93 protein-coding genes, 2 pseudogenes and 2 riboswitches are annotated in these 115,343 nt (G+C 72.0%); of the genes and pseudogenes, 37 read left to right on the top strand and 58 right to left on the bottom strand.

What is annotated here, in order from left to right; genetic code table 11:
* Positions 1-39 precede the first annotated feature (39 nt).
* From IE255_RS29105 to ureA, 4 genes are read right to left on the bottom strand one after another with little or no spacing between them, the layout of a single operon-like run.
* Positions 40-639: a TetR/AcrR family transcriptional regulator gene (locus tag IE255_RS29105; protein WP_190053376.1), complete on the bottom strand. Its 600-nt coding sequence runs from the start codon at positions 637-639 to the stop codon at positions 40-42.
* Positions 640-647: 8 nt separating this feature from the next.
* Positions 648-1,685 carry an agmatine deiminase family protein gene (locus IE255_RS29100; RefSeq protein ID WP_190053375.1) on the bottom strand — a complete coding sequence of 346 codons (1,038 nt, stop codon included), beginning with the start codon at positions 1,683-1,685 and terminating at the stop codon, positions 648-650.
* Between the two features lie 9 nt (positions 1,686-1,694).
* Complete coding sequence (locus tag IE255_RS29095) at positions 1,695-3,404, bottom strand: urease subunit alpha (protein ID WP_190053374.1); 1,710 nt, start codon at positions 3,402-3,404, stop codon at positions 1,695-1,697.
* Positions 3,401-4,105: an urease subunit gamma gene (gene ureA / locus IE255_RS29090; RefSeq protein WP_190053373.1), complete on the bottom strand. Its 705-nt coding sequence runs from the start codon at positions 4,103-4,105 to the stop codon at positions 3,401-3,403. Before ureA ends, IE255_RS29095 begins: the two co-directional genes overlap by 4 nt.
* A 115-nt stretch (positions 4,106-4,220) precedes the next feature.
* Between ureA and IE255_RS29085 the strand changes: the two genes are divergently transcribed.
* Positions 4,221-5,672: a cytosine permease gene (locus tag IE255_RS29085; RefSeq protein WP_190053372.1), complete on the top strand. Its 1,452-nt coding sequence runs from the start codon at positions 4,221-4,223 to the stop codon at positions 5,670-5,672.
* A 41-nt stretch (positions 5,673-5,713) separates the two neighbouring features.
* Here the strand turns inward: IE255_RS29085 and IE255_RS29080 are convergent, their stop codons facing one another.
* Together IE255_RS29080 and IE255_RS29075 are read right to left on the bottom strand one after the other, a co-directional pair.
* Positions 5,714-6,802 (bottom strand): branched-chain amino acid aminotransferase, encoded by a 1,089-nt coding sequence (locus tag IE255_RS29080; protein ID WP_190053371.1) that lies wholly within the window; start codon positions 6,800-6,802, stop codon positions 5,714-5,716.
* Between the two features lie 243 nt (positions 6,803-7,045).
* The gene (locus IE255_RS29075) at positions 7,046-8,089 is read right to left on the bottom strand and encodes a 3-isopropylmalate dehydrogenase (protein WP_190053370.1); all 1,044 of its coding nucleotides are present in this window, start codon (positions 8,087-8,089) and stop codon (positions 7,046-7,048) included.
* A gap of 154 nt (positions 8,090-8,243) precedes the next feature.
* On the opposite strand from IE255_RS29075, the gene IE255_RS29070 reads away from it, so the two are divergent.
* A complete protein-coding gene (locus tag IE255_RS29070; protein WP_190053369.1) occupies positions 8,244-9,809 on the top strand; it encodes a purple acid phosphatase family protein in 1,566 nt (521 codons plus the stop codon).
* 49 nt (positions 9,810-9,858) lie between these two features.
* Here the strand turns inward: IE255_RS29070 and IE255_RS39990 are convergent, their stop codons facing one another.
* Positions 9,859-9,990, bottom strand: coding sequence for a hypothetical protein (locus IE255_RS39990; protein ID WP_267974812.1), 132 nt, complete (start codon positions 9,988-9,990; stop codon positions 9,859-9,861).
* A gap of 251 nt (positions 9,991-10,241) precedes the next feature.
* Positions 10,242-10,784, bottom strand: coding sequence for a GNAT family N-acetyltransferase (locus IE255_RS29065; protein WP_190053368.1), 543 nt, complete (start codon positions 10,782-10,784; stop codon positions 10,242-10,244).
* An 84-nt stretch (positions 10,785-10,868) separates the two neighbouring features.
* Between IE255_RS29065 and IE255_RS29060 the strand changes: the two genes are divergently transcribed.
* Positions 10,869-11,816, top strand: a complete 948-nt coding sequence (locus IE255_RS29060; RefSeq protein ID WP_190053367.1) for a quinone oxidoreductase family protein — start codon at positions 10,869-10,871, stop codon at positions 11,814-11,816.
* 56 nt (positions 11,817-11,872) lie between these two features.
* Here IE255_RS29060 and pruA read toward each other — a convergent pair whose 3' ends face one another.
* Together pruA and IE255_RS29050 are read right to left on the bottom strand one after the other, a co-directional pair.
* Positions 11,873-13,504 (bottom strand): L-glutamate gamma-semialdehyde dehydrogenase, encoded by a 1,632-nt coding sequence (gene pruA, locus IE255_RS29055; RefSeq protein WP_190053366.1) that lies wholly within the window; start codon positions 13,502-13,504, stop codon positions 11,873-11,875.
* Positions 13,505-13,557: 53 nt separating this feature from the next.
* On the bottom strand, positions 13,558-14,484 hold the full coding sequence (locus IE255_RS29050; protein WP_190053365.1) for a proline dehydrogenase family protein: 927 nt from the start codon (positions 14,482-14,484) through the stop codon (positions 13,558-13,560).
* 192 nt (positions 14,485-14,676) lie between these two features.
* Here IE255_RS29050 and IE255_RS29045 point away from each other — a divergent pair, with 192 nt between their 5' ends.
* The 6 genes from IE255_RS29045 (at position 14,677) to IE255_RS29020 (ending at position 22,347) form a co-directional block, all read left to right on the top strand.
* Positions 14,677-15,936 carry a PucR family transcriptional regulator gene (locus tag IE255_RS29045; protein ID WP_190053364.1) on the top strand — a complete coding sequence of 420 codons (1,260 nt, stop codon included), beginning with the start codon at positions 14,677-14,679 and terminating at the stop codon, positions 15,934-15,936.
* Positions 15,937-16,038: 102 nt separating this feature from the next.
* Positions 16,039-17,358: a vanadium-dependent haloperoxidase gene (locus IE255_RS29040; protein WP_229906640.1), complete on the top strand. Its 1,320-nt coding sequence runs from the start codon at positions 16,039-16,041 to the stop codon at positions 17,356-17,358.
* A 109-nt stretch (positions 17,359-17,467) separates the two neighbouring features.
* The gene (locus IE255_RS29035; RefSeq protein ID WP_190053363.1) at positions 17,468-18,961 is read left to right on the top strand and encodes an ABC transporter substrate-binding protein; all 1,494 of its coding nucleotides are present in this window, start codon (positions 17,468-17,470) and stop codon (positions 18,959-18,961) included.
* A complete protein-coding gene (locus IE255_RS29030) occupies positions 18,958-20,712 on the top strand; it encodes an ABC transporter permease subunit (RefSeq protein ID WP_190053362.1) in 1,755 nt (584 codons plus the stop codon). Before IE255_RS29035 ends, IE255_RS29030 begins: the two co-directional genes overlap by 4 nt.
* Positions 20,702-21,670, top strand: a complete 969-nt coding sequence (locus IE255_RS29025) for an ABC transporter ATP-binding protein (protein WP_190053361.1) — start codon at positions 20,702-20,704, stop codon at positions 21,668-21,670. Before IE255_RS29030 ends, IE255_RS29025 begins: the two co-directional genes overlap by 11 nt.
* Complete coding sequence (locus IE255_RS29020) at positions 21,667-22,347, top strand: ATP-binding cassette domain-containing protein (RefSeq protein ID WP_190053360.1); 681 nt, start codon at positions 21,667-21,669, stop codon at positions 22,345-22,347. Before IE255_RS29025 ends, IE255_RS29020 begins: the two co-directional genes overlap by 4 nt.
* Here IE255_RS29020 and IE255_RS29015 read toward each other — a convergent pair.
* Complete coding sequence (locus IE255_RS29015) at positions 22,334-22,912, bottom strand: TetR/AcrR family transcriptional regulator (RefSeq protein WP_190053359.1); 579 nt, start codon at positions 22,910-22,912, stop codon at positions 22,334-22,336. The genes IE255_RS29020 and IE255_RS29015 overlap by 14 nt on opposite strands.
* Positions 22,913-22,998: 86 nt before the next feature.
* Here IE255_RS29015 and IE255_RS29010 point away from each other — a divergent pair, with 86 nt between their 5' ends.
* Entirely contained in the window at positions 22,999-24,555 is a 1,557-nt protein-coding gene (locus tag IE255_RS29010; protein WP_190053358.1) for an MFS transporter, read from the top strand.
* Between the two features lie 53 nt (positions 24,556-24,608).
* On the opposite strand, the gene serA is transcribed toward IE255_RS29010, so the two are convergent.
* The 6 genes and pseudogenes from serA to IE255_RS28980 all read right to left on the bottom strand — a co-directional run bounded on the left by serA (position 24,609) and on the right by IE255_RS28980 (position 34,584).
* Complete coding sequence (gene serA, locus IE255_RS29005) at positions 24,609-26,198, bottom strand: phosphoglycerate dehydrogenase (protein WP_190053357.1); 1,590 nt, start codon at positions 26,196-26,198, stop codon at positions 24,609-24,611.
* A gap of 269 nt (positions 26,199-26,467) precedes the next feature.
* The gene (gene ilvC, locus IE255_RS29000) at positions 26,468-27,466 is read right to left on the bottom strand and encodes a ketol-acid reductoisomerase (RefSeq protein ID WP_190053356.1); all 999 of its coding nucleotides are present in this window, start codon (positions 27,464-27,466) and stop codon (positions 26,468-26,470) included.
* A 121-nt stretch (positions 27,467-27,587) separates the two neighbouring features.
* Complete coding sequence (gene ilvN, locus IE255_RS28995; protein WP_010048631.1) at positions 27,588-28,112, bottom strand: acetolactate synthase small subunit; 525 nt, start codon at positions 28,110-28,112, stop codon at positions 27,588-27,590.
* Between the two features lie 21 nt (positions 28,113-28,133).
* Positions 28,134-29,981 (bottom strand): acetolactate synthase large subunit, encoded by a 1,848-nt coding sequence (locus tag IE255_RS28990; protein WP_190053355.1) that lies wholly within the window; start codon positions 29,979-29,981, stop codon positions 28,134-28,136.
* A gap of 233 nt (positions 29,982-30,214) precedes the next feature.
* Positions 30,215-33,211: a putative bifunctional diguanylate cyclase/phosphodiesterase gene (locus tag IE255_RS28985; RefSeq protein WP_190053354.1), complete on the bottom strand. Its 2,997-nt coding sequence runs from the start codon at positions 33,209-33,211 to the stop codon at positions 30,215-30,217.
* A gap of 423 nt (positions 33,212-33,634) precedes the next feature.
* A pseudogene (locus IE255_RS28980) lies at positions 33,635-34,584 on the bottom strand (2-hydroxyacid dehydrogenase).
* 77 nt (positions 34,585-34,661) lie between these two features.
* On the opposite strand from IE255_RS28980, the gene IE255_RS28975 reads away from it, so the two are divergent.
* Positions 34,662-35,660, top strand: coding sequence for an aldo/keto reductase (locus IE255_RS28975; protein WP_190053353.1), 999 nt, complete (start codon positions 34,662-34,664; stop codon positions 35,658-35,660).
* Between the two features lie 130 nt (positions 35,661-35,790).
* Positions 35,791-36,957 (top strand): PQQ-dependent sugar dehydrogenase, encoded by a 1,167-nt coding sequence (locus IE255_RS28970; RefSeq protein ID WP_190053352.1) that lies wholly within the window; start codon positions 35,791-35,793, stop codon positions 36,955-36,957.
* A 9-nt stretch (positions 36,958-36,966) separates the two neighbouring features.
* Here IE255_RS28970 and IE255_RS28965 read toward each other — a convergent pair whose 3' ends face one another.
* The 7 genes from IE255_RS28965 to IE255_RS28935 form a co-directional block, all read right to left on the bottom strand.
* Positions 36,967-37,158, bottom strand: a complete 192-nt coding sequence (locus IE255_RS28965) for a DUF6191 domain-containing protein (protein WP_190053351.1) — start codon at positions 37,156-37,158, stop codon at positions 36,967-36,969.
* 51 nt (positions 37,159-37,209) lie between these two features.
* Positions 37,210-40,254, bottom strand: a complete 3,045-nt coding sequence (locus tag IE255_RS28960) for a helix-turn-helix transcriptional regulator (RefSeq protein WP_190053350.1) — start codon at positions 40,252-40,254, stop codon at positions 37,210-37,212.
* Positions 40,255-40,427: 173 nt separating this feature from the next.
* Positions 40,428-40,604, bottom strand: coding sequence for a hypothetical protein (locus tag IE255_RS28955; RefSeq protein ID WP_190053349.1), 177 nt, complete (start codon positions 40,602-40,604; stop codon positions 40,428-40,430).
* Positions 40,605-40,802: 198 nt separating this feature from the next.
* Positions 40,803-41,363 (bottom strand): hypothetical protein, encoded by a 561-nt coding sequence (locus IE255_RS28950; protein WP_190053348.1) that lies wholly within the window; start codon positions 41,361-41,363, stop codon positions 40,803-40,805.
* Between the two features lie 35 nt (positions 41,364-41,398).
* Entirely contained in the window at positions 41,399-41,971 is a 573-nt protein-coding gene (locus IE255_RS28945) for a GNAT family N-acetyltransferase (protein ID WP_190053347.1), read from the bottom strand.
* Positions 41,949-44,195: an MMPL family transporter gene (locus tag IE255_RS28940; RefSeq protein ID WP_190053346.1), complete on the bottom strand. Its 2,247-nt coding sequence runs from the start codon at positions 44,193-44,195 to the stop codon at positions 41,949-41,951. The genes IE255_RS28945 and IE255_RS28940 overlap by 23 nt, the downstream gene beginning before the upstream one ends.
* Before the next feature lie 158 nt (positions 44,196-44,353).
* Positions 44,354-44,686, bottom strand: coding sequence for a hypothetical protein (locus IE255_RS28935; protein ID WP_190053345.1), 333 nt, complete (start codon positions 44,684-44,686; stop codon positions 44,354-44,356).
* Positions 44,687-44,877: 191 nt separating this feature from the next.
* Here IE255_RS28935 and IE255_RS28930 point away from each other — a divergent pair, with 191 nt between their 5' ends.
* On the top strand, positions 44,878-45,681 hold the full coding sequence (locus IE255_RS28930) for an SAM-dependent methyltransferase (protein WP_190053344.1): 804 nt from the start codon (positions 44,878-44,880) through the stop codon (positions 45,679-45,681).
* A 61-nt stretch (positions 45,682-45,742) separates the two neighbouring features.
* Here IE255_RS28930 and gatB read toward each other — a convergent pair whose 3' ends face one another.
* The 10 genes from gatB to IE255_RS28880 all read right to left on the bottom strand — a co-directional run bounded on the left by gatB (position 45,743) and on the right by IE255_RS28880 (position 57,037).
* Positions 45,743-47,257 carry an Asp-tRNA(Asn)/Glu-tRNA(Gln) amidotransferase subunit GatB gene (gatB, locus tag IE255_RS28925; RefSeq protein ID WP_190053343.1) on the bottom strand — a complete coding sequence of 505 codons (1,515 nt, stop codon included), beginning with the start codon at positions 47,255-47,257 and terminating at the stop codon, positions 45,743-45,745.
* Positions 47,258-47,272: 15 nt separating this feature from the next.
* Complete coding sequence (locus IE255_RS28920) at positions 47,273-47,512, bottom strand: hypothetical protein (protein ID WP_086601598.1); 240 nt, start codon at positions 47,510-47,512, stop codon at positions 47,273-47,275.
* On the bottom strand, positions 47,509-49,002 hold the full coding sequence (gatA, locus tag IE255_RS28915) for an Asp-tRNA(Asn)/Glu-tRNA(Gln) amidotransferase subunit GatA (protein ID WP_190053342.1): 1,494 nt from the start codon (positions 49,000-49,002) through the stop codon (positions 47,509-47,511). The genes IE255_RS28920 and gatA overlap by 4 nt, the downstream gene beginning before the upstream one ends.
* A 4-nt stretch (positions 49,003-49,006) precedes the next feature.
* Entirely contained in the window at positions 49,007-49,303 is a 297-nt protein-coding gene (gatC, locus tag IE255_RS28910) for an Asp-tRNA(Asn)/Glu-tRNA(Gln) amidotransferase subunit GatC (RefSeq protein ID WP_031117542.1), read from the bottom strand.
* 137 nt (positions 49,304-49,440) lie between these two features.
* Positions 49,441-51,717, bottom strand: coding sequence for a putative bifunctional diguanylate cyclase/phosphodiesterase (locus IE255_RS28905; RefSeq protein ID WP_190053341.1), 2,277 nt, complete (start codon positions 51,715-51,717; stop codon positions 49,441-49,443).
* A 258-nt stretch (positions 51,718-51,975) separates the two neighbouring features.
* Positions 51,976-54,171 (bottom strand): NAD-dependent DNA ligase LigA, encoded by a 2,196-nt coding sequence (gene ligA / locus IE255_RS28900; RefSeq protein WP_190053340.1) that lies wholly within the window; start codon positions 54,169-54,171, stop codon positions 51,976-51,978.
* 15 nt (positions 54,172-54,186) lie between these two features.
* A complete protein-coding gene (locus tag IE255_RS28895; RefSeq protein ID WP_229906639.1) occupies positions 54,187-55,194 on the bottom strand; it encodes a methionine synthase in 1,008 nt (335 codons plus the stop codon).
* A gap of 29 nt (positions 55,195-55,223) precedes the next feature.
* A complete protein-coding gene (locus tag IE255_RS28890) occupies positions 55,224-55,922 on the bottom strand; it encodes an SDR family oxidoreductase (protein WP_190053339.1) in 699 nt (232 codons plus the stop codon).
* A gap of 18 nt (positions 55,923-55,940) precedes the next feature.
* Positions 55,941-56,480 carry an LOG family protein gene (locus IE255_RS28885; protein ID WP_190053338.1) on the bottom strand — a complete coding sequence of 180 codons (540 nt, stop codon included), beginning with the start codon at positions 56,478-56,480 and terminating at the stop codon, positions 55,941-55,943.
* Entirely contained in the window at positions 56,477-57,037 is a 561-nt protein-coding gene (locus IE255_RS28880) for a class I SAM-dependent methyltransferase (protein ID WP_190053337.1), read from the bottom strand. The genes IE255_RS28885 and IE255_RS28880 overlap by 4 nt, the downstream gene beginning before the upstream one ends.
* Before the next feature lie 81 nt (positions 57,038-57,118).
* Here IE255_RS28880 and IE255_RS28875 point away from each other — a divergent pair, with 81 nt between their 5' ends.
* Both IE255_RS28875 and IE255_RS28870 read left to right on the top strand, forming a co-directional pair.
* Positions 57,119-57,442 (top strand): DUF427 domain-containing protein, encoded by a 324-nt coding sequence (locus IE255_RS28875; RefSeq protein ID WP_190053336.1) that lies wholly within the window; start codon positions 57,119-57,121, stop codon positions 57,440-57,442.
* Between the two features lie 61 nt (positions 57,443-57,503).
* Positions 57,504-58,286 (top strand): alpha/beta fold hydrolase, encoded by a 783-nt coding sequence (locus IE255_RS28870; protein WP_190053335.1) that lies wholly within the window; start codon positions 57,504-57,506, stop codon positions 58,284-58,286.
* Positions 58,287-58,326: 40 nt separating this feature from the next.
* On the opposite strand, the gene mnmA is transcribed toward IE255_RS28870, so the two are convergent.
* A complete protein-coding gene (gene mnmA / locus IE255_RS28865) occupies positions 58,327-59,457 on the bottom strand; it encodes a tRNA 2-thiouridine(34) synthase MnmA (protein WP_190053334.1) in 1,131 nt (376 codons plus the stop codon).
* Positions 59,458-59,517: 60 nt separating this feature from the next.
* On the opposite strand from mnmA, the gene IE255_RS28860 reads away from it, so the two are divergent.
* Entirely contained in the window at positions 59,518-60,183 is a 666-nt protein-coding gene (locus tag IE255_RS28860; protein WP_190053333.1) for an N-acetylmuramoyl-L-alanine amidase, read from the top strand.
* A gap of 57 nt (positions 60,184-60,240) precedes the next feature.
* Here the strand turns inward: IE255_RS28860 and IE255_RS28855 are convergent, their stop codons facing one another.
* The 3 genes from IE255_RS28855 to IE255_RS28845 all read right to left on the bottom strand — a co-directional run bounded on the left by IE255_RS28855 (position 60,241) and on the right by IE255_RS28845 (position 62,018).
* Entirely contained in the window at positions 60,241-61,410 is a 1,170-nt protein-coding gene (locus IE255_RS28855; protein ID WP_190053332.1) for a cysteine desulfurase family protein, read from the bottom strand.
* A 138-nt stretch (positions 61,411-61,548) separates the two neighbouring features.
* Entirely contained in the window at positions 61,549-61,815 is a 267-nt protein-coding gene (locus IE255_RS28850; RefSeq protein WP_190053331.1) for a DUF4190 domain-containing protein, read from the bottom strand.
* 38 nt (positions 61,816-61,853) lie between these two features.
* Positions 61,854-62,018, bottom strand: a complete 165-nt coding sequence (locus IE255_RS28845) for a hypothetical protein (protein WP_190053330.1) — start codon at positions 62,016-62,018, stop codon at positions 61,854-61,856.
* A gap of 116 nt (positions 62,019-62,134) precedes the next feature.
* Between IE255_RS28845 and IE255_RS28840 the strand changes: the two genes are divergently transcribed.
* On the top strand, positions 62,135-62,773 hold the full coding sequence (locus IE255_RS28840) for a TetR family transcriptional regulator (protein ID WP_190053329.1): 639 nt from the start codon (positions 62,135-62,137) through the stop codon (positions 62,771-62,773).
* Between the two features lie 584 nt (positions 62,774-63,357).
* On the opposite strand, the gene IE255_RS28835 is transcribed toward IE255_RS28840, so the two are convergent.
* Positions 63,358-64,218 carry a thioesterase family protein gene (locus IE255_RS28835; protein WP_190053328.1) on the bottom strand — a complete coding sequence of 287 codons (861 nt, stop codon included), beginning with the start codon at positions 64,216-64,218 and terminating at the stop codon, positions 63,358-63,360.
* A 133-nt stretch (positions 64,219-64,351) separates the two neighbouring features.
* On the opposite strand from IE255_RS28835, the gene IE255_RS28830 reads away from it, so the two are divergent.
* Positions 64,352-65,587 carry an alpha/beta hydrolase gene (locus IE255_RS28830; RefSeq protein ID WP_190053327.1) on the top strand — a complete coding sequence of 412 codons (1,236 nt, stop codon included), beginning with the start codon at positions 64,352-64,354 and terminating at the stop codon, positions 65,585-65,587.
* Here IE255_RS28830 and IE255_RS28825 read toward each other — a convergent pair.
* The 9 genes from IE255_RS28825 to IE255_RS28785 all read right to left on the bottom strand — a co-directional run bounded on the left by IE255_RS28825 (position 65,478) and on the right by IE255_RS28785 (position 76,071).
* On the bottom strand, positions 65,478-66,152 hold the full coding sequence (locus tag IE255_RS28825; protein ID WP_190053326.1) for a trimeric intracellular cation channel family protein: 675 nt from the start codon (positions 66,150-66,152) through the stop codon (positions 65,478-65,480). The genes IE255_RS28830 and IE255_RS28825 overlap by 110 nt on opposite strands.
* 70 nt (positions 66,153-66,222) lie before the next feature.
* On the bottom strand, positions 66,223-67,428 hold the full coding sequence (locus tag IE255_RS28820; protein WP_190053325.1) for an ABC transporter ATP-binding protein: 1,206 nt from the start codon (positions 67,426-67,428) through the stop codon (positions 66,223-66,225).
* A complete protein-coding gene (locus IE255_RS28815) occupies positions 67,425-68,519 on the bottom strand; it encodes an ABC transporter ATP-binding protein (protein ID WP_190053324.1) in 1,095 nt (364 codons plus the stop codon). The genes IE255_RS28820 and IE255_RS28815 overlap by 4 nt, the downstream gene beginning before the upstream one ends.
* Positions 68,516-69,523, bottom strand: a complete 1,008-nt coding sequence (locus tag IE255_RS28810) for an ABC transporter permease (protein ID WP_190053323.1) — start codon at positions 69,521-69,523, stop codon at positions 68,516-68,518. Before IE255_RS28810 ends, IE255_RS28815 begins: the two co-directional genes overlap by 4 nt.
* 81 nt (positions 69,524-69,604) lie before the next feature.
* Positions 69,605-71,359 (bottom strand): ABC transporter substrate-binding protein, encoded by a 1,755-nt coding sequence (locus IE255_RS28805; protein WP_190053322.1) that lies wholly within the window; start codon positions 71,357-71,359, stop codon positions 69,605-69,607.
* 68 nt (positions 71,360-71,427) lie between these two features.
* Positions 71,428-72,426, bottom strand: a complete 999-nt coding sequence (locus IE255_RS28800) for an ABC transporter permease (protein WP_190053321.1) — start codon at positions 72,424-72,426, stop codon at positions 71,428-71,430.
* A gap of 374 nt (positions 72,427-72,800) precedes the next feature.
* Positions 72,801-73,601, bottom strand: coding sequence for an enhanced serine sensitivity protein SseB C-terminal domain-containing protein (locus tag IE255_RS28795; RefSeq protein ID WP_190053320.1), 801 nt, complete (start codon positions 73,599-73,601; stop codon positions 72,801-72,803).
* A gap of 161 nt (positions 73,602-73,762) precedes the next feature.
* The gene (locus tag IE255_RS28790; protein WP_190053319.1) at positions 73,763-74,551 is read right to left on the bottom strand and encodes an enhanced serine sensitivity protein SseB; all 789 of its coding nucleotides are present in this window, start codon (positions 74,549-74,551) and stop codon (positions 73,763-73,765) included.
* Between the two features lie 851 nt (positions 74,552-75,402).
* On the bottom strand, positions 75,403-76,071 hold the full coding sequence (locus tag IE255_RS28785; RefSeq protein ID WP_190053318.1) for an AAA family ATPase: 669 nt from the start codon (positions 76,069-76,071) through the stop codon (positions 75,403-75,405).
* Positions 76,072-76,313: 242 nt separating this feature from the next.
* A riboswitch (glycine riboswitch) is annotated at positions 76,314-76,413 on the top strand.
* Positions 76,414-76,521, top strand: a riboswitch (glycine riboswitch).
* A 38-nt stretch (positions 76,522-76,559) separates the two neighbouring features.
* Here IE255_RS28785 and gcvT point away from each other — a divergent pair.
* The 7 genes from gcvT (at position 76,560) to IE255_RS28750 (ending at position 85,046) form a co-directional block, all read left to right on the top strand.
* Positions 76,560-77,681, top strand: coding sequence for a glycine cleavage system aminomethyltransferase GcvT (gcvT, locus tag IE255_RS28780; RefSeq protein ID WP_190053317.1), 1,122 nt, complete (start codon positions 76,560-76,562; stop codon positions 77,679-77,681).
* A 101-nt stretch (positions 77,682-77,782) separates the two neighbouring features.
* Positions 77,783-78,160, top strand: a complete 378-nt coding sequence (gcvH, locus tag IE255_RS28775; RefSeq protein ID WP_190053316.1) for a glycine cleavage system protein GcvH — start codon at positions 77,783-77,785, stop codon at positions 78,158-78,160.
* Between the two features lie 14 nt (positions 78,161-78,174).
* Positions 78,175-79,437 carry a serine hydroxymethyltransferase gene (gene glyA / locus IE255_RS28770; RefSeq protein ID WP_190053315.1) on the top strand — a complete coding sequence of 421 codons (1,263 nt, stop codon included), beginning with the start codon at positions 78,175-78,177 and terminating at the stop codon, positions 79,435-79,437.
* An 81-nt stretch (positions 79,438-79,518) separates the two neighbouring features.
* Positions 79,519-80,886 carry an L-serine ammonia-lyase gene (locus IE255_RS28765; RefSeq protein WP_190053314.1) on the top strand — a complete coding sequence of 456 codons (1,368 nt, stop codon included), beginning with the start codon at positions 79,519-79,521 and terminating at the stop codon, positions 80,884-80,886.
* Positions 80,887-81,004: 118 nt separating this feature from the next.
* Positions 81,005-83,158, top strand: coding sequence for an McrB family protein (locus tag IE255_RS28760; protein ID WP_229906638.1), 2,154 nt, complete (start codon positions 81,005-81,007; stop codon positions 83,156-83,158).
* Positions 83,155-84,405 carry an McrC family protein gene (locus IE255_RS28755; RefSeq protein ID WP_190053312.1) on the top strand — a complete coding sequence of 417 codons (1,251 nt, stop codon included), beginning with the start codon at positions 83,155-83,157 and terminating at the stop codon, positions 84,403-84,405. Before IE255_RS28760 ends, IE255_RS28755 begins: the two co-directional genes overlap by 4 nt.
* Positions 84,406-84,488: 83 nt before the next feature.
* Positions 84,489-85,046, top strand: coding sequence for a glycoside hydrolase family 25 protein (locus IE255_RS28750; RefSeq protein ID WP_190053311.1), 558 nt, complete (start codon positions 84,489-84,491; stop codon positions 85,044-85,046).
* Between the two features lie 13 nt (positions 85,047-85,059).
* Here the strand turns inward: IE255_RS28750 and IE255_RS28745 are convergent.
* Positions 85,060-85,728 (bottom strand): annotated as a pseudogene (locus tag IE255_RS28745) (NADPH-dependent F420 reductase); the annotation flags it as partial.
* A 73-nt stretch (positions 85,729-85,801) separates the two neighbouring features.
* On the bottom strand, positions 85,802-86,494 hold the full coding sequence (locus IE255_RS28740) for a FadR/GntR family transcriptional regulator (protein ID WP_190053309.1): 693 nt from the start codon (positions 86,492-86,494) through the stop codon (positions 85,802-85,804).
* Positions 86,495-86,690: 196 nt separating this feature from the next.
* Here IE255_RS28740 and IE255_RS28735 point away from each other — a divergent pair, with 196 nt between their 5' ends.
* Together IE255_RS28735 and IE255_RS28730 are read left to right on the top strand one after the other, a co-directional pair.
* The gene (locus IE255_RS28735) at positions 86,691-88,406 is read left to right on the top strand and encodes a 2-isopropylmalate synthase (RefSeq protein WP_190053308.1); all 1,716 of its coding nucleotides are present in this window, start codon (positions 86,691-86,693) and stop codon (positions 88,404-88,406) included.
* Positions 88,403-89,047 carry an ATP-binding cassette domain-containing protein gene (locus tag IE255_RS28730; RefSeq protein ID WP_190053307.1) on the top strand — a complete coding sequence of 215 codons (645 nt, stop codon included), beginning with the start codon at positions 88,403-88,405 and terminating at the stop codon, positions 89,045-89,047. The genes IE255_RS28735 and IE255_RS28730 overlap by 4 nt, the downstream gene beginning before the upstream one ends.
* Before the next feature lie 60 nt (positions 89,048-89,107).
* Here IE255_RS28730 and IE255_RS28725 read toward each other — a convergent pair whose 3' ends face one another.
* The 7 genes from IE255_RS28725 to IE255_RS28695 all read right to left on the bottom strand — a co-directional run bounded on the left by IE255_RS28725 (position 89,108) and on the right by IE255_RS28695 (position 95,649).
* A complete protein-coding gene (locus IE255_RS28725; protein ID WP_190053306.1) occupies positions 89,108-89,320 on the bottom strand; it encodes an EF-hand domain-containing protein in 213 nt (70 codons plus the stop codon).
* Between the two features lie 107 nt (positions 89,321-89,427).
* Positions 89,428-90,033: an ADP-ribosyltransferase gene (locus IE255_RS28720; protein ID WP_190053305.1), complete on the bottom strand. Its 606-nt coding sequence runs from the start codon at positions 90,031-90,033 to the stop codon at positions 89,428-89,430.
* A gap of 93 nt (positions 90,034-90,126) precedes the next feature.
* Positions 90,127-91,305: a YncE family protein gene (locus IE255_RS28715; RefSeq protein WP_190053304.1), complete on the bottom strand. Its 1,179-nt coding sequence runs from the start codon at positions 91,303-91,305 to the stop codon at positions 90,127-90,129.
* Positions 91,306-91,397: 92 nt separating this feature from the next.
* A complete protein-coding gene (locus IE255_RS28710) occupies positions 91,398-92,000 on the bottom strand; it encodes an ATP-binding protein (protein WP_190053303.1) in 603 nt (200 codons plus the stop codon).
* Between the two features lie 174 nt (positions 92,001-92,174).
* Positions 92,175-92,942, bottom strand: coding sequence for an enoyl-CoA hydratase/isomerase family protein (locus IE255_RS28705; RefSeq protein WP_190053302.1), 768 nt, complete (start codon positions 92,940-92,942; stop codon positions 92,175-92,177).
* 80 nt (positions 92,943-93,022) lie between these two features.
* Positions 93,023-94,249, bottom strand: a complete 1,227-nt coding sequence (locus IE255_RS28700; protein ID WP_190053301.1) for a L,D-transpeptidase — start codon at positions 94,247-94,249, stop codon at positions 93,023-93,025.
* Between the two features lie 155 nt (positions 94,250-94,404).
* The gene (locus IE255_RS28695; protein ID WP_190053300.1) at positions 94,405-95,649 is read right to left on the bottom strand and encodes a L,D-transpeptidase; all 1,245 of its coding nucleotides are present in this window, start codon (positions 95,647-95,649) and stop codon (positions 94,405-94,407) included.
* A gap of 186 nt (positions 95,650-95,835) precedes the next feature.
* Here IE255_RS28695 and glgX point away from each other — a divergent pair, with 186 nt between their 5' ends.
* From glgX to IE255_RS28655, 8 genes are all read left to right on the top strand, one after another.
* Positions 95,836-98,088, top strand: coding sequence for a glycogen debranching protein GlgX (gene glgX / locus IE255_RS28690; protein ID WP_190053299.1), 2,253 nt, complete (start codon positions 95,836-95,838; stop codon positions 98,086-98,088).
* Positions 98,089-98,319: 231 nt separating this feature from the next.
* The gene (locus IE255_RS28685) at positions 98,320-100,125 is read left to right on the top strand and encodes an ABC transporter ATP-binding protein (protein ID WP_190053298.1); all 1,806 of its coding nucleotides are present in this window, start codon (positions 98,320-98,322) and stop codon (positions 100,123-100,125) included.
* Positions 100,122-101,981: an ABC transporter ATP-binding protein gene (locus IE255_RS28680; RefSeq protein ID WP_190053297.1), complete on the top strand. Its 1,860-nt coding sequence runs from the start codon at positions 100,122-100,124 to the stop codon at positions 101,979-101,981. The genes IE255_RS28685 and IE255_RS28680 overlap by 4 nt, the downstream gene beginning before the upstream one ends.
* A 22-nt stretch (positions 101,982-102,003) precedes the next feature.
* Positions 102,004-103,758: an ABC transporter transmembrane domain-containing protein gene (locus tag IE255_RS28675; protein ID WP_190053296.1), complete on the top strand. Its 1,755-nt coding sequence runs from the start codon at positions 102,004-102,006 to the stop codon at positions 103,756-103,758.
* Positions 103,755-105,527, top strand: coding sequence for an ABC transporter ATP-binding protein (locus IE255_RS28670; protein ID WP_190053295.1), 1,773 nt, complete (start codon positions 103,755-103,757; stop codon positions 105,525-105,527). The genes IE255_RS28675 and IE255_RS28670 overlap by 4 nt, the downstream gene beginning before the upstream one ends.
* A gap of 170 nt (positions 105,528-105,697) precedes the next feature.
* Positions 105,698-107,758, top strand: coding sequence for a M4 family metallopeptidase (locus tag IE255_RS28665; RefSeq protein ID WP_190053294.1), 2,061 nt, complete (start codon positions 105,698-105,700; stop codon positions 107,756-107,758).
* A 196-nt stretch (positions 107,759-107,954) separates the two neighbouring features.
* A complete protein-coding gene (locus IE255_RS28660; protein WP_190053293.1) occupies positions 107,955-109,601 on the top strand; it encodes a M4 family metallopeptidase in 1,647 nt (548 codons plus the stop codon).
* 60 nt (positions 109,602-109,661) lie between these two features.
* Positions 109,662-110,201 carry a DUF1990 domain-containing protein gene (locus IE255_RS28655; RefSeq protein ID WP_190053292.1) on the top strand — a complete coding sequence of 180 codons (540 nt, stop codon included), beginning with the start codon at positions 109,662-109,664 and terminating at the stop codon, positions 110,199-110,201.
* 52 nt (positions 110,202-110,253) lie between these two features.
* Here the strand turns inward: IE255_RS28655 and IE255_RS28650 are convergent, their stop codons facing one another.
* Positions 110,254-112,872: a glycosyltransferase family 1 protein gene (locus IE255_RS28650; protein WP_190053291.1), complete on the bottom strand. Its 2,619-nt coding sequence runs from the start codon at positions 112,870-112,872 to the stop codon at positions 110,254-110,256.
* A gap of 277 nt (positions 112,873-113,149) precedes the next feature.
* Here IE255_RS28650 and IE255_RS28645 point away from each other — a divergent pair, with 277 nt between their 5' ends.
* Both IE255_RS28645 and IE255_RS28640 read left to right on the top strand, forming a co-directional pair.
* Positions 113,150-114,352, top strand: a complete 1,203-nt coding sequence (locus IE255_RS28645) for a S8 family peptidase (RefSeq protein ID WP_190053290.1) — start codon at positions 113,150-113,152, stop codon at positions 114,350-114,352.
* Positions 114,353-114,567: 215 nt separating this feature from the next.
* A partial coding sequence (locus IE255_RS28640; RefSeq protein ID WP_190053289.1) for a maltotransferase domain-containing protein occupies positions 114,568-115,343 on the top strand: 776 nt, incomplete at its 3' end.

Below are 115,343 nucleotides of genomic sequence, written 5' to 3'. Positions count from 1 at the left end.
CGGTCAATCCGTCGTATTGAGTACAACCCGGGCGTGCGTTCAGGCGTCCGCGAGGAGGCTGTCGGCGAGGAACTCGTGCACGTGCGCCAGGACTTGGGCCCGGTCCGTGCCGCGCAGGCCGATCGCCACGTGGATGGAGAAGCCGTCCAGCAGCGCCCGCAGGCGGGCGGCGAAGCGGTCCGGGTCGACGCGGCGGAACTCGCCCCGGGAGATGCCCTCGGCGAGCAGGGCGACCAGGTCGCGGTGCCAGGCGCCCTCGATGGCGGCCTGCCGGTCGCGGGCGTCGTCGTCGGCCTTCTTCGAACGGTTCCAGACCTCCAGCCAGAGGGTCCAGTGCGGGTCGCCGTGGCCGTCGGGGACGTACAGGTCGACGTAGGCGTCGAGGCGTTCGCGGGCCGTGGCGGGGCGGGTCAGCAGCCGTCCGCGCTCGGCACCGAGCCGGCCCTCGCTCCACTCCAGGGTGCGCAGCAGCAACTCGTCCTTGGAGCCGAAGTAGTAGAGCAGGTGCCCGCTGCTCATCCCGACCTCGCGGCCGAGCGCCGCCATGGTGAGCTTCTCCAGACCGCGGTCGGCGATCATCTCCATGGCGGCGGCGAGGACGTCCTCGCGGGGCGGGGCCTGCCTTCGCCCACCGGCCATGTGCGCTCCTAGATCCTTGGTTGCTGCTGCGTGACGCAGTGGATGCCTCCACCGCCCGCGAAGATCGTACGGGCGTCCACCAGCGTCACGGTCCGCTCGGGGAACAGCCGGCGGAAGATCCCGGCCGCGATCTCGTCGCGCGGGTCGCCGAAGCCGCACAGCACGACCCCGCCGTTGCAGAGGTAGTGGTTGATGTAGGAGTAGTCGGCCCAGTGGCCGTCGGCCTCCAGGACGGTCGGGGCGGGGACCTCCACGACCTCCAGGCGCCGCCCCCGCGCGTCCGTCTGGGACCTCAGCAGGCCGACGACCTCCTTGGTCACCTCGTGGTCGGGGTGGGCGGGGTCCGGTTGCGTGTGCGCCACGACGACACCCGGGCGGGCGAAGGCGGCGACGATGTCGACGTGGCCGAGGGTGCCGAAGCCGTGGGGCGGATAGTCGCCGGTCAGGCCGCGTGGCAGCCAGATCGCCTTGCGGGTGCCGAGCTGGGCGTGGATCTCGGCCTCGACCCGTTCCCGCGTCCAGTCCGGGTTGCGCTCGGGGCCGAGCTGGACGGTCTCGGTCAGCAGGACCGTGCCCTCGCCGTCCACGTGGATCGCCCCGCCCTCGTTGACGAGCCGGGAGGCGTACGTCCGGGCCCCCGCGAGGTCCGCGACGTGCGCGGCGATCTTCGCGTCGTGCTCCCAGCGGGCCCACTCCTGGGCGCCCCAGCCGTTGAACGTCCAGTCGACGGCGGCCAGTCGGCCCTTGCCGTCGGTGAGGAAGGTCGGGCCGATGTCCCGCATCCACGCGTCGTCGAGGTCCCGCTCGACCGTTTCGATCCCCTCCCCCAGCAGCGCCCGCGCCTCACCGGACTGGCCCGGCCCGCACACCACCGTCACCGGTTCGAAGCGGCGGACGGCCCGGGCGACCGCGGCCCAGGCGACCCGGGCGGCGGCGAGACCTCCCGGGTCGTCGAAGGTGGGGTTCGGGCCCGGCCAGGCCATCCAGGTGCGCTCGTGCGGGGCCCACTCGGCGGGCATGCGGAAGCCGTCGGCGGCTGCGGACATCGTTGATCCTCAGAGGAAGTAGAGACGGTTGAGGGAGACGGACTCGGCGGGCTCCGAGCGCAGCGGCTCGCCGTCGAGGGTGACCAGGCCGGTGCGCTGGTCCACGTCGACGGCCCCGGTACGGGAGTTGAGGCGCAGGTCGGCCGGGCCGATGCCGCGCGTGCCGCGCACGGCGACCCGGCGGCGGCGGGTCGGAAGCCAGTCGTGCCCCTGGTCGAGGGCGGCCCGGGCGACGAACGCCACCGAGAGGTCGGCCGGTGTCGCCCCGTGGGCGCCGAACTGCGGGCCCAGCACGAGGGGTTCGCAGGTGTCGGTCGCCGCGTTCGGGTCGCCGGTCACGCCGTAGGCCGGGAAGCCGGCCTTCAGCACCAGCTGCGGTTTGGCGCCGAAGAACTCCGGCCGCCACAGGACGATGTCGGCGAGCTTGCCGGTCTCGATCGACCCGACCTCGTGCGAAAGTCCGTGCGCGATGGCCGGGTTGATGGTCAGCTTGGCGATGTAGCGCAGGACGCGTGCGTTGTCGTGCGCGTCGGGGGCGCCGAGCTCGGCCTTCATCTTCCCGGCCATCGCGAACGTACGGCGGACCGTCTCGCCCGCGCGGCCCATGCCCTGCGCGTCCGACGAGGTGATGCCGATCGCGCCCAGGTCGTGCAGGACGTCCTCGGCGCCCATGGTGCCGGCGCGGATGCGGTCCCGGGCCATGGCGGCGTCGCCGGGCAGGTCGGTCTTGAGGTCGTGGACGGAGACGATCATGCCGTAGTGCTCGGCGACGGCGTCCCGGCCGAAGGGCAGGGTCGGGTTGGTGGAGGAGCCGATGACGTTCGGCACGCCCGCCATCTTCAGGACGTTGGGGACATGCCCGCCGCCGCAGCCCTCGATGTGGAAGGCGTGGATGGTCCGGCCCTCCAGCACGCGCAGGGTGTCCTCCACGGAGAGGCACTCGTTCAAGCCGTCGCTGTGCAGGGCCACTTGGACGTCGTGCTCCTCGGCGACGCGCAGGGCGGTGTCCAGGGCGCGGGTGTGGGCGCCCATGTCCTCGTGCACCTTGAAGCCGCAGGCGCCGCCCTCGGCGAGGGCCTCGACCAGGGGCGCGGCGGAGGACGACGAACCCCGGCCCAGGAAGCCGATGTTGACCGGCCAGGCGTCGAACGCGCCGAACGCGTGCCGCAGCGCCCAGGGCGAGTTGACGCCGACGCCCCACACGGGCCCGAACTCCTGCCCGATGATGGTGGTCACGCCGGATGCCAGCGAGGCCTCCATGACGCGCGGCGACAGCAGATGGACGTGGGTGTCGACGGCCCCGGCGGTGGCGATGAGCCCCTCCCCGGACACGATCGACGTTCCCGTCCCGACGACGACGTCGACCCCGTCGAGGGTGTCCGGGTTCCCGGCCCGCCCGATCGAGCAGATCCGGCCCTCGCGGATGCCGATGGACACCTTCCGGATGCCCTGCACGGCGTCGATCACCACGACGTTGCTGATCACGACGTCGCAGGTGTCCCGGACGGCGGCGGCCTTGAGGTGCAGCCCGTCGCGGGCGGTCTTGCCGAACCCGGCGAGGAACTCGTCGCCGTAGCGCTGGGAGTCGGACTCGACGCGGACGGTCAGCCCGGAGTCGCCGAGGCGGATACGGTCGCCGGCGCGGGGGCCGTGGGTGGCGGCGTACTCGTACGTGGTGAGGCGGCGGGCCTCGGCGGGGTGGCCTCCTGGGCGGCTCATCGCTCGACCTCCTGGTCAGGTGTGTCCGCCGCGCCGAGGTAGCCGCAGGCGGCGGCGCGGCGCAGCGCCTCCTCGCGGGCGCCCGGCGCGTCCAGGGGCCCGTCGACGAGTCCGGCGAACCCGATCGCGATCCGCTCGCCCCCGATGGGCACGAGCCACACCTCGACGCTCTCCCCCGGCCCGAACCGCACGGAGGACCCCGCGGGCACGGCGAGCCGCATCCCGTAGGCCCTCTCCCGTGCGAAGTCGAGGCGCGGGTTGGCCTCGAAGAAGTGGAAGTGGGAGGTGACGGAGACGGGCACGGTCGCGGTGTTGGTGACGGTCAGCCGCTCGACCGGCTCCGGCTCGGCGTGTTCCGGCCCGGGCAGCAGGGCGCCCGGGGCGTCCGGCCCCGATCCGCCGCCGAGGGGGTCGGAGACGACCGCGAGCCGCGAGCCGTCGTCGAAGACCGCCTCGACGTGCACCTCGGTGACGACGTCGGCGACCCCGGGCAGCACGTCGCCGGGACCGAGGACGGACCGGGCGGCCTCGACGGCCTCCGCGAGCCGCCTGCCGTCCCGGGCGGCCTCGCACACCGTGTCGGCGATGAGCGCGGTCGCCTCGGGGACGTTGAGCCGCAGTCCCCTGGCCCTGCGGGCGCGGGCGAGCTCGGCGGCGCCGAAGAGCAGCAGCCGGTCGCGTTCGGTCGGGGTCAGCCGCATGTCACTCCCTCCGTTTAGAACGTCACTCTAAACATAAATTCCCCTTGCCCGAAAGGTTGACGGCGGACCACCGCGCCTATCACATTGAACGTCGCTCTAACCGAGGGAGACAAGCATGCCGATCGAACAGCGCGGAGTCGACACCATCCCCGAGGAGGAGCGGACCAGCGGGCCGCGCGACCTCGTCTCGATCCTGCTCGGCTCCAACCTCTGCCTGGGCGTGATCGTCTTCGGCTGGCTGCCGCCGTCCTTCGGCCTGGACTGGTGGTCGTCGGTCAGCGCGGTCGTGGCGGGCACGGTGGTGGGCGTGGTCTTCACGGCTCCCCTGGCGCTGGTCTCGCTGCGCACCGGCACCAACCTGTCGACCTCCTCCGGCGCCCAGTTCGGCGTCCGGGGCCGCCTGGTCGGCTCGGTGGTCGGCCTGCTCCTGGCCCTCGGCTACACCGCGCTGACCGTGTGGATCGGCGGTGACGTGATGGTGGGCGTGCTGGGCCGGCTGGCCGGTCTGCCGCAGCGCGACCTGTCGTACGGGATCGTCTACGGGCTGCTCGCGGCGGCCACGGTGGCGGGCGCGATCTACGGCTACCGGGTGCTGCTCGCCATGTCCCGGGCCCTGGCGTTCGGCATGACGGCACTGCTGGCGCTCGGTGTGATCGCCTACGCCCCCGACTTCACGACCGGCGCGCTGCCGGAGGCCGGCGGCTATCTGCTGGGCGGGTTCTGGCCGACCTGGCTGCTCGCGGCCGTGGCGGCCGGGCTGTCCGGCCCGATCGCCTTCATCACCCTGCTCGGCGACTACACCCGCTACATCTCCCCGGCCCGCCACTCCTCCCGCCGGGTGCTGCACGCGACCTGGCTGGGACTGATGCTGGGCCTGCTGGTGCCGCAGCTGTTCGGCACGTTCACGGCGTACGCGGCCGGGGCGGCCCTCGACTACGCGGGTCCGCTCGTCGCCGCCGCGCCCGGCTGGTACCTCGTCCCGCTGCTGCTCGCGGCCTCGGCGGGCTCGGTCGGCAACGCGGGTCTGATGCTGTACTCGATGGGCCTCGACCTGGACGCGATCCTGCCGCGCGCGTCACGGGCCCGGGCGACGTACGTGGTCGCCGTGGTGGCCACGGCCGCGGTCTTCGCCGGGCACTGGTTCTCGACGGCCCAGGACGCGATGACGTCCTTCGTGCTCCTCCTGACCGCGATCGGCACACCCTGGGCGGTCATCACCCTGATCGGCTTCGCCCGCTGCCGCGGGGTGTACGACGCGGATGCCCTCCAGGTCTTCAACCGCCGCGCGCGGGGCGGCGTCTACTGGTACCGCGCCGGCTGGAACGTCCCGGCGACCCTCTCCTGGGCGGCCGGCGCGACCGTCGGCGTCCTGGCGGTGTCCCTGCCGTCGTACGAGGGCCCGCTGCTGGCGCTCACCGGCGGGGTGGACGTGAGCTTCCTGCTGTCGGGGCTGGTGGGCGGGGCGGCGTATGGGCTGTCGGCTCCGGGCACGGTTTCAGCGAAGCGCGGAGCCGATGAGGCAAGTCGTACGTCCAGCCCAACCGCTTCGGGTGGCGGGTGGGCATAGGCCGGGGGTCCGGGGGCGGAGCCCCCGGTGGCCAGGGGGAATCAGCCCAGCTGGTGCATCCAGCCGTGCGGGTCCGCAGCCGTACCCCGCTGAATATCCAGCAGCGCCTGCCGCAGCCGCAGCGTGACCTCGCCCGGCTCACCCCCACTCTGCTTCCACTCCGCCCCGGCCCGCTTGACCGTCCCGACCGGCGTGATCACCGCGGCCGTACCGCAGGCGAACACCTCGGTGAGCGACCCGTTCTCCGAGTCCCGCTGCCACTGGTCGACCGAGATCCGGCCCTCCTCGGCCTCGTAGCCGAGGTCACGCGCGACGGTGAGCAGGGAGTCGCGCGTGACGCCCTCCAGGATCGAGCCGGTGAGGGACGGGGTGACGATCTTGTCGCCGTACACGAAGTACAGGTTCATGCCGCCGAGCTCCTCGACCCACTGGTGCTCCACGGCGTCGAGGTAGCAGACCTGGTCGCAGCCCTTGGTCGCGGCCTCGGCCTGCGCGAGGAGGGACGCCGCGTAGTTGCCGCCCGTCTTGGCGTCGCCCATGCCGCCGGGGACGGCGCGGACGCGGTCCTCGGAGACCCAGATGGAGACCGGCTTCACACCGCCCGGGAAGTACGCGCCGGCCGGGGAGGCGATCACCAGGAACAGGTACTCGTTGGCCGGCTTCACACCCAGCCCGACCTCGGTCGCGATCATGAACGGGCGCAGGTAGAGGGACTCCTCACCGCCGTGCGCCGGGACCCATGCCTTGTCCTGCCTCACCAGGGCGTCGCACGCCTCGATGAACGTCTCGACCGGCAGCTCGGGCATCGCCAGCCGCCGCGCGGACCGCTGGAAGCGCTCGGCGTTCTTCTCCGGGCGGAACGTGGCGACCGAGCCGTCGGGGCGGCGGTAGGCCTTCAGCCCCTCGAAGATCTCCTGCGCGTAGTGCAGGACCGTGGTGGCGGGGTCGAGGGAGATCGGCGCGTACGGCACGAGCTGGCCGTCGTGCCAGCCGCGGCCCTCCGTCCACTTGATCGTCACCATGTGGTCGGTGAAGTGGCGGCCGAACCCGGGGTTGGCCAGGATTGCCTCCCGTTCCGCGGCGGAGAGCGGGTTGGCGGACGGCTTGAGCTCGATCGTGGGCGTCGTCATGCGTTGAAGTCCTTCACCGGTTGTAGTGACGGGCCGCGCTCGGTACAGCTCTGATGGTGACCAGTGCTAGGACGTCCGAGCATTCCCTCGCCGCGCGGCCTCGCGTTCGATTATCGCCCGGGGGCGACGGAGGACGGAACGGGGTGAATGCGGCCCGGTGGTCGATGGTGACACCCGGCGGGGACATGCGGAAGCCGCCGGGTGCGGATGCGACCCGGCGGCTTGCGGAAAAGCAGCGGCGGGTCAGCCGGCTACGCGTACGGCGAGCGCGTCGCCGATCTCCGAGGTGGAGCGGGCGGGCTTGCCGGTGCGCTCCGACAGGTCGGCGGCGACCGCCTCGTCGATCCGGGCGGCCTCGGCCTCGTAGCCGAGGTGGCGCAGCAGCAGGGCGACGGACAGCACCGTGGCGGTCGGGTCGGCCTTGCCCTGGCCGGCGATGTCCGGGGCCGAGCCGTGCACGGGCTCGAACATCGAGGGGAACTCGCCGGACGGGTTGATGTTCCCGCTGGCGGCGACGCCGATGCCGCCGGCGACGGCCGCGGCGAGGTCGGTGACGATGTCGCCGAAGAGGTTGTCGGTGACGATCACGTCGAAGCGCTCGGGCTGCGTGACGAGGTAGATCGTCGCCGCGTCCACGTGCATGTACTCGGTGGTGACCTCGGGGAACTCCTCGGCCACCTTGTTGAAGATGTTCGTCCACAGGTGACCCGCGAAGGTCAGCACGTTGTTCTTGTGGATCAGCGCCAGCTTCTTGCGCGGGCGGGCCTGGGCACGGGCGAAGGCGTCGCGGACCACGCGCTCGACACCGAAGGCCGTGTTCACGGAGACCTCGGTGGCGACCTCGTGCTCGGTGCCCTTGCGGATCGTGCCGCCGTTGCCGGTGTACGGGCCCTCGGTGCCCTCGCGGACCACGACGAAGTCGATCTGCGGCTCGCCCGCGAGCGGGGTGGCGACACCCGGGAGCAGCTTCGAGGGGCGCAGGTTGACGTGGTGGTCGAAGGCGAAGCGGAGCTTGAGCAGGAAGCCGCGCTCCAGGACGCCGGAGGGCACGCTCGGGTCGCCGATCGCGCCGAGCAGGATGGCGTCGTGCTTCTTCAGGGCGTCGAGGTCGGCGTCGGTGAGGGTCTCACCGGTGGCGTGGTAACGCTTGGCGCCGAAGTCGTACTCCTTGGTCTCCAGCTTCACATCCTGCGGAAGGACGGCGGAGAGGACCTTGAGACCTTCGGCCACGACCTCCTGGCCGATGCCGTCACCGGGAATCACTGCGAGATTGATGCTGCGAGACATGCGGGCACCCTACTCCTCGTCCCATGGAATGACACGGGCTGTCCGTGATGCGGACAGGTGATCCGGGTACCCGGCCCGGGCCGCACGCGCCCGTCGGCTTCCGTTCACCCGTATGTGGTGCGGCTGTTGGGCTCCGCTGGGAAGTTCACTGGACATGGAGATCCCCCACTTCGGCATCCCGCCCGAGCTCGCGCGCCGGATGAGCATGGCGGAACAGCACGAGTACCTGCGGACCCGGCTGTCGCGGCGGCGCACGCTGGTGACGGCGGGCGCGGTGGCGGGCGGGCTGCTGACCGGCTGTTCCGGCTCGGGGCCGGGCAGCACGGCGAGCGGGAGCCCGTCGCCGAGCACGTCGAAGGCCCCCGGCTCCTACGTCACCCCCTTCGGCCGTCATCTCGCCTTCGGCGCCGACCCCAGGACGCAGATGCGGATCTCCTGGCAGGTGCCGCTCGCGGTGCGCAAGCCGTACGTCCGCGTCGGCCTGCGCCCCGACGACCTGGGCCGCAGGATCGAAGCCGAGCTGCGCGACCTGCACACCCCGGAGCTGAAGGGCGTCCGCCCGGCGGTCGACCAGTACTACCTGCACGCGGCGCTGGACGGCCTGCGCCCGGACACGACGTACTACTACGGCGTCGGCCACGAGGGCTTCGACCCGGCGTCCCCGCGGCACCGGTCGGCCCTCACCTCCTTCCGCACGGCACCCGCGAGCCCGCCCGGGCGGTTCGTGTTCACCGCGTTCGGCGACCAGGGCGTGGGCGAGGAGGCCGCCCTCAACGACCGGACGCTGCTGCGCCGGAACCCGGCCTTCCATCTACACGCGGGCGACATCTGCTACGCCGACCCGACCGGCAAGGGCAAGGAGTCGGACGTCTTCGACGCGAGCCAGTGGGACCGGTTCCTCAAGCAGACCGAGCCGGTGGCCAGGTCGGTGCCGTGGATGGTGACGACCGGCAACCACGACATGGAGGCCTGGTACTCCCCGGAGGGCTACGGCGGCCAACTCGCCCGTTTCTCCCTGCCGGAGAGCGGTTTCGACGCGCGCACGGCACCGGGCGTGTACGCGTTCACGTACGGCAACGTCGGCGTCGTCGCGCTGGACGCGAACGACGTCTCGTACGAGATCCCCGCCAACTTCGGCTACACGGAGGGCCGGCAGACGAGGTGGCTGGACGAGAAGCTCGGCGAGTTGAGGTCCTCGAAGGACGTCAACTTCATCGTCGTCTTCTTCCACCACTGCGCGTACTCGACGTCCACGCACGCCTCCGACGGCGGGGTGCGCGCCGAGTGGCTGCCGCTGTTCGCCCGGCACCAGGTGGACCTGGTGATCAACGGGCACAACCACGTCTACGAGCGGACCGACGCCATCCGCGACGGTGAGGTGGGCAGGCCGGTGCCGGTCGGCGGGACGACGGATCCGCGGCGGGACGGGATCGTGTACGTCACCGCGGGCGGCGGCGGCAAGGAACTGTACGGCTTCCCGGACGGCGTGAAGGAGAGCTACGAGGGGAACACCGCCGACCGGGAGTCGGTCGCGACGTTCCGGTGGACCAAGTCCCGGGACACCAGGGCGGAGTCGGTCGAGTGGTCGCGGGTGCGCTACCGCGGTTTCTCGTTCCTCTCGGTGGAGGCGGTGAGCGGCGCGGCGCCGAGGCTGGAGGTGTCGGCGCTGACGTCGGGCGGTGAGCGGATCGACCATTTCGAGGTGCGGCGCGGGGCGTGAGGCCCCGCACCGCGCCTCGATCGGGTGCGGCTCCCGGTCCTGGTGCGGCTCAGTGGCCGGTGGATCCGCCGTTGTCTCTGCGGTCGAGGGCGCGCTGGAGCGCGGCGGCGGCGTTCTTGCGCTCGGACTCGCTCGTCCGGGAGACGTGACGGACTCGGCGGCGGACGGTCGTCTCGGCCATGGGAAATCGACTCCTTCGCTACAGCACGGAGTGCGGAAAAAGGGGCTTTGAGACGCCGGATGGGGCGGGGAGCGGTGCCGCAGGGATTGCCTGCGCGGGGCCCGGCTCACGACCGCCATTCGCTTGGTCGAGCGAGACGTTCGGCTCCTACAAAACTAAGGGAGTCCGGAGCGTCTGTCTCCACAATTACTCGGACTTCCTACTATCTGAGACAGTGGACTGGGTCACACCCCGCTGACCTGCGGTGATTCCTAGAGCACATCGCCGTCGCGCCAGTCGAAGACCAGCTCGCCCGCGGGATCGAGGGAGCCTGCGAGAGCGGCGCGGACGTACGTGCTGCCCTCCTCCTCCGGCAGGCGGACGATGCCGTCGTCCGGGCTGAGGGCGTGCACCGCGCCGCGCCACAGGTGCCAGCCGCGTGCGGTGTAGAGGCGGGCGCCGGCGTCGCTGGCGGAGAGGGCGCCGAGGTCGTAGGCGCGGTCGACGACGCGTTCCAGCTCGGCCATGACCCGCCCGCCGAGGCCGGTGCGGCGGGCGTCGGCGCGGACGGCGACGTTCTCGACGTACCCGGTGCGCAGCCACCGGCCGCGGTGCCGCACCCGGCGCATCACGACCGCCCCGTGCGCGGCGAGCCCGGAGTCGTCGAGGACGAGGGCGTGCAGGCCGCCGAGGCCGTGGTCCCAGTCCTCGTCGCCGAAGTCGCCGTCGAAGGCGGCCTCCACCAGGGCCCGTACGGCGTCGAGTTCGGCGGGGTCGAGGTCGGCGGTGTGGGCGGTGCGGACGCGGAGGGTCATCGGCCCAGTATGCGAACGGGCCGGGTGGCTCTCGACCCGATATGCGAGCACGATGGAAGGGTCCGGCTCCGGGAGGGAGACCCGATGACCACGGCAGAGCCGCGCGCGCAGATGATCACCCAGCACCGCTTCGGCGGCCCGGACGTCCTGGAGATCGAGGAACGCCCCCGGCCCGAGCCCGGCCCCGGCGAGGTGCTGCTGCGGGTGCACGCGGCCGGGGTCAACCCGGCGGACCTGCTGGCCCGTTCCGGGGCCGCGCCGCTCTTCGGGGAGCCGCCGTTCACGCTCGGGCAGGACGTGTCGGGGGAGATCGAGGAGGTGGGCGCCGACGTCACCCGGTTCCGGCCCGGCGACGAGGTGTTCGGCCGGATCGACGGCGGCGGCCACGCCACGCACGTCACCGCGCCGGCCGGCCACTTCGCCGCGAAACCGGCCGGTCTCGACCACGCCCACGCGGCCGCCGCCCCGACGGCGACGCTCACCGCCTGGCACGCCCTGATCGACATCGCCCGGGTCGGCCCGGGCAGCCGCGTGCTGGTCCCCGCGGCGGCCGGCGGGGCCGGACACGTGGCGGTGCAGCTGGCCAAGGCGGAGGGCGCCCACGTCGTCGGCGTCGCGCGCCCCGAGGACCACGGCTTCCTGCGCGACCTGGGCGCCGACGAACTCGTCGACGACACGGCCGGCGACCTCGCGGAGTCCGTCCACGGCATCGACGCCGCCCTCGACCTGGTCGGCGGCGACCACGCCCTGCCCACCCTCGACACCCTGCGCCCGGACGGCATCCTGCTCTGCACCGTCCCCGAGGACCTGGGCCTCGCCCCCGAGGACGCGGAGGCCCGCGGACTGCGCTTCGCCCTCGTCCCGACCGGCCCGTCGGGCGACCTCCTGGCGCGGACCGCCCCGCTGCTCGCCGACCGCCGCGTCCGCGTCCACGTGACGACCACCCTGCCGCTGGCGGAGGCCGCCAAGGCCCACGAACTGGGCGAGGAGGGCCGTGCGCGGGGCGGGATCGTGCTGGTACCGCATCCCTGAGCCGGTACGCCGACGGGCCAGGTCGTACGACCTGGCCCGTCGGTTCGCCCAAGGGCTCAGCCCATGTGCGGGTAGGTGTAGTCGGTCGGCGGGACCAGCGTCTCCTTGATGGCGCGGGTCAGGGTCCAGCGCATCAGGTTCTGCGGCGCGCCGGCCTTGTCGTTGGTGCCGGAGGCCCGGCCGCCGCCGAAGGGCTGCTGGCCGACGACGGCGCCGGTCGACTTGTCGTTGATGTAGAAGTTGCCGGCCGCGTAGCGGAGCCTGTCGGCCGTGTAGGCCGCCGCCGCGCGGTCGTTGGCGATGACCGAGCCGGTGAGGGCGTAGTCGGAGACGGACTCCATCTGGGTCAGCATCTCGTCGTACTTCTCGTCCTCGTAGACGTGCACGGCGATGATCGGGCCGAAGTACTCGGTGCGGAAGACCTCGTTCTCCGGGTCGGTGCACTCGATGACGGTCGGGCGGACGAACCAGCCCTCGGAGTCGTCGTAGGTGCCGCCCGCGACGATCGTGCAGGCCGGGTCCTCCTTGGCGCGGTCGATGGCGGCCTTGTTCTTGGCGAAGGCACGCTCGTCGATGACGGCGCCGATGAAGTTCGACAGGTCGGTGACGTCACCCATCTTGATGCCGTCGACCTCGGCCGCCCACTCCTCCTTGAAGCCGGCGTTCCAGATCGAGGCGGGGATGTACGCCCGGGAGGTGGCGCTGCACTTCTGGCCCTGGTACTCGAAGGCACCCCGGGTCAGCGCCGTCTTCAGGATGGCCGGGTCGGCCGACGGGTGGGCGACGAGGAAGTCCTTGCCGCCGGTCTCGCCGACCAGGCGCGGGTAGGTGCGGTACTTCTCGATGTTGTTGCCGACCGTCTTCCACAGGTACTGGAAGGTCTTGGTCGAGCCGGTGAAGTGGATGCCGGCGAGGTCCCGGTGCTCCAGGGCGACCTTGGAGACCTCGATGCCGTCGCCGGTGACGAGGTTGATGACGCCCTTGGGCAGACCGGCCTCCTCCAGCAGCTGCATCAGCAGCACGGCGGCGTGGGTCTGCGTCGGGGACGGCTTCCAGACGACGACGTTGCCCATCAGGGCCGGGGCCGTCGGCAGGTTGCCCGCGATCGCGGTGAAGTTGAACGGCGTGATCGCGTAGACGAAGCCCTCCAGCGGGCGGTGGTCCAGACGGTTCCACACGCCGGGGGCGTTCGCCGGGGGCTGCTCGGCGAGGAGCTTGCGGGCGTAGGAGACGTTGAAGCGCCAGAAGTCGATCAGCTCGCAGGGCGTGTCGATCTCGGCCTGCTGGGCGGTCTTGGACTGGCCGAGCATGGTGGAGGCCGCGAGGGTCTCGCGCCAGGGGCCGGCGAGCAGCTCGGCGGCGCGCAGGATGATCGCCGCGCGGTCGTCGAACTTCATGGCACGCCAGGCGGGCGCGGCGGCCAGGGCCGCGTCGATGGCGTCCTGGGCGTCCTGCTGCGTGGCGTTGCGGTAGGTGCCGAGCACGGCCTGGTGGTTGTGCGGCTGGACGACCTGGAAGGCCTCACCGCCGCCCATCCGCTTCTCGCCGCCGATGGTGCAGGGCAGGTCGACGGGGTTGTCGGCCAGCTCCTTCAGCCTGGCCTCCAGCCGGGCCCGCTCCGGCGAGCCGGGGGCGTAGCCGTGCACCGGCTCGTTGACGGGGGTGGGGACCTGGGTCACAGCGTCCATGGTTTCCGTAACTCCTTACTGAGCGGTGTGTCGGTCTCAGCCCTTGAAGGCTGTCAGCCCTTGGTGATCATGCTGCGCGCGAAGAAGCGCAGGTTCGCCGGCTTCTCCGCCAGCCTCCGCATGAAGTAGCCGTACCAGTCCGTGCCGTACGCGGTGTACACGCGCATCCGGTGCCCCTCGGCGGCCAGCCGCAGGTGCTCCTCGGTGCGGATGCCGTAGAGCATCTGGAACTCGTACTCGTCGAGCTTTCGCCCGGCGCGGTGGGCGAGTTCCTGGCCGATGGCGATCAGGCGCGGGTCGTGGGACCCGATCATCGGGTACCCCTCCCCCTCCATCAACGTCCGGAGAATACGAACGTATGCCCGATCGATCTCGTGTTTGTCCTGGTACGCCACCGAGGCGGGCTCCTTGTACGCGCCCTTGACCAGGCGCACCCGGCTGCCGTTCGCGGCGAGGCGGCGGGCGTCGGCCTCGGTGCGGAAGAGGTACGCCTGGATGACGCAGCCGGTCTGCGGGAAGTCCTTCCGCAGCTCCTCGTGGATGGCGAACATCGAGTCCAGGGTGGTGTGGTCCTCCGCGTCCAGGGTGACGGTGGTGCCGATCTCGGCGGCGGCCTCGACGACCGGGCGGACGTTCTTCAGGGCCAGCTCGTGACCGTCCTCCAGCGCCTGCCCGAACATCGACAGCTTCACGGACATCTCGGCGCGGGTGCCGAGCTCCAGCGGCTTGAGCCGGTCGACCAGCTCCAGGTAGGCGTCGCGGGCGGCGGCGGCCTGCGCGGGGTTGGTGATGTCCTCGCCGACGACGTCCATCGTCAGCTCCAGGCCCTGGTCGGTGAGGTCCCGGACGACCGGGACGATGTCGTCGACGTCCTCGCCCGGGATGAAGCGGTCGACGACCTGCTTGGTCACCGGGGCGGCCGAGATCAGGCGTCGCATCCGGTCGCTGCGTGACGCGGCGAGAATCACGGGACCCAGCACGGGGCACCTCCAGAGCACAAGCAACGTGACGGCCGGACCCCTCGCGGGTGAGGCGTCGGGTACGGCACGGAGAACCACCGTGAAACCTAAGGATCCCTCCGATCGTCGGCCATCGACAGCTGTCACGCATCCGTGCCGCAGATCTCAGACAGATGTATGAAGGCCGCCTTTGGAGTGCGGGACAATGCCCGCATGACGTCGGAACACAGGGGCGACTACGAGGAGCTGGTCGACGAGATCTCGGAGCTGCTCGGCGCGCCCGCGACGCTGGAGAACCGGGACTTCGAGCTGATCGCCTTCGGGGCGTACGACAGCGAGGGCGACCTCGATCCGTCGGCCCTGGACCCGGTGCGCACCCGCTCGATCCTCACCCGCCGCTCGACGGCGGCCGTCCGGGCCTGGTTCGAGGGCTTCGGCATCACGCGCGCGACGGGCCCGGTCCGTATCCCTCCGACTCCGGAGGCCGGCGTCTACCGGGGCCGGATCTGCCTGCCCGTCCGTCACCGGGGCGTGGTCCACGGCTATGTGTGGCTGCTGGACGACGACCCCGGTCCGAGCGAACGGCAGCTGTCCGCCGCCATGGGGGTCACGGCCCGGATCGGCGCCCTGCTCGCCGACGAGGCCCAGCACGGCGCCGACCTCAGCCGCGAGCTGCGGGCGGTGCTCACCGCCGAGCGCGGCTGGCAGCGCGACATGGCCATCGCGGAACTCCGCACCGCCCTCGGCCCGCGCGCCGACGTCCCGCACACGGTGGTGTGCGTCGCCCCCTGGCCCTCGGCCGACCCCGACGACGCCCCGTCGGTCCGCGCGATGCCGGGCGCGACCGCGCTGTGCACCCTGCCGTGGGGGGCGACGGCCCAGTGCGTCGCCGTGCTGATCCGGCTCCGCTCCACGGACGTACCGACGCCGGCCATGACGGCGGCGGGGCGGCTGCTGGAACGGGCGCGCGGCGGAGCCGGCCCGGGCGTCCCACCAGGGGGGCGGACGGGTACGGCCCCGCGCGGAGCGGGCGAGGCCGCCGCCGGTGTTGCCACCCCCCGCTCGGGCCTCGCCGAGCTGGGAACGGCCTGGTGGGAGGCGTCGGCGGCGGCGCGGGCCGCGCTGGCGGAGCCCCGGCTGGGGCCCGTGGCCGAGTGGGCGTCGATCGGGCCGTTCCGGCTGCTCACCGCCCTGCCGCCGGAGGTGGCCCGCGACCCCGTCGTGCACACCCTGCTCTTCCCCGTCCACCAGGAGTTCGCCCGGACCGCCGAGGTCTACCTCGACTGCGCCGGCCAGGCCGCCCGGGCCGCCGCCGAGCTGGGCATCCACCGCCAGACCCTCTACTACCGCCTCTCCCGGATCGAGAAGCTCACGGGCCTGGACCTGGACGACGGGGAGGACCGGCTGCTCCTCCACATGACGCTGAAGGGGGCGCGGCTCACCCACGGCGAGGCCGGCGGGCCGTCCGGGTGAGACCTGTCGCCCGAACGGGCGGTTTGCGGGACGGGCCCACACCCTCCGGCGCCGCGCGTGGTCACGGTTCTCCCGGTGTGCCATCGGCTGGGAGGAGTGCACGTGCGGAACCGACGCGCCTGGTCTGCGACGCGAACGGTGGTGGCGGGGCTGGCCTGCGGGGTGCTCGCGCTCGGACTGCCGGGCGCCCCCGCGAGTGCCGGTCCCGGCCCTGCCGCCCGAGCGGCGTCCGGGCCCGAGTACACCGGCCAGGGCGAACGGAGCCCCTCGGCCGTCATCGAGTGGATGCGCACGGCGGATGCCACCATCGAGGCCGAGGCCCGCCCGACCCCGGGCGAGCTTTTCATCTGGCAGGCCTACGTCTCCACCGCCGTCTACAACGCCGTCGTCGGCGTCGAGGGCCGCTTCACCCCGTACAAGTGGGACGAGCGGGCGCCTGGTACGGCCTCGTCCGCGGCGGCCGCCGCCGCGGCGGCGCACCAGGTGCTGCGCCATCACTTCCCCGGGGCCGCGCCCCGGCTGGACGCCGCCCTTACCGGCACCCTCGCGACGATCCCCGACGGCGAGGCCGAGGACCAGGGCGTCGCGTTCGGGAAGCTCGCCGCCCACCACATCATCGACCTCCGCCGCGACGACGGCCGCGGCGCGTCGGTGCCCTTCCCCGTCCACCCGCGCCCCGGCGTCTGGCGGCCCACCCCGCCCGGACACGAGCCCTTCACCAGTGCCTGGATCGGCAGGGTCCGGCCGCTGCTGATGGACTCCCCGCACCAGTTCCGCCCCGGCCCGCCGCCGGCGCTCCGCTCCGCCCGGTACGCGAAGGACCTCGCCGAACTGGCCCACTACGGAGGCCGGACCGGCTCGCTCCGGTCCCCCGAACAGACGGAAACGGCACGGTACTTCGTGGCCCTGGACCTGCAAGGGGCCCTGGCCGACCACGCCGGCCGGCACGGCTTCGACATCGCGGAGACGGCACGCCTGTACGCGGCGGCCAACACGGCCCAGGCGGACGCGGTCATCGCCGCCTGGGACGCCAAACTCCACTACGGCACCTGGCGGCCCGTGACCGCCATCCGGGAGGCGGACACCGACGGCAACCCGGCGACCCGGGCGGACCGGCACTGGGAACCGCTGCTCGTCACCCCGGCGCACCCCGACTACCTCAGCGGCCACGCCACCATGGGCGGCGCGCTGATGCGCATGCTGACCGGGGTCCTCGGCACCTCCCGCGTCGACCTGCGCATCCGGTCGATCACCACCGGCGCGACCCGCCACTACCGCGATGCGCACGAGTACGAACGGGACGTCGTCGACGCCCGGGTCTGGGGCGGGATCCACACCCGGACGGCCGACGAGGTGGGCAGCGACACCGGTCGGCGGCTCGCGGCCTGGGCGCTGCGGACGTACTTCCGTCCTCTCCCCTGACGAAGGCACGTCGGGGGCGCCTCACGAGACCCCTCTTCTGAAAACGATTGTCATCATGTTACGGTCATGGCGAGTTCAACCATTTACCAGGCCTTGACCGAGGTGTCCCGTGCGCGTCCCCGCTCGTCTCGTCCCCCTCACCGCCCTCACCGCGGTCTCCGCCCTGCTCACCGGCTGCTTCAGCGGCTCGGAGCCGGCCGCGGACGACTCCGGGCCGGGAGGCAAACGCATACGCGTCGCCATGCTCCAGCCGCCCCGCTCCGGCCTCTCCCCGCTCTCCGACGACGCGTTCAAGCTGTCGCGCTGGTCGACCGCCGAGACCCTGGTCAAGCTGGACAAGGAGGGCGACGCCCAGCCAGCGCTCGCCACCGAGTGGAAGCAGTCCGGGAAGAGCTGGACCTTCACCCTCCGCGACGGCGTCACCTTCCACGACGGTACGAAGCTCACCCCCGAGGCCGTCGTCGCCTCCCTCACCAAGGCCGCCACCGCCTCTCCCAAGCCCCGCATCCTCGACGGCGTGGAGCTGACCGCGAAGGCCGAGGGCGACCAGGTCACCGTCACCACCGCCACCGTGGACCCCCTGGTCCCGCAGCGCCTGAGCTCCCCGCAGCTGTCGATCCTGGCGGCCAGGGCGTACAAGGGGAAGACGGTCGACCCCGTCGGCGCGGGCACCGGCCCGTTCGAGCTGACGAAGGTGAACGGCACCTCCTCCGCCACCCTCGACCGCTACGACGACTACTGGGGCGAGAAGGCCAAGGCCCCCGGTATCGACGTGAAGTTCGTGCCCGACGGCACCGCCCGCGCGGCGGCGCTCCGCAGCGGCGAGGCCGACATCGCCGAGGCGATCCCCGTCTCCCAGGCCGCCGTCCTCGACCAGGACCTCATCACCGAGGTCCCGATGCCGCGCACCAACACCCTCTACCTCAACACCGCGAAGGGCGCCTTCAAGAACCCCGCGCTGCGGGCGGCGGCCCGCGAGGCCATCGACGCCAAGGCCATCGTGGAGGGCGTCTACGAAGGCCGCGCCGATGTCGCCGAGGGCCTGCTCGGCCCCGCGCTACCCTGGGCCGCCGAGCTGCGCACGCCCGTGAAGCACGCCACGGCCGGCAAGGCGAACGGCCAGACCATCACCATCGGCACGTACACCGACCGCTCCGAGATGCCCGAGGTCGCCGCCGCGCTGCAACAGCAGCTCCAGAAGGCCGGGTTCAAGGTCAAGCTGGACGTGCGCGAGTACACGAACATCGAGTCCGACGCGCTCGCGGGCCGCTTCGACGCGTTCGTCCTCTCCCGCGCCACCGTCCTCGACTCCGGCGACCCGGCCGCGTACCTCTACAGCGACTTCGCCTCCGACGGCAGCTTCAACCTCTCCCGCTTCGCGGACCCGGAGGCCGACAAGGCCCTCAGGAAGGCCGCCGACACGCCGGTCGGGGATGCCCGCCGCAAGGCGATCGTCCAGGCCGAGGCCGCCGTGCTCGCCCAGGACGCGGCCGTCCCCATGCTCCATGAGCGGGTGATCCAGGGCGACGCCGCCGGTGTCGTGAACGCCGCGCACGACCCGCGCGAGCGGGAACTCGTCACCGCGGAGACCTACATCAAGTGAGGTTCGCAGCGAAGAAGGCGGCCGGGCTGACCCGCTGCGCCGGTCTGGTCGCCGTCCTGGCCGTCGTCGGGCTCCTGCCCTGGCTCTCCCACCGCGACCCGGCGCTCACCGTGCTGCGCGCCCGGTCGGCCGAGCAGGAGGCGACCGAGGAGGCGCTGTCGGCGATCCGCGCGGACCTCGGGCTGGACGCCGGTCCGCTGTCCCTGCTGGGGAGGTGGGCCGCCGACCTGCTGCGCGGCGACTTCGGCACCTCCTGGGTGTCGGGCCACGAGGTCCTGCCGTCCGTGCTCGCCGGACTCCAGGTGTCCCTGGGGCTGATGGGCGCGGCGCTCGCCGTGGCGGTGCTGCTGGCCGCCGCGCTGGTGGCGCCGGTGCTGGTGCGCGGGCGCGGCTCGGCCGGGGCGTTCGCCGCCATGCTGGCCGCCGTGCCCGAGTTCCTGCTGGCCACCGTCGTGCTGCTGGTGTTCGGGGTCTGGCTCGGGTGGCTGCCGACGTCCGGCTGGCAGAGCGCCGAATACATGGTGCTGCCCGCGCTCGCCCTCGGCGTCCCCGCGGGCGGACTGCTCGGGCGGCTGGTGGCGGACGCGCTGCCCGCCGTGCTCGACGAGCGGTGGGTGGAGCTGTGGCGCGGCGCCGGAGTGAGCCGGGCGCGGATCGCGGGGGCGGCGCTGCGGCGCGTCCTGCCGCCGCTGGTCCCGCAGTTCGGGATGGTCGCCGTCGGCCTGACCGGCGGCGCGGTGGCCGTGGAGACGGTGTTCGCGGTGCCGGGCATCGGGCGTACGGCCCTCGGCGCGGCCCGGTCGCAGGACCTGCCGCTGCTCCAGGGCGCGGTCCTCGCGCTGCTGCTGCTCGGCCTGGTCGCGGGCGCGCTCGCGGCGGGCGTACGGCGCCGGCTGCTCGGGCCCGCGCTGCGGGACGCCGGTCTGACGCTGCCGCCGGCCCGCCCGGTCCGCGCGCACCCGGCGGTACCGGTGACGCTCGCCGCCGTCCTGCTCCTCACCATCGGCTGGGGGCTGCTGCGCGACCCCTACGCCGTGGACACCACCGTCCGGCTCGCCGCGCCCTCCTGGGCGCACCCGCTGGGCACCGACGGACTCGGCCGTGACGTGCTCGCCCGCCTCGGCCACGGCGCCGCCTCGACGGTCGGCACGGCGACGGCCGTCGGCCTGCTGGGCCTGCTGATCGCTCTTCTGCTGGGCTTTCTGCCGGGGATCGCGGCGGGCGCGGCGGACATCGCCAACGCCCTGCCCCCGGTGATCGTCGGCATCCTGGTCGCGGCGGCCGTCGGACCCGGCACCGGCGGCGCGGCCCTCGCGGTCGCCCTGATCTCCTGGCCGGCCCTGTCCGCGCACGCGGCGGCGCTGGTGCAGGAGGTGCGGGCGTCGGCGTTCCTCACCGCCCAACGCGCCATCGGGGCGAGCCCGTTCTGGATCCTCACCCGGCACGTCCTGCCGTCCGTGGCCGGCCCGGTCGCCCGGCACGCCCTGCTGCGCCTGCCGGGCATCGCCCTGGCCCTGGCCTCGCTGGGCTTCCTGGGCCTGGGCGCCCAGCCGCCCGCCCCCGAGTGGGGACTGCTGCTGGAGGAGTCCCGAGCCTATGTGGAACGCGCCCCCTGGGCGGCCCTCGCCCCGGCGGTCGCGCTGGCCCTGCTGGCCGGGCTCGCGGTGTCGGGCGCGGCGCTCACACAGGGCCGCCGGGTACGGCGAGCCACCCCGGCTCCGGTCAGGAAGGAGGCCCCCGTTGGCGTCTGAGGCACTGCTCTCCGTCCGCGATCTCCGGATCGCCTTCGACGGGGTCGAGGCCGTGCGCGGCCTGTCCTTCGACGTGCGCCCGCGCGAGGCGCTGGCGATCGTCGGCGAGTCGGGAGCGGGCAAGTCCCTCACGGCCCGCGCGCTCCTCGGCATGCTGCCGCGCGGCGCGACCACGAGCGGGACGATCAGCCCGGACCTCTCCGCCCACCGCGGCCGCCGCATCTCCCTGGTCCCGCAGGACGCCCTGTCCGCCCTGTCCCCCGTGCACCCGGTCGGCGACCAGCTCGCCGCCGCCGTACGGTCGGTGGCCGGGGTCTCCCGCAAGGAGGCCCGGGCCCGGGCGGTCGCGGCCCTGGACCGCGTCGGCATCCCGGACGCGGCGCGCAGGGCGCGGGCCTACCCGCACGAGTACTCCGGCGGCATGCGGCAGCGCGCGGTGATCGCCATGGCGACGATCAACGAACCCGACATCGTCGTCGCCGACGAACCCACCACGGCGCTCGACGAGGAGCGCCGCGACCAGGTGCTGCGGCTGCTCGCCGAGCAGCGTGCGGCGGTCGACGCCGCGCTCGTGCTGGTCACGCACGACATGGACGTCGTCCAGGGCCACGCGGACCGCGTGCTGGTCATGTACGCGGGGCGCCTCACCGAACTCGGCCCGGCGGACGAGGTGCTGGCCCGTCCCCGCGCCCCCTACACTGCCGGTCTGCTCGCGTCCCTCCCGCAGCACGCGCCCCCGGGCCGCCGTCTGCCCGCCCTGCGCGGCACCCCGCCCGTCCCGGGCGCGCTCCCGCCGGGCTGCGCCTTCGCCCCGCGCTGCCCGCTCGCGGCCGAGGCCTGCCACACGGCGGAACCGGAGCCCCGGCAGGCCGCCGGACGCCTGGTCGCCTGCCACCGCTGGGAGGAACTGCCCCACCCGGCGACCGAGTTGTTCCTCAAGGAGCGGCAGCCCGTATGAGTGATCCCCTGCTCGACGTCCGCGACCTGGTCGTCCGCTACGGACAGGTCACCGCCGTGGACGGCGTCTCGTTCTCCCTGGCCGCCGGCGAGACCCTCGCCCTGAACGGCCCGTCCGGCTGCGGCAAGTCCTCCACGGCCCTCGCGGTGCTCCAGCTGCGCCGCCCGGACAGCGGCGAAGTCCGTTTCGAAGGCCGGGAGTTGACGACCCTCCCGGAACCCGAGCTGCGCCCGCTGCGGCCCCGTATGCAGCCCGTCTTCCAGGACCCGTACGGCTCGCTCAGCCCCCGCCACCGCATCCGGGACGCCATCGCCGAGCCCCTGAAGGTCCAGGGCCGCTGGGACCCGGAGAAGGGTCCGGCCCGCGTCGCCGAACTCCTCGACCGCGTCGGCCTCGACCCCGCGTACGGCGACCGCCGGCCGCACGAGCTCTCCGGCGGCCAGTGCCAGCGCGCCGGCATCGCCCGCGCCCTGGCCTCCGACCCGCGCCTGCTGGTCCTGGACGAGCCGGTGTCGTCGCTCGACCCGTCGGTGCGCGCGGGCGTGCTGAACCTGCTCGCCGACCTCCAGGACGACCTGGGCCTCGGCTACCTGTTCATCTGCCACGACCGGGCGGTCGTCCGGCACGTCGCGGACCGGGTGATCGAGATGCGCGAGGGGCGCGTCACGTCCGGGTAGCGGCGTCGATCACCTTGCGGAGCCCCTCGGCGAGCTGGCCGGCCTCGGGCGCGCTCTTGGGGTCGATGGTCCACTGCGCCATGAGGCCCATCATCAGGGTCAGATAGAAGTAGCCGAGGGTGTCCACGTCCTCCTCGGGGACGTCGTCCTCGTGCCCGCCGTGGAAGAGCGTGACGATGCCGCGCGCCCCTTCCCGCTGGGCCCGTGCGAGATGCTCGCGCACCTCCGGCAGCTGGTCGCCCATGGCCACGATCTCCATGCTGAGCCGCCACAGCGAGCCGGGCTCCCGCATGGTGCCGATGATGTTCGCCCACACCTCGGCGAACCGCTCCGGCGACCCCGGCTCCCCCCGCAGCTCGCCGCTCCCTTCGAAGGCGTCGGACATCCCCTCCACCATCTCGACGTACGCCTGCGCCAGCAACGCGTCCTTCGATCCGTAGTGGTAGCCGATCGACGCCAGGTTGGTCCCCGACTCCTTGACGATGTCGCGCGCGGTCGTACGCAGGAAGCCCTTCGCCAGCAGGCAGCGCTTGGCGCCCGCCAGCAGATCCTCACGGTGTCCCATGCCGCCTCACCCTACTCCAGCATCCAGACGAGCGTCTTAAACGACCGTACTAGACAAGCGTTTAAGACGCTCGTACAGTCCTGCCCATGACGACGACACCGCACCCTCCTTCGCTCGCCGGCCGCCGTGAATGGACGGCTCTCGGCGTGCTGATGCTCCCGCTGCTGCTGGTCTCGATGGACGTCTCGGTCCTCTACTTCGCGGTCCCCGAGATCAGCGCCGACCTGGAGCCCACCGGCACCCAGCAACTGTGGATCTTCGACATCTACGGCTTCGTCCTGGCCGGCCTGCTGATGACGATGGGCGCGGTCGGCGACCGGATCGGCCGCCGCCGGCTCCTGCTGATCGGCGCCGCCGCCTTCGGTGCCGCCTCACTGGCCGCGGCGTACGCCCACAGCGCCGAGGCCCTGATCGCGGCCCGCGCGGTGCTGGGCATCGGCGGCGCGACGCTGATGCCGTCGACGCTGGCGCTGGTCCGCACGATGTTCACCGACCCCGCGCAGCGCGCGAAGGCGATCGCCCTGTGGTCCGGTGTGATGACGGGCGGCGTCGCGCTCGGCTCGGTGATGAGCGGCCTGCTCGTCGAGTACTTCTGGTGGGGCTCGGTCTTCCTGGTCAACCTGCCCGCGATGGCGCTGCTTCTGGTCCTCGGCCCGATCCTGCTGCCCGAGTCGCGCAACCCCTCCCCCGGCCGCTTCGACCGGCTGAGCGTGCCGCTGTCGATGGCCGCGGTGCTCCCGGTGATCTACGGCCTGAAGGAGATCACGACGGACGGCTGGAACGTCCGCTACGTCGTCTCGATCACCGTCGGCCTGCTCTTCGCGGCCCTCTTCGTCCACCGCCAGCGCACCGCCGCCTCGCCCATGATCCCGCCCGCGCTGTTCCGCCGCCGGGGGTTCGGGCCCGCGGTCGTGCTGAACCTGCTCTCCCTGTTCGCGATGATGGGCTCGGCGTACTTCACGACCCAGTACATCCAGTCGGTGGCCGGCAAGAGCGCGCTGGAGGCGGCCCTGTGGGCACTGCTCCCGTCGGTGCCGATCGGCCTGGCGGCCCCGCTCGGCACCCGACTGGTCGCGAAGGGCGTCTCCCGCGCCACCGTCGTCGCGGCGGGCTTCACCATCGCCGCGGGCGGCTATGTCCTGCTGGCGCTCGCCGGCACCGGGTCGCTGTGGCTGCTGCTGACCGCGTGTGGCGTCCTGGCCTGCGGCATCGTCCTGGCGACCACCCAGATCATGGACCTCGCCATGGGCGCCGCCCCGGTGGAACGGGCGTCCACCGCCTCCTCCCTGATGGAGACCGGCGCGGAGTTCGGCGGGGCGCTGGGCATGGCGGTGCTGGGCTCGATCGGCACGGCGGTCTACCGCCAGGAGATCCCCGGCTCCGCCCCGGCCCCCGCCCACGAGACGCTGGGCGGCGCCCTGGCCGTGGCCGAGCAACTGCCGGGACGCGCGGGGGACGTCCTGGCGACGGCGGCCCGCGAGGCCTTCACCAGCGGCATGCACGCGGCGGCGATCGCGGGCGCGGCCCTGCTGCTGGGCGCGGCGGCACTCGCGGCGATCATGCTCCGGCGGGTGCCCGGCCCCGAGGAGCCGGGCACGAAAAACGCCGGACGAGCTGACCGACTCAGCCCGTCCGGCGCTTGAGGACGAGCCCGTTCAGGGCGAACGGGGGCCCGGGGGCCGAGCCCCCGGGAAGGTCACACCAGGTTCACCGAACGAGCGGAGGTCGCGCCGATCTCCGCCGCCACCTCGGCCAGCACCCCGGAGGTCACCGTGTCGTCGACGGTCAGCACGGCCAGCGCCTCGCCGCCGGCGACCGCACGCGACACCTGCATGCCGGCGATGTTGATGCCCGCCTCGCCGAGGATGCGGCCCACCGTGCCGACGACACCCGGGCGGTCCTCGTACTTCAGCACCACCATGTGCTCGGCGAGCGCGAGGTCGACGTCGTAGTCCCCGACGGCGACGATCTTCTGGAGGTGCTTCGGACCGGCCAGCGTGCCGGAGACCGACACCTCCTCGCCGTCGGCGAGGGTGCCGCGCACCGTGACGACGTTGCGGTGCTCGCTCGCCTCGGAGCTGGTGGTCAGACGCACCTCGACACCGCGCTCCTGGGCGAACAGCGGGGCGTTGACGTAGGACACCGTCTCGTCGACGACGTCCTCGAAGACCCCCTTGAGGGCGGACAGCTCCAGCACCTTCACGTCGTGCTGGGTGATCTCGCCGTACACCTCGACGTCCAGACGGACCGCGACCTCACCGGCGAGCGCCGTGAAGATCCGGCCCAGGCGCTCGGCGAGCGGCAGACCCGGCTTGACGTCCTCGGCGATGACACCGCCCTGCACGTTCACCGCGTCCGGCACCAGCTCGCCGGCGAGCGCGAGGCGCACCGAGCGGGCGACGGCGATACCGGCCTTCTCCTGCGCCTCGTCCGTGGAGGCACCGAGGTGCGGGGTGGCCACGACCTGGTCGAACTCGAACAGCGGGGAGTCCGTGCACGGCTCCTTCGCGTACACGTCGAGACCGGCGCCGGCGACCCGGCCCTCCTTGAGGGCGGAGTACAGCGCCTCCTCGTCGACGATCCCGCCGCGCGCGGCGTTGACGATGCGCACGCTCGGCTTGACCTTGCGCAGCGCCTCGTCGCCGATCAGGCCGAGGGTCTCGGGGGTCTTGGGGAGGTGGACGGTGATGAAGTCGGAGACCTCCAGCAGCTCGTCCAGCGACAGGACCTTGACGCCCATCTGCGCGGCCCGGGCCGGCTGCACGTACGGGTCGTAGGCTACGACCTTCATGCCGAAGGCGGACATGCGCTGCGCGACGAGCGCGCCGATGCGGCCCAGACCCACGACACCCAGGGTCTTCTCGGCGAGCTCCACACCCGTGTACTTGCTGCGCTTCCACTCGCCGTTCTTCAGCGCGGCGTTGGCCTGCGGAATGTTCCGGGCGGTGGCGAGGAGCAGACCGCAGGCCAGCTCGGCGGCGGTCACGATGTTCGAGGTGGGGGCGTTGACGACCATCACGCCGGCCTTGGTGGCGGCGGAGACGTCCACGTTGTCCAGGCCGACGCCGGCTCGTGCGACGACCTTCAGCTTCTTCGCGGCGGCGATCGCCTCGGCGTCGACCTTGGTGGCCGAGCGGATCAGGATCGCGTCGACGTCGGCGATGGCGGGGAGCAGCTCGGCGCGGTCCGCGCCGTTGCAGTGCCGGATCTCGAAGTCCGGGCCCAGCGCGTCGACGGTGGCGGGCGACAGCTCTTCAGCGATGAGTACGACGGGTTTCGAGCTCACGTGAGTCCTCACAAGTCCAGTGCTGCGGACGGCCGTCCCGACGGCCGCAGGCGGTGGAGGGGTGCTTGCCGCGTGGAAGACGCACGACGCTGTGGGCCTGACGCGTATGTAGTGCAGCAGTCTAGTGGCGCATGGGGCGTCGTCTTACGCCGCTGCGGAAGGATCACCCGTCCGTGGACGGACGGGATGGACAACGCCGTACCTCCGACGTTACCCCGGGTTGACCGAAGGGGCCGGAGCAGCTCGCTCCGGCCCCTTGGCCGTGAGGCTTACGCCTCCTCGTCGACCCAGCTCATGAGCTTGCGCAGCTCCTTGCCGGTGGTCTCCAGGAGGTGCTCGGAGTCCTGCTTCTTGTACTCGTTGTACTTCTTCAGACCGCCGTGGTACTCGTCCATCCACTGCTGGGCGAAGGAGCCGTCCTGGATCTCGGCGAGGACCTTCTTCATCTCGGCCTTGGTGGCGTCCGTGATGATGCGCGGGCCGGTGACGTAGTCGCCCCACTCGGCGGTCTCGGAGATCGACCAGCGCATCTTCTCCAGGCCGCCCTCGTACATGAGGTCCACGATCAGCTTCAGCTCGTGCAGGCACTCGAAGTAGGCGATCTCCGGCTGGTAGCCCGCCTCGGTCAGCGTCTCGAAGCCGGCCTTGACCAGCGCGGCCGTACCACCGCAGAGGACGGCCTGCTCACCGAACAGGTCGGTCTCGGTCTCCTCGGTGAAGGTCGTCTTGATGACGCCGGCGCGGGTGCCGCCGATGCCCTTGGCGTACGACAGGGCCAGTGCGAAGGCGTTGCCGGAGGCGTCCTGCTCGACGGCGGCGATGCACGGAACGCCGCGGCCCTCCTCGTACTGGCGGCGCACCAGGTGGCCCGGGCCCTTCGGGGCGACCATGCAGACGTCGACACCGGCCGGGGGCTTGATGAAGCCGTAGCGGATGTTCAGGCCGTGGCCGAAGAACAGCGCGTCGCCGTCCTTCAGGTTGGGGGCGATGTGCTCCTCGTAGACCTGGGCCTGGATGGGGTCCGGGACGAGGATCATGATGACGTCGGCCTCGGCGGCGGCCTCCGCGGGGGTCACCACGCGCAGGCCCTGCTCCTCGGCCTTGGCCTTGGACTTGGAGCCCTCGTGCAGACCGACGCGGACGTCGACACCCGAGTCACGGAGCGACAGCGCGTGGGCGTGGCCCTGGCTGCCGTACCCGATGACCGCGACCTTGCGGCCCTGGATGATGGACAGGTCGGCGTCGGCGTCGTAGAACAGCTCGGCCACTTTGGGTTCTCTCCTCGGGAGTGCAGGTGTTGCGTCCCACCGTATGACGGAGGGCGGAAGGGAAGTCTGAGGGTCTCGGAATACGGGCGGCCGACGACGCGCCGACCGCCCGTTTCGGGTCTTACGCCGACCGGTCCAGGGCGCGCAGCGACCGGTCCGTGATGGAACGGGCGCCGCGGCCGATCGCGATCGTGCCGGACTGGACGAGTTCCTTGATGCCGTACGGCTCCAGCATCTTGAGCATGGCGGACAGCTTCTCGCCGGATCCGGTGGCCTCGATGGTGACGGCCTCCGGGGAGACGTCGACCGTCTTGGCGCGGAACAGCTGGACGATCTCGACGATCTGGGAGCGCGTCTCGTTGTCGGCGCGCACCTTCACCAGGACGAGTTCGCGCTGCACCGCCTGCGACGGCTCCAGCTCGACGATCTTCAGCACGTTGACGAGCTTGTTGAGCTGCTTGGTGACCTGCTCCAGCGGCAGGTCCTCCACGCCCACGACGATGGTGATGCGGGAGATGTCGGGGTGCTCGGTGACACCGACGGCGAGCGAGTCGATGTTGAAGCCGCGGCGGGAGAACAGCGCGGCGATCCGGGCGAGGATGCCGGGGGTGTTCTCCACCAGGACGGAGAGCGTGTGCTTGGACATGATCTCTTCGGTCTCTCTCGCTCAGTCGTCTTCGTTGTCGCCGAAGTCGGGGCGGACGTCCCGGGCGGCCATGATCTCGTCGTTGGAGGTGCCGGCGGCGACCATCGGCCAGACCATCGCGTCCTCGTGGACGATGAAGTCGACGACGACCGGGCGGTCGTTGATGGAGTTCGCCTCCTCGATGACCTTGTCCAGGTCCTCCGGGGACTCGCAGCGGATGGCGTAGCAGCCCATGGCCTCCGACAGCTTCACGAAGTCGGGGACGCGGGTGCCGCGGGCCTCGGGGTTGACGTCGTCCGGGCCGGAGTGCAGGACGGTGTTGGAGTACCGCTGGTTGTAGAAGAGGGTCTGCCACTGGCGGACCATCCCGAGGGCGCCGTTGTTGATGACGGCGACCTTGATCGGGATGTTGTTCAGGGCGCAGGTGGTGAGCTCCTGGTTGGTCATCTGGAAGCAGCCGTCGCCGTCGATCGCCCAGACGGCCCGCTCGGGGGCTCCGGCCTTGGCGCCCATGGCGGCCGGGACGGCGTAGCCCATGGTTCCGGCGCCGCCGGAGTTCAGCCAGGTGCCCGGCTTGTCGTACTCGATGAAGTGGGCGGCCCACATCTGGTGCTGGCCGACGCCCGCGGCGAAGATCGTGCCCTCCGGGGCGAGCTGCCCGATGCGCTCGATGACCTGCTGCGGGGAGAGCGAGCCGTCGTCGGGCTGGTCGTAGCCGAGCGGGTAGGTCTCGCGCCAGCGGTTCAGGTCGTTCCACCACATGCTGTAGTCGCCCTGGTGGCCCTCGCTGTGCTCCTTCTGCACGGCCTGGATCAGGTCGGCGATGACCTCGCGGGCGTCCCCGACGATCGGCACGTCGGCGGCGCGGTTCTTGCCGATCTCGGCCGGGTCGATGTCCGCGTGGACGATCTTGGCGAGCGGGGCGAAGCTGTCCAGCTTGCCGGTGACGCGGTCGTCGAAGCGGGCGCCGAGGGCGACGATCAGGTCCGCCTTCTGCAGGGCGGTGACGGCGGCCACCGAGCCGTGCATGCCGGGCATGCCCAGGTGCTGCGGGTGGTTGTCGGGGAACGCGCCGAGCGCCATCAGCGTGGTGGTGACGGGCGCGCCGGTCAGCTCCGCGAGGACCTTCAGCTCGGCGGTGGCCTTGGCCTTGAGCACGCCGCCGCCGACGTACAGCACGGGCCGGCGGGCCTGGGTGATCAGCTTGGCGGCCTCGCGGATCTGCTTGGCGTGCGGCTTGGTCACCGGGCGGTAGCCGGGCAGGTCCATGGTGGGCGGCCAGGAGAAGGTCGTCTTCGCCTGGAGGGCGTCCTTGGCGATGTCGACCAGGACCGGGCCGGGGCGGCCGGTGGAGGCGATGTGGAACGCCTGCGCGATGACCCGCGGGATGTCCTCGGCCTTGGTGACGAGGAAGTTGTGCTTGGTGATCGGCATGGTGATGCCAACGATGTCCGCCTCCTGGAAGGCGTCCGTGCCGATCGCCTTGGACGCCACCTGGCCGGTGATCGCGACCAGCGGCACGGAGTCCATGTGCGCGTCGGCGATCGGGGTGACCAGGTTGGTGGCGCCGGGTCCGGAGGTGGCCATGCAGACGCCGACCTTGCCGGTGGCCTGCGCGTAGCCGGTGGCGGCGTGCCCGGCGCCCTGCTCGTGGCGGACCAGGACGTGGCGCACCCGGGTGGAGTCCATCAGCGGGTCGTAGGCCGGGAGGATCGCACCGCCGGGAATGCCGAATACCGTGTCGGCGCCGACCTCCTCGAGAGAGCGGATGAGGGACTGCGCGCCCGTCACCTGCTCGGGGGCGGAGTGCTGTCCTCCGGATCGGGGCCGGGGCTGCGGGTGGTGGGCCCCGGTGGCCTGCTCGGTCATCGGCATTCTCTTCTCAGATACTGAGGGGGTTTTTTGCGAGGTTTGTGCGATTTTCGGCTGTTGCACGGAAGGCGCCTGTGCAACAAAAAACCCCTCGTGCCATAAGGCAAGCGAGGGGAGCGCGCCGGGTGGAGTCGCTGAGCGGTCGAGGCTCAGCGTCAGCCGACGCGCTGTCCAAGTACGAGAATTCGGGTGCGCATGGCACAGACCCTCTCCCCGGCACGCACTCACTGTCAAGTGGGTGGGACGGGAGTCTCATTATGTGAGCGGAGGGCCGTGCCGCCTCCGATGACGGCGGACACGCCCGAGCTGTACACCCGCGGGCCACCGCCCGCGAACGCCGGCTCGACCGGTCCGTGCGGCACCGGATAGTGGCCGCCGGCGAGCGCCCGGCGCAGCCGGTACTCGTCGAGCGGCCCGGAGAACGCCATGCCCTGGCCGTGCGTGCAGCCCATCGCGCGCAGGGCGACGACCTGCTCGGGCAGGTCGACCCCCTCGGCCACGGACTTCAGCCCGAGGTCGGTGGCGATGCGCAGCAGCCCGCTGGTGATCTTGTGCAGGCGCGCGGACTCGACGACGCCCTCGACCAGACCGCGGTCCAGCTTCAGGACGTCAACCGGGAGCCGCCGCAGGGCCGTGATCGCGGCGCAGCCGCTGCCGAACCCGTCGAGCGCGATCCGCACGCCGACCCGCCGCAGGGCACCCAGGCGCCGCTCCAGCTCGTCCAGCGAGACCCTGGGGTCGGCGTCGGACAGCTCGATGACCAGCGACCCGGACGGCAGCCCGTGCCGGGTGAGCAGCGCCTCGACCGAGCCGAGCGGCATCGATTTGTCCAGCAGCCGGCGGGCGCTCATCCGGACGACGACCGGCACGGACAGCCCGGTCGCGTGCCGCTCCGCCGCCTGTTCGACGGCCTCCTCGACCATCCACCGGCCCAGCTCGGCGGTCTTGTCGCTGTCCTCGGCCACGCGCAGGAACTCCGCCGGGGTGAAGAGCACCCCCTGCGAGGAGCGCCAGCGCGCCTGTGCGGCCACCGCCGTGATCCGGCCGTCCTCCAGGGACACCACCGGCTGGTGCAGCAGGGCGAACTCGCCGTCGTGCAGCGCGGCCCGCAGACGCGTGGCCAGCTCCGCCTTGCGTACGACGTCCTGCTGCATCTGCGGCTTGTACAGCTCGACCCGGCCCTTGCCGCCGGCCTTGGCCCGGTACATCGCCAGGTCGGCGTTGCGCAGCAGCTCGCCCGCGCCGAGGCCCTGTTCCGCGAAGGCCACGCCGATGGAGGCGTTGACACGGACATCGTTGCCGTCGATGAGGTACGGCTGGGACAGCGTCGTCCTGAGGCGGTCGGCGAGCTCGACGATGTGCCGCTCCCGGGCGTCCCGGTCGCGGGTGTTGTCCCCGACGATCAGGGCGGCGAACTCGTCGCCGCCCAGCCGTGAGGCGGTGTCGCCCTGCCGGACCGAGTCCTGGAGCCGACGGGCGGCCTGGACGAGCAGCTCGTCCCCGGCCTGGTGTCCGATGGTGTCGTTGACGGCCTTGAAGCCGTCGAGGTCGATGAAGAGCACGGCCGTGTTCCGCAGGGCGACGCCCCGGTCGGAGGCGCGGCGGCCCGACAGCGCGTGCTGGACGCGCTTGGTGAACAGGGCGCGGTTGGGCAGGTCCGTGAGCGGGTCGTGCTCGGCGTTGTGCTGGAGCTGGGCCTGGAGCCGCACCCTTTCGGTGACGTCCCTGCTGTTGAAGATGAGGCCTCCGTGGTGGCGGTTGACGGTCGACTCGACGTTCAGCCAGCCTCCGCCGCCCGAGCGGAAACGGCACTCGATGCGGGTAGTGGGTTCCTCGACCGGGTCGGCGGCGAGGAATCTGCGCACCTCGTGCACGACGCAGCCCAGGTCCTCCGGGTGGATGAGGTCGGCCAGTTCCGTGCCCACCAGATCCTCCGCCGGGCGGCCGTAGACGCCGGCGGCGGCCGGGGAGACGTACCTCAGGACGCCGCTGGGGGCCGCGATCATGATGACGTCGCTGGAGCCCTGCACCAGGGAGCGGAAGTGGTTCTCCTTCTGGGCCAGTTCCTGGGTGAGGGTGATGTTGTCGAGCAGCATGATGCCCTGGCGTACGACGAGCGCGAGCACGACCGTGCCCCCCGTCAGCAGGACCACGCGGTCGACGCTGCGGCCGTTTAGGACGTTGTAGAGGATCCCCAGGGTGCACACGGCGGCCGCGAGATAGGGCGTGAGGGCGGCGAGGGAGCCGGCGATGGGCCGGGAGGCCGGGTACCGGCTGTGCTCGCCTGCGGGCGGGGGCAGAGGGTGCGGTCCGCTGCGCTGGCCCGGCACGTGCTCGTGCACCACGCGGGTGTGGCCCGCCGTGCCGTGCCGGTCGGTCTCCGGTGCGCGGGGCGCGGCCCAGGGGGCGTACGCCAGGAGCAGCGAGCCGGCGAACCAGCCCGCGTCGAGCAGATGGCCGGAGCGGTAGTCGTGGTGCATCAGCGGCGAGGTGAACAGGGCGTCGCACATGACGGTCAGCGCGAGCGCGCCGATGGCGGTGTTGACCGCCGAGCGGTTCACCGCCGAGCGCCGGAAGCGCAGCGCGAGCACCATGCTGACCAGCGCGATGTCGAGCAGCGGATACGCCAGCGACAGCGCGGTGTGTGCCACGCTCGGGCCTTCCGACTTCGCGGCCTGGGCGAGGGCGAGGCTCCACGCCAGGGTGAGCAGCGAGCCGCCGATCAGCCAGGCGTCGAGCCCGAGGCAGACCCAGCCGGCCTTGGTCACCGGCCGCTTGGCGAGCACGAGCAGCCCGACGATCGCGGGCGGCGCGAAGCAGAGGAAGAACAGGTCGGCATAGCTGGGACTGGGCACGGGCAGTCCGAGGACCACCTCGTACCACCCCCAGACCAGGTTGCCCAGGGACGCCATGGCCGAGGAGAGGCCGAACAGCAGCCAGGCGGATCGAAAGCGGGTGCGGCGGCTGCGGGCGTAGAGGAAGCACGAGACGGCGGCGGTGGCGGCCGCGGCGCTCAGCCCGAAGTCGCCCATGATCAGGGCCGCTTCGTACGAGCCCCAGCCGAGCGCGGAACCGACGGCGTATCCCGCGCAGGCCAGGGTGAGGGCGAGTTGGAGGGCCACGCCTGGCCGGTGGCCGGCGGCCGGTGTGCGGGGCAGCAGGGCTCCCGGGGACGGAGGCTGTGCCCGCAGCGCTCCGTTCAGCGTGGGGGTCGGGGGCGCGCTCACCGGACCCTCCCGGTCCGTGTCGCCCCCGGGTCCCGCGGGCCCCTGTGCGCCGGCTGGGCATGCCTTCTGCGGCTGCCGGGCCTGCGGTGGTGATGGCTGTGGTCGGTGTGGTGGTCGCTGTGCTGGGTGTGGTGGCCGCCGTGATCGGCGTGGTGACCGCGTCTGCTCGCGGCCGTCCGCCAGGGTCGCCGCCGGCAGCCCCGCCCCGTCGGATCGCTCGTCCATAGGCCGTGCATCGCCTGTCGCCCCCCTCACAGTCCGAAGTGTTCATCCCCGGCGCCGAACGGTCCGCGGCGCATCCCCTGTCGGGACGATACACCAGTCTCGTCACTCAGGGACATAGGTTCTCTACTCTCCGTGACGATCGACAGATATATGAGTACCCACCGCACCCGAAGGATTGCGGACGGTACCCGAGCGGGATCAGCCGGTTGGTGCACCCGTCGTAAGGATCACGTTGCGGAGCGGCTCCCGGTTCACATAACGGTTCAACTGGTCCACCAGGAGCCGCTTGGCGCGCGGAAGGAACGCGGAGGTGGGACCGCCGACGTGGGGGCTGATGAGTACCCCCGGCGCACGCCACAAGGGGTGTTCGCGCGGCAGGGGCTCGGGATCGGTGACGTCGAGGGCGGCGGTGATGCGGCCGGTCTCCAGTTCGGCGAGCAGGGCCTTGGTGTCGACGACGGGGCCGCGGGCGACGTTGACCAGCAGCGCGCCGTCCTTCATCCGGGACAGGAAGTCGGCTCCGGCCAGGCCACGGGTGGTTTCGGTGAGCGGAGTGGACAGGATGACGACGTCCGCTTCCGGGAGCAGGGCGGGCAGTTCGGTGAGCGGATGCACCGGCCCGCGCGCCGTGGTGCGCTCGGAGCGCGCGACGCGCGCCACCCGCGCCACCTCGAACGGAACGAGCCGGTCCTCGATGGCCGCGCCGATCGATCCGTATCCCACGATGAGGACGTTCTTGTCGGCGAGCGCGGGACGGAATCCGCCGAGCCACTCCCCCCGGTCCTGGGCGCGGACGAAGTCGGGGACACCGCGCAGCGAGGCCAGGATCAGCGCGAGGGTGAGTTCCCCGGTGCTGGCCTCGTGCACTCCGCGCGCGTTGCAGAGCCGCACGCCGGGAGGCAGGTGCCCCAGCCCCGGCTCGACGTGGTCGATCCCGGCGGAGAGCGTCTGCACGACCTGCACGTGGCTCATCCGGGGCAGGGGCCGTACGCACAGCGGGCTGGGCTTCATGTAGGGACGACGTAGAAGGCGCAGTCGGCCGGGTCCGCCGGGAAGGTCTCCTCGCCGTTCCAGAAGCGGTAGTCGAGCCCTTCGGGGAGTCCGTCGATCTCGTCCGGCGGGATGGGCAGCCACACGTCAGCAGTCATGCTCTGGAGGCTATGTCAGGAGCGCGCCACGGCAGAGGTTAGGTTGGGGTGGCCGGAACAGGGAGGGTCACGACCAGGTGGAGCGCAGGACGATCGGCGCGGCGGCGCTCGCGGTGGGGGCCGTCGGACTGGGGTGCATGCCGATGAGCTGGGCCTACAGCGCGTCGCGGCAGCGTGGCGACGAGTCGCTCAGGGCGGTGCACCGGGCGCTCGACCTGGGCTCCTCCCTGCTGGACACGGCCGACATGTACGGCCCCTTCACCAACGAACTGCTGGTGGGCCGGGCGCTGAAGGAGCGGCGGTCCGACGCGTTCGTGTCGACGAAGGTCGGGCTGCTCGTGGGCGACCAGCACATCGTCGCCAACGGCCGCCCGGGGTATGTGAAGCGGGCCTGTGACGCGTCGCTGCGGCGCCTTCAGACGGACGTCATCGACCTCTACCAGTTGCACCGGGCCGACCCCGAGGTGCCTGTCGAGGAGACCTGGGGCGCGATGGCGGAGCTCGTTCAGGCCGGGAAGGTACGGGCGTTGGGGCTGTGCGCGGTGGGCGCCCGGTCGTCGCGCAGGGGCGGGGCCCGGCTGCACGACGCGACGGTCCGGCAGTTGGAGCGGGTGCAGCAGGTCTTCCCGGTGAGCGCGGTGCAGGCGGAGCTGTCGGTGTGGTCGCCGGAGGCGCTGGAGACGCTGCTGCCGTGGTGCGAGACGCGGGGCGTCGGGTTCCTGGCCGCGATGCCGCTGGGCAACGGCTTCCTGACCGGCAGGCTGCGGCCCGGCGCGGGCTTCGAGGCGGACGACCTGCGCGCCCGGCACCCCCGCTTCACGGCCGAGATGATGGCCGCGAACCAGCCGATCGTCGCGGGCCTGCGCCGGGTGGCCGGCCGGCACGGCCCGGACGTCACGCCCGCCCAGGTCGCCCTCGCCTGGGTCCTCGCCCAGGGCCGGCACGTGGTCCCGGTCCCGGGCACGAAGCAGGAGCGCTGGGTCACGGAGAACGCGTCCGCGGCGGCGCTGCGGCTGACGCCCGAGGATCTGAAAGAGGTGGCGGACCTTCCGGCGGCGCAGGGCTCGTGGGACTGAGCCGGGAGTGACCCCCGGGGCGTTTCGGGCAAACCCGGTGTTCGCGGTTCGGCCTTCGGTGATCGGGAACTTGGGAGGCGCGGGCGGTGTATGACAGGGAGAAGACACCCCCGTCGAAGGGACCAAGATCGTGCAACGTCGAGCCGCGCCGGCCGTGTCGGCCGCCGCCGCGCTCCTGCTGACGGCCGGCTGTTCCTCCGACGGCGGGGGAACGTCCGGCAGCGACGCGAGCGCCTCACCGAGCCGTACGACACCGGGAGCCTCCGCGCCGACGCGGCAGGCCGCCGAGGAGACACCGCCCGCCAAGGGCTCGGTGCGGGTGGTGCGGACGGTCGCCGAGGGCCTGGACTCCCCCTGGGGGCTCGCTCCCCTGCCGGGCGGCGGCCTGCTCGTCTCCTCGCGGGACGACGGGACGATCGTCCGGGTCGACGAGAAGACCGGCAGGAAGACCGAGCTGGGCGAGGTGCCCGGGGTGTCGGCGGCCGGCGAGGGCGGCCTCCTCGGCATCGCCCTCTCCCCCGACTACGCCTCGGACCGCATGGTCTACGCGTACTTCACCTCGGTCTCCGACAACCGCGTCGTCCGCATGATCTACGACGAGAAGAAGGCCCCGGGCGAGCAGCTCGCCGCGCCCGACACGGTCTTCCGGGGCATCCCCAAGGGCTTCGTCCACAACGGCGGCCGGATCGAGTTCGGCCCGGACAAGATGCTGTACGTCGGCACGGGCGAGAGCGGCGACACCGGCCTGTCCCAGGACAAGGACTCCGTGGGCGGCAAGATCCTCCGCCTGACCCCGGAGGGCGAGCCGGCGCCGGGCAACCCGTTCCCGGACTCGCCGGTGTACTCGTACGGCCACCGCAATGTGCAGGGCCTCGCCTGGGACGCCAAGCAGCGGCTGTTCGCCTCGGAGTTCGGCCAGGACACCTGGGACGAGCTGAACGCGATCAAGCCGGGCGACAACTACGGCTGGCCGGAGGCCGAGGGCCGGTCCGACGACGGGGACTTCCACAACCCGGTCGACCAGTGGACCACGGCCGAGGCGTCCCCCAGCGGCATCGCCTACGCCGAGGGCTCGATCTGGATGGCGGGCCTGCGCGGCAAGCGGCTGTGGCGCATCCCGCTGAACGGCACGGAGGCCTCGGCCGAACCGCAGGCCTTCCTGGAGGGCGAGTACGGCCGGCTGCGCACGGTGGTCCCGGCGGGCGGCGACCGACTGTGGCTCGTGACCAGCAACACGGACGGCCGGGGCAGTCCGCAGGACGGGGACGACCGGATCCTGGAAGTGCGGGTGACGTGACGGCGGGCTCTAGGAGTCCTCGGGGGCTTCCGGCTCCTCCTCCCGCGGCGGGCGGACGACGACCTTCCCGGACGCCAGGTCTATCGGGCCGCGTCCGGGATCGCCGTCCCCGACGTCCTCCCGGGTCAGCTCCAGGCGCTTCTGCTCGTCGCGGGTGTGCTTGCGGCCCGGTGAGAACAGTTCCTCGAACACGTTGAACAACGGAGCCCTCCCTGGGCCGCGACACCCCCGACGTCCCTGACAGCGTATGCCTCAGCCCGCCCGTCCGGACGTGAGGAATTCGGCCGGAAACAGCCCCAGCCGGTGCGCCACGGCCGCCGCCTCGCCGCGTCCGGAGACGCCGAGCTTGGCGAGGATGTTGGAGACGTGGACGCTCGCGGTCTTCGGGGAGATGAACAGCTCCTCGGCGATCCGGCGGTTGGTGTGGCCGGCGGCGACCAGGCGCAGTACGTCCCGTTCCCGGCTGGTGAGGCCGAGGGCCTCGGCGGGGTCGGCGGGGGCGAGGGCCGGTTCCGTGGCGGGGGTGAGCGGAAGGCGGGCGCGCCGGGCGAGCGCGGTGGCGGCGTCGGCGAGCGGCCGGGCACCGAGGTGCCGGGCGACGGCGTGGGCCAGGCGGAGCAGCTCCGTGGCGCGGTCGCGCTCGTCCTCGCCGCCGTCCGCCAGCAGGGCCTCGGCCAGCCGGTAGCGGACCCGGGCGAGGTCGTAGGGCCGCTCCAGGGGTTCGAAGGCGGTGACCACCTCCGACCAGGTGCCCGGGGTGCACCGGCCCTCGGCGCGGTGGAGTTCGGCGCGGACCCACTGCTCGTGGGCGAGCCACACGGGGGCGTTGGTGGTGAGCCGCTTGACGGTGCTCAAGATGCCGGCGAGCACCTCGCCGCGGCCGTCCCGCGCGGCGGGCAGCCCGCGGGCGTCGGCCTCGGCGGTGGCCGCTTCGAGCAGCAGCGGCCAGGCGTAGCGCTGGGTGCCGGGCGGGAAGCCGGACTCCAGGGTGCGGGCCAGTTCCGCGCGGGCGTCGGGCAGGCGGTCCTCGGCGACGGCGACGGCGATCGTGAGGCAGGAGATCGGCAGGTCGTGCTGCGGCATGGGATCGTGCGGCCCGTAGGCGGCCCGGCCCTCGGCGAGATACCGGGCTGCCTCGGGCACAAGGCCGCGGGCGAGTGCGAGGAACGCCAGGCTGTTGGCCCCGGATCCGTGCGGCCCGGCCGTCTGCCCGCGCCGCTGGGCGTTGACCGCCGCCTCGGCCGCCTCGTCCCAGCGGCCCAGGGAGATGAGCGACTCGGCGAGGTTGCTCCAGATCCAGGCCTCGGCGTCCCGCAGGCCCATCTTCTCCGTGAGCCGCAGGCCCTCGTGCAGGATGCCGACGGCCTCCTCGGAGCGGCCGACGCCTTCCAGGACCGAGGGCAGGTTCACATGGCTGCGGCCCACGACCGGCACCAGCCCCCGGGCTACCACCTCGTCCCTGACCTCGTACATGTGCCTGAGCCCGGCCTCGATCTGCCCGGCGTCGACCATGAGTCCGCCGAGGGTGAGCCGGGCGTGGGACTCGATGTCGTCGGCGCCCACCATGCGCGCGTACTCGACGGCCCGCTCGGCGGCCGTCAGGGCTTCGGGTCCGGGTTCGTGGAGCATCGACCAGTGGGCGGCCGTGGCGAGCACCTCGGCGTGCACCTCGGACGGCGGCAGGCCTCTGACCAGGTCCTGGGCGGTGGCGATCTCCTTCCAGCCGTCGCCGCGCGCGAGCCCCTGCACCAGCCGGGAGCGCTGGATCCAGAACCAGGCGGCGCGCAGCGGGTCGCCCTCGTCGTCCAGCAGGCGCAGCGCCCGCTTGGTGATCTTCAGGGCGCGTTCCCGTTCCCCGCAGAGGCGTCCGGCCACGGCGGCCTCGGCCAGCAGGTCGAGGTGGCGCAGCGCGGTGGTGGCCGGGTCGCAGCCGCAGGGAGGGTAGGCCTCGGCGTAGTCGACGGGGCGCAGGGTCCGGCGGACGTCGTCGGGGGCGGTGTCCCACAGTTCCATCGCCCGTTCCAGCAGCCGCAGTTGCTCGGCGTAGGCGTGCCGGCGGCGGGCTTCGACAGCGGCGTCGAGGACGGCGGGCAGGGCCTTGGCGGCGTCGTGGGCGTGGTACCAGTAGCTGGCCAGACGGGTCGCCCGCTGGTCGGCGGGGACCAGGCCCGGGTCGGCCTCCAGGGCTTCGGCGCAGCGGCGGTTGAGGCGGGAGCGTTCGCCGGGGAGCAGGTCGTCGCTGACGGCCTCGCGGACCAGGGAGTGGCGGAAGCGGTAGCCGTCGCCGCCGGGTGCGGGGCTGAGGATGCCGGCGTTCACGGCGGCCCGCAGCGCCTCGATGAGGTCGTCCTCGGGGAGCTGGGCGACGGCGGCCAGCAGCCGGTGCTCGACGGTGGAGCCGCCCTCGGCGACGATCCGGGCGACCTGCTGGGCGGTCTCCGACAGCCCCTCCACGCGGACGAGCAGCAGATCGCGCAGGGAGTCGGTCAGGCCCGTGCGGCAGCCCTCTTCGGCGGCGACGGCGAGTTCCTCGACGAAGAAGGCGTTGCCGTCGGAGCGTTCGAAGATCGCGTCGACCTGGTCCGGGTCGGGTTCGTGGGCGAGGATGCCGGCGACCTGGCGGCCCACCTCCTCGCGGGTGAAGCGGGCGAGTTCGATGCGGCGGACCGTGCGGAGCCGGTCGAGTTCGGCGAGCAGGGGCCGCAGGGGGTGGCGGCGGTGGATGTCGTCGGAGCGGTAGGTGGCCAGGATGACCAGGCGGCCGGTGCGCAGGGTGCGCAGGAGGTAGGAGAGCAGGTGGCGGGTGGAGGCGTCGGACCAGTGCAGGTCCTCCAGGGCGAGGACCACGGTGTGCTCGGCGGCGACGCGCTCCAGCAGGCGGGCGGTGAGCTCGAAGAGGCGGGCCATGCCGTCCTCGTCGTGCCGCCCGGTGCCCGACTCCCCCAGCTCGGGCAGCAGCCGGGCCAGTTCCTCCTCCTGTCCGGCGGCAGCGGCGGCCAGCTCGCCGGGAAGTTGGCGGCGCAGCGCGCGCAGCGCGGTGGAGAAGGGGGCGAAGGGCAGTCCGTCGGCGCCGATCTCCACGCAGCCGCCGAGCGCGACCACCGCCCCCCGGCGGCGGGCGGCGCCGGCGAACTCCTCGACCAGGCGGGTCTTGCCGACGCCGGCCTCCCCGCCGATGAGCAGGGCCTGCGGCTCTCCCCCGCAGGAACGTACGAGCGCGTCGTTCAGTGTGCCCAACTCCTCGGCACGGCCGACGAACACGGGGCTGACGGACCTGGTCTCCACGGCCCCGAGCATCGCATGAGGGTCCGACAGCGCGGCACCGGTTTTCCGGCGACCGGCGAGTGCACCGGCCGCGGCCGCCGTATCGACGGCCACGGCACCGGATCCGGATCCGGCACGAACGGCCACGGCACCGGCCGCGATTCCCGTACGAACGGTCACGGCAACGGCCCGTCCCGCCCCGAGTCTCACGTGGCCCGGGCGGACCGGGGCCGGTGGGAGCGGCGGCTATGGCTCTCGTGCTCGGCGGAGCTCACCGCGGTTTCACGGCGGGCGGCGCGGGCGGCCTCGCGGACGAGGCGCTCGTGCTCGGCCCGGCGGATGAGGTCGGCGGCGCGCATCTGCTGGAGCTCGTACTCGTACATGGCGTGTCCTTGGTGAGAGGGCGGTCGCGGCGGGGCTTCGCCGCGATGCCTCCACCCTCGTCTCCCAGGCGGGGCGGCCACATCGGGAGAGTTCCGCATCTTCGGCGGCGGGCGGGACCTTAGACGCGCGTGAGGGGTCTTAGGACCTCCGTAAGGTGCTTACGGAACGTCCTAAGACCCCTCAGGACCTGCGGTGACTCAGCTCGCGGACGGCAGGCCGAGCAGGATGCCGGTGTACTTCAGGACGGCCAGGAACAGGCCGATGACACCGAGCACGACACCGGCCCAGGCGACGGACTTGATCCAGGGGGCCTGGATCCTGCCGGGCGTGCCGAAGGCGGGCCGGGCGAGCACCACGACGCCGACGACCAGGGCGGTCAGGGCGAACAGGCCGCCCCACAGGGCCGTGGTCTGCCAGGCGTCGCCGTAGACGGCCTGGATCTGCTTGGCGACGCTCGCGTTCTGCGCGGTCTCCAGCTGACCGATGAGGTTCCGGCGGGCGGCCGCCACGGTGCCGACCCAGCTGCCGGTGAGCGAGACGACGCCCAGCGCGGCGGAGACCACGGCACCGGCGCCCTGGCCGACGCCGTAGGAGCTCTCCTCCTTGGTCTCCGAGTCGGTCTGCGCGTCGGTCTCCGGGGCCGCGGCCCCGGCCGGGACCTCGGTCCGGGTCACCTTGTCGGACTCGGTGGTGTCCACCGCCTTCTCGTCGGTCGTGGCCTCGGTGGCCTCGGTCTCGTCCACTGCGTTCGTTGCCATGTCTCGCACCGTAGGGTCGCTGTCTGAGAAGTCTCTTAATGATCGTCGTGAGCGGCACGCGCGCGTGCGGCACGCCACTCGGGCGCCAGCAGCGACCAGACTTCGAGATCGTGCCGTACGCCACGGTAGTGGTGGGCCTCGCGGCGCACACCGTCGCGGGTCATACCGAGCCGCCGCGCCACGTTCAGGCTCGGCTGGTTGCCCGCGGCGGCGACCCACTCGACGCGGTGGATGCCGCGCTGCTCGACCGCCCAGTCGATCAGCACCCGCATCGCGCGCGTGACGAGCCCGCGGCCGGTTCCGGCGGGCTCCAGCCAGCAGCCGACCTCGCAGCTGCCGTTCGCCGCGTCGAAGTTCAGGAAGAGCACCCCGCCCACGAGCTTCCCCTCCAGCCACAGGCCGTGCACGGACCCCGTGTCGGCGGCCCGCATGTCGGCGTACCGCTGGAGCTTCGCCCGGGCCGAGGCCAGGTCCGTCTCGGTCGTCCCGAACGGGATGTACTGCCCGATGAACTCCCGGCCCCGCTCCAGGTGCGCCAGGAACTCCCCGGCGTGCCAGGGCTCCAGGGGCCGCAGTTCGGCGTCGTCACCCAGGGATATCGCGTACATCCCGCTGCCGCTCCTCCTCCGCCAGGACGTCCGCCGCCTCGGCGTCCGTCGCGGCGGCCAGCCTCTCATGGGCGGCACGGCTCTCGGGCGGTTCGATGCTGATGCGCGGCATGCGCTTGTCGAGCCAGCGGGGCAGCCACCAGTTGGCGCCGCCGAGCAGGTGCATCAGGGCGGGGACGAGCAGCGTGCGCAGGACGAAGGCGTCCAGGGCGACGGCGGCGGCCAGCGCGATGCCGAACATCGCGATCACGCGGTCGCCGCTGAGCACGAAGGCGAGGAAGACGGAGATCATGATGACCGCCGCCGAGTTGATCACCCGGCTGGTCTCGGCGAGGCCGACCCGGACGGCCCGCCGGTTGTCGCCGGTCTCCAGCCACTCCTCGTACATCCGGCTGACCAGGAACACCTGGTAGTCCATGGAGAGGCCGAAGAGCACCGACACCATGATCACGGGCAGGAAGGGCTCGATGGGCCCCGCGCTGCCGAGGCCGAGCAGTTCGCTGCCCCAGCCCCACTGGAAGATCGCGACCACCACCCCGAAGGCGGAGGCCACGGCGGCGACGTTCATCGCGGCGGCCTTCAGCGGGATCCCGATGGACCGGAAGGCGAGCAGGAGCAACAGACAGCCCAGGCCGATCACCACCCCGACGAAGACGGGCAGCTTGGAGACGATGACGTCGGCGAAGTCGTCGTAGCCCGCCGTCACACCGCCGACCTGCACGTCGAGCGAGGTGCCCGCCTCGGCGCGCGGCAGCACCTCGTCGCGCAGCCGGTCGACGAGGTCGCTGGTCTGCTTCGACTGCGGGGAGGACTCCGGTACGACGGTGAGGTAGGCGGTGTGCCCGCCGGAGTCGAACGTCACCGGGGTCACCGAGGCGACGCCCTCGGTGGCGTGGAGCGTGCTGTCGAGGTTGTCCAGGGCGAGCTTGTCCTCGGCCCCGTCGACCTTGGTGACGAGGGTGAGCGGGCCGTTCACGCCGGGGCCGAAGCCGTCGGCGAGCAGGTCGTAGGCCTGGCGGGTGGTGGCCGTCTTCGGGTCGTTGCCCTGGTCGGAGGTGCCCAGGTGCAGGGAGAACGTGGGCAGCGCGAGGACCGCCATGACGACCAGGGCGACCGCGCCGAGCACCTTCGGGTGGCGCTCGACGAACGCCGACCAGCGGGCGGCGAACCCGGTGGGCAGCTCGGGCTCGGGCCCGTGCTCCGCCAGGCGGCGGCGCTCGCGGCGGCTGAGGGCGCGCATGCCGATGAAGGACAGCAGGGCGGGCAGCAGGGTCACGGAGGCCGCGACCGTCAGGATCACGGTGAGCGAGGCGGCGATCGCCACCCCGTTGAGGAAGCCGAGCTGAAGGATCAGCATGCCCAGCAGCGCGATGCAGACGGTCGCACCCGCGAAGACGACCGCCCGTCCCGTGGTCGCGACGGCGTTCGTGGCCGCCTCGGTGACGGACAGCCCGCGTTTCAGCCCCCGCCGGTGTCTGGTCACGATGAACAGCGCGTAGTCGATGCCGACGCCGAGCCCGATCAGCATGCCGAGCATGGGGGCGAAGTCGGCGACCGTCATGGCGTGCCCGAGCAGCACGATCCCGGCGTAGGCGGTGCCGACGCCGACCAGGGCGGTGGCGATGGGCAGCAGGGAGGCGGCGAGCGAGCCGAAGGCGAGGAACAGCACGACCGCGGCGACCGCCACGCCGACGATCTCGGCGAGGTGCCCGCCGGAGTCCTCGGTCAGCCCGACGGCGCTGCCGCCGAGCTCCACCCGGAGCCCGTCGGTCTCGGCGCTCTTGGCGGTGTCGACGACGGCCTGGGCCTCGCCCTTGTCGATGTCCTGGGCCTGGTCCTCGAAGGTGACCGTGGCGTAGGCGGTCCGGCCGTCCTCGCTGACGCGGCCCGTGCCCGGACCGTCGTAGGGGCTGGTCACGGAGGCGACGCCGGGCAGGTTCTCGATCCGGTCCAGGGTGCGGCTCATCGTCTGCTCGACGTCGGCGGCGCGGACGCTGCCGGACGCGGTGTGCCAGACGACGGTGTCGCTGTCGCCGCCGAGCTGCGGGAAGCCCTCGTGCAGCAGTTCGGTGGCGCGGCCGGATTCGGTGCCGGGGACCTTGTAGTCGTTCGAGTACGTGGTGCCGGCGACGGCGGCGCCCGCGGTGACCCCCGCGAAGGCGAGGAGCCACAGCAGAACGGTGACCAGACGGCGTTGGACACACCAGCGTGCGAGGGCTGCCACGAATCGTGCTCCCAGAGTTACTTTTTGTGGATCTTTGACCGGGAGCAGTCGTCCATGAACTGAACAGCCCGCAAAGATCGCATGAGCAATGCGAAATCACTCTTACAGGCTCAGAAGATCATTTGTCGCTTTCGTGGGCTTATTCACAGCGGGCGCACTCAGTCGAACTGGTCCCCCAGCGCCATCACCATCACCCCGGCGATCAGCAGCCACAGCGCGCGCCGGGTGCGGCCCCGGGAGCCCAGCACCGCGGCGGCGGCGCAGACGGCGGCTCCGGAAGCGTACGCCGCCGGGACCAGCGCGGGGGCGGAGCGGGTGAGGCGGAGCAGTGCCGCGGCCAGGCCGGCGAGGGTCAGGGCGGCACCGGTGCCGACGGCGGTCCAGCGGGCCCGGCGGGCGTCTTCCAGGAGGTCTTCGGCATCATCCTGCTCGGCGGTCGCCTCCGAGTCCGCTATCTCTGGATCGGTGTCGGAATCAGTGCGTCCACTCATGGCCGAGACGGTAGCGCGTCGGATGGAAAAAACCGGGTGCGGGGCCGACGGGCCGGCTGTTAGCGTCCGCTGGTCCGAGGAACGCCCGCGGCATCTCGCCGCCCGGCCGAAGCAGGTGCATTGTTTGACGGTCCGACCGAGCTCCGACGCATCCCCTTTCTCCCTCAAGGACTCAAGGAGCCCGTTCACCGATGTCGGACATCACTTCCCGGACCTCGAACATCCCCCTCGCTGACCGTGTGAGCCACCCCGGCTACCCGCGCAGCAACGGCTACGACGCCCGCTGGACCGTCGAGAACCAGATGGGCCCGCACGCGCTGTGGCTGCTGGAGTGGCTGGCCCCCGCCCTGGGGCTGGACACCCTGAGCCCCGGCTCGCGCGTGCTCGACCTGGGCTGCGGCCGTGCCATGACGTCGATCTTCCTCGCCAAGGAGTACGACGTCCAGGTCACCGCCGCCGACCTGTGGGTCAAGCCCGGCGAGAACGCCGGGCGCATCGCCGAGGCCGGCCTCGCCGACCGCGTCCTGCCCGTGCTCGCCGAGGCGCACGACCTGCCGTTCGGCGAACACAGCTTCGACGCGATCGTCTCCGTCGACGCCTACCACTACTTCGGCACCGATGACCTGTACCTGCCCGAGCTGACCCGGCTGCTGAAGCCGGGCGGGCGGATCGGGGTCGTCGTACCGGCGCTGCGCGAGGAGATCGACGGCGTCGAGCCGCCGGAGCACCTCAAGCCGTACTGGGAGCCCGGATTCTGGTCCTTCCACACCGCCGGCTGGTGGCGGCGCCACTGGACCCGCAGCGGGGCTGTGGAGGTCGAGACCGCGGACTGGCTGGAGGACGGCTGGCGCGACTGGCTGCGCTGGTGCGAGGTCGTCGCCGAGGAGCACACGGACGAGTTCCACATCCGGATGGCCGGACAGTGCGCCGAGATGCTGCGGCTCGACCAGGGCGGCACGCTGGGCTTCGTCCGGGTCGTGGGGCGTCGCCTGTAAACAGCTGAGAGGGGGATGCACCGGGTTCGGTGCATCCCCCTCTGTCGGGTCCGCGAAGGGCTCAGCCCTCGCTGACGCCCAGCTTCTCCAGGATCAGTTCCTTGACGCGGGCCGCGTCGGCCTGGCCCCGGGTCGCCTTCATGACCGCGCCGACCAGCGCGCCGGCCGCGGCCACCTTGCCGCCGCGGATCTTGTCCGCGATGGCGGGGTTGCCGGCGATGGCCTCCTCGACGGCGGTGGTGAGGGCGCCCTCGTCGGAGACGACCTTCAGACCGCGCTTGTCGACGACCTCGTCCGGGGTGCCTTCGCCCGCGAGGACGCCTTCGATGACCTGACGGGCCAGCTTGTCGTTCAGGTCACCCTTGGCCACCAGCTCGGTGACCCGGGCCACCTGCGCCGGCGTGATCGCCAGTTCGTCGAGCGCCTTGCCCGACTCGTTGGCGCTGCGGGCCAGCTCGCCCATCCACCACTTGCGGGCGGAGGCGGCGTCCGCCCCGGCCTCGATCGTGGCGACGATCGGCTCCAGCGCACCGGCGTTGAGGATCGCCTGCATGTCGGTGGCCGAGACGCCCCACTCCTCGCGGAGCCGGTTGCGGCGGACCAGCGGCAGCTCCGGCAGACCGGCGCGGATCTCCTCGACCCACTCGCGGGACGGGGCGACCGGCACCAGGTCGGGCTCCGGGAAGTACCGGTAGTCCTCGGCCTCCTCCTTCACGCGGCCCGAGGTCGTGGACCCCGTGTCCTCGTGGAAGTGCCGGGTCTCCTGGATGATCGTGCCGCCACCGCTCAGCACGGCCGCGTGCCGCTGGATCTCGTAGCGGGCCGCGCGCTCCACGGACCGCAGCGAGTTGACGTTCTTCGTCTCCGAGCGGGTGCCGAACTTCTCGGTGCCGTGCGGGCGCAGCGACAGGTTCACGTCGCAGCGCATCTGGCCCATCTCCATCCGGGCCTCGGAGACGCCGAGCGCGCGGATGACCTCGCGCAGCTCACGGACGTAGGCCTTCGCCACCTCCGGGGCACGGTCGCCCGCGCCGACGATCGGCTTGGTGACGATCTCGATGAGCGGGATGCCGGCGCGGTTGTAGTCGAGCAGGGAGTGGGACGCGCCGTGGATGCGGCCGGTGGCACCGCCGACGTGCGTCGACTTGCCGGTGTCCTCCTCCATGTGGGCGCGCTCGATCTCCACGCGGAAGGTCTCGCCGTCCTCCAGCTGCACGTCGAGGTAGCCGTTGAAGGCGATCGGCTCGTCGTACTGGGAGGTCTGGAAGTTCTTCGGCATGTCCGGATAGAAGTAGTTCTTCCGGGCGAAGCGGCACCATTCGGCGATCTCGCAGTTCAGCGCGAGGCCGATCTTGATGGCGGACTCGACGCCGGTCGCGTTGACGACCGGGAGCGCGCCGGGCAGGCCGAGGCAGACCGGGCAGGTCTGCGTGTTGGCGTCCTGGCCGAGGGCGGTCGAGCAGCCGCAGAACATCTTCGTCTTGGTGCCGAGTTCGACATGGACCTCGAGGCCCATGACGGGGTCGTACGACGCGAGTGCGTCCTCGTACGACACCAGGTCGGTCGTGGTGGTCACGGTGAAACTTCCCTCTCAGCCCAGCAGGACGTCGTCGTCGCCCAGCCGCTTCAGCTCGCGGTAGAGAATGGCCAGGTTGGTGACGACCGCCGCTCCGGTCACGACGGCGTCGAGCAGCCGCAGCGTGTCGTTGTCTCCGCGGGCCTTCTTGATCTGCTTGTAGACGCCGACGGCGCCGAAGGCCGACGTGGCCATCGAGATGTACAGACCGGACTTGGAGCTCTTGAAGCCCTTGGCCTTGGACAGTGCGCTCACAGCGACGGAGCCTCCTCGATCAGCGGGTGGCCCCACTTTTGCACGAAGGCGGCCTCGACGGCGGCACCCACCTTGTACAGGCGGTCGTCCTTCATGACAGGGGCGATGATCTGCAGGCCGACCGGGAGGTTGTCCTCCGGGGCGAGACCGCACGGCAGCGACATGGCCGCGTTGCCCGCCAGGTTGGTCGGGATGGTGCACAGGTCGGCGAGGTACATCGCCATCGGGTCGTCGGCGCGCTCGCCGATCGGGAAGGCGGTGGTCGGGGTCGTCGGGGAGACGATGACGTCGACCTGCTCGAACGCCTTGTCGAAGTCCTGCTTGATGAGCGTGCGGACCTTCTGGGCGCTGCCGTAGTAGGCGTCGTAGTAGCCGGAGCTCAGCGCGTACGTGCCGAGCATGATGCGGCGCTTGACCTCGGGGCCGAAGCCGGCCTCGCGGGTGAGGGAGGTGACCTCCTCGGCGGAGTGCGTGCCGTCGTCGCCGGTGCGCAGGCCGTAGCGCAGGCCGTCGAAGCGGGCGAGGTTGGAGGAGCACTCCGAGGGCGCGATCAGGTAGTACGCCGACAGCGCCAGGTCGAAGGACGGGCAGTCCAGTTCGACGACCTCGGCGCCCAGCTCCTTGAGCAGCGCGACCGACTCGTCGAACCGCTGGATGACGCCGGCCTGGTAGCCCTCGCCGCGGAACTGCTTGACGACGCCGACGCGCATGCCCTCGACGCTGCCGTTGCGGGCGGCCTCGACGACCGGCGGGACGGGCTCGGCGATGGAGGTGGAGTCGAGCGGGTCGTGCCCGGCGATGACCTCGTGCAGCAGCGCCGCGTCCAGGACGGTGCGGGCGCAGGGGCCGCCCTGGTCGAGGGAGGAGGAGAAGGCGACCATGCCGTACCGGGACACCGCGCCGTACGTCGGCTTCACGCCGACCGTGCCGGTGACGGCGGCGGGCTGGCGGATGGAGCCGCCGGTGTCCGTGCCGATGGCGAGCGGGGCCATGTGCGCGGCCAGCGCGGCGGACGAACCGCCGCCGGAGCCGCCGGGGATCTTGGTGAGGTCCCAGGGGTTGCCGGTCGGGCCGTAGGCGCTGTTCTCGGTGGAGGACCCCATGGCGAACTCGTCCATGTTGGTCTTGCCGAGGATGACGACGTCGGCGGCCTTCAGCCGCTGGGTGACCGTCGCGTCGTAGGGCGGGATCCAGCCCTCCAGGATCTTCGAGCCGACGGTCGTGGGCACGCCCTCGGTGGTGAAGATGTCCTTCAGCGCGAGGGGGACGCCGGCGAGGGGGCCGAGCTTCTCGCCCCGCTCCCGCTTCTCGTCGACGGCACGGGCCTGGGCGAGGGCGCCCTCGCGGTCGACGTGCAGGAAGGCGTGCACCTTCTCGTCGACGGCCTCGATGCGGGCGAGGTGGGCCTCGGTGACCTCGACGGCCGTGAGCTCGCCGGAGGCGATCTTCGCGGCGGTCTCGGCCGCGGTGAGCTTGATGATGTCCGTCACGGTCTTAGTCCTCCCCCAGGATCTGCGGCACCTTGAAACGCTGCTGCTCCTGGGCCGGGGCGCCGGAGAGCGCCTGCTCGGGGGTGAGCGAGGGACGGACCTCGTCCGGGCGCATGACGTTCGTCAGCGGGAGCGGGTGCGAGGTCGGCGGTACGTCTTGGTCGGCGACCTCGCTGACGCGGGCGACCGCGCCGATGATGTCGTCCAGCTGTCCCGCGAAGTGGTCGAGCTCTTCGGGCTTCAGCTCCAGACGCGCCAGCCGGGCGAGGTGGGCGACCTCCTCGCGCGTGATGCCAGGCATGCAGCGATCCTCTGGGGGTGAGTGAATGTGGTTTGGCCCAATCCTATGGGGCGGCGGGCGGTGCCCGTGAAACGGTTTGCCGGTCCTCGCGAGGAGAGGCGGCCGACCGTGTCTTCCGCCCCGGCCGAAGGCCCGGGTCAGCCCACCCGGCCCGAGTCGTCCGCGGCGGCCGCCGGGAGCGCGGCCCGAGGGCGCTGCCAGCCCCGGGAGCCCCGGGCGCGGAGCCAGGCCGTGGTCTCCTCGGGGGGCATCGCGGCGGCGACCAGCCAGCCCTGCACGGCGTCGCAGCCGAGGTCGCGCAGGCGCTCCCAGGTCTCGTCGTCCTCGACGCCCTCGGCGACGACGAGCAGACCGAGGGAGTGGGCGAGGTCGACCGTGCAGCGCACGATCTCCGCGTCCTCGTTGTCGACCGCCAGCCGGGCCACGAACGAGCGGTCGATCTTCAGCTCGCTGACCGGGAGCTTGCGCAGGTGCACCAGCGACGAGTAGCCCGTGCCGAAGTCGTCCAGGGACATCTTCACGCCGTGCCCGGTCAGCCCGTTGAGCGTGTCGGCGGCGCGCTGCGGGTCCTCCAGGAGGACGTGTTCCGTTATCTCCAGCTGGAGCGCTCCCGCCGGGACGCCGTGCCGGGCCAGCCGGGCGGCGACGGAACCCGCGAAGCCGGGGGTGTGCACATCCCGCGGCGAGACGTTCACCGCGACCGGCACGAACAGGCCCTGGGCGCGCCAGCGGGCGACCTGGCCGAGCGCGGTCTCCAGGACGTACTCGGTGAGGTGGGGCATCAGGCCCGAGGACTCGGCGATCGCTATGAACTCGTCCGGCGGCACCTTGCCCCGCTCCGGGTGCACCCAGCGGACCAGGGCCTCCAGGCCCGCGACCTGTCCGTCGAAGCGGACCTTGGGCTGGTAGTGCAGATGCACCTCGTGCGCGTCGAGGGCGCGGCGCAGATCGCCCAGCAGACCGAGCCGGTCGGGGGTGTTCGAGTCGCGCTTGGACTCGTAGACCTCGACGCCCGTACGGTCCCGCTTCGCCTGGTACATCGCCACGTCCGCCCGGCGCAGCAGCCCCTCGGCGTCCAGGGCGTGGTCGGGGAAGACGGCGACTCCGGCGCTGGCCTCCAGGACGAGGGTGAGGCCGTCGAGGTCGAGCGGGGAGCTGAGCGCGGCGACCAGATTGCGGGCGACCCGGGTCGCGGACGTCGTGGAGTCGGCGACCGGCAGTAAGACGGCGAACTCGTCCCCGCCGAGCCGGGCGGCCTCGGCCCCCCGCGGCAGCGCCACCCGCAGCCGGTCGGCGATCTGGAGCAGCAGCCGGTCACCGGCCAGATGACCGAGCGTGTCGTTGACCGATCGGAACCGGTCGAGGTCGATCAGCATCAGGGCGGCGCGGGCGTCGATCCGCTCGGCGTCGTCCAGCGCGGTCCAGATGCGCTCCAGCAGCCACTGGCGGTTGGGCAGCCCGGTCAGCGGGTCGCGCAGCTGCTCCTCCGCCCGGGCCCGGGCTATCCACAGCGTGGAGTCCAGGGCGATGAGGGGGATGGAGAACAGCGGCAGCAGGATCGGCTTGGCCACGGCCACCACGCACACCAGCGGCGCGATCCCCAGCAGCGCGACCGCGACCAGGCCCTGTCTGACCAGGGCGGTGCGGGCGACCGTGGGCAGGCCGCGGCGCGGGGCGTGCAGGTACCAGAGCAGCACGCGGGTGACCGCCAGGTAGGCGACGGCGACCAGGGCCACCTGGGGCGCGGTCCCGAGCGTCCAGGCGCCGGGCTCCGCGGGGGACTCGACGGACGGCACGGTCCCGAAGGAGCCCAGCACCAGGGCGCCGGCCCCGATGCCGAGGAGGTCGACCGACCCGTGCAGCACGCCCTGGCGCCAGCGGGCGCGGCGGGCTATGCCGACCAGCACGACGACCGTGAGGCTGACCATGCCGGCCGGGACCCAGCCGTACAGCAGCAGCACGGCGAGGGTGAGGGCGGCGCCCGAGCCGGTGCCGCCCCACCAGCGGGAGCGGCCGAGCATGACGAGGTGTCCGACGATGATGCCGGTGAGCACGGCCAGCGCCCAGCCGGCCGTGCCCGACGGGAAGAGCGCGTGGCCGCCGGTGAAGGCGCGGTAGAAGCCGGCGCCCAGGACGAATCCGGCCGCCGCGACGACCGCCGCGGGCAGCGCGGGCCAGGTCAGGTGCCGTTCGGTCTCCGTGTCCTCGCCGGTCAGTCCGGGGGTGTGCTCGCTGACCGGCTGTGCGGCGCGCCCCCCGGCGGCGCGCCCGTCCGCGGTGTACTGTCCGACGGCGCGTGTCTCCGCGCCCGGACGCCCCGCCGGCCGGCCGGCCCCACGGACTGCACGCCATGCCACCGCCATGCGGCGCAGGCGCAGCCGTGAGCCCGGCACGGCGCTCTCGGTCGGTTCCATTCCCGTCCCTCTCACAGCCGGCGGTGCCCACGCCACGCGGCCCGGTGCCCGACAACCCTCAACGGCCCGCGCCGGCAAACCCTTCCCCGTGCTCTGCGCGAGCACGAAGATGCCCCGACCGCAGCTGGGCACGGCAGGCGCACATCTCAACAGTAGGCCGCAGAAGGCTTCCACGGGCAGCGGTCGCCGACGGTTGCCCGAATGCGCCCCGGCCACCCGTATGCATCTGGTATGCGCCGATCGGGTGGCCTTCAACCCCTACTCCTCGGCCGAAAGGGCGACTTCGGCCGCCGCTTCCGGTCCCCGCTCCAGCAGGACGCCGAAACCCTCCTCGTTCAGGACCGGCACCTTCAGCTGCATCGCCTTGTCGTATTTCGATCCGGGGCTGTCACCTACGACGACGAATGACGTCTTCTTCGAAACCGAGCCGGTCACCTTCGCTCCGCGGCTCTGGAGGGCCTCCTTGGCGCCGTCCCGCGTGAAGTGTTCGAGGGTGCCGGTGACGACGACCGTGAGCCCTTCGAGCGGGCGCGGCCCCTCGTCCTCGCCGGTGCTCTCCTCCTCCATGCGGACGCCCGCGGCCTTCCACTTACGGATGATTTCGCGGTGCCAGTCCTCGGCGAACCACTCCTTGACGGCCGCGGCGACGATCGGGCCGACTCCGTCGGTGTTCTTCAGCTCCTCCTCGGTGGCCTGGTCGATGCGCTCGATCGAGCGGAACTCGCGGGCCAGCGCCTCCGCCGCGACGGGCCCGACATGACGGATCGACAGGCCGGTGAGGATGCGGGCGAGGGGGCGCTGCTTGGCGGCTGCGATGTTCTCCAGCATGGCAAGCGCGTTCTTGCGGGGATTGCCCTCCTGGTTCGCGAAGACCGTGGCGACCTTCTCCTCGCCGGTCTTCGGGTCGCGCTTGGGCAGGCCGCTGTCCTGGTCCAGGACGTACGCCTTGATGGGCAGCAGCTGTTCGATGGTGAGGTCGAACAGGTCGCCCTCGTCCACCAGCGGCGGCGTCTTCGGCTCCAGCGGGACGGTGAGGGCGGCCGCGGCGACATAGCCGAAGTGCTCGATGTCCAGCGCCTTGCGGCCCGCGAGGTAGAACAGGCGCTCGCGCAACTGGGCCGGGCAGGTGCGGGCGTTCGGGCAGCGCAGGTCGACGTCGCCCTCCTTCATCGGCCTGAGCGCCGTACCGCACTCGGGGCACTCGCTCGGCATCACGAACTCGCGCTCGGTGCCGTCGCGCAGGTCGGCGACGGGCCCGAGGATCTCGGGGATGACGTCACCGGCCTTGCGCAGCACGACCGTGTCGCCGATGAGGACGCCTTTGGCCTTGACCACGTCCTGGTTGTGCAGCGTGGCGAACTCGACCTCGGAGCCGGCGACCGTGACCGGCTCGACCTGGGCGTACGGCGTGACCCGGCCGGTGCGGCCGACGCCCACGCGGATGTTGATGAGCTTGGTGTTGACCTCCTCCGGCGCGTACTTGTAGGCGATGGCCCAGCGCGGGGCGCGCGAGGTGGAGCCCAGGCGGCCCTGGAGGGGGATCTCGTCGAGCTTGACGACCACGCCGTCGATCTCGTGCTCCACGGAGTGGCGGTTCTCGCCGAAGTAGGCGATGAACTCCCGGACTCCCTCCAGGCCGTCGACCACCTTGTTGTGCCGGGAGGTGGGCAGGCCCCAGGTCTTGAGCAGGTCGTAGGCCTGGGAGAGGCGGGTCAGGCCGGTGAAGCCCTCCAGGGCGCCGATGCCGTGGACCACCATGTGCAGCGGGCGGGTGGCCGTGACGCGCGGGTCCTTCTGGCGCAGGGAACCGGCCGCCGCGTTGCGCGGGTTGGCGAAGGGCTTGTCGCCGGCCTCGACCAGGCGGGCGTTGAGCTCCTGGAACTTCTCCATCGGGAAGTAGACCTCGCCGCGGATCTCCACGAGGTCGGGGACGGAGTCGCCCTTGAGGCGGTCGGGGATCTCCGCGATCGTCCGGACGTTCGGCGTGATGTCCTCGCCCGTGCGGCCGTCGCCGCGGGTCGCCGCGCGGGTGAGGCGGCCGTGCTCGTAGGTGAGGTTCACGGCGAGGCCGTCGACCTTCAGCTCGCACAGGAAGTGGTAGTCCTGCTCGCCCAGTTCCCGGGCGATGCGCTCCGACCAGGCGGCGAGCTCCTCGTCGTTGAACGTGTTGTCCAGCGAGAGCATGCGCTGGCGGTGCTCGACCGCCGTGAACTCCGTCTCGTACGAACCGGCGACCTTCTGGGTCGGCGAGTCCGGCGTGCGCAGCTCCGGGTGCTCCTCCTCCAGCGCCTCCAGGGAACGCAGCAGCTCGTCGAACTCCGCGTCGCTGACGACCGGAGCGTCCTTCACGTAGTAGCGGAAGCGGTGCTCCTCGATCTGCTCCGCGAGGCGCGCGTGCTTCTCCCGTGCCTCGGCGGGCACCGCCGTCGTCTCCGCCTGCTTGTCGCCGGCCACCGTGTCGTCCTCCCGTTACTCTGGGTTGTCCGCGAGGGATCTCGCCGCCCGGGCGCAGTGGGCGAGAGCCGTGCGCGCGTACCCCGGGGAGACCCCCGCGAGTCCGCACGCCGGGGTGAGGGTGACCGCCTCCGCGAGAAGCCCCGGTGACAGCCCCAGCCTGCGCCACAGCGTCCTGACACCCATGACGCTACCGGCAGGGTCTGACAATGGGCCCTCCGCGGACGGGACGACACCGGTGAAGAGCCGGGTGCCGCCCTCCACGGCCTCCCCGATCGTGTCGTCGTCACGCTCGGTGAGCAGGGAGAAGTCGAAGGAGACGGCCGCCGCGCCCGCCCGGCGGAGCAGGGCGAACGGGACGTCCGGGGCGCAGGAGTGGACGACGACCGGGCCGCCGGCGTGCGTCCCGACGAGGTCGCGCAGCGTCTGCTCGGCGACCTGCCGGTCCACGGCCCGGTGGGTGCGGTAGCCGCTGGCCGACTTCACCTGGCCGCGCAGGACGGCGGTGAGCGACGGCTCGTCGAGTTGGAGCACGAGCTGCGCGCCGGGGATCCGCCGCTGTACCTCCGCGAGGTGCAGCCGCAGCCCCTCGGCGAGGGACGCGGCGAGGTCGCGGCAGGCCCCGGGGTCGGAGAGGGCCGCCTCGCCGTTGCGCAGCTCAAGGTTGGCGGCGAGGGTCCAGGGCCCGACGGCCTGCACCTTCAGCGGCCCCTCGTACTCCTGGGTGAACTCCTCCAGTGCGTCGAGGTCCTCGCCGAGCCAGGAGCGGGCCCGCTTGGTGTCCCGGCCGGGCCGGTCCCCGAGCCGCCACCCGCTGGGCTCCACGCGCGCGTACAGCTCGACGAGCAGGCCGGCTGTCCGGCCGATCATGTCCGCGCCGGGCCCGCGGGCGGGCAGTTCGGGCAGGAAGGGGAAGTCCTCGAAGGTTCCGGTGACCGTTTTGACGGCTTCCCGGGCGTCGCCCCCGGGCATGGAGCCGACACCGGTGGCGGCACCGAACCTGAACTGGCTGTTTTCGCTCACCGCAGCAGCCTACGCAGCGGCCCGGCCGGTCAGCTCCCCGGTCGTACCGTCAGGTCGTTGACCTCCGCGTCCCTCGGCAGGTCCAGGGCCATCAGGATCGTCGTGGCGACCGACTCCGGGTCGATCCACTGCGAGGCGTCGTACTCCTTGCCCTCCTGCTGGTGGACCTTGGCCTGCATGGGGCTGGCGGTGCGGCCGGGGTAGACCGAGGTGACCCGGACGCCGTTGCCGTGCTCCTCGTGGCGCAGGGAGTCGGCGAGGGCCTTCAGGCCGTGCTTGGACGCGGCGTACGCGGACCAGCCGGCGTGGGCGTTGAGGCCGGCGCCGGAGTTGACGAAGACCACGTGGCCCCGGGCGGCGCGCAGCTGGGGCAGGAAGTGGCGGGTCAGCTCGGCGGGGGCGACGAGGTTGACGTTGAGCTGGTGGCGCCAGGTCTTGGGGGTGAGCTCGCCGACCGGGCCGAGGTCGACGACGCCGGCGATGTGCAGCAGCGAGTCCACCCGGTCCGGCAGCGACTGGTGGGAGAAGGCCCAGGAGAGCCTGTCGGGGTCGGCGAGGTCGCCCACCAGGGTCTTCGCCCCGGGGAACTCGGCCGCCAGCTCCTTGGCGCGGCCCGCGTCGCGCGCGTGCAGCACGAGGTCGTCCCCGCGCGCGTGCAGGCGGCGGGCCACGGCCGCGCCGATGCCGGAACCGGCTCCGGTGATCACATGAGTAGCCATGCCCGCCATGCTCGCATCAGGGCCGGGTCACTCGATGCCCCGGCTCTCCTCCAGGTAGGCCAGCGCCCCGACCGGCTCCTCCGCGAAGAACACCAGGTCGGTGAGCGGGCGGGGCAGGAAGCCCTCGTCCTCCATGCGGCGGAACTGCTCCTTCAGGCCGTCGTAGAAGCCCGCCGTGTTGAGCAGGACCACCGGCTTGTCGGTGTGCCCGTGCTTCTTCAGCTCCAGGATCTCGGTCGCCTCGTCGAGCGTGCCGGTGCCACCGACCATGATCACCACGGCGTCGGCCTTCTCCAACAGGAGCTTCTTGCGCTCGGCGAGGTCCTTGGCGACCACCATCTCGTCGACGCCCGGGCGGGCATTGGCCGAGAGGAACTGCACGGAGACGCCGACGAGCCGGCCGCCCGCCTCCTGCACGCCGTCGGCGACCACCTTCATCAGGCCGACGTCGGAGCCGCCCCACACTAGCGTGTGACCGCCCTTGCCCAGCAGTTTCGCGAACTCACGCGCGGGACGGGTGTAGCGCTCGTCGAGGTCGGCGGCGGAGAGGAAGACACAGATGTTCATGAACCCACCGTACGGGCCCGGTCCGCCGCCATGGTGAGCCGCATCTTGGACTGCCGGTGCGGGAGTTGTTCCCAGTCGTCCATGAACCGGGCGTCCAGGCCGTACCGGGCGGCGAGTTCGGTCAGCGTCCGCGTCCGGTAGTAGAAGTCCTCGTGGAGCACCTGGTGCTCCTCGCCCTCGGTGCGGTCGAACGTGAAGTCGAAGAACCCGCCCGGGGCGAGGATCCGGCCGACGTGCGCGAAGCACTCCTCGATGACGTGCAGCGGCGAGTGCGAGAAGACGCTGTGCGCGTCCACGACTCGCGCGAGGGGTTGTGCCCCACGGTGGTGCGCACCGAGGCGGCCATCGCACTCGGCCACGGCCGCCTCCGCGCTGCGCGCCGCGTCCGAGGCCATCACGGCCCGGTAGTACGCGATGTGGTCGCGGTAGCGCAGCCGCAGCCAGGCGTCCCGCACCGCGCGCCGGGCGTGCGCGGGCACGCGCTCGGGGTGGCGCAGGGCGTACCGGACCTGGTGGGCCAGGCTGCCGCGGTTTCCGGCCGGTTCCTTGGCGCGCATGGGGGCCTCCTGCGGCGAGGGAAGAACTCCGCTTCAGCCTGCGCTGTACGGGAGGACTCGGCTACCCAAGGAGGGGCGATCGTGACCACAGGGCATCGCATCACCATCGAACGGAGCAGCCGGCACGTGCGCGTGGTGCGCGGCGAACAGGTCCTGGCGGAGAGCGACCGGCCGCTGGTCCTGCGGGAGACGGGCTGCCCCGAGCGGTACTACATCCCGGCCGAGGACGTACGCCTGGACCTGCTGACACCGTCCGGCACGCACACGTACTGCCGGTTCAAGGGCACCGCGTCCTACTGGTCGCTGCCGGACGCGGCGGACCTCGTCTGGGCGTATCCGGACCCCAAGCCAGACGTGGCGGAGATCAGGGACCACCTGTGCTTCTACGACGTGGAAGTGATGTGATCGGCTGACGCACGGCCCGCCTCACCCATGAAGACCGTGCTGTGCGGCAGTCTCAACAGGCATGGACAAGAAGATCCTTTCACGCGACGGCACCCGCATCGCCTACGAGAGCACCGGCCGGGGTCCCGCGGTCGTCCTGGTGAGCGGTGCGATGTCGACGGGCGGCACCCTGGCGCCGCTGGCCGTGTCTCTCTCGGAGCGTTTCCAGGCTGTCGTGTACGACCGCCGGGGCCGCGGAGCCAGCGGGGACACGGCGCCCTACGCCGTGGAGCGTGAGGTCGAGGACCTGGCGGCGGTGATCGAGGCGGTGGGCGGCGAGGCGTTCCTGTACGGCATCTCCTCCGGCGGGGCCCTGGCGCTGGAGGCGGCGGCGAGCGGACTGCCGGTGCGGCGCGTCGCCGTGTACGAGACACCGTTCGCGATGTCGGAGGAGGGCGCCAAGGAGCGCGCGGAGTACACCCAGCGGCTGACCCAGGCGCTCGGCGAGGGGCGGCGCGGGGACGCGGTCGAACTGTTCCTGCGGCTGACCGGCCTGGCCGAGGGGATGATCCAGGGCGCCCGCCAGTCCCCCATGTGGGCGGCCATGGAGGCGATCGCCCCGAGCCTCGCCTACGACGACGCCGTGATGCGCGACGGCCGGGTGCCCCGCGACCGGCTGGGCTCGGTCGCCGCCCCCGTCCTGGCGGTCGCGGGCGACGCGAGCCCCGCGTGGCTGCGCGAGGCGGCCCGGGCCATCGCGGACTCCGTGCCCGACGGCTCGTACCGCACGCTCCAGGGGCAGACGCACATGGTGGAGCCGAATGTGCTGACGCCGGTGCTGACGGAGTTCTTCAGCCGCGGGTGAGGGGCTCCACGCGCGCGTGGAGCCCCCGGTGTCCTCCGGGTCAGGCCACGCCGGCCGTCGCCCGGCGGGTCGACGCGATCGTCGCCGAGCCGACCACGCGCGTGCCGTCGTACAGCACGATCGCCTGGCCGGGGGCGACGCCGCGGACCGGCTCGGTGAAGGTGACCTCCAGGGTGCCGTCGACGAGTTCGGCGGTCACCTCGGTCTCGCCGCCGTGGGCGCGGAGCTGGGCCGTGTAGGTGCCGGGGCCGGTGGGGGCGGCGCCGCACCAGCGCGGCTTGACGGCGGTCAGGGCGCCGACGTCCAGCGCGTCGGCGGGGCCGACCGTGACCGTGTTGGTGACCGGGGAGATGTCGAGGACGTAGCGGGGCTTGCCGTCGGGGGCCGGGGTGCCGATCCTCAGGCCCTTGCGCTGGCCGATGGTGAAGCCGTACGCGCCCTCGTGCGTGCCGAGCTTCGTGCCGGACTCGTCGACGATGTCGCCCTCGGACCTGCCGAGCCGCTGGGCCAGGAAGCCCTGGGTGTCGCCGTCGGCGATGAAGCAGATGTCGTGCGAGTCGGGCTTCTTGGCGACCGCCAGGCCCCTGCGTTCGGCCTCGGCGCGGATCTCGTCCTTCGTGGTGACCGTGTCGCCGAGCGGGAACATCGCGTGGGCGAGCTGCCGGTCGTCCAGCACGCCGAGGACGTACGACTGGTCCTTGGCCATGTCGGAGGCGCGGTGCAGCTCTCGGGTGCCGTCCTCGCGGACGATCACCTTGGCGTAGTGGCCCGTGCAGACCGCGTCGAAGCCCAGGGCGAGGGCCTTGTCGAGGAGGGCGGCGAACTTGATCTTCTCGTTGCAGCGCAGGCAGGGGTTGGGGGTGCGGCCGGCCTCGTACTCGGCGACGAAGTCCTCGACGACGTCCTCGCGGAAGCGGTCGGCGAGGTCCCACACGTAGAACGGGATGCCGATGACGTCGGCGGCGCGGCGGGCGTCGCGTGAGTCCTCGATCGTGCAGCAGCCCCGCGCGCCCGTCCGGAAGGACTGGGGGTTGGCGGAGAGCGCGAGGTGGACGCCGGTCACGTCATGGCCCGCCTCGGCCGCGCGGGCGGCGGCGACGGCGGAGTCGACGCCTCCGGACATGGCGGCCAGGACGCGGAGGGGGCGGGGGCGCTGCGGGGTTTCAGTCATAACCCTTCCAGGGTACGGGGGCGCGGGAACCAGGGCCCCCGGGTATCCGTTGACGATCACATGGGACAGCGGAAGGCTCCGAAGGACGGCGACCGAAAGGTCGGGCGCCGCGCGTTGCTGATCGGTGGGACGGTGGCAGCGGCGGGCTCGGCCGCGCTGGCCCGGGACGAGCTCGCGCGCCTGTGGTGGCGGACCCCGGGCGTCGAGAAGCCGCGCAAGGACGGCGAGGTGGACTACACGGGCGCGCGCTGGGTGGCGGCGTCGGACGCGAACTGGCGCCGCGCGGACCGCCCCGACGACTACGGCATAGACATGGTGGTCATCCATGTCACACAGGGCAGCTTCGACAGCGCGGTGAGAGCCTTCCAGAACCCGGCGCACCGGGCGGCCTCGCACTACATCGTCCGCAAGGACGGGCACATCGCCCAGATGATCCGCGAGCTGGACGTGGCGTACCACGCGGGCAACCGCGACTACAACGAGCGCAGTGTCGGCATCGAGCACGCGGGCTTCGTGGACCGCCCGCAGGACTTCACGGACGAGATGTACGAGGCCTCGGCCCGGCTCACGGCCCGGATCTGCGCCCGCTACGGCATACCCGTCGACCGCGAGCACATCATCGGCCATGTGGAGGTGCCGGGCACGGACCACACGGACCCGGGGCCGCACTGGGACTGGGACAGATACATGCGGCTGGTGCGCGAGGCGCGGACGGCGCCCGCCTGATAGAGGACCGGGGCGCGTCCGCCGTGGACGACCCCGGGCAAGGGCACGCGCCGGTTCCTACGTCAGCCCCGCCGCCCGCGCCCGCTCCACCGCCGGGCCGATGGCCTTCGCGAGGGCCTCGACGTCGGCTTCGGTGGAGGTGTGGCCGAGGGAGAAGCGGAGGGTGCCGCGAGCCAGGTCGGGGTCGGTGCCGGTGGCGAGGAGGACGTGGCTGGGCTGGGCGACGCCGGCGGTGCAGGCGGAGCCGGTGGAGCACTCGATGCCCTGGGCGTCGAGCAGGAGCAGCAGGGAGTCGCCCTCGCAGCCGGGGAAGGTGAAGTGCGCGTTGGCCGGGAGGCGGCCCTCCGGATCCGGGTCCCCGCCGAGGATCGCGTCCGGGACGGCCGAGCGGACCGCGGTGATCAGGCTGTCGCGCAGGGCGCCGATCTCGCGGACGAACCACTCGCGCTGCTCGGCGGCCAGTCGCCCGGCGACCGCGAAGGAGGCGATGGCGGGCACGTCGAGGGTGCCGGAGCGCACATGCCGCTCCTGGCCGCCGCCGTGCAGGACGGGGACGGGGGTGTGGTCACGGCCGAGGATCAGCGCGCCGATGCCGTACGGGCCGCCGATCTTGTGGCCCGACACCGTCATCGCGGCGAGCCCGGAGGCGGCGAAGTCGACGGGGACCTGGCCGAAGGCCTGGACGGCGTCCGAGTGCAGCGGGACCCCGTACTCCGCGGCGACGTCGGCGAGTTCGCGGATGGGCAGGATCGTCCCGATCTCGTTGTTCGCCCACATCACGGTGGCGAGGGCCACGTCGTCGGGGTTGCGGGCGATCGCCTCGCGCAGGGCGTCCGGGTGGACGCGGCCGTGGGCGTCGACCGGCAGGTACTCGATGGTGGCGCCCTCGTGTTCGCCGAGCCAGTGCACGGCGTCGAGGACCGCGTGGTGCTCGACGGGGCTGGCGAGGACGCGGGTGCGGGCCGGGTCGGCGTCGCGGCGTGACCAGTACAGGCCCTTGACGGCGAGGTTGTCGGCCTCCGTGCCGCCCGAGGTGAAGACGACCTCGCTGGGGCGGGCGCCGAGGGCTTCGGCGAGGGTCTCGCGGGCCTCCTCGACGGTGCGGCGGGCCTGCCGGCCGGATGCGTGGAGGGACGACGCGTTGCCGGTGGCACCCAGCTGGGCGGTGAACGCCTCAACCGCCTCCGGGAGCATCGGGGTGGTCGCGGCGTGGTCGAGGTAAGCCATGGTGAGCCCGATTCTACGGCTCCGCTGCCGCGGCCCTCAGATCAAGGCTGGCCGAACGTGAACCGCTTTCGGCGCGGCGGCGGCCCGTCGTCCCCGGGCCCGGCCGCGGTGTGCCGGCATGGGTGGTCCGACGGCGGCTCAGAAGCTCCACGAGACGGTGCTGTCGGCCTCCATGAACGCCGCCAGGACCAGCAGGTCGGCGACGCCCAGGCCCAGGCCGAGCAGCGCACGGCCGCGGCGGTTGGTGCCGCGCCACAGGGCGATGCTCGCCAGCACGATGGCGATGGGGCCGAGGAAGATGTTGAGGACGAGCAGACCGAGCAGGCCGAGGATGAAGGACGCGACGGCCATGCCGTCGGTGTCCCGGATACCGGTGTGGCGCGAGGCCGGAGCGGTGAGCTGCATGGTGATCGACTCCCGTGGTCGGGTCGGAGGTGCGGCGGTCAGTGGGCCTGCGTGTGGCGCCGGCGGTTGCGCTCGCGCAGCGCGAAGATGCCCAGCCAGGCGGCGATGACGACGCCGGCGGCGAGGGAGAAGGAGAGCGGCGCGTGGGCGACGGTGCCCAGGACCACGCCCAGCAGCAGGAGTGCGGCGACGATGAACAGCATGGGAAACGGCCCCCAGGGTTTCGGTGAACGATTGTGGTTACAGTTGTTCACTGACTTCCCAGTCTAGCGTCTTCCATGGCTTTCCAATTCCAGAGAACAGTTGTTAACTGCATGGTATGAGTCACACCCTCGGCATCCGGCAGGCGCAGAAGCAGAAGACCCGGCAGGCACTCCTGGACGCGGCCCTGGGGCTGCTGGAGGAGCAGAGCCTGAGCAGCCTCGGGCTGCGCGAGGTCACCCGCGCCGTCGGTGTCGCCCCGACCGCCTTCTACCGGCACTTCCGCTCCACGGCGGACCTCGGCGTGGCCCTGGTCGAGGAGGCGCTGGGCAGCCTGCACCCGATGATCCGGACGACGGTGTCCACGGCGGGGGACAGCGCGGAGCGCATCACGGGCACCATCGAGCTGATCCGCCGTCACGTCGACGGGTACCCCGCACACGTCCGGTTCATCGCCCGTGAACGGCATGGCGGAGTCCAGCCGGTGCGGGCGGCCATACGGGACCAACTGGCCCGGTTCGCCCAGGAGGTCAAGGCCGAGCTGGCCAAGGACCCGGTGTCCGCGGGCTGGACCGAGGACGACCTGCTGATGCTCGCCCATCTCTACGTCGACCAGATGCTGATCACGGCGTCGCTCTTCCTGGAGGCGCTGGAGGGGCCGGAGGAGGAGCGCGAGGAGCGGACCCGGCACGTCGCGCAGGTGGCGACCCGCCAGATGCGGCTGATCAGCCTCGGCCGCCACCACTGGCTGGATTGACTCGCACCGCACAACGCCCGGGGGCGGCGCGCCCGTTCGCCGGACGCGCCGCCCCTGCCGTGCCCGGACGCGCCGGGGCCGGTGCCGCCTACTTCGCCTGCTGCGTCTGCCCCTGACCGGCACCGCCCGGAGCGCCGCAGCCGCCGCCCTGACCGCCACCGGGGCCGCCCTGCCCGCCGCCCGGAGCACCGCTGGGCATGCCCGAGGGCGCCCCGGACGGCGCTCCCGACGGCTTGGCACCACCCGAAGCCGCACCCGAGGGCGCACCCGAGGGCGCACCGGAAGGAGCCCCCGAAGGCGCACCGGAGGGAGCCCCCGAGGGCGCACCCGACGGCGCCTGGCAGGCCTGACCCTGCTGTCCGGACCCGCCGCCACTGCCCGAGGACGACGAGGAGTCACCCGACCCGCAGGCCGCCAGGGCCAGGGGAGACAGCGCCAGCAGGGCCACGGCGGGAACGAGACGCGCACGGTTCATGAGAGACAGCTCCAGGGAGGATGAGGAAGTCCTGAGGCAGGCACTCAACCAACTCCGCCCAGGACTCCCCTCGGACCGCCCTGTGACCGACCTGTCAGCGGGGCAAAGTTCAGCCCAGCCGGACCCGCGCGAGCTGCCGGGACTGCGCCACCAGCCGGTCCGCGCCGTCCCACACCTCGGCGTCCTCTTCCAGGAAGCCGCCGGCGAGGTTGCGGGTGGTGATCGCCACGCGCAGCGGACCCGGCGCCGGGCGGCAGCGCACGTGCACGGTCAGCTCGACGGTCGGCACCCAGCCCTTCAGCCCGAGTTCGAAGGCGGTGGGCGGCAGGGCGTCCACCGCCAGCAGCAGGGAGAGCGGGTCGTGGTCACGACCGTCCGCGAGCCCGAACCAGGCCCGCATCTCGCCCTTGCCGGAGGGCTGCCCGAGGGCCCAGCCCACGGTCGACGGGTCGAGCTTGAGCATCAGCCGGTCGGCGATGGCCGAGCTGCCCTCGACGGGGGCGGGCCCGTCCTGGGGGCCGAAGCAGTGGTCCATCGGCGGGATCGCGGGCGGCCGGGCCGTCGTCCGGACGTCGTCGGGCAGGGCGTCCAGGTCGCCGTAGGAGGCGAGGACGCGGATGCGCTCGACCTCGCGGCCCTCGTCGTCGTACTGGAAGAGGGAGGCCTGGCCGGTCGACAGGGTGCGGCCGGTGCGGACGGTCTCCGTGCGGACGACCGCGGGGCCGGGCCGGGACGCGGTCAGGTAGTGCGCCGAGACGGTGAAGGGGTCGCTGTGCGGCAGGGCGTCCGCGAGGGCGCGGCCCAGGACGGCCAGCAGGTAGCCGCCGTTGACGGCGCTGATGATCGTCCAGCCGGCGGAGAGGTCGATGTCGTAGACGCCGGGCGCGCGGCGGGTGAGCGCGGTGTCGCGGTCGAACTCGCTGTCGCCGATCGTGGCCCGGACGGCCGGGGCGGTGGCTGCTTCAGGCATGGCTGAACAGTACAAGAACCAACTACTAAGCGGTAGCTTTCCCTCTGGGTGCCCAAGTGAGACGCGGGCAATTTCTCGGTAAGTGTCCGACTCGTCCGTGAACCCAGGAGCCCTCCCCGCCCTCTGTAGGGGCATGAGCCTCACCGGGACCCCGTTCCTCTACACACTGGTCGTGCTCTCCGTCGTGGCCCTCGCGCTGCCGCTGGCCCTCTGGTCGCGCGTCCGCGGACCCCGGCTGCTGCGTGCCGCCGCCCGGACGCTGATGCTGCTGTTCGCGCAGGGGACGGCCGTGGCGCTGGTCTTCGTCGTGGTCAACAACGCCAACAACCTGTACGACAACTGGGCCGACCTGCTCGGCACCGGCGACCACGTGCAGCAGGCGGCGAACCTGGGGGCCGACGGCACCGGCGGCATCGCGCTGAAGCGGCTGCCCAAGATGCGGCAGACCTTCGAGCCCGCCACCGGGCCCGGGATGCGCGCGGCCGGCGGGGTGCGGGTCACCCAGCTCAAGGGCCGGGTGTCGGGCGTGAACGCCGAGGTCTACGTCTGGCTGCCGCCGCAGTACGACGAGCCGGCCTACCGGCACCACAGGTTCCCGGTCGTGGAGCTGCTGCCCGGCTACCCCGGCTCGGCGAAGGCCTGGTTCGGCTCGCTGCACGTGAACGAGCAGTTGGAGCCGCTGATGCGGGACGGACAGATCGCCCCGTTCATCCTGGTCGCGCCGCGCACCAATCTGCTGGCCGGGGTGGACACCGGCTGCGCCAACATCCCGGGCACGGTCAACGCCGACACGTGGCTGAGCGTCGACGTGCCGATGATGGTCATGGACAACTTCCGTGCCGAGTCCGCCCCGCGGGGCTGGGCGGTGGCCGGCTACTCGGCCGGGGCGCACTGCGCGGCCAAGCTCGCCGTCGCCCACCCCGACCGCTACGGGGCAGCCGTCAGCCTGTCCGGCTACAACGACCCGATCGGCGAACGCGACTCGCTCGCCGCGCAGAACCCCACCCTCCGGGCCGAGAACAACCCCTATCTGCTGCTGCGCAAGGCGCCCGTCCCGCCGCGCATCTCGCTCTACCTCTCCGGCCAGCCGCACGACGGCTACGAGGCGGCCATCGCCCTGGAACAGGCCGCGAAGGCGCCGACGACCGTGCACGTGGTGTACATCCCGAGGAGCGCGGGCGGGCACACCATGGCGCTGTGGCGGCCGCAGGTGGTCCCGGCGTTCCGCTGGCTGACCGAGGTGACGGGCCTCGGTCACGTCAGGGCAGGACGGGCTGCTCCTCCTCGCTCACCGTCGACCGCCGGTGCCAGGCCCGCGGAGCTCGCCAGTGGTACCGCATCGCGAGCAGGCGCAGTACGAAGGCGGTGATCACCGCGAGGGCGCTGGTGAGCGGGTTGAGCGCGTCGTAGCGGATGCACACGGCGGCCAGGGCGGCGCCGACGATCGCTGGGACGGCGTACAGGTCCCGGTCCCAGCGCAGCAGGGAGGGCACCTCGTTGGCGAGGACGTCCCGCAGCACACCGCCGCCGACCGCGGTGGTCAGACCGAGGCCGGCGGAGGCGGTCAGGCCGAGTCCGTACTCGTAGGCCTTGATCGTGCCGGCGACGCAGAACAGGCCGAGGCCGGCCGCGTCGAAGACGTTCACGGCGACCTGGATGCGCTCCACCTGGGGGTGCAGGAAGAAGACGAGGAGGGTGGCGAGCAGCGGGGTGAGGAAGTACCCCAGGTCCGTGAAGGCCGCGGGGGGTACGGCCCCGATGACCAGGTCGCGGAAGAGCCCGCCGCCCAGCGCGGTGACCTCGGCGAGGACGGCGATGCCGAACACGTCGAAGTTCTTGCGCACGGCCAGCAGGGCGCCGGAGATCGCGAAGACGAAGATGCCGATCAGGTCGAGCGTGTGCTGGACGGACGGACTGAAGAGTTGCTGGAGCACCCGAACATTCTTACCTGCCAGAGCGCCTCTGCCTTAATTGTCAAGGCAGAGGCGCTCTGGCAGGGCTGGGTCACTTGTCCCCGGGCTCCTTGGAGACAGGCTCTTCCGCTTCCTCCGCGGAGGTCTCCGCCGCCTCCGCCGCCACCGCCGCCGACGTCTGCGCCGACTCGGCCAGCACCTCGTCGGCGACCAGTGCGGCCGCCTCCTTCGCGGCGGACAGCAGCACGGTGTCCTGCGGGGCCTGGTCCTCGAAGTTCTCCGGGTGGTGGCAGGCGACGCGCTGGCCGGGCCGCAGCTCGATCAGCGGCGGCTCGGTGCTCTTGCAGATCTGCGTGGCCTTCCAGCACCGGGTGTGGAAGCGGCACCCGCTCGGCGGGGCGATCGGCGAGGGTACGTCGCCCCTGAGCAGGATGCGCTCGCTCTTGGCCGCCCTGCGCCGCGGATCCGGGATCGGCACCGCCGACAGCAGGGCCTTGGTGTACGGGTGCATCGGACTGGCGTACAGCGAGTCGCGGTCGGCCAACTCGACGATCTTGCCGAGGTACATCACCGCGATCCGGTCCGAGACGTGCCGGACGACCGACAGGTCGTGCGCGATGATCACGTACGTCAGGCCGAGCTCGTCCTGGAGGTCGTCCATCAGGTTCACGACCTGCGCCTGGATCGACACGTCGAGCGCGGAGACCGGCTCGTCGGCCACGACCATCCGCGGCTTCAGGGCCAGTGCCCGGGCGATGCCGATGCGCTGCCGCTGGCCGCCGGAGAACTCGTGCGGGTAACGGTTGTAGTGCTCGGGGCTCAGGCCCACCAGCTCCAGGAGCCGCTGGACCTCCTGCTTGACGCCGCCCTCGGGCTCCACGCCCTGCAGCCTGAACGGCGCCGAGACGATGGTGCCGATGGTGTGCCGGGGGTTCAGCGAGCCGTACGGGTCCTGGAAGATCATCTGCACGTCGCGGCGGAGCGGGCGCATGCCGCTCGTGCCGAGGTGCGTGATGTCCTTGCCGTCGAACTCGATCTTCCCGCCGCTGGGTTCGAGCAGCCGGGTGATGAGACGGCCCATGGTCGACTTGCCGCAGCCGGACTCGCCGACGACGCCGAGGGTCTCGCCGCGGCGCACCTCGAAGTCGATGCCGTCCACGGCCTTGACCGCCCCGACCTGCCGCTGCAGCAGGCCCTTCTTGATGGGGAAGTGCTTGACCAGTCCCTCGACCTTGAGCAGCGGTTTCTCATCGTCGGTCACGGCCGTCGTCCCTGCCCGGGTATCGGTCTCGCTCACAGCTTCGGCGCAATCTCTTCGTTCCAGATCCGGGTGCGGTCCTCCCGCGACAGGTGGCAGGCGGTGAAGTGCCTGCCGCCCACCTCGCGCAGCTCGGGCCGCTCGGTGCGGGTGATCCCGCCCTTGGGGACGTCCGCGTACGGACAGCGCGGGTTGAACGCGCACCCCGAGGGGACGTTGATGAGGCTGGGCGGCTGGCCCTTGACCGGGATGAGCCGGTCGGTCTGCTCACGGTCGATCCGCGGCATCGAGCCGAGCAGGCCCCAGGTGTAGGGGTGCTGCGGCTGGTAGAAGATCGTGTCGACCGGTCCGCGTTCCACGCAGCGCCCGCCGTACATCACGAGGATGTCGTCGGCGATCTCGGCGACCACGCCCAGGTCGTGGGTGATGATGATGACCGCGGAGCCGAACTCCTTCTGCAGGTCCCGGATCAGGTCGAGGATCTGCGCCTGCACGGTCACGTCGAGCGCGGTGGTCGGCTCGTCCGCGATCAGCAGCTCGGGGTTGTTGACCAGCGCCATGGCGATCATGGCGCGCTGGCGCATACCGCCGGAAAACTCGTGCGGGTAGCTGTTGAGGCGCTTGTCGGGCTCGGGGATGCCGACCCGGTCGAGGAGTTCGACGGCGCGCCTGCGGGCGGTCTTCTTGTCGACGTCGTTGTGGACCCGGTACGCCTCGACGATCTGGTTGCCGACCGTGTAATACGGGTGCATCGCGGACAGCGGGTCCTGGAAGATCATCGCCATGTCATGGCCGCGCAGCCGGCGCACCTCGTCGGGGCTCGCCGAGACGAGTTCCCTGCCGTCGAGCCAGATCTCGCCGGACATCCGCACGTTCTTGCCGCGGTTGCCGAGGCGGTGCAGGCCCATGATGGCCAGCGAGGTCACCGACTTGCCGGAGCCGGACTCGCCCACTATGCCGAGGGTCTGGCCCTTCTCCAGCTGGAAGGAGAGCCCGTCGACGGACTTGACCAGGCCGTCGTCGGTCGGGAAGTGCACCTTGAGGTCGCGCACGTCGAGGAACGCCCGGGGGACCTCCCCGCTGGGCGTCGGCTCGCCCACGGCGGCCCCGGTCTTGGTCAGTTCGGTCACGAGAGCCTCACGCGCGGGTCGACGGTGGCGTACAGCACGTCCACCACCAGGTTGCAGAGCACGACGAAGAAGGCCGCCAGCAGGGTGACCCCCAGGATCGGCGGCAGGTCGTTGTCGGTGATGGCCTGGACGGCGTACTGGCCGATGCCGGGCAGGGAGAACACGGACTCGGTGATCACCGCGCCGCCGAGCAGCAGGCCGATGTCCATGCCGAAGACCGTCACGATCGGCGTGAGCGCCGCCCGCAGGCCGTGCTTGACGACGACCTTGCGCTCCTTCAGGCCCTTGGCCCGTGCGGTGCGGATGAAGTCCTCGTTCATGGTTTCGAGCATGCCGGACCGGGTGAGCCGCGCGTAGATGGCGGAGTACAGCAGGGCCAGCGAACACCACGGCAGGAACAGGGTGTTGGCCCACTGGGACGGGTTCTCGGTGAACGGCACATAGGTCCGCCCGAAGATGTCCAGCTGGTAGCTGAAGACGAGCAGGGCCAGCTGGCCGGTGAAGAACATGGGGAGCGACACACCGGCGAGGGCCACGCCCATCGCGGCGCGGTCGAAGACCGAGCCCGGCTTGAGCGCGGAGATCACACCGGCGGCGACACCCGACAGCAGCCACAGCACGGCGGCGCCCGCGGCCAGGGAGATGGTCACCGGCAGCCGGTCCACGAGCTGCGGCCAGACCTCGATGTGGTTCTTGAAGGAGTAGCCGAAGCAGGGCATCTCACACTTGACCGTGGTCGGGCCGAGGTTGTAGGTGGCGCCGGAGACGATCCCCTTGATGAACTCCCAGTACTGCTCGTAGACCGGCTTGTCGAGCCCGAGGTTCTGCTTGACCGCGAGGATGTCCTCGGGCGAAGGGTTCTTTCCGATGTACTGGGCGGCCAGCTGGTCGGGACTCTGCCCGGCCAGTCTCGGCAACAGGAAGAAGATGCCGAAGGTGACCGCGGTGACGACCAGCAGCAGGATCACTGCCGCGATCGCCCGGCGGATGATGTACGAGATCACGGGGACCGGCGCCGGCGCCCGCGGGGGGTGAGACCCACGGGCGCCAATGCCTTCACCTGCCTTCCAGGGCTGCTCTTCGCGCTACTTCTTCGTCGTACCGAGGTTGAGGGCGTCGTACTGACCGCTCCAGGCGGCCGAGGAGACCACGTTGGTGGCGTTCGGCGAGCGGTACAGCAGGACCTTGAAGTAGGTCAGCGGCACGATGACGGCCTCGTCCATCGTCTTCTTGTCGACCTCGGCGTAGGCGGCGTTGCGCGCCGACTCGTCGGGGTTCTGGATGGCCTCGTCGAGCAGCTTGTTGACCTCGGCGTTGTCGAACGACGAGAGGTTGGTGTTGCCGGAGGCGCTGATGGCCTTGCCGTTGAGGATCTGGTTCAGGTAGCCGTAGCCGGTCGGCCAGTCGGCGCCCCACTGCATCATCATGATGCCGATGCCCTGCTTCTTGGCGAACGCGGGCACACCGGCGTAGTCCGTGAAGTACTTGCCGGACGGGTACTGCTTCATCTCGGCGTTGATGCCGATCTTCTTCAGCGAGTCGATGATCGCCGTGGCCGCGTCGACCTCCTGCTGACGGTCGCTGCGCGCGGAGATGTAGGTCTTGAAGCCGTTCGGCTGCTTGCAGGCCGTCAGGTGCTCCTTGGCCTTGGCGGCGTCACCCTTGTTGCCCTGGGTGGGGTACGCGTCGAACTTCTGGTAGCCGATGACGTCCGGCGGCAGGACCGTGGAGGCGATGTCACCGCGGACCGGGCCGCCCTGGGCGGTCTGCACGGCCACCTTGTCGATGGCGTACTGCACGGCCTTGCGGCACTCGACGTTGTCGAACGGCTTGACCGTGGTGTTGAGCGCCGCGTAGACGAGACGGCCACCGTAGGTGTTGTCCGTGTTGGCCTTCTGGTCCTTGTTGTTGAGCAGCTGGGCCTGGGTCTGCGTGTCCACGCCGCGGCCCGCGAGGTCGACGGTGGTGGTGCCGGCCATCAGGTCCTTGTCGATCGTGGCCTGGTTGACCTTCAGGTTCACCACGATCTTGTCCGGGTACTGCTTGCGCAGCGGGTCGGTCTTGGCGTTCCACTCGGGGTTGCGCACCAGGGTGACCGACTTGCCCTCCTCGTAGCTCTGGAACTTGTACGAGCCGGAGGAGACGATCTTCTTGGTGTAGTCGACGCCGGTGTCCTTGGCCTTCGGCACCGGAGCCGTCTGCGGGGCGGTGACCAGGTAGTCGAAGTCCGTGAACGGCTGCTTGAGCTTGAAGGTGATCGTGTACTTGTCCGGCGTCTCGATCGACGCCAGGCCCTTGCCGCTCTTGTCCTTGTACGGGCCCTTGTACTTGTCGCCGCCGTCCAGGAACTGGGCGAAGTAGTTCGGGCCGAGGGAGAGCACGTCACGGGCGAAGTTGGAGCGCTCCACCGCGTACTTGACGTCCGCCGAGGTGACCTCGGTGCCGTCCTCGTACTTCACGCCCTGGCGGAGCTTGTACGTCCAGGTCTTGCCGCCGTCGGACGACTGGCCCTTGCCCTGCGCGAGGTCGGGCACGATCTCGTTGCCCTTCTCGCCGGGGGCCGGCTTGAAGGTGAGCAGCGGACGCGCGTAGAGGCGGCTGAAGTTGTACATGTACGCGTAGTACGTGTTGCCCGGGTCGAACGAGTCCGGGACGTCGGACATCGCGTAGGTGACCGTGCCGCCCTTCTCCGCAGAGGCGTTCACGACCGACTTCGTGGCGGCGTCGGCGGTCGCCTTGCTGCCGCCGTCGTCGCCGTTGTCGTCGGCCTTGCTGCAGCCCGCCAACAGGAGGCTGGCGCTGCTGAGGGCCGCGGCGACGGCAATTGCTGACCTTCGCATGATGGTCGGATTCCCCTTCTTAAGTCGAACACTTGGGCTGGACGCGGCACCGGCCGCGACCGCAGACGTCAGCGGCTGCGGGGGTCGAGAGCGTCCCGGAGGCCGTCACCGAGGAGGTTGAAGGCCAGTACGGTGATGAAGATGGCGAGACCGGGGACGAGCATGTACTGCGGATCGACCTCGAAGAAGTCGACGGCCTGGTTGAGCATGCCGCCCCACGACGCCTGCGGCGGCTGGATGCCCACGCCGAGGAAGCTGAGGGAGGCTTCGAAGAGGATGTTGGTCGGGATGAGCAGCGTCGAATAGACGATGATCGGCGCGACCAGGTTCGGCAGCAGCTCCTTGAAGAGGATGTACGGCCCCGAAGCGCCCATCCCACGGGAGGCGTCGACGAACTCCCGCTCGCGCAGCGCCAGCGTCTGACCGCGGACGATGCGGCCCATGTAGGGCCAGTTGAAGAAGCCGATGACGAAGATCAGCACGAGGATGTGCAGCGGGAGGCCCTCGAGCCCGAACGCGCCGCCCTGGAGCGTCGCCGAGATGGCGATGGCGAAGAGCAGCAGCGGGAAGGCCAGGAAGGTGTCCATGAGCCGGCTGATGACCGCGTCGACGCGCCCGCCGTAGTAGCCCGCGATCAGGCCGAGCACGGTACCGATCACGTTGGACAGCACCGTCGCTCCGAAGGCCACGACGAGAGAGACCCAGGAGCCCTCCAGGATGCGGGCGAGGATGTCGCGCCCGAACTTCGGCTCCACCCCGAGCGGGTGGTCCCAGCTCATGCCGCCGAAGTCACCCTTGGGAAGGGTGGTGTTGGGGTCGATGAGGTCCTGGTGGAAGGCGTTGGGGTCGAGGCCCAGCAGCGACTGCAGCGGGCGGGACAGGGCGGCCGTCAGGATGAGCAGCACGACGACGACGCCGCCCGCCACCGCCACCTTGTCGCGCTTGAAGCGCGTCCAGGCGATCTGCCCGAGAGACCGGCCCTCGATGTTCTGGGACTTCACACCCGCCAGCACGGCCTCCGGCTGGGCCTCGGCCTGCGATCCGGTGGTCTCGATCGGTGCCGTCACAAGTGCCCTGCCCCTTCTCGCCGGTGGTCACCGGCCCCCTTGCCCACCGTTGTCGGTGGCTTGATCCACTTTTGGCTATGGCGTGGCGTCCGCAGATGGTACGGCCACCGTCAGGCCGATCCTTCGCTTGGTATCGCTCATAGGATCGACGGCCTCGCGCCTGAGAGGCGAGTCTTCAACGCGCTCACGATCACACGCCAGGCCTGGTGGAGAAAGTATGCGCAACCGTGATGCCGACCGGCGGATTCCGTTATCCGGACACGCAGGCGCGTGATCCGGACGATACGGCGTTGGAACGTACGGATTGCGCCCAATACCACCCGGCATCCGCGAAAGCGGGACAGCCGGCGGGGCGACGGCCGGGGCCGACTACGTCAGTACCGGCCCTGCGCGGGCGGGTAGCCGTAGCCCGAGGCCGGGGCCTGGACGGGGGCGGTGGCGTGGGCCTCGCGGTCGTAGAAAGGCCGGGCGCTCGCGCGCAGCCACATGGCGACCGGGTCGTGCTCGTCGGCCATCGCGACGGTCGAGACGGGGAGGCCGTCCGGCACGGCGCCGAGGGACTGCTGCATCATCGCGCGCACCGAATCCACGGCCGGCGGCGAGGTGTCGTACACGTCCAGTCCGATGGCGAGGTACGGCGCGCCGAGCGCGGGCTGCACCCAGGCGCGGCGCAGCGAGCGGACGGCCGGGGTGCGGTGGGCGTTCTGCGCGAGCAGGGCGTAGAACTGCGGGATCTCGATGGCCGGTTCGGACAGCCGCAGCGGCCCGGCGGGCTGGCGGTCCAGGCCCGTGGCGATCCGGCGCAGGTCGAGCCAGGGGATGCCGACGCCGCCGCCGGGGGCGTGCGGGTTCAGCCAGAGGCCGTAGTGGTCGGGGTAGAGGGCACGGGCGACGTCGACTCCGTCGACCACCTCGTACGAGCGGTTCCAGCCGCTGGCCGACAGCTCCTGGGCGGAGGTGACACAGGGGGCGTAGCCGAAGCCGTCGACCTCCATGTTTCCGTACTGGGCGTCGGGGGAGCCGGCCTGGCCGTGCCACAGGAGCATCCAGATCTGGCCGGTGTGCGGGGTGGCGAGCGCGCGCAGGAGGGCCTCGTAGGCGTCGTAACGCCCGGGCGTGACCTGGCGCAGCATGTGCTCGACCTGTCCGGCCGCGGCCGTGCCGCTCGCGCTCACAGTTACCGCCCCTTCGTACAACGCCTCGACCGTGACCTAGCTTAAGCCCGCCCAGAGCTCGGGGCTTGGTGCCGGTTCGCGGGCGCGGGTCGTATGGGGCTTGTCGCGCCCACGCGGCGGAGCCGCATGATGCTACAGCCCGCGCCCCTGGGTTTGCTGGTCTACCGCTGGTAGAAGGGCCGGACGCTGTTGCGCATCCAGTCGCCCACCGGGTCCTCCGCCACGTCCAGGAGGACGAGGTTGACCGGCCAGGGGGCCGGGGACTTGGTGACGGCCCGGGTGAGGGCCTCCAGCGGCAGGGCCCGCAGGTCGCCTTCCCACTGGGAGAGTTCGACGCCCACGAACATCACGGGGTCGGCCGTCTCGATGGCGGCGAGGCAGCGGCGGGCGGTGAGGACGACGCCGATCGCCTCGAACTCGGCGGAGGCGGCGGCGAGGAAGTCCACCGGGTCGTCCTGCCAGTCGGGCTCGAAGAGGCGGACCCGGCCGCCGCTCGCGGGGCCGTCCAGCGGGGTCCGGCCGGCCCGGCACAGCTCGGCCACGGCGGGCGGCGGGAGCGGGATGCCGACGACGCCGCCCGGGTTGACGGCTATCCCCGCGTGCGGGGGCAGGCCGCGGGCGAACTCCACGGCGGGGGCGATGGTGTACGGCATGTGGGAGCCGGCGACCTGGCGGAACTGCTCCTCGGAGCTGAACACCGGCACGTACGCCTGGCCGTCGATCTCGATGCCGGGCAGGTCGAGGGGGCCGCTGTGCGGGCCGCCGCCGTTGGGCAGCGGGACCCACACGAAACTCCGGCCGAGCACCTCGACGATCCGCCCGCCGGCCGACGGCCCGGCGCCGAGGGAGGCCGAGAGCACCTCCTCCAGCTCGTTGCCGGGCCATCCGCCGTGCGGGTGGGTCTGCGTCTGCGCCGGGAAGTCCGCGGAGAAGTCCGCCGGGAAGTCCATCTGCCTACCGCCTGCCTCAAACACTGCTGTGGCCCAAAAGGCTAGCGGCTCAGGACCACCGGGCGAGCGGCCCGGGGACCGTGGATGGGGAGCGGGGGTGGTCGGCCGGGGACTGTGGATGGGGAGCGGGGGTGGCCGGCCCGGGATTGTGGATGGGGAGCGGGGGTGGCCGGCCGGGGGGCCCTGGCTGCGAAGCAGGGGGCGGCCAGCCGGGGACCACGGCAACGGAGCAGGGGGCGGCCAGCCGGGGGCCACGGCTCCGTACCGTGTGCGGTCGGCCATTGGAACACGCGGCCGAGCGCAGGCAGTCGGCCGATGGAACGCGGTACGCGGGCTGGTGGTGGTCAGCCCCGGCAGCACGCGGTGCGTGGACAGGGTGACCAGCCCGGGAGCGCCGCGGCACGTAGGCGGGCGGTCCGCCCGGAAGCCCCAGTGTGCGGCCGCCGGCGACCAGCCCGGAAACCGCGGTGCGAGGACAGGGGTGACCGGCCCGGGGCGACCCTGCACGGTCCGCCCGGGGAACCACTGTGCGCGGCCCGCCAAGCCGCCCGGCCGAGGCCGACGGCACACGGCACACCAAGCCGCCGGCCCGGGAATCACGGCGAGTGGCCCGCCGAGCCGCCGACCCGGGACTCCGACGGATGGCGCACGCCAAGCCGTCAGCCGTCCAGGCACCGGACCCACGCCCCGCCAAACCGCCAGCCCCCGAGGCACACGGCCCACGTCCCGCCAAACCGCCGGCCCTCCAGGCACACGACCCACAGCCGCCAAACCGCCACCCCCCGAGGCATCCCACCCGCGCCCGCCAAACCGCCGGTCCGCGAGGGACACGACCCACGCACCCCGGACCGTCAGCCCGTGAACGTGATGCGGCGCAGGGTGTTCGCCGCGTCGCGGTCGGCCAGGATCGCGGCGCCGCAGCCGCTGGGCAGTTCGCCGCGCTCCGCGGCGCGCAGCAGGCGGGTGGTCGCCGCGCGGTGGCGCAGGAACGCGTAGCTCGAGACGCCGCGGCCGCGGTCGCGCTGGCCGGCCAGGGCCTCCTCGGGGGTGACGTCGAGCAGCAGCAGATGCAGGGTGCCGCCCCGGCGGCGGGCCTCGCGGGCCAGCCAGCGGCGCACCCAGGCCTGCGTGCCGCAGTCGTGCACGACGATGCCCTCGCCGGTGCGCAGGGCGCGCCGCAGACCGGCGTAGTGGGCGAGCCGGACGAGCGGGCGGTAGACCGCGTAGGGAAGGAAGCGCGGCATGCGGCGGTCCCAGCGGTCGCGGGTGTCCTGGGAGTCGACGCGCGGGCCCGGCACCGTGCGCCGCATCAGTGTGGACTTGCCGCTGCCGGGCAGGCCCGTGACCACGACGAGGTCGCGAGGGCCGAACAGCAGCGCGTGCGGGCCGCGGCCGGCGCGGTCGCGCAGATCGCGGACGACCGGCGCCGGCACCGGGCCGCAGGCAGCCCGTGCCGGTGCGGCCGGCTGCTCGGGCAGCGCGATGCCCGTGGTCGTGGCGTACGCCATGGTCCTGTTCACCGTGATCGTCCTCCCCTGGGGCCAGGTACGGAGTCCCATCCCCGCCGAGTGTAAAGAGAAGGTAATGCCGCAGGCTCTCGTTTAGGTCCATGTCCTGCAACAGGGCTGCTACAGGGTGCTGTGGGTTGCTGCGGGTTGCTGTGTCCGGCGCGGGGGACGCTGTGCACTCCCTGGGAAAGGTCCCCCTGCCGCGTCGGAAGGATGCGTGCAATGATGTGCGCGCCAACTGCATACCGGCCGTTTGAATCCGCGCGGGAGAGTTCCCAGCACCGTTGACGCTGGGGCGCCGAAGGAGCAAGTCCCTCCCTTGAATCTCTCAGGCCCCGTTACCGCGCGGGCGAGGCACATCTGAAAAGCGGGCCGCCGCGACAGCGGCCCCACCCAAGGTGCAAGCCATGGACCAGCGCGGTCATGGCGAACCTCTCAGGTCCCGATGACAGATGGGGAGGAACGACCTCGCCCGTCATGCCTTGGGAGACAACCGTCCGATGAGCAGTACAGGAGAACTCCGCCACACCGCGCTCGATGCCCTGCATCGTTCGCTCGGTGCGACGATGACCGATTTCGCCGGCTGGGACATGCCCCTGCGCTACGGCTCCGAGCGCGACGAGCACACCGCCGTGCGCACGAAGGCCGGGCTGTTCGACCTCTCCCACATGGGCGAGATCACCGTCACCGGGCCGCAGGCCGCCGCCCTGCTCGACTTCGCGCTCGTCGGCAACATCGGCGGCGTCAAGCCGGGCCGCGCCCGCTACACCATGATCTGCCGGGCCGACGGCGGCATCCTGGACGACCTGATCGTCTACCGGCTGGCCGAGACCGAGTACATGGTCGTCGCCAACGCCTCCAACGCCCAGGTCGTGCTGGACGCCCTGGCGGAACGTTCCGCGGGCTTCGACGCCGAGGTGCGCGACGACCGGGACGCCTACGCGCTGATCGCCGTACAGGGCCCGGAGTCCCCCGGGATCCTGAAGTCCCTCACGGACGCCGATCTCGACGGCCTGAAGTACTACGCCGGTCTGCCCGGCACCGTCGCCGGGGTCCCGGCCCTGATCGCCCGGACCGGTTACACCGGCGAGGACGGCTTCGAGCTGTTCGTGAAGCCGGAGCACGCCGTCGAGCTGTGGCAGGCCCTGACCAAGGCGGGCGAGGGCGCCGGACTGGTCCCGTGCGGCCTGTCCTGCCGCGACACGCTGCGCCTGGAGGCGGGCATGCCGCTGTACGGGCACGAGCTGAGCACCTCCCTCACGCCCTTCGACGCCGGGCTCGGCCGCGTGGTGAAGTTCGAGAAGGAGGGCGACTTCGTCGGGCGCGAGGCCCTGCGCGAGGCCGCCGCCCGGGCGGAGCAGAACCCGCCGCGTGTGCTCGTCGGGCTCGTCGCCGAGGGCCGCCGGGTCCCGCGTGCCGGGTACGCCGTCGTCTCGGGCGGCGAGGTGATCGGCGAGGTCACCTCCGGCGCCCCCTCCCCCACCCTCGGCAAGCCGATCGCCATGGCCTACGTCGACGCCGTTCACGCCGCGCCCGGCACGCCCGGCGTGGCCGTGGACATCCGGGGCAGCCACGAGCCGTACGAGGTCGTGGCGCTGCCGTTCTACAAGCGCCAGAAGTAGACACTGGCCAGGGGCCGCGGCAGCGGCCTCGCGACCGTCGTCCCAGCTCAACAGCAGTCCCCCTTCCCCAGCACTCCCGCGCGTACAGGAGAATCCAGGCCATGAGCAACCCCCACCAGCTGCGTTACAGCAAGGAGCACGAGTGGCTGTCGGCCGCCGAGGACGGCGTGTCGACGGTCGGCATCACGGAGCACGCGGCGAACGCGCTCGGCGATGTCGTGTTCGTCCAGCTTCCCGAGGTCGGTGACTCGGTGTCCGCGGGCGAGACCTGCGGCGAGCTGGAGTCGACCAAGTCGGTGTCCGACCTGTACTCCCCCGTCTCGGGTGAGGTCACCGAGGTCAACGAGGACGTCGTGAACGACCCGTCGCTGGTGAACTCGGCCCCCTTCGAGGGCGGCTGGCTGTTCAAGGTGCGGGTCACGGACGAGCCGGGCGACCTGCTCTCCGCCGACGAGTACACCGCGTTCTCCGCCGGCTGAGGAGTCATAGCCGTATGTCCGTCCTGAACACACCCCTGCACGAGCTCGACCCGGCCGTCGCCGCCGCGGTCGACGCCGAGCTGCACCGCCAGCAGTCCACGCTGGAGATGATCGCCTCGGAGAACTTCGCCCCGGTCGCGGTCATGGAGGCGCAGGGCTCGGTCCTCACCAACAAGTACGCCGAGGGCTACCCGGGCCGCCGCTACTACGGCGGCTGCGAGCACGTCGACGTGGTCGAGCAGATCGCGATCGACCGGGTCAAGGAGCTGTTCGGCGCCGAGCACGCCAACGTCCAGCCGCACTCGGGCGCCCAGGCCAACGCGGCCGCGATGTTCGCGCTGCTCAAGCCGGGCGACACCATCATGGGCCTGAACCTCGCGCACGGCGGTCACCTGACCCACGGCATGAAGATCAACTTCTCCGGCAAGCTCTACGACGTCGTCGCCTACCACGTGGGCGAGGACGGCCGGGTCGACATGGCCGAGGTCGAGCGGCTCGCCAAGGAGTCCAGGCCGAAGCTGATCGTCGCCGGCTGGTCGGCGTACCCGCGGCAGCTGGACTTCGCCGAGTTCCGCCGGATCGCGGACGAGGTCGGCGCGTACCTGATGGTCGACATGGCCCACTTCGCCGGTCTCGTCGCGGCCGGGCTGCACCCCAACCCGGTGCCGCACGCGCACGTGGTCACCACCACGACCCACAAGACCCTCGGCGGCCCGCGCGGCGGTGTGATCCTCTCCACGGCCGAACTGGCCAAGAAGATCAACTCCGCCGTCTTCCCCGGTCAGCAGGGCGGCCCGCTGGAGCACGTGATCGCCGCCAAGGCGGTCGCCTTCAAGGTCGCCGCCTCGGAGGACTTCAAGGAGCGCCAGCGCCGTACGCTGGAGGGTGCCCGCGTCCTGGCCGAGCGTCTGGTGAAGGACGACGTCCGGGCCGTGGGCGTGGACGTCCTGTCCGGCGGCACGGACGTGCACCTGGTCCTGGTCGACCTGCGCCACTCGGAGCTGGACGGGCAGCAGGCCGAGGACCGCCTCCACGAGGTGGGCATCACGGTCAACCGGAACGCGATCCCGAACGACCCGCGTCCGCCGATGGTGACGTCCGGTCTGCGGATCGGCACGCCGGCCCTGGCCACCCGCGGGTTCCAGGCCGAGGACTTCGCGGAGGTCGCGGACGTCATCGCCGAGGCGCTGAAGCCGTCGTACGACGCGGAGGCCCTCAAGGCCCGGGTGAAGGCCCTGGCCGACCGGCACCCGCTGTACCCGGGTCTGAACAAGTAACGAAGAAACCTTTCAGGGCGCCCCGCTCCGCGCGGGCGCGGCGCCCTGCCCCTTGCACCACCCCGTAGTCAGGAGTCCCCCGTGGCCATCTCGGTCTTCGACCTGTTCTCGATCGGCATCGGCCCGTCCAGCTCCCACACCGTCGGCCCGATGCGGGCGGCCCGCATGTTCGCCCGGCGGCTGCGCAACGAGGAGCTGCTGGCCCCGACCGCGCAGGTCCGCGCGGAGCTGTACGGCTCGCTCGGCGCGACCGGCCACGGCCACGGCACGCCCAAGGCGGTGCTGCTCGGCCTGGAGGGCGACTCACCGCGCACGGTGGACGTCGCGACGGCCGACGAGCGAGTGGAGTCGATCAAGACCGCCGGCCGGCTGAACCTGCTGGGCGAGCACGAGATCGCGTTCTCCTTCGACGACGACATGGTCCTGCACCGCCGCAAGGCCCTGCCGTACCACGCGAACGGCATGACCCTGTGGGCGTACGACGCCTCGGGCGCGGAGCTGCTCACCAAGACCTACTACTCGGTCGGCGGCGGCTTCGTCGTCGACGAGGACGCGGTCGGCGCGGACCGCATCAAGCTCGACGACACCGTGCTGAAGTACCCCTTCCGCACGGGCGACGAGCTGCTGCGCCTGGCCCAGGACACGGGCCTGTCCATCTCGGCGCTGATGCTGGAGAACGAGCGGGCCTGGCGCACCGAGGAGGAGATCCGCGCAGGCCTGCTGGAGATCTGGCAGGTGATGCGGGACTGCGTGGCACGCGGGCTGTCCCAGGAGGGCATCCTGCCGGGCGGTCTCAAGGTGCGCCGCCGGGCCGCGAACACCGCGCGCAAGCTGCGCTCCGAGGGCGATCCGCTGGCCCTCGCCATGGAGTGGATCACCCTCTACGCGATGGCCGTGAACGAGGAGAACGCCGCCGGCGGCCGGGTCGTCACCGCCCCCACCAACGGCGCGGCCGGCATCATCCCGGCGGTCCTGCACTACTACATGAACTTCGTGCCGGGCGCCGACGAGGAGGGCGTGGTCCGCTTCCTGCTCGCCGCGGGCGCGATCGGCATGCTCTTCAAGGAGAACGCCTCCATCTCCGGCGCCGAGGTCGGCTGCCAGGGCGAGGTCGGCTCCGCCTGCTCCATGGCCGCGGGCGCACTGGCCGAGGTCCTCGGCGGCTCCCCCGAGCAGGTCGAGAACGCGGCCGAGATCGGCATGGAACACAACCTCGGCCTGACCTGCGACCCGGTCGGCGGCCTCGTCCAGATCCCGTGCATCGAGCGCAACGGCATGGCCGCGGTGAAGGCCGTCACGGCCGCCCGCATGGCCATGCGCGGCGACGGCTCCCACAAGGTGTCCCTGGACAAGGTCATCAAGACGATGAAGGACACGGGTGCGGACATGTCGGTGAAGTACAAGGAGACGGCCCGGGGCGGACTGGCCGTCAACATCATCGAGTGCTGACCCTTCCCGGCCGACCGCCTGACGGCTGTCACATCCCCCTCCTAAGCTGGGCCCTTCGAGCACCAGGGGGTGGGGCGCAGTGGCGAGGCGGCCGGAGAGTGGCGATGTCGTGGCGGCGGTGCGGAGGGTCTTCCGTGACGGGCTGCTGAGCGGGGAGTCCGCGTTCGCGCGGGAGGTGCCGGCCTGGGGTGAGGCCACGGCCGCCGATCTGCGCGTGCGGTTCGTGGACCAGCCCGACGAGTCCTCGGACACCTTCCTGGTCAAGCTGCGGCGCCAGCTCGACGGGGCGCCCGACGCGACGGTCGTGCTCGCGGCCGAACTGCTGTTCGTGAACATGGCGCCCTTGGTGCCCGAGCAGATCGGGCTGGCCAAGAAGCGCCAGATCCTGGGCGAGGTGCTGTCCTGGGCCGACCGCCCGGTGGCGGTCCCGGCGGAGCTGGAGCCCGGCCTCAAGGGCTTCCTGCACGGCGGCCAGGGCTTCCTGAACTACCGGTGGGCGCAGTTCCAGATCCTGGTGCTGCTGGTGGAGCGGCTCGCCGCCCTGCGCGACGCCGAGCGGAAGGCGCTGCTGGACGACCCCTGGCGGTTCAGGGAGGAGTGTCTGGCCGTCCAGCAGTCGGTCGGGCACAAGAAGGGGCGCGCGCAGATCCACGTCCTGCTGTTCCTGCTCTTTCCGGAGACGTACCAGCCGATCGCCAGCGCCGGTCACAAGCAGGAGATCGTCAAGGCGTTCGCGGACGAACTCCCCGAGCCCAGCGGCGACGCCGACCGCGATCTGCTGGAGCTGTGCCGGACGCTCCGGGCGCAGACCGGGGAACCGGTCGACTTCTACGACGAGCCGTGGGTGCGCAGGTGGCGCAAGGGCGCCGTGGAGCACGAGCAGCGCGGCTGGCTCGTCCGCGGATACAACGTGGACGGCCGGGACTTCATCCCGGACTGGCTCCGGCGCGGCTACTGCTCGCTGTCCTGGCGCGAGATGCCGGAGATCCCCGCCGGCTCCGCCAAGCAGGACGTCCAGCGGGCCGTCGCCGAGGCCATGCCGGACGCCAGCGCCCAGCTGCGCGGGCAGGCCGCCTACCAGCTGCACGCCTTCCTCACCCTCATGCAGCCGGGCGACCTGGTCGTCACCGTCACGCCGGACGAGGTCCACGTCGGCACGGTCCAGGGCCCGGCGGCGTACGACGCGTCGGACGGCCCGGACAACGCCCGGCGCCGGCCGGTGAACTGGGCCACCGCCGAGCGGCCGCTCGTCCGCGCGGAGCTGCCCGAGCGGGTGCAGGCCCGGCTGCCCCTGCCGCCCACGCTGTACGACATCAGCACCGTCGCGGCCGAACTCGCCGAGCGTGCGGGCCTGGAGGACGCCGTCGCCGAGGAGCTCGTCGACGTCGACGTCACCAAGCCGCTGGAGCTGCCGCCCGTCACGGAGGAGCTGGCGGCCCGCCTGCTGATGCCGCTGGAGTGGCTCCGGGAGACGGCCGAACAGCTCCAGGAACAGGGGCAGCTCGTCTTCCACGGCCCGCCCGGCACCGGCAAGACCTACCTGGCCCGTGCCCTGGCGAGGCATCTCGCCGGCCCCGACCGGGTGGAACTCGTGCAGTTCCACCCCTCGTACACGTACGAGGACTTCTTCGAGGGGTTCCGTCCCGTCCGGGGCGAGGACGGCTCGGTGGTGTTCGACGTCGTGCCCGGGCCGTTCCGGCTGCTCGCCGAGCGCGCCGCGAAGGACCCGGCGAACCCGTACGTCCTGATCGTCGACGAGATCAACCGGGCCAATCTGGCGAAGGTCTTCGGCGAGCTGTACTTCCTGCTGGAGTACCGCGAGGAGCCCGTCACCACCCAGTACAGCCCGCACGCCCCGTTCACCCTGCCGGGCAACCTGTTCCTCATCGGCACGATGAACACCGCCGACCGCTCGATCGCCCTCGTCGACGCCGCGATGCGCCGCCGGTTCGCCTTCCGCCGCCTCTCCCCCGAGAAACCGCCGGTCAAGGGGCTGCTGGACCGCTGGCTGCGCGAGCGCGGCCTGCCGGACACCGCCGCCCGGCTGCTGGACGAGCTCAACGCCCGGCTCGGCGACGCCGACCGCGCGATCGGGCCGTCGTACCTGATGAAGCCCGCCGCGGCCCGGCCGGAGGGGCTCGGCCTCGTCTGGCGCACCCAGATCCTGCCCCTGCTGGAGGACCAGCTCTACGGCACCGGTGTCGACGTGGAGGAGGAGTACGGCCTGCCCGCCCTGCGTGCGGCGCTCGGGCCGGACCCGGAGGAGGCGTGACCACCCCCGGCCCGGTCGCCGCCGGCCTCGACCTCACCGTCCCGGAGACCGGCCCCGGCACCGTGCGCGAGCTGACCGGTGACCAGATCGCCGGGCTGCTCGGCGTGCCGGGCCTGGTCCGGCTGACCCCGGCGGCGGGCGGACGCTGGCGTCTGCGGGGGAACCAGAAGGTGGGCCTGGTCCGGCTGCGCACACCGTCCGGCGGAGCCGTCCAGCTCCACCTGCGTCCCAAACTCCCCGTCCGCGACCTGCTGTTCCTGCTCTCCTACTCCCCCGGCGACCCCTGGCGGCCCGAGCCGGTCACCGCCGCCGAGTCGGACGAACTCCTGCCCGCCGTCGCCGATCTCCTCGCCCGCACCGCGCGCCGCACCCTCGACGCCGGAGTGCTGCACGGCTACCGCACGGTCGAGGAGGAGCTGCCCCTGATCCGCGGCCGGATCCGCACGGCGGACCAGCTGCGCCGCGTCGGCCTCCCGCTGCCCGTCGCCGTGCGCTACGACGACCACACCCCGGACATCGTCGAGAACCGCATCCTGCTCACGGCCCTGCACCTGGCCGCCCGGCTCCCGGGCGTCCCCGGGCCCACCCGCCGGACCCTGCGTCACCTCTCCGACCACCTCACGGGAGTCCAGCCCCTCCCTCCCGGCGCGCCCCTGCCCCGCTGGACGCCGAACCGCCTCAACTCCCGCTACGCACGCGTCCTGCGGCTCGCGGAGCTGGTGCTCTCCGCCCGTTCCGTCCAGCCGGACGGCCGGACCCCCACCGCGGCGGACGGCTTCCTGCTCGACATGCCGGACGTGTTCGAAAGGTTCCTCACGGTGGCGCTCGGCGAGGTCCTCGCCCGCCAGGGGATCCGGTGCGCCGCCCAGGAGGGACACCACCGCCTGGACGAGGCCCGCCGGGTGCGGCTGCGACCGGACCTCGTGCTGTACCGGGCGGGCCGTCCGGTCTCCGTCGTGGACGCGAAGTACGTCTTCCTCGGCACACCCGCACCGTCCACCGACCACCTCGGCCAACTGCTCGGCTACTGCACCGCGCTCGGCCTGCCGCACGGCCATCTGGTCTACGCCGCCACCGACCGGGACGGACCCACGGACCACGTCATCCGCCGCGCGGGCATCACCGTCACTGCCCACGCCCTGGACCTGGCCCGCCCACCGGCCGAGCTGCTGTCGGCCGTCGCGGACCTGGCGGACCGGATCGCCGCGACGGCCGCCGACACCCGCCCCGCACCCCGCCGAAGTTGAAATTTCCACGTCAGGTCACAGCAGCCCGTGTCATGGTGGTAGGCACCAACTCCCCCTCTCCACCGGCACTTCAGGGAGCCCCTATGCTGCGCGGCATAGACGTGAGCGCGTACCAGTCCTCCTCCTACAGCACCGAGGGCCTCTCCTTCGTCTTCGTCAAGGCAACCGAGGGCCGTTCCTACGTCAACCCCAAGCTCGCCGCCCAGACGAAGCGGGCGCGGGACGCCGGGCTGGTCGTCGGCTTCTACCACTTCCTGTGGCCCGGCAACCTCACCGCCCAGGCCGAGTACTTCGTCGGCAAGGCCCCGGACCGGGCGGGCGACATCCTCGCCGTCGACTGGGAGACGACCAGCAACGGCACGCACGCGAGCAACGCGGAGAAGGACCTGTTCATACGGAAGCTGAAGGATCTCCGGCCGAACAACCAGGTGGTGCTCTACTGCAACCGCAACTTCTGGCTCAACATCGACACGACCTCCTACGCGGGCGACGGGCTGTGGATAGCCGACTACGTCAGCGCGGGCAAGCCCCGTATCAAGGCGAAGTGGCGCTTCCACCAGTACACCGACGACCCGCTGGACAAGAACGTCGCCGACTTCGAGAGCAAGGCGGCGCTGCGGAAGTGGGCCGAGGACGCCTGATTTTCCGCGTGGCCTAGCCGCGGAAGTCCGCCGGGCGTTCCGGAGACGCCTCCGCCAGGGCCTTCGTGACCGTCTCGGTGCCGGCGCGCAGGCCGTAGACCGGGGTGTCGGGCTGCTGGCGCCAGGAGTCGTCGATGCCGCCCGCGTCGACGGTGTCGAAGCCGAGTTCGTCGATCAGTTCCCGTACCTTGCGCTTGGCCGCCTCGTCGTCGCCGGCCACAGGGAGGGCCATGCGGCCGGGGTCGCCGGCCGGGAGCGGGCGGTCCAGGATGTCCTGGGCATAGGTGCCGTTGAAGGCCTTGATCACGGGGTGGCCGATCTGCCGTTCCGTCCAGCGGCTCTCGGTGAGGCCCTCGTCCTCGATCCCGGCGATCCTGCCGTCCCGCTGCCGGGGGTAGTAGTTGCCGGTGTCGATGACCACGACGCCGTCGGCCGCTCCGTCGAAGAGACCGGACGGCAGGTCCGGGACCGCCTTCAAGGGGATGGTCACCACGACCACTTCCGCGCCCCGCGCCGCCTCCTCGACCGTCACGGGCGTCGATCCGGTCTCCTCCGCCAGGGCGGTGAGGGTGTGCGGGCCGCGGGAGTTGGCGACGGACACGTCATGGCCGAGGGCGGTGAGCCGCCGGGTCAGGTTGCCGCCGATGTTGCCCGCTCCGATGATGCCGATCTTCATGTCCTCGCCTCGCCTTTCGGGATGTGGACAGCGCCTCGCGGAGCCTTGGTGATCAGGGTCAACCCCCGGGGCAGGCGGGCTATTCCGGGTTCCGGGCGGGTGCGAAGGGGTCCTCCAATTCCTGCCGCAGCACCTCCGCCGCCGCCTCCGCGTCCCCGTCCTCCACGGCCCGGACGAGCGCCTCGTGGGCCTCGTCGCCGGTGCTCGGGTCGTCGTTGCGCAGGCCGGTCAGGGAGAGCAGCTCGATCAGGCCCTCCCGCAGGACGGGTGTGAACTCGGCGAACAGGTCGGCGAGCACGGGGTTGTGGGCGGCGGCGACGACGGCGGCGTGGAAGGCGATGTCCGCGTCGACGAAGGCGGGGTCGTCGAGCGGGGTGGCGGCCCGGCGGGCCCGCAGTGCCGCCCACAGGGCCGTGACGTCCTCCGGCGTGCGGCGGCGCGCGGCCAGCCGGGCCGCGTGGACCTCGACCGCCATACGGACCTCGTAGACGTCGGTCACGGCGGCCCGGCGCAGCCGGGTGGGCCAGTCCTCGACCGGCTCGGTGGCGATGACGAAGACGCCGGCGCCCTGGCGGGGCCGCACCAGCCCGGCGCCGGCGAGCGCGCGCAGTGCCTCGCGGACGGTGGAGCGGCCCACCCCCAGTTCCTTCGCGAGGGTCGTCTCGCCGGGCAGCTTGGTGCCGACCGGCCAGTGGCCGCCCGTGATCTGCTCGCGCAGCCGGGCGGCGGCCTGCTCGACCAGGGGGCTGGGGCGGACGGCACCGAGCGGCATGGGTTCACCAACTTGTCTGAGGGGAACGGGAATTCCACTTGTCTGAGGACCTGACCAGTGGTTAGCGTACTGCGCGTGACGCTTCGCGGTCTCCTTCTCCTCGGCTGCCGCGGCGGGGCCTGACGCGACCGGCACCCCGCCGCGGGTCGCCGTGCTGCCGGTCACCGTCCGACCGAGCCGAAGGCCACAGCCGACGATGACCACCACCCCCGCCCCGGCCTGGAACCCCCAGCGCCCGGGCCCCATGCCGTACCACCGCTACCGCCCCTTCCAGGACCGCGTGCGTGTCCCCGCCGCCGACCGCGCCTGGCCCGCCGCCCGGATCGAGCGCGCTCCCCTCTGGGTCCCCGTCGACCTGCGCGACGGCAACCAGGCCCTCGCCGAGCCGATGGACACACCCCGCAAGCGCCGCTTCTTCGACCTGCTGACCGGCATGGGCTTCAAGGAGATCGAGGTCGGCTACCCGTCGGCGAGCCGCACCGACTTCGACTTCGTCCGGCACCTGGTGACCAGCGGCGCCGTACCGGACGACGTCACGCCCGTCGTGTTCACCCCGGCCCGCCGGGATCTGATCGACCGCACCTTCGACGCGATCGAGGGCCTGCCGAGGGCCGTCGTCCACCTGTACATCGCGACCTCGCCGGTGTGGCGGGACGTCGTCCTGGGGCGTGACCGGGCGGCGGTGTGGCGGACCGTGCGGGAGGCCGCCGAGCACATGGCCCGCCGGGCGGACCGGGGATCGTACGTCCGTTTCCAGTTCTCCCCGGAGACCTTCAACCTGACCGAGCCGGACTTCGTGCTCGAACTGTGCGACGGGCTGACCGGGCTGTGGGACGCGAGCCCGGACCGGCCGGTCACCCACAACCTGCCCGCGACGGTGGAGATCGCGACGCCGAACGTCTACGCCGACCAGATCGAGTACGTCCACCGGAACCTGGCCCGCCGCGACAGCGTCATCCTCTCCGTGCACCCGCACAACGACCGCGGCACGGGCGTCGCCTGCGCCGAACTGGCCGTGCTGGCCGGCGCCCAGCGGGTGGAGGGCTGCCTGTTCGGCAACGGGGAGCGCACCGGCAACGTCGACCTGGTGACCCTCGCGCTCAACCTGTACGCCCAGGGCGTCGACCCGATGCTCGACTTCCGGGACCTCGACGCCGTACGGGAGACGGTCGAGCACTGCAACCGGCTGCCCGTGCACCCGCGCCACCCGTATGCCGGGGACCTGGTCCACACGGCCTTCTCGGGCACCCACCAGGACGCCATCAGCAAGGGCCTGGCCCGGCATGCCGAGCGGGCCCGGGAGCTGGGGGTGCCCGAGGGGCGGGCGCCCTGGTCGGTGCCGTACCTGCCCATCGACCCGGCCGACGTGGGCCGCTCCTACGAGGCGGTGATCCGGGTCAACTCGCAGTCGGGCAAGGGCGGCACGGCGTACCTGCTGCGCACCGCGCACGGCGTCGACCTGCCGGCGCGCATGCGGCCGGACTTCTCCCAGGTCGTGCAGCGGGCCACGGACGACAGCGGGCGGGAGATGACGGCGAAGGAGCTGTACGCGCTGTTCCGGGCGACGTACGTGGTGGAGGACGGGGAGGCGGCGCTGGACGCCTGGTCCGTGCACCGGGACGAGGCCACGGGCGCGCACCGCTTCGTGTGCACCCTGCGGACCGGCGAGCGCACCGGCGACTACGAGGGCTCGGGCAGCGGTCCCGTCTCCGCGTTCGTCGACGCGCTGGCGGGGGCCGGGGTGGCCGTGGAGGTCCTCGACTTCTGCGAGCGGGCCGGCGACGAGGGCACGGACGCCTTCGCCGAGTGCCGTGTCGGTTCCGCGACGTGCTGGGGCGCGGGCCGGGACGCCTCGGCCCTGGCCGCGTCCGTGCGGGCGGTGCTGTCCGCCGTCAACAGGGCCCTGCGGTGACGGCGGTCGTCCTGCGGGCCGAGGACGTCCATGTCGTCCGCGACGGCCGGCCGATCCTGGCCGAGGTGTCCCTGACCGTCCGGGCAGGGGAGCACTGGGCGCTGCTCGGTGCGAACGGCGCGGGCGGGTCCACCCTGCTCCGCCTGCTGGGCGCGCTGGTCCACCCCACCCGGGGCACCGTGGAGGTGCTGGGCCATCGGCTGGGCCGGGTCGACCTGCGGGAGCTGCGCGCGCACGTGGGGCATGTCGATCCCCGGCATCCGCCGGCCTCGCCGCTGCGGGTGCGGGACGTCGTGCTGACCGGCCTGACCAACTCGGTGGAGCCGCTGCCCCGGTGGCGTCCGGAGCCGCAGCAGGCCGCGCGGGCGGAGCGGCTGATCGGGACGCTGGGGCTCATCGGGGCGCTGGAGGACCTGCGCCGGGAGCATCCGCGTCTCGCCACGGTCCTGGTCACCCATCACCTGGAGGAGCTGCCGGCCCACACCACGCACGCCCTGCTGCTGCGCGAGGGCCGTCCGCTCGCGGGCGGCCCCGTGGGAGAGGTACTCACCGCCGACCGGCTGGGCAAGTGCTTCGACCTGCCGCCAACGCTGGAACGGCACGAGGGCCGGTGGAGTGTGCGCACCGCCCGCCGGGCATGACGAGGGGCCCGGTCCGTTCGTGGACCGGGCCCCTTCGCTCAGCTGCGGGCGCCCCGGCGACTACTTGCTCAGGTAGGCCCAGAACTCGTCGAAGCTCAGCTTCTTGTCGCCGTCCAGGTCGCGGGTCTTGATGACGACCTCGGCGACCGACTCGGTGACGTTCCAGTCGCCCGACCGGGCCAGGGCGGTCTTGAACTCGGCAGCGGTGATGTATCCGTCACCGTCCGTATCGATCTGCTCGAACTGCTTGCGTGCTTCCTCGATGTCCGCCACCGGTCCGCCCCTCATCTCGTGCTGTACGTCGTACTGACGCAGGTCAGATTAACCGCCCGCCCGAACCTCCAGCGCGGCGGCCACAACGGTGGGCTCGGAGGTGCTGATCAGTGCCACGGCTTGTAGTGCGGGTTGCTCTCGCACTCGCTCATGATCTCCGTCTTGGTCTGCTTGTCCACCGGGCAGACGCCGATGATGTACTCCCGGGCGATGCCGCCGGGGAAGGCGACCTCCTGCTGGTCGGCCCACTTGTGGGTGTCGCCGATGGTCTTGTTGACGTCGATGCCGCCCGGGGCGTCGACGTAGTAGTTGAAGGCGGGCTTCCACTTCTTGTAGAGGTCGTGGTCGTACGTCGTGGACACGTACGGGGACGGCTGGTTGACCAGGACGTACTTCTCCAGGTCGTACTGACCGTTGACGACGTCCTTGGGGTGGAAGCCCTGCTCGAAGACGACGGACGGGCCGCGGCCGTCGGCGCGGTAGAGCGTGCCGCAGGTGGTGCGCCAGGACGGGTCGGGGGTGATGCGGTCGACGTCGACACGGCGGTCGGCGGCGGCCTTGATCTCGTCGTCGAACCGGACGGGACAGGCGGCCGGTGCGGGGGCCGCGGGCTTGGCGGGCGCCTGGGCGGGCGCGGCGGCCGTGGTCGTGAGGACGGCCGTGAGGCAGAGGGCGGCGGCCGTGGCGCGCCGCCGCAGACGGAGAGTGATCATGCGCAGCACGATCGCGGTTCCGCTGCGGCGGGCCCGGGACCCTCACCCGATCGGTGGCGTGTCAACTTCCCCCGGGTGGACGGCAGATGGGCGTCACCGGAAGATCCCCGTGTGGCCGAGCGAGTAGCGGCCGGGCTGCGGGTAGACCGCCAGGCCGTGCGGGCCGCTGCCGACGGGGATGCGGGCGAGCTGGGTGCCGGTGCGGGTGTCGATGGCGTACACCTCGGCGTCGTAGCGGCCGGACAGCCACAGCACCTTGCCGTCGGCGGAGACGCCGCCCATGTCGGGGCTGCCGCCGTCGGGCAGCCGCCACTTCTTGGTCAGCTTGTCCTGGGTGAAGTCGAAGACGGAGATCGTGCCCTCGCCGCGGTTGGAGACGTACATCTCGCGGGAGTCGCGGCTGACGTAGAGGCCGTGGCAGCCCTTGCCGGTGGGCAGCAGGGTCGGCTCGGTGAATTTGTCACCGTCCAGGACCCACATGCCGTGGGCCATCATGTCGGCGATGTAGAACTTCTTGCCGTCGGGCGAGACCTTCACGTCCTGCGGCATGGCACCCTCGAACGGCAGCCGCTGCTGCCCGACGACCTTCATCTTCTCGGTGTCGACCTTGAGCAGCTCGCCGCTGAACTCGCAGGAGACGATGAAGTAGCGGCCGTCGAGGGAGAAGTCGGCGTGGTTGACGCCGTAGCAGGAGACCGGGACGGTCTTCTTGCGCTCCATGGTGTGCGGGTCGCGGAAGACCAGCTCCCGGTCGAGGGAGGCCATGACGACGGCGTACTTGCCGTTGGGCGTGAAGTAGAGGTTGTACGGGTCGTGGACCTCGACCTCCTTGCCCGCCTTGCCGGTCTTCGGGTCGATCGGGGTGAGGGTGTGGCCGCGGTTGTTGTTGACCCAGAGCGTCTTCAGGTCCCAGGACGGCACGACGTGCTGGGGCTGCCGGCCCACCGGGATCGTCTCGATGATCTCGTACGTCTTCGGGTCGATGACGGAGACCGTGTCGGACTCGGTGTTGGGCACGTAGACCCGGGACGGGAAGTCCTTGACCACCGGGGACAGCTTGTTCGGGCGGTCGGCCGCGTACACGTCCTCGGGGTCCAGGACGGGCGGCATGCCGGGCAGGCCCTCGACGGGCTTCTTCTCGGGCGGGGCGGGCACGGCGGCCTTGGTGCCGTGTGCCTGGGAGGTCCGTTCCCCGCTTTGGGTGCCACAGGCGGCGAGGACGGCGAGGGCGGCACCCGCGACGAGGGTGCTCTTGACGAGGTGACGGTGCATTGCACCATTTAAGGTGCGCTTCGCCGGGAAACCGGCTATTCGCCCGATCGGCGGCCGGGTTGGGCTGTCGCGGGCCCTGCCGTGCCGCGCCCTCAGCGGTCGGCGACCCGCATCTCGAACCACGTGGTCTTCCCCCGGGGCAGCAGATCGACCCCCCAGCGGTCGGCCAGCTTGTCGACGAGGAACAGGCCGCGGCCGCTGACGTCCAGCTCCTGGACCGGCATCAGGCACGGCAGCCCCCGGGAGGGGTCGCGGACCTCGACGCGGATCCAGCCGCGGCGCCGGTGCAGGCGCAACCCGAAGACGCGGGCGCCGGTGTGCCGTACGGCGTTGCCGACCAGCTCGGAGACGAGCAGGACGGCATCCTCGGTGGTCTTGGGCGTGAGCCCCCAGTGGCGCAGGACCACGACCTGGGTGAGGCGTCTGGCGGTGGCCGCGGACTCGGGGCGGGACGGCAGGGGGACCTCTGCCTCCGTCGGGTTGCCGTACAACTCCAGCGCCTTCAGCGCGTGTTCGTCCTCGACGGTCGGCGACCAGCGCGCCGCGGCCGCATGTGCGTCTCCCCGCGGCTGTTCCATACCCTCCAGCCCCGCCATGCCCCCATCATCGCCGCCCGGAGGGCCCGACGGGGCCGTTCCCGGGGAATACGCCGCCGGGTGCGGACCGCCCGCCGGAGACCCACCGTCATATGCCAACGACGCTTCGGAGTCGCCCGCACCCCCTCCGACCTGCTGGAACGGACCATTTCGGGGCAAGCGACGGACTCCCTCGGCCGGGCACGCTTAAGGGTGCCTTAAGGCTGCCATAAACCGCCCCTTCGAGGGACGCGGATCAGACAGGTCGTCAATTGCAAGCACCCGGAGGGAGGTTCACAGGAACTTCGCCTTGCCCGGCCCCTCCTCCACGAAGCTGCGCATCCCGCGCTCGCGGTCCTCGGTGGCGAACAGCCCTGCGAACCAGTTCCGTTCGACCGCGAGGCCCGTGTCGATGTCCGTCTCCAGGCCCGTGTCGATCGACTCCTTCGCGGCGCGCAGCGCGAGGGCCGGGCCCTGCGCCAGCTTCGCGGCCCAGGCGTGCGCCTGCGCGTACACCTCGTCGGCGGGCACGACCCGGTCCACCAGGCCGATCTCCTTCGCCTCGTCGGCCTTCACCATCCGGCCCGTGAAGATCAGGTCCTTGGCCTTGGAGGGGCCGACCAGGCGGGCCAGGCGCTGGGTGCCGCCCGCGCCGGGGATCAGGCCGAGCAGGATCTCCGGCTGGCCGAGCTTGGCGTTCTCGGCGGCGATGCGGAAGTCCGCGCACAGCGCGAGTTCGCAGCCGCCGCCCAGCGCGTAGCCGGTCACGGCCGCGACGACCGGCTTGGGGATCCGGGCCACCGCCGTGAACGAGTCCTGGAGGGCGCGGGCGCGCAGGACCATCGCGGTGTGGTCCATCGCCTGCATCTCCTTGATGTCCGCGCCGGCCGCGAACACCTTCTCGCCGCCGTAGACCACCACGGCCCGCACGTCCTCGCGGCGCGCGGCCTCCTCGGCGAGTTCCTTCAGCCGGTCCTGCGTGGCGATGTCCAGCGCGTTCATGGGCGGGCGGTCGAGACGGAGCGTGCCTACGCCTTCAGCGACTTCGAGAGAGACGGTCATAGGCAGCAGGTTAACGGGGGCTAACGGCAGAGGCCCCGGTGCGGTCCGTCACACCGGGGCCCCTCGCCGTCAGCTCAGACCTACTTCTTCCACTTCTCCCACGACATGTTCCAGCCGTTGAGCCCGTTGTCCGGGTCGACGATCCTGTCCTCGGAGTTCTTGACGATCACCACGTCGCCGATCATCGAGTGGTTGAAGAACCACGCGGCCGGAGCCTTCTTGTCCCAGCCGCCGCGCACGTCGCGCAGGCCGATGCAGCCGTGGCTGGCGTTGTAGTTGCCGAAGGCGCCGCCCGCCCAGTAGTTGCCGTGCAAGAACGTGCCGGAGGTGGTCAGGCGGATGGCGTGCGGGACGTCCTTGATGTCGTACTCGCCGCCGTAGCCGACCGTCTCGCCGTTCATCCGGGTCACCGTGAGCATCTCGCTGATGACCATCTGGCCGTTCCAGGTCTCCATGCCGGGCTTGCCGGTGGTGACCGGGATGGTCTTGAACACCTTGCCGTCGCGCATGACCTTCATCGTCAGCTTCTTGGCGTCGACGACGGAGACCTGGTTGCGGCCGATGGTGAAGTCGATGGTCTTGTCCTGCTCGCCGTAGACGCCGGGGCGCCCCTCGACGCCGTCGAGGTTCAGGTCGACGGTCACCTTGGTGCCGGGCTTCCAGTACTTCTCGGGGCGGAAGTCGAGCCGGTCGTTGCCGAACCAGTGGCCCTCGACGTCCACGGCCGGTTCCGTCCTGATGCGGATGGCCCGCTCGACGTCGTCCGGGTTGGTGATGCCCCGCGAGAAGCGGATCGAGAACGGCATCCCGACGCCGACCTTGGAGCCGTCCTCGGGGGTGAAGGTGCCGATGAAGGTGTTCTTCGGGGTCAGCGTGGTGAAGCCGGCGTCCTCCGCGGCCGTGCGGCCCTCGGAGTCCTTGGCGACCGCGTGGACCGTGTACTTGGTGGCGCCGGCCAGGTGGGTGGACGGCGTCCAGCTGGCGCCGTCGCCGGATATCTCGCCGTCGACCTTCTTGCCCTCGGCGTCCTTGACCTCCACCTCGGTCAGCTTCCCCTTGGCGGCGGTGACCTTCAGCGCGCCGCTGGTGTCGACGGACTTGGCGCCGTCCTTGGGGGTGATGCTGACGACGGCCTCGGACTGCTTGCTCTGCGCGGTGTCCGCGTCCTTGCCCTTGCCGTCGTCCGCGCCGGAACCGGTCTCTCCGCCGCCACACGCCGTGACGGCGAGGAGCAGCACGCCGAGTATCAGCGCGAGCAGTCCGTTCCTGCCCCCACCCGACGCCCCCGATATCGGTCGCCCGTTCAAGTTGTTCTCCCCTCCCCGGGCCTGGTCAGGCCCGCACCCCTGCGCGTCCCCCGCGCACCGGCGAATAGTAACCACAGGGTGCGGGGCCCCGGCGGCCCATGATTGTCACTGTTCAGTCCCAACGGGATCTCGGGCCGATCCGCCCCTCTGTCGGCCTACTTCACCGCACTGCCCGCCTTCCATGCATTCCAGCCCATATTCCAGCCTCCGAGCCCGTTGTCGGGAGCGACCTTTTTGTCATTGCTGTTGACGACCTCGACGACGTCCCCGATGAGGCTGCGGTCGAAGAACCAGCCGGCCGGGGTGTCCGAGCCGCCGCCCTTCACGTCGCGCAGCCCGACACAGCCGTGGCTGACGTTGGTGCGGCCGAAGACGGTGTGGTGCGCCCAGTAGTTGCCGTGCAGGAAGGTGCCGGAGTCGGTCAGGCGCATGGCGTGCGGGACGTCCGGGATGTCGTACTCGCCCTTGCCGTTGCGCTTCTTGAAGCCGACCGTGGCGCCGTTCATCCGGGTGACCTCGAGCATCTCGGTCACCACCATCTTGCCGTTGTACGTGGTGGTCTTCGGGGCGCCGGCCGTGATCGGCACGGTGGCGAGCGGCTCGCCGTCGCGCCGGACCTCCATGGTGTGCCGGGCGGCGTCGACGACGGAGACCTGGCTGCGGCCGACGGTGAAGGAGAACGTCTTGTGCTGGAGGCCGTAGACCCCGGGTGCTCCTTCGACGTCCCGCAGGCGCAGGGCGACGGTGACCTGGGTGCCGGGCTTCCAGTAGTGCTCGGGGCGGAAGTCCAGGCGGGACCGGCCGAACCAGTGGGGGCGGATCTCGACGGCCGGCCGGGCGGTGACCCGCACCGCGCGTTCGACGGCGGCGCGGTGCCTGATCTCCCGGTTGAACTCCAGGGAGACGATCATGCCGGTGCCGACCGTGGCACGGTTCTCCGGGGCGACGTACCCGATGAAGCGCTCCTCGGGGACGTACGTGGTGAAGGTGGTGTGCCGGGCCGAGCGGCGTCCGTCGCCGTCCACGGCCACCGCGTCGATCGTGTACTTGGCGGCCAGCGCGAGCCGCTCCTCGTCGGGTGCCCAGGACAGGCCGTCGGCGGAGATGCGCCCGGGCACACGGGACTCCTGGGCGTCCTGCGATCTGACGACCCGCACCGACTCCAGCCGGCCGTCGGGCACGCGCACCCGGAGCTTCTTCCCGGGGCGCACACCCCTGCTGCCGTCGTCGGGCGACACCCGGATGACGTCCTCGGGCGCCGGGGGCGCGCCGAACGCCCCGGTGACTCCGCCCGCGTCGTCCGAGGTACAGCCCGTGGCCCCGGCCAGGAGCCCTGCCCATGTCACTACGGCGGCCAGCGCGGCCCTCGCGCGCCGCGCGCGCCCTTGTACGTGCCTCACGAGGTGCCCAACGACCGGGCGCGTCCCCGGGAAACGACCATGCCCGCCCCCAGGGAAACGTGAGTGCGACCTACGCTCTGGGCAGAACAGTGGGGAGGACGACGCGCAGGGGAGCCGCGGACCGGGCCGCAGCAGGGCCGCACCCCTCTGCCCCCCGTCGTCCCACGAGCCGCGGGAGGCTGACAGGTGTCCAGCGCAGCCGAGCAGGAGGCGGTGGCCGGTCCTCAGGCCACCGGGAACGGGCGCCAGGCCGCCGCCGCGAACGGCGTACGGCGGGCCGCGCCGCCGCCCGCGGTGCCCGCCTGGCCGGGCGCGCCGACGCCGCTGGGCGCCCGGTTCCGGGTCGGCCCGGACGGGGTGGCCGGGACCAACTTCGCGTTGTGGGCGGGCGGGGCCGAGGGGGTCGAGCTGTGCCTGTTCGACGAGGCGGGCAAGGAGTCGCGGGTCCGGCTGGCCGAGCTGACCCACGAGATCTGGCACGGCTTCGTCCCGGGCGTGCTGCCCGGGCAGCGCTACGGCTACCGGGTGCACGGCCGCTGGGACCCCTGGACCGGTGCCCGCTGGAACCCGGCGAAGCTGCTCCTCGACCCGTACGCGCGTGCGGTCGACGGTGACTTCAGCCTGCCGCCGGAGGTGTACGGGCACGTCCGCGACTGGCCGCAGCAGCACGTCGCCGACACGGTGCGCGACGACCGGGACTCGGCGCCGTACGTGCCGAAGGGCGTCGTCGTCCACGATGACGACGACTGGGCGGACGACCGCCGCCCGAAGACGCCGTGGGCGGACTCGGTGATCTACGAGCTGCACGTCAAGGGCTTCACGCAGCTGCACCCGGACATCCCCGAGGAGCTGCGCGGCACCTATGCCGGCCTCGCGCACCCGGCGGCGATAGAGCACCTGGTGAAGCTGGGTGTGACGGCGGTGGAGCTGCTGCCGGTGCACCAGTTCGCCCACGAGGACCACCTGCTGCGCAGAGGGCTCAGGAACTACTGGGGCTACAACTCCATCGGCTACTTCGCCCCGCACGCGGCCTACGCCGCCTCCGGCACGAGGGGCCAGCAGGTCGGCGAGTTCAAGCGCATGGTGCGCGCTCTGCACGCGGCCGGGATCGAGGTCATCCTCGACGTGGTCTACAACCACACCGCCGAGGCCGGCGAGCTCGGCCCGACGCTCTCCCTGAAGGGCATCGACAACCGCGGCTACTACCGCCTCCAGGACGACGCCCGCCGCTACGCCGACTACACCGGCTGCGGCAACACCCTGCACGTGGTCCAGCCGCACGTCCTGCGCCTGATCACGGACTCGCTGCGGTACTGGGTGACGGAGATGGGCGTGGACGGCTTCCGCTTCGACCTGGCGGCGGCGCTGGCCCGCTCCATGCACGACGTCGACATGCTCTCCCCGTTCCTGGCGGTCATCGCCCAGGACCCGGTGCTGCGCCGGGTGAAGCTGATCGCGGAGCCGTGGGACGTGGGGTCGGGCGGCTACCAGGTGGGGGCGTTCCCGCCGCTGTGGACGGAGTGGAACGACCGGTACCGCAACGCCGTACGGGACTTCTGGCGGCACGCGCTGCCCGACGTACGGGAGATGGGCTACCGCCTGTCGGGCTCCAGCGACCTGTACGCCTGGGGCGGCCGCAGGCCCTACGCCTCCGTCAACTTCATCACCGCGCACGACGGCTTCACCCTGCGCGACCTCGTGTCGTACGAGCGCAAGCACAACGAGGCCAACGGCGAGGGCAACCGGGACGGCACGGACGACAACCGCGCCTGGAACTGCGGCACCGAGGGCGAGACGGACGACGAGGGCGTGCTGGCCCTGCGGCGCCGGCAACTCCGCAACCTGCTGACCACGCTGCTGCTGTCCACGGGCGTGCCCATGCTGGTCGCCGGCGACGAACTGGGCCGCACCCAGCGCGGCAACAACAACGCCTACTGCCAGGACAACGAGATCAGCTGGCTGGACTGGGGGCTGCTGGCGGACCCGGGCTGGAAGGCCCTGTTCGAGCTGACCTCCCGGCTGATCGAGCTGCGCCACCGGCATCCGGTGCTGCGCCGCCGGGCGTTCTTCTCCGGCCGGGCCCAGACCGCGGACGGCCTGCGCGACCTGGCCTGGTTCACCTCCCGGGGCACGGAGATGACGGAGCAGGACTGGTACGCCCCCGCCGCCACGCTGGGCATGTACCTGTCCGGCCGGGACATCCCGGGCCGGGACGCGCGCGGCGACCAGATCCTCGACGACAGCTTCCTGGCCGTGCTGCACGCGGGCGAGGCGCCCGTGAGCTTCGTCCTCCCCGGGCCCCCGTGGGCGGAGCGGTACGAGGTCGTCGTCGACACCGGCCTGGAGGAGCAGGGGGAGGCGCCGGGGGTGGAGCACCGGGCGGGGACGGAGATCACGATGCCGGCGCGGGCGGTGCTGCTGCTGCGGGTGGCGGACTGAGGCATCGTTTCGGCTCGCGTATCGGGTCCCGTTTCGGGTCGGCCGTCGCGCTCGAACGGGCATCAGCCGATCGGTCGACGCGTCGTTACGACTCGGCGGGTGCCGCCGTGCGACTCGGTGTGGTGCCGCCGTGCGGCCGCTCGAACACGCAGGTCGTAGGACCAACGGCCGATCCGGGTCCGGCGGAAACTCGGTGGGCAGTGTCAGTGGCGATCCGTACGCTCGCTGCTGATGGCCACGACACCCGCCCCCGCCCAGCACCGTTCCGCCGTGCGCACGCTGCTGCGCCTGTGGCCGTACGTGCGGCCCGTGCGGGCGCGGCTGTTCACCGCGGCGTTCGTGGCGATACTCGCCTCCTGCATGGGACTGGTGATCCCGCTCGTCCTGAAGTGGATGGTGGACGGGCCGGTCGCCGACCGGGACCCGGCCGGGGTGTGGCTCGGCGCGCTGTACCTGCTGCTGCTCGGCTTCGCGGAGGCCCTGCTGTTCGGTCTGCGGCGCTGGCTGGTGGCCCGCCCGCTGTCGCACGTCGAGGCGTCGATGCGGGCGGCCCTGTACCGGCACCTCCAGCGGCTGCCGGTGTCCTTCCACGACCGGTGGGCCTCGGGGCAGTTGCTCTCCCGGGGGACGACGGACCTGATGCTGCTGCGCATGTTCCTCGCCTTCCCGCTGACGTTCCTGCTGGTCAACGGGGTGACGATCCTCGTGGGCGTGGTCATCATGCTGCTCCAGGACTGGACGTTGGGGCTGGTCATCCTCGGGCCCGCCGTGCCCGTCATGGTCACCTGCGTGATCTTCGAGAGGCGCTACGCCGAGGTGGCGCGGCGCGCCCAGGACCAGGTCGGCGACCTGACCACGGTCGTCGAGGAGAGCGTGCTCGGCATCCGCATCATCAAGGGCTTCGGCCGCCACCGGAGTCAGGCCCGGGCGTTCCGGGAGCTGTCGCGGACGCTGCGCGGCACGGAGCTGCGCAAGGCGCGGCTGCTGGCGACGATCTGGGGCGTCATCGTGACGCTGCCGGAGGTGGCGATCGGGGCGGCGCTGGTGGTGGGGGTCGTGCAGGTGGCCGACGGGGAGCTGTCGGCGGGGACGCTGGTGGCGTTCCTGTCCACGGCGCTGGCGTTGCGGTGGCCGGTGGAGTCGATCGGGTTCCTGCTGGCGATGAGCCAGGAGGCGGCGACGGCGACGGAGCGGTACTTCGAGGTGATGGACGAGGAGGCCGAGGGGGCGGCGACCAACCCGAGTCCCCCCTCAACACGGGGCGCCGACAAGGGACTTCGCTTCGACGGCGTCACCTTCCGCTACCCGGACGCCCCACCCGGCACCCCGCCCCTCCTCCAGCGCATCGACCTGCACATCCGCCCGGGCGAGTCCATGGCCCTGGTCGGCGCGACCGGCAGCGGCAAGACCACCCTCACCGCGCTCGTCCCCCGCCTCTACGAGGTGACCTCGGGCCGCATCACGCTCGACGGCGTCGACATCACCGACCTGTCCCGAGAGGCCCTGCGCGCCAAGGTCGCCGTCGCCTTCGAGGAACCCACGCTCTTCTCGGCCTCGGTCGGCGACAACGTTCTCATGGGCGCCGGCGACACCGCCGGTACCACCGAGCTGGAACGCGCCCTGGCCGTCGCGCAGGCCGACTTCGTCCACGCGCTGCCGCAGGGGACGGACACCCAGGTCGGTGAGCAGGGCCTCAGCCTCTCCGGCGGCCAGCGGCAGCGCCTCGCCCTCGCCAGGGCCGTGGTCGGACGGCCGGAGTTCCTCGTCCTGGACGACCCGCTGTCGGCCCTGGACGTGCACACCGAGGCCGCCGTGGAGGCCGCCCTGCGGCAGGTCCTGGCGGACACGACCGCCCTGATCGTGGCGCACCGCCCGTCCACGGTGCTGCTCGCCGACCGGGTCGCGCTGCTGTCCGGCGGCCGGATCGCCGCGGTCGGCACCCACCAGGAACTGCTGCGGACGAACGCCGAGTACGCGCACCTGATGTCCGGGGAACAGTCACGGGAAGAGTCAGGGGAACAGGAGGACGCACGATGACGGCGGCCACCACCGCACCGGCCGGCAGCAAACCCGACGACCGATCCCCCGGCACCGGCGATACCGGCGACCCCTTCGACAAGGACGTCCTGCCCACTCCCCCGGGCGCCACCGCCGCCCTCCTCCGCTCCCTGCTCGCGCCCAGGAAGGCCCGCGTCGCGGTCACGACGCTGCTCCTGCTGCTCCAGCAGGCGGTGGTGCAGGCGGGCCCGCTGTTCGTGGCGTACGCCATCGACCGTGCCGTACCGGCGTTCCGGGCGCACGACCACGGGCCGCTGATCGCGGTGGGCGTCGGATACCTGGCGTGCGCAGTGGCCGCGGGCGGACTGCAGTGGGCGTTCATCGCCGCCGCGGCCCGCGTCAACCAGGACGTGCTGCTGGACCTGCGCGGCCGGATCTTCCGCCACGCGCAGGCACTGAGCGTCGACTTCCACGAGCGCTACACCTCGGGCCGGCTCATCTCCCGCTCCACGACGGACGTGGAGTCGCTGCGCGAACTGCTGGACGAGGGCCTCCAGGAACTCGTGACGGTCATCCTGTCCTTCGTCTACATCTCGGCCATGCTGCTCTGGCTCGACCTGGGCCTCGGCGGCGTGGCGGTGGCGTCCCTGGTGCCGCTCTACGCGCTGGTGCGGCTGTACCAGCGGCGCGCCCGGCGGGTGTACCGGGCGCGGTCCACGGCCATCGCGGCCGTCATCGTCAAGTTCGTCGAGACCATGAACGGCATCCGCCCGGTGCGCGCCTTCCGCCGCGAGGCCGCCAACGACGCGGACTTCGGCGCGCTGAACCGGCGGCACGAGCGGACCAACGGCGACGCGCTGCTGGAGATGGCCCGGTACGTCACCGGCTCGCGGCTGGTCGCCAACACGGCGGTCGCGGCGATCGTGCTGTGGGGCGCCTACCGGGTCGCGGACGGCACCCTGGCCCTCGGTGTGCTGGCGGCGGCCGTGCTGTACCTGCGGCGGCTGTACGACCCCATCGACCGGTTCGGGATGTTCCTCAACTCCTACCAGTCGGCGGCGGCCTCGCTGGAGAAGATCGCCGGGCTGCTCGCCCAGACGCCGTCCGTGCCCGAGCCGTCGAGCCCCCGGCAGCTCCCGCCCCTGGAGAGCGAGCACCCGGGCCGCGAGGTCGTCTTCGACGGCGTCCGCTTCGGCTACCGCACCGGCGGCGAGGTCCTGCCCCGCTTCGACCTGACGCTCCCGGCCGGCCAGACGGTCGCCGTCGTCGGCTCCACGGGCGCCGGCAAGTCGACGCTGGCCAAGCTGCTCGCCCGGTTCTACGACCCCTCCGACGGCCGGGTGCTGCTCGACGGCGTCGACCTGCGCGACCTCCCGATGCCCGAGTTGCGGCGCGGGGTGGTCATGGTGACGCAGGAGGCGTTCCTGTTCTCCGGCACGGTCGCCGACAACATCGCGATCGGCCGCCCGGACGCCACCCGGGAGGAGACAGAGCAGGCGGCGAAGGAGATCGGCGCGCACGACTTCATCAGCGCCCTGCCCGACGGCTACGACACCGACGTCCGCAAGCGGGGCGGCCGGATCTCCGCCGGCCAGCGGCAACTGGTCGCGTTCGCACGGGCGTTGCTGGCGGACCCGGCGGTGCTGATCCTCGACGAGGCGACCAGCTCGCTGGACATCCCCGGCGAGCGTGCGGTGCAGCGGGCGATGGCGACGGTGCTGAAGGGCCGTACGGCGGTCGTCATCGCGCACCGGCTGTCGACCGTGGAGATCGCCGACCGCGTCCTGGTGATGGAGCACGGGCGGATCGTCGAGGACGGCCGACCGGCGGAACTCGTCGCGGGCACGGGCAGGTTCGCCGATCTGCACCGGGCCTGGCGGGACAGCCTGGCGTAGGGCACGGGTGGAGGGCGGGCGGATGATCGACGCGTACGAGGACCCCGGCACCCCCGACCACCGCGGCGGGGCCCGCTACCTGTGGTGGCTGGTCGCCCGGCAGCCCGGGCGGTGTGCCGCCGGGGCGATGTTCGGCAGCGTGTGGATGGTGTTGCTCGCGGCCACGCCGTACCTGATGTCCCGGGCGATCGACGACGGTCTGGAGCCCGGCGACATGGGCGCGCTGGTGCTGTGGAGCGGGGCGCTGTTCGCGGTGGGCGCGTTCAACGCCTGGCTGGGCATCATGCGACACCGCACCATGACCCGGGTCCGCATGGACGCCAACTTCCGCACGGTGAAGGTCGTCGTCGGCCAGGCGGTCCGGCTCGGCTCCGCCCTGTCCCGGCAGATGAGCGCCGGCGAGGTCGTCACGATCGGCGTGGGCGACGTCCAGACGATCAGCCAGTCCCTGACGGTCGTCGGCCCCGGCGTTGGCGCGGTCGTGGCGTACCTGGTGGTCGCCGCCCTGCTGGTCTCGGTCTCGCCGCTCATCGCCGCGGTCGTCCTGCTCGGCATCCCCGCGATCGTCCTCTTCGTCGGCCCGCTGCTCGGCCGGTTGCAGGGCTCCGAGACGGAGTACCGCGAACGGCAGGGCGTCCTGACGGCCCGCATCGGCGACCTCGCGGGCGGCCTGCGGGTCCTCGGCGGCCTGGGCGGCAAGGGCCTGGTGGCGGACGCCTTCCGCCGCGACTCGCAGCGGCTGCGCGAACAGGGCTACCGGGTCGGCGCGGTGACCAGCTGGGTCCAGGCCCTCGGCATCGGCCTGCCCACCCTGTTCCTCGCGGTGGTGACCTGGCTGGCGGCCCGCCTGGCCGCGCAGGGCGACATCACCGTGGGCCAGTTGGTGGCCGTCTACGGCTATGTGGCGGTCCTGGTGGGCCCGGTGTCCTTCTGGGTCGACTGCGGCTACCAGATCAGCCGCGGTCTGGTGTGCGCGCGCCGGGTCGTCCGCTTCCTGCGCCTGGAGCCGATGCCGGACACGGGCATCCGGGACGCCCCGTCCGAGCCCTCGGCCCTGTACGACCCCGACTCCGGCGTACGCATCCTGCCGGGCCGCCTGACGGCCCTGGTGGCGGACCACCCGGCGGACGCCACGGCGATCCTGGACCGCCTCGCCCGCTACACCCCCTCGGACGTGACCTGGGGCGGCGTACGCCTGGACGACATCGCGCTTCCTCAGATCCGAGCCCACATCCTGCTGGCCGACCACGAGTCCGACCTCTTCGCCGGAACTCTGCAGGACATGATCAGCCCTTCTTTCAGGGGCGCGGGGAACTGCGCGACCAGCCACACACAACCCGCACCCGCGCACGGCGAACAAGCGGCACTTCAAAACGCGCTCCACACCGCCGCAGCCGAAGACATCGCCCAAGCCCTCCCCCACGGCCTGAACACCCCCATGACCCCCCAGGCCCGCACCCTCTCCGGCGGCCAACGCCAACGCGTCCGCCTGGCCAGAGCCCTCCTCGCCGACCCGCAGATCCTCCTCCTCGTCGAGCCCACCTCCGCCCTCGACGCCCACACGGAGGCCACCGTCGCCGCCCGGCTCGGAAAAGCCAGAGAGGGCCGCACGACCGTCGTGACCACCACCTCCCCCCTCGTCCTGGACCACACGGACACGGTCCTCTACCTCCAGGACGGCAAGGTCGCGGCCTCCGGCACCCACCACGAACTCCTCGGCACCACCCCCGGCTACCGAGCCGTCGTGGCGAGGGACAGCGAGGAGGCCCCGGGATGAGCCGCGGTCATCTCCCCGTCGCCGAACGGCGGGACGTCCGGCGCGCCCTGCTGGACCTCGTCCGGGCGGACCCCCGGGCCTTCGGGGCGGCCCTCGCCCTCAACTCCCTGGCCGCCGCAGCCGGTCTGGCAGGACCGTGGCTGCTCGGCCGCATGATCGACGACGTACGGGCCGGGCACGGCGTCACCGCCGTGGACCGCCTCGCCCTGGCCCTCCTGCTGTGCGCCCTGGCCCAGTTGCTCCTGGCCCGCTGGGCCCGCTACGTGGGCCACCGCTTCGGCGAACGCACCCTGGCCCGGGTGCGGGAGCGGTTCGTCGACCGCGCCCTCGCCCTGCCCGCCTCGGTCGTGGAACGGGCCGGCACCGGCGACCTGACCGCCCGCGGCACGTCGGACGTGACGACCGTCGGCAACACCGTGCGCGACGCCGGTCCGGTCCTGTTCGTCAACCTCGTGCAGGCCCTGTTCCTGGTCGCCGCGGTCTTCCTGCTGGACCCGCTGCTCGGCGTCCTCGGCGTGCTGGGTCTGACCCCGATCGGGTGGGCGCTGCGCTGGTACCTGCGCCGGGCCCGGGACGGCTATCTCGCCGAGGGCGCGGCCACCTCCGACGTCGCCGAGATTCTCGCCGCGACCGCGGCCGGGGCGCGCACGGTGGAGGCGTTCCGGCTCCAGGAGCGGCGGACGGCCGCGAGCCGGGACGCCCTGGAGACGTCCCGCCGCACCCGCTTCCACACGCTCTACCTGCGTTCGGTGTTCTTCCCGGCGGTGGAGGTGTCGTACGTGCTCCCGGTCGCCGGCGTGCTGGTGATCGGCGGGGCGCTGCACTCGTCCGGCGCGCTGAGCCTCGGGGCGGTCGTGGCGGCGGCCCTGTATCTGCACCAGCTGAGCCAGCCGCTCGACGAGATCCTGGTCCGGGTCGAGCAACTGCAGAGCAGCGGGGCCTCCTTCGCCCGGGTGGAGGGGCTGGCCCGGGTGCCGCGGGCCGCCGGGGAGGGCGACTGCCCCGATCCGGACGGCGACCGCATCGACGTCACCGGTGTCCGCTACGCCTACGACGGCGGCGTCGAGGTGCTGCGCGGGGTCGATCTGACGGTGACGCCCGGGGAGCGGCTGGCCGTGGTCGGGCCGTCCGGGGCCGGGAAGACCACGCTGAGCCGGCTGATGGCGGGCATCGACGCGCCGACCGCCGGCTCGGTGACGGTCGGCGGCGTGCCCGTCGTCGGTCTCGGCCCGGAGCGGCTGCGCCGCCAGGTCGTTCTGGTCACCCAGGAGCACCGCGTGTTCCTCGGGACGGTCCGGGACAATCTGCGCATCGCCGAACCGGGCGCCTCGGACGAGGAGTTGTGGAAGGCGCTGGCCGTGGTCGGCGCCGACCCGTGGGTGCGGGAGCTGCCGGAGGGCCTGGACACCCCGCTCGGCCAGGGCGGCTGCCGCACCGACGGTTCGCAGGCCCAGCAACTCGCCCTGGCCCGGGTGGTGCTGGCGGACCCGCACACGCTGATCCTCGACGAGGCGACCGCCCTGCTCGACCCGACGACCGCCCGGCACACCGAGCGCGCCCTGGCCGCCGTCCTCGAAGGGCGCACCGTCATCGCCGTCGCACACCGGCTGCACACCGCGCACGACGCCGACCGCGTGGCCGTGATGGAGGACGGCAGGCTGACCGAACTCGGCACGCACGACGAGCTGGTGGCGGCCGGCGGGGCCTACGCGGCGCTGTGGCACTCCTGGCACGGGGACCTGCCCGGAGAACGCCGAGCGTCCGTATAGCGAACATGAACTTCCGGTCAACGAACCGTTTCCAGCCATCCTCTTGACACGGCCCTGACAGAAAGCGCGCTCCCCTGCCACGCTTCCCACGACTGCTCCACGGCAACCCCACGGCAACACCTCCACCTCCCCAGGCCGGGCGATCCCCGGTCCCGCAGAAGGAGTCAGTGTTGAGAAGCAGTTCCTCGGAAAGAGGCACCTCCCACAGACGCACTCCCCGCACCACCCCCCGCCGCACCGCGGCCGTGGCCCTCGCCGGCGTCGCCGCGCTGATCGCCGCCGCCGTGCAGAGCGGCACCGCCACCGCGGCCCCGGAGAAGGCACCGCAGGCCGCGAGCAAGGCGAACCCCGGCTCGGAGTCGGTCAGGCTCACCCCCGCCCAGCGCGCCGCGCTGATCCGCGAGGCCGACGCCGCCAAGGCGGAGACCGCGAAGGACCTGGGCCTCGGCGCCAAGGAGAAGCTGGTCGTCCGTGACGTCCTGAAGGACCGGGACGGCACCGTGCACACCCGCTACGAGCGCACCTACGACGGCCTGCCGGTCCTCGGCGGCGACCTGGTCGTCCAGAGCACGAAGGCGGACGAGACCGCCGCCGTCGTGAAGGCCACCCGCGCCGCCATCGAGCCGGCCACGACGAAGACCGCGGTGCCCGCCGCGAAGGCCCGGCAGCAGGCCCTGGCCGCGGGGAAGGCCGAGGAGGCCAGGAGCCCCGGCATCAACCGGGAGCCCCGCAAGGTGATCTGGGCCGCGAGCGGCAAGCCGGTCGTGGCGTACGAGACGGTCGTCGGCGGCTTCCAGCACGACGGCACCCCGCAGGAACTGCACGTGATCACGGACGCCACGAGCGGCGAGAAGCTGTACGCGTGGGAGGCGATCGAGAACGGCACCGGCAACACGGTGTACTCCGGCACGGTCGACCTCACCACCACCCAGTCCGGGTCGACGTACAACCTCACCGACGGCGCCCGCGGCAACCACAAGACGTACAACCTGAACCGCGGCACCTCCGGCACCGGCACCCTCTTCTCCGGCCCCGACGACGTCTGGGGCAACGGCAGCCCCTCCAACCTGGAGTCGGCCGCCGCGGACGCGCACTACGGTGCCGCGCTGACCTGGGACTACTACAAGAACGTGCACGGCCGCAGCGGCATCCGCGGCGACGGCGTGGCCGCGTACTCCCGCGTCCACTACGGCAACAACTACGTCAACGCCTTCTGGTCGGACAGCTGCTTCTGCATGACGTACGGCGACGGCTCGGGCAACGCCAACCCGCTGACGTCGATCGACGTCGCCGCGCACGAGATGACCCACGGCCTGACCTCGAACACGGCCGGTCTCAACTACAGCGGCGAGTCGGGCGGCCTCAACGAGGCGACCTCCGACATCTTCGGCGCGACCGTCGAGTTCTACGCCAAGAACTCCTCCGACGTCGGTGACTACCTCATCGGCGAGGAGATCAACATCAACGGCGACGGCACCCCGCTGCGCTACATGGACAAGCCCAGCAAGGACGGCGACTCCAAGGACGCCTGGTACTCCGGCATCGGCTCGATCGACGTGCACTACTCCTCGGGCCCCGCGAACCACTTCTTCTACCTGCTGAGCGAGGGCAGCGGCACCAAGACCATCAACGGTGTCAGCTACGACTCGCCCACCTCGGACGGCCTTCCGGTCACCGGCATCGGCCGGGACAAGGCGGAGAAGATCTGGTTCCGCGCGCTGACCACCAAGTTCACCTCGACCACCAACTACGCGGGCGCCCGCACCGGCACCCTCGCGGCCACCGGTGAGCTCTACGGCACCGACAGCGCCGAGTACAGGGCGGTCCAGGACGCGTGGGCGGGCGTGAACGTCGGCGCCCGCTCCGGCGGCGGAGGCGGCGGCACGTCCTTCGAGAACACCACCGACGTGGCGATCCCGGACCGGGGCGCGGCGGTCACGTCGTCGATCACCGTCTCCGGCCGGACGGGCAACGCGCCGTCCGACCTCCAGGTCGCGGTGGGCATCGTCCACACCTACATCGGTGACCTCCAGGTGCAGTTGGTCGCCCCCGACGGCACGGCGTACACGCTCAAGGGGTACGGCACCGGCGGCAGCGCGGACAACCTGAACACCACGTACACGGTGAACGCGTCCTCCGAGGCAGCCAACGGCGTCTGGCAGCTGCGGGTCCAGGACAACGCGGCACGCGACACGGGCCACATCAACAGCTGGAAGCTCACCTTCCCGTAGGCCCCTTCGACAGGGCGCCGCCCCGGTGGGTTCAAATCCCCCGGAGCGGCGCCCGTTTCACGCTCCGGACGTACACCTCGCCGTCGAATTCCGGCCAACATCACCGAACGCTCCTGACATGCACACGCCCCAGGTGCCACTCTTCCCCCACCTGCCGCACAGCACCACAGCAGTTCCCCCACACCTAGGAGCTTGTGTGACCACCCCCCGCTACGCGCGTCACAGGCGTACCACGCTGGCCATCGCCACCGCAGTCGCCGCCGGCGCCCTGCTCACCACCGGCCTGACCTCCGGCAGCAGCGTCGCCGCCGACTCCGCGAGCGAGCCGACGCTCGCCGCCGCCCCCGTCCTGCTCACCGCGCCCGCCCGCACGGCCCTCATCAAGGAGCAGCAGGCGGACGCCGCCGGGACCGCCGACGCGATAGGCCTCGGCGACCAGGAGGAACTGGTCGTCAAGGACGTCGTGAAGGACGCCGACGGCACCGTCCACACCCGCTACGAGCGCACCTACGCGGGCCTGCCGGTCCTCGGCGGCGACCTCGTCGTGCACGAGTCGAAGTCCGGCAAGCCCCAGGGCGTCACCCGAGCCACGAAGGCCGCGGTCAAGGTCGCCTCCCTCAAGCCCGCGGTCACCGCCGCCAAGGCGGAGAAGCAGGCCGTGACCCTCGCCAAGGCGGCCGGCTCGGAGAAGACCGAGGCGAACTCCACGCCCCGCAAGGTGATCTGGGCGGCCGACGGCAAGCCCACCCTCGCCTACGAGACGGTCGTCGGCGGCCTCCAGGAGGACGGCACCCCGAACGAACTGCACGTGATCACCGACGCCGCCACCGGCAAGAAGCTCTACGAGTACCAGGGCATCGAGACCGGCACCGGCAACACCACGTACAGCGGCAAGGTCACCATCGGCACCACGAAGTCCGGGTCCTCGTACACCCTGACGGACGGCACGCGCGGCGGCCACAAGACGTACAACCTCAACCGCGGCACCTCCGGCACCGGCACGCTCTTCTCCGGCCCCGACGACGTCTGGGGCACCGGCAACCCGGCCGACCTGGAGACCGCCGCCGCCGACGCCCACTACGGCGCCCAGGTGACCTGGGACTTCTACAAGAGCACCTTCGGCCGCAGCGGCATCCGCAACGACGGCAAGGCGGCCTCCTCGCGCGTCCACTACGGCAACAACTACGTCAACGCCTTCTGGTCCGACAGCTGCTTCTGCATGACCTACGGCGACGGCGCGGGCAACACCCACCCGCTGACCTCGCTCGACGTGGCCGCGCACGAGATGAGCCACGGCCTGACGTCGGCCACGGCGGGCCTGAACTACAGCGGTGAGTCCGGCGGTCTGAACGAGGCGACCAGCGACATCTTCGGCGCGGGCGCGGAGTTCTTCGCGGGCAACTCCACGGACGTCGGCGACTACCTCATCGGCGAGGAGATCGACATCCACGGCGACGGCTCCCCGCTGCGCTACATGGACAAGCCCAGCAAGGACGGCGAATCCGCCGACGCCTGGTCCGCGAGCCTGGGCGGCCTGGACGTCCACCACTCCTCCGGCCCCGCCAACCACTTCTTCTACCTGCTGTCCGAGGGCAGCGGCTCGAAGACCATCAACGGCGTGACCTACAACTCGCCCACCTCCAACGGCACCACGGTCACCGGCATCGGCCGCACCAAGGCGCTCCAGATCTGGTACAAGGCGCTGACGACGTACATGACGTCGACGACCAAGTACGCGGGCGCCCGCACGGCGACCCTCAACGCGGCCTCGGCGCTCTACGGCGCGAACAGCACCGAGTACAAGGCGGTCGCGGCCGCCTGGTCGGCCGTCAACGTCGGCTGACCGAAGCACGCCCTACGGGCGGTACCCGGAACGAAGGCAGGTCCGGGTGCCGCCCTACTCTTGGTGACCGTGTCTCATCCGGATTCGAAGGACTTCACCTACGCCGACGTCGGCGCCACCCGCGACCAGGGCTTCTGCCCGCCGGGCTTCCATCCCATGAACGTCCGTACCCGCCTCGGCGAGGGCGAGGAGGTCTTCCGCCGGGCGTCGGAAGCCGTCCTCACGTGGGAGATGCACCGGGCGATGGGCGTCGGCATCGACGCGACCGCCGACCGGGCCGCCCCCGGCGTCGACGTCACCGTCACCCTGGCCGGCATGATCAAGGCCCCCTGCCGCGTGGTCTGGACGGTAGAGGAACCCCGCCGCGCCGGCTGGGCCTACGGCACCCTGACCGGCCACCCCGAGTCCGGCGAGGAGTCCTTCGTGGTCGACCGCACGGGAGACGGCACGGTCTGGCTGACGGTGAACGCCTTCAGCCGTGGCGCGAAGTGGTACGCACGCGCTGGAGGCCCGGCAACCCGGGGCCTCCAACACGCGTACGCACGCAGGTGCGGCACCGTCCTACGAAACTTGGCAACGCAGGGTGGTGAATCGCCCTAAAGGGGCGCGGGGAACTGCGCGACCAGCCCCCACGCACCCGCGGACGGCGAACTCACCGCATCAACAACCCCGCAGCCTCCACCAGTTCCTCAGAAGGCCCGGCCACCAAGCCCAACTCCGCACTGGACGCCAACAGCCGATGCGCGGGAAGGATCCGCACCGTATACCCAAAAGGCCCGGTGCGATCCAGGGACAAGGGCCCCTCATAAACCCAGCGCCCGTCCTTGTCTGGAGACCCCACCGGCTTCAACGGAACGACCGCCGCGTCAGCGATGCGGTCCTCCTCGTCCACCCGCCCCGAAACGACCTGCACTTCCACGTCGTCCGGCCCGAGCTCACCGAGACCGACCCGCACGCGAAGCCCCAGCGTCGTACCCAGCTCCGCCAGCACCTCCGACGCCGACGTCTCCACATGGTCGACGGTGACCCCCGGCCAGGCCGCCCGCACCCTGGTCTTCCACTCGGCGAGATCGCGCGCCGCGTCCAGGCCCATGGACCGGTGGGAGAGCGCAGCGGGCGCGTAGAGCCGCTCCACGTACTCGCGGACCATCCGCCCGGCCAGCACCTTCGGCCCGAGCAGGCTCAGCGTCTGGCGGACCATCTCGATCCACCGGTCGGGCAGCCCGCTCTGCCCGCGCTCGTAGAAGCGGGGCGTCACCCGCTGCTCCAGCAGGTCGTACAGCGCCGCGGCCTCTATGTCGTCGCGGTGGTCCGGGTCGGTCCCGACCCCGTCGGCCGTGGGGATCGCCCAGCCGAAGTCGGGCTGGAACCACTCGTCCCACCAGCCGTCCAGGACGGACAGGTTGAGACAGCCGTTGAGCGCCGCCTTCATGCCGGACGTGCCGCAGGCCTCCAGCGGCCGGAGCGGATTGTTCAGCCAGATGTCGCAGCCGGGGTAGAGCTTCTGCGCCATCGCCATGCCGTAGTCCGGCAGGAACACGATCCGGTGCCGTACCCGCGGATCGTCCGCGAACCGCACCAGCTCCTGCACCAGCCGCTTCCCGCCGTCGTCCGCGGGGTGCGCCTTGCCCGCCACGACGATCTGGACCGGCCGCTCGGGGTGCAGCAGCAGATCCATCAGCCGGTCCCGGTCGCGCAGCATCAGCGTCAGGCGCTTGTACGACGGGACGCGCCGGGCGAAGCCGATGGTGAGGACGTCCGGGTCGAGCACCCCGTCGACCCAGCCCAGCTCGGCCGTGTGGGCGCCGCGCTGCCGCCAGGAGGCCCGCAGCCGCTCCCGCACCTCGGTGACGAGCTGCTCCCGCAGCACCCGCCGCAGCTCCCAGATGTCCTGGTCGGGGATGTCCGCCACCGTGTCCCAGCGGTCCGAGCCGCCGACGGTCAGCGCGTCCTCGGCGCGCTGGGCGCCGATCTGCCGGGCGCCGAGCCGGAACACCTCGGGGGCGACCCAGGTCGGCGCGTGCACGCCGTTCGTCACGGACGTGATCGGCACCTCGTCGGCGTCGAAGCCGGGCCACAGGCCGGAGAACATCTCGCGGCTGACGTTGCCGTGCAGCAGGGACACCCCGTTGGCGCGCTGGGCCAGGCGCAGGCCCATCACGGCCATGTTGAACAGGTTGGGCTCCCCGCCGGGATACGTCTCCATGCCGAGCCGGAGGACGCGGTCGACGTCGATGCGGGGCAGCTCGGCGTCGGGACCGAAGTGCCGGGCGACCAGCTCGCGGTCGAAGCGGTCGATGCCGGCCGGGACGGGGGTGTGGGTGGTGAAGACCGTGCCCGCGCGGACCGCCTCCAGCGCCGAGTCGAAGTCCAGTCCCTCCGCGCAGAGTTCGGCGATGCGTTCCAGGCCGAGGAACCCGGCGTGTCCCTCGTTGGTGTGGAACACCTCCGGCTCGGGGTGACCGGTCAGCCGGCAGTACGTCCGTACCGCCCGGACCCCTCCTATGCCGAGCAGCATCTCCTGGAGCAGCCGGTGTTCGCTGCCGCCGCCGTAGAGCCGGTCGGTGACGCCGCGCTCGCCGAGGTCGTTCTCCTCGACGTCCGAGTCCAGCATCAGCAGCGGGACCCGGCCGACCTGCGCCAGCCAGATCCGGGCGTGCAGCTGCTTGCCGCCGGGCAGGGCGAGGGCGACCTGGGCGGGGGTGCCGTCGGGCTCTTCCAGCTGGACGACGGGCAGCTCGTTCGGGTCGAGAACCGGGTAGTGCTCCTGCTGCCAGCCGTCCCGGGACAGGGTCTGGCGGAAGTAGCCGTGCCGGTAGAGCAGGCCGACGCCGATCAGCGGGACGCCGAGGTCGCTGGCCGCCTTCAGATGGTCGCCGGCCAGGATGCCGAGGCCGCCGGAGTACTGCGGCAGGGCGGCCGTGATGCCGAACTCGGGCGAGAAGTAGGCGACCGCGGCGGGCAGTTCCTCGGGCTGGGTCTGGTACCAGCGGTCGCCGGTCATGTAGTCGTTCAGGTCGCCCGCGACCGCGGCGAGGCGGCGCAGGAAAGGGCGGTCCTGGGACAGCTCGGCGAGCCGCGCGGGCGGCACGCTGCCCAGCAGCCGGACCGGGTCGCCGCCCGAGGCGGCCCAGCGCTCGGGGTCGACGGACTGGAACAGGTCACGGGTCTCCGCATGCCACGACCAGCGCAGATTGCGGGCCAGATCGCTGAGCGGCCGGAGGGGGTCGGGGAGAACGGGTCGGACGGTGAATCGACGGATCGCCTTCACGGGGTTCCACCTCGGCGCGTTCGCTGGATGACGCAGGGCTTCATCGACGTCTCCTACGACAGTACCGGCGTCGGTGCCGCCTCCGCTGAGGCTCCGCCACCGGATACACGATCGACCTGAACAGCACCATCCACGGATTTGGCCGATTCCGCCCCCATAGGCGTCCTTGTGGTGCTTCACACGCCACGAGAGGCTGCCCCTGGCGTACCGGCCCGCGCCGGCCGCACGCGGCACCGCGCGGCAGCCGTACGCCGAGTCGAGGAGGGGAACTCGGAGCATGGCACGGACGCGACGACGGCGTCTGCGCTGGACGGGGGGCCTGGCCGCGGCGATCTCCGCCGTGGTGTTTTCGGCCATCACCCTGCCCGCGCACGCCGTACCGGAGGGGCGGATACTCGGCGCCGGAGGACCCGGTGCCGTGCGGGGAAGTTACCTGGTGACACTGGAGGAGGGCACGCGGGCAGCGTCGGCGGCCGGAAGGAGCCTCGCCCAGAGGTACGGGGTGGAGATCAGCCATACCTACGGCACGGTCCTGAACGGCTACGCGGTCCGGGCGGACGAGAGACGGGCCAGGCGGCTCGCCGCCGACCCCCGGGTCGCCTCCGTCGTCCAGGACACGCGCGTGCGGCTGGACCACACCCAGCGGAACCCGCCCTCCTGGGGCCTGGACCGCGTCGACCAGCAGAAGCTGCCGCTGGACGGCCGTTACACCTGGCCCGATTCGGCGGGCGCCGGGGTGACGGTGTACGTGATCGACACCGGCGTCCGGACCACCCACCGGGACTTCGGCGGCCGGGCCGGCCACGGCTGGGACTTCGTCGGGAACGACAAGATCGCGGCGGACGCCAACGGCCACGGCACGCACGTCGCCGGCACGGTCGCCGGGACGTCGTACGGCGTCGCCAAGAAGGCCCGGATCGTCGCCGTGCGCGTCCTGGACGCCGCGGGCGCGGGCACGACGGCCCGGGTGATCGCCGGGATCGACTGGGTGACCCGGCACGCGAAGAAGCCGGCGGTCGCCAACCTCAGCCTGGGCGGGCCCCGCAACGACCGGCTGGACGCCGCGCTGCGCGCCTCCATCGCCTCCGGCGTGACCTACACGGTCGCCGCGGGCAACGACGGCATGCCGGCCGGCCTGTACTCCCCCGGGAGCGTCAAGGAGGCGCTCACCGTCGGCGCGACCGACCGGAGGGATGCGAAACCGGCCTTCTCCAACCACGGCCCGGCGCTCGATCTGTTCGCCCCGGGCGTCGGCATCACCTCCGCGTCCGCCGCGAGCGACACCGCGCGGGCCGCGTTCTCGGGTACCTCGATGGCGTCCCCGCACGCCGCGGGCGCGGCCGCCCTCTATCTGGCCGACCATCCGAAGGCGCCTCCGGCCCAGGTCACGCGGGCCCTGGTCGCCGGGGCGGCGACCGGGAAGGTCTCCGGCCGGGGCCTCGGTTCGCCGGACAAGTTACTGCGGGTGCCGCGGGGGTAGGCGGAAGCAGCGAAGACGCGCAGGGGCCGGCCTCGTCCGCCGCGGGCGAGGCCGGTCTTGTGTGTCGACATACGCGCGAGTAGTTAACAACGTGCCGGATTGCCCACCCGAATAGGGTGGGAAGGCTCCTCCGGGTACCCCTCTCAGGAGCACCAAGCAGGACCCACCTCCCCACACACATCCGCCCACCCACGTTGACGCGGACAGGAGCGGTCATGCCCGCCAAGCACCATTCGCCAGCACCCCCCAACCGCCGCACCACCGGGGCGCACGCGCCCGGTGGTGAAGCACGCCCCGTGCGCCCGGCCGACGCCGGTCCGCCGGGCTCGCTCCCACCCACCGTGGGCGGGGCGACCGCCGTCGGGCGGATACCCCTTCTCGATGTCCGCCCGGTCGTCCAGCACGGGCGCCGGCCGGCCAAGGCCGTGACCGGCGAGACCTTCGAGATCTCGGCGACCGTGTTCCGGGAGGGGCACGACGCGGTCGCCGCCAATGTCGTCCTGACGGATCCCGAGGGCCGCCCCGGCCCGTGGACGCCGATGCGGGAGCTGGCGCCCGGGACGGACCGGTGGGGCGCCACGGTCACGGCCGGGGAGCCCGGCCTGTGGACGTTCACCGTGGAGGCCTGGGGCGACCCGGTCAGCACCTGGCGCCACCACGCGCAGATCAAGATCCCGGCGGGCATGGACACGGACGTCGTCCTGGAGGAGGGCGCGCGCCTGTACGAGCGGGCGGCCGAGGGCGTGCCCGTGGAGGAGGGCCTGCGGGACGTGGTCCTGGCCGCCGTCGGCGCCCTGCGGGACGAGCACCGCCCGGCCGCGTCCCGGCTGGCGGCGGCGTTGACGCCGGAGGTGGACGCGGTCCTGGCCCGCCATCCCCTGCGCGACCTGGTCACCACCTCCGAGCCCCTGCCCCTGCTGGTGGAGCGGGAACGGGCGCTGTACGGCTCCTGGTACGAGTTCTTCCCCCGCTCCGAGGGCACCCCCGAGCG

This window comes from Streptomyces lomondensis (genome assembly GCF_014651035.1).
Classification (GTDB): Bacteria; Actinomycetota; Actinomycetes; order Streptomycetales; family Streptomycetaceae; genus Streptomyces; species Streptomyces lomondensis.
This window is presented reverse-complemented; position numbering and strand designations above follow the sequence as displayed.

Excerpts from the sequence above, each read along its gene's own strand:
- IE255_RS29105 (WP_190053376.1), bottom strand. The coding sequence starts at position 639 with ATGGCCGGTGGGCGAAGGCAGGCCCCGCCCCGCGAGGACGTCCTCGCC.
- IE255_RS29100 (WP_190053375.1), bottom strand. The coding sequence starts at position 1,685 with ATGTCCGCAGCCGCCGACGGCTTCCGCATGCCCGCCGAGTGGGCCCCG.
- IE255_RS29095 (WP_190053374.1), bottom strand. The coding sequence starts at position 3,404 with ATGAGCCGCCCAGGAGGCCACCCCGCCGAGGCCCGCCGCCTCACCACG.
- ureA (WP_190053373.1), bottom strand. The coding sequence starts at position 4,105 with ATGCGGCTGACCCCGACCGAACGCGACCGGCTGCTGCTCTTCGGCGCC.
- IE255_RS29085 (WP_190053372.1), top strand. The coding sequence starts at position 4,221 with ATGCCGATCGAACAGCGCGGAGTCGACACCATCCCCGAGGAGGAGCGG.
- IE255_RS29080 (WP_190053371.1), bottom strand. The coding sequence starts at position 6,802 with ATGACGACGCCCACGATCGAGCTCAAGCCGTCCGCCAACCCGCTCTCC.
- IE255_RS29075 (WP_190053370.1), bottom strand. The coding sequence starts at position 8,089 with ATGTCTCGCAGCATCAATCTCGCAGTGATTCCCGGTGACGGCATCGGC.
- IE255_RS29070 (WP_190053369.1), top strand. The coding sequence starts at position 8,244 with ATGGAGATCCCCCACTTCGGCATCCCGCCCGAGCTCGCGCGCCGGATG.
- IE255_RS39990 (WP_267974812.1), bottom strand. The coding sequence starts at position 9,990 with ATGGCCGAGACGACCGTCCGCCGCCGAGTCCGTCACGTCTCCCGGACG.
- IE255_RS29065 (WP_190053368.1), bottom strand. The coding sequence starts at position 10,784 with ATGACCCTCCGCGTCCGCACCGCCCACACCGCCGACCTCGACCCCGCC.
- IE255_RS29060 (WP_190053367.1), top strand. The coding sequence starts at position 10,869 with ATGACCACGGCAGAGCCGCGCGCGCAGATGATCACCCAGCACCGCTTC.
- pruA (WP_190053366.1), bottom strand. The coding sequence starts at position 13,504 with ATGGACGCTGTGACCCAGGTCCCCACCCCCGTCAACGAGCCGGTGCAC.
- IE255_RS29045 (WP_190053364.1), top strand. The coding sequence starts at position 14,677 with ATGACGTCGGAACACAGGGGCGACTACGAGGAGCTGGTCGACGAGATC.
- IE255_RS29020 (WP_190053360.1), top strand. The coding sequence starts at position 21,667 with ATGAGTGATCCCCTGCTCGACGTCCGCGACCTGGTCGTCCGCTACGGA.
- IE255_RS29015 (WP_190053359.1), bottom strand. The coding sequence starts at position 22,912 with ATGGGACACCGTGAGGATCTGCTGGCGGGCGCCAAGCGCTGCCTGCTG.
- IE255_RS29010 (WP_190053358.1), top strand. The coding sequence starts at position 22,999 with ATGACGACGACACCGCACCCTCCTTCGCTCGCCGGCCGCCGTGAATGG.
- ilvN (WP_010048631.1), bottom strand. The coding sequence starts at position 28,112 with ATGTCCAAGCACACGCTCTCCGTCCTGGTGGAGAACACCCCCGGCATC.
- IE255_RS28990 (WP_190053355.1), bottom strand. The coding sequence starts at position 29,981 with ATGACCGAGCAGGCCACCGGGGCCCACCACCCGCAGCCCCGGCCCCGA.
- IE255_RS28960 (WP_190053350.1), bottom strand. The coding sequence starts at position 40,254 with ATGCTCGGGGCCGTGGAGACCAGGTCCGTCAGCCCCGTGTTCGTCGGC.
- IE255_RS28955 (WP_190053349.1), bottom strand. The coding sequence starts at position 40,604 with ATGTACGAGTACGAGCTCCAGCAGATGCGCGCCGCCGACCTCATCCGC.
- IE255_RS28950 (WP_190053348.1), bottom strand. The coding sequence starts at position 41,363 with ATGGCAACGAACGCAGTGGACGAGACCGAGGCCACCGAGGCCACGACC.
- IE255_RS28945 (WP_190053347.1), bottom strand. The coding sequence starts at position 41,971 with ATGTACGCGATATCCCTGGGTGACGACGCCGAACTGCGGCCCCTGGAG.
- IE255_RS28935 (WP_190053345.1), bottom strand. The coding sequence starts at position 44,686 with ATGAGTGGACGCACTGATTCCGACACCGATCCAGAGATAGCGGACTCG.
- IE255_RS28930 (WP_190053344.1), top strand. The coding sequence starts at position 44,878 with ATGTCGGACATCACTTCCCGGACCTCGAACATCCCCCTCGCTGACCGT.
- gatC (WP_031117542.1), bottom strand. The coding sequence starts at position 49,303 with ATGCCTGGCATCACGCGCGAGGAGGTCGCCCACCTCGCCCGGCTGGCG.
- IE255_RS28905 (WP_190053341.1), bottom strand. The coding sequence starts at position 51,717 with ATGGAACCGACCGAGAGCGCCGTGCCGGGCTCACGGCTGCGCCTGCGC.
- IE255_RS28890 (WP_190053339.1), bottom strand. The coding sequence starts at position 55,922 with ATGGCGGGCATGGCTACTCATGTGATCACCGGAGCCGGTTCCGGCATC.
- IE255_RS28885 (WP_190053338.1), bottom strand. The coding sequence starts at position 56,480 with ATGAACATCTGTGTCTTCCTCTCCGCCGCCGACCTCGACGAGCGCTAC.
- IE255_RS28880 (WP_190053337.1), bottom strand. The coding sequence starts at position 57,037 with ATGCGCGCCAAGGAACCGGCCGGAAACCGCGGCAGCCTGGCCCACCAG.
- IE255_RS28870 (WP_190053335.1), top strand. The coding sequence starts at position 57,504 with ATGGACAAGAAGATCCTTTCACGCGACGGCACCCGCATCGCCTACGAG.
- mnmA (WP_190053334.1), bottom strand. The coding sequence starts at position 59,457 with ATGACTGAAACCCCGCAGCGCCCCCGCCCCCTCCGCGTCCTGGCCGCC.
- IE255_RS28860 (WP_190053333.1), top strand. The coding sequence starts at position 59,518 with ATGGGACAGCGGAAGGCTCCGAAGGACGGCGACCGAAAGGTCGGGCGC.
- IE255_RS28855 (WP_190053332.1), bottom strand. The coding sequence starts at position 61,410 with ATGGCTTACCTCGACCACGCCGCGACCACCCCGATGCTCCCGGAGGCG.
- IE255_RS28850 (WP_190053331.1), bottom strand. The coding sequence starts at position 61,815 with ATGCAGCTCACCGCTCCGGCCTCGCGCCACACCGGTATCCGGGACACC.
- IE255_RS28845 (WP_190053330.1), bottom strand. The coding sequence starts at position 62,018 with ATGCTGTTCATCGTCGCCGCACTCCTGCTGCTGGGCGTGGTCCTGGGC.
- IE255_RS28840 (WP_190053329.1), top strand. The coding sequence starts at position 62,135 with ATGAGTCACACCCTCGGCATCCGGCAGGCGCAGAAGCAGAAGACCCGG.
- IE255_RS28835 (WP_190053328.1), bottom strand. The coding sequence starts at position 64,218 with ATGCCTGAAGCAGCCACCGCCCCGGCCGTCCGGGCCACGATCGGCGAC.
- IE255_RS28830 (WP_190053327.1), top strand. The coding sequence starts at position 64,352 with ATGAGCCTCACCGGGACCCCGTTCCTCTACACACTGGTCGTGCTCTCC.
- IE255_RS28805 (WP_190053322.1), bottom strand. The coding sequence starts at position 71,359 with ATGCGAAGGTCAGCAATTGCCGTCGCCGCGGCCCTCAGCAGCGCCAGC.
- IE255_RS28790 (WP_190053319.1), bottom strand. The coding sequence starts at position 74,551 with ATGGACTTCCCGGCGGACTTCTCCGCGGACTTCCCGGCGCAGACGCAG.
- gcvT (WP_190053317.1), top strand. The coding sequence starts at position 76,560 with ATGAGCAGTACAGGAGAACTCCGCCACACCGCGCTCGATGCCCTGCAT.
- gcvH (WP_190053316.1), top strand. The coding sequence starts at position 77,783 with ATGAGCAACCCCCACCAGCTGCGTTACAGCAAGGAGCACGAGTGGCTG.
- glyA (WP_190053315.1), top strand. The coding sequence starts at position 78,175 with ATGTCCGTCCTGAACACACCCCTGCACGAGCTCGACCCGGCCGTCGCC.
- IE255_RS28750 (WP_190053311.1), top strand. The coding sequence starts at position 84,489 with ATGCTGCGCGGCATAGACGTGAGCGCGTACCAGTCCTCCTCCTACAGC.
- IE255_RS28740 (WP_190053309.1), bottom strand. The coding sequence starts at position 86,494 with ATGCCGCTCGGTGCCGTCCGCCCCAGCCCCCTGGTCGAGCAGGCCGCC.
- IE255_RS28735 (WP_190053308.1), top strand. The coding sequence starts at position 86,691 with ATGACCACCACCCCCGCCCCGGCCTGGAACCCCCAGCGCCCGGGCCCC.
- IE255_RS28720 (WP_190053305.1), bottom strand. The coding sequence starts at position 90,033 with ATGATCACTCTCCGTCTGCGGCGGCGCGCCACGGCCGCCGCCCTCTGC.
- IE255_RS28715 (WP_190053304.1), bottom strand. The coding sequence starts at position 91,305 with ATGCACCGTCACCTCGTCAAGAGCACCCTCGTCGCGGGTGCCGCCCTC.
- IE255_RS28705 (WP_190053302.1), bottom strand. The coding sequence starts at position 92,942 with ATGACCGTCTCTCTCGAAGTCGCTGAAGGCGTAGGCACGCTCCGTCTC.
- IE255_RS28685 (WP_190053298.1), top strand. The coding sequence starts at position 98,320 with ATGGCCACGACACCCGCCCCCGCCCAGCACCGTTCCGCCGTGCGCACG.
- IE255_RS28680 (WP_190053297.1), top strand. The coding sequence starts at position 100,122 with ATGACGGCGGCCACCACCGCACCGGCCGGCAGCAAACCCGACGACCGA.
- IE255_RS28675 (WP_190053296.1), top strand. The coding sequence starts at position 102,004 with ATGATCGACGCGTACGAGGACCCCGGCACCCCCGACCACCGCGGCGGG.
- IE255_RS28670 (WP_190053295.1), top strand. The coding sequence starts at position 103,755 with ATGAGCCGCGGTCATCTCCCCGTCGCCGAACGGCGGGACGTCCGGCGC.
- IE255_RS28645 (WP_190053290.1), top strand. The coding sequence starts at position 113,150 with ATGGCACGGACGCGACGACGGCGTCTGCGCTGGACGGGGGGCCTGGCC.